We start from the raw sequence: 112,324 nt of genomic DNA, 5'->3' as shown, positions 1-112,324 counted from the left end.
GTCCGCCAGCTGGTCCTCGGCCAGCAGGGCGGCGAAGGTGGGCATGCCGCCCCGCCCCTGCAGCACGGTACGCACCACCGGCTCCGGATCGCCGCGGACGAAGGGATCGCCCGCCAGCGCGGGGAAGGCGCCCTTCACGCCCAGCCCCGTCTTCTGATGACAGGCGGCGCACTTGTGATTGAACAGGTCCTGGCCCTTGGCCACGTCCTGGGCCGCCGCCATGGGGGCCAGGGCCGGCACGCCCACGGTCAGGCTGGTGAGGAGGATGGTGAAAAGAAGGGTCTGGCGCATCATCCCCCTCCTCACGCCGCCACACGCTGGTGGATCTGGGCGATCTGGTGCCAGGCGGACTCGATGGCCCCCGCCTGCCAACCGCCGATGTAGCTGATGTGCTCCCCCGCCAGGTAGATGCGGCGGTCGGGCTTGTTCAGCACCGGATAGGCGGTCTTTCGCGCCTCGGCACTCCAGTTGCCCCAGCCGCCCAGGTTGTACTGGATGAGATGCCAGGAGGCGGAGAAGGCGGACTCGAAGTTTTCCTTGTACTGCGGGAAGATGCGCTGGCCCGCGTCCAGGGCGATGGCCGCCCGCTCGGCCGGCGTGTTGCCGCTCATGTCGGTGGCGTCGGCGCCGAACATGTAATAGCCCAGCAGCACCCCCTTGGCCGACTGCCAGCCCGACGACGGCAGGCTGATCAGGTTGATGCCGGGCGCGTCGGTGTAGACATGGCCGCCATAGATGGCGTCGTCCTCCTCCCAGAAGCGCCGCTTCATCTGCAGGCCTATCTTGCACACCGGGTCATAGGCCAGCAGGGCCATGGCCTGCTTGTAGGTGTCGGAGAAGTCGGCGTCGATGGTGCGCAGGACGCTGACGGGAATGGTGCACAGGCAGTAGTCGGCGCTGATGGTGCTGCGCTTGCCCGTCTTGGTGTCCAGATAATCGACCGTGACGCCGCTGTCGGACTGGCGGATGCGTTCCACCTCCGCATGGTATTTGATCAGATGGCCGACGTGCTTCTCAAAGCCTTTGGCGATGCGGTCCATGCCGCCAACGGGCTGGAACATGGTGTGCTGCTGGTCGAAGGTCCCGACCGACTGCACCATGCGCCACAACCGGGATTGCACCAGGTCGGGAAAGGCGTAGGGCGTGCTGGGCTCCCCCGGGCCGGGGTCGTCGATGCCGGCGCCGGGACGGACCTTGTAGCCGCGGCCTTCCGTGCCCCGGTAGCTGAGGTCCTTTTCCAGATAGCCTTCGCCGCGCAGGTACTCGACGAACAGCTCGACATCGTCCTTGGCCAGGCCGGTGTCCAGCTTGCCCGAGGTGGCGGCCTTCGCCACCAGTTCGCTGGTGTAGCCGCGCATGTCGGCCCGCACCTCAAACTGGCGCACGCGCTTGCCGGCCAGGGGGCCCTTCACCGTGTCGAACCGGGCGTAGCTGGCGTCGTTCTCATTCACCATCACCTCCAGCGGAATGCCGAAGGTCTTGGTGTAGTGCAGGGTGGAGCGGTGGCAGAACGGGATGCGCCAGGGGCCGTGGTTGATATACAGGCCCGGATCGAACCTGCACTCCTGCTCCTCGCCGCCCAATTCCGTTAGCTTGAAGCCCTTGCGCGCCGTTTGGCAGCGGCCGCCGGCGAAGGCGCGGGCCTCCAGGATGGTGACCTGGTAGCCCAGCTTGGACATCTCATAGGCGGCCGTCATGCCGGCGACACCGGCGCCCAGGATCAGCAGCTTGTGGCCGGCCCCGCTGCCGCGCAGCGCCGGGGGTTTGTCGGTGACCGAGGCGATGCCCGCCCCCCAGGCGTTCAGCGCGGTCATCACCATGGCGCTGCCGCCCAGCAGCGCCGCCTTTTCCAGGAAATGGCGCCGGGTCACCCCGGCGCCGGGCAGGTCCGTCATGGCAGGCATATGCAACCTTCCTCGTCAGCGTCGGCCGATCATCACTGGGGATCGCCCGCCGGCAGATACCGGCAGGCGCCGCGGGAGTGCCGGGAAGCGGCTCAGGGCACGCGGGCGGCGATCACCTCGATCTCGACCAACAGGCCGGGGGCGGCCAGGCCCGCCACCTGCACCGTTGACCGGGCGGGCTTGTTGGGCTGGTCCGCGGTACCGAAGAACTGGGTGTAGCCGGACATCATGCCGGCGAAATCCATCTTGCCATCGTGGGCCGGGTCGCCGACCAGATAGACGTGCATCATGACCACGTCGCCCATCGTCAGCTTCTGCGCGGCCAGGGCATCCTTGATCTTGTTCAGCACGCTGACGGTCTGCGTGGCGGTGTCGCCAAAGGCCTGGGTGCTGCCCTTGGGCGCGTTGGGGTCGGCCACGGCGGGCGTCATGCCGCTAAGGTAGACGACATCCGCCCCCGCCGGCACGGCAACGGCGGAGGAGATGGGGAAGCTACCCGCGTCGGTGCGGGTGATGGCCTGCTTGGCCTTGGCCGGCCCGCTGGAGGAGACGACGCCGGCGCCAGTGATGATGGCGGCCAGGACGGCGGTCAGGGCCAGGGCGCCCAGGAAGCGCGCCATGCGGCGTTCGGCGCTGGGTTTGGGCTGCGAGGACGTTGTCATAAGGCAAGGCTCTCCTGTTCCGTTATTTTTGTGGTCCTGTACCCCCGCGCGTTGGCGGCGGAATGCGGCCGTTTCGATCCACCCGGCCCCGGTCGGATGTGGGGTTGGGTATGGAGCGGCGGCTGGTCGTCTCCGGCCCGCCGGGTCTCGCCCGGCGGGCGGAGTGGGGTAGTCAGCGGCGGTCTATCTCATCCTGCGAAGGTGTGCGTCGCACAAATCCCCAGGTCCGCCTGATTGGTTGTGCGCTGCCGGGTCAGCGCGCGCTTCGGTTCCCGGGGCAGGCCCTCATGCTGGATGTGGGGTGGGGTTAATGGAATATGGGATCTGAAAATGGCAATGGCCGGCCAGATGAACAGCCATACTGAAAATATAATGGCCGGGTTCGGCAATATAATGAGTGGGAATCATCCCATTGTGCCGGATGGACGACGGTTTCAGAGTCCACAGCGGTCGGCATATATTTTTGACAATGAAGGTGACGGCCCGTTTCGTCATTCGTCTCTGTCAATGTGAAGGATTGGGATGGAGCTGTCGTACGTCTCTTTTTCGAACCCAACTGCCAAAACTGCGATGCCCACCCCCCGAATTCAGGAAAGTGAGACCGTTTTCACACAGTGAGAGTTATCAGCAATAACCGGGCCAGTTCGTTCGCGGCTGCGATATAAGCATTTTGGCCGGGGTGCCGCGGCGATCATCGCACAGCGTTTGGGCAATCATGGATTGTTACAGGCATGTTGCCGCAAAGCTGTGCAGCGAGTGCCCGCCCGCAGCGGGTGTCAATTGTGGGAATGGGCACTGGACAGGCGGGCGGCTTGCTGTAAGCAGGAACGTCCGTTCCATTCCCGCCGCTGTTCCCATGCGCCTGCTGAAACCTTTGACCCATGGCCCCATCGCCCGTCTATGGGGCGCTTTGTCGCTGTCGGCGGTGGGCGACCAGCTACACCAGATGGCCCTGGTCTGGCTGGCCGTGGGGCTGGTGGGCGCCGACACCGGTTATGTCGCGGCGGCGGACACGGTGGCGCTGATGACCGTGGCCCTGCTGGCGGGCGCCTGGGTGGAGCGTTGGGACCATGGCAGCGTCATGATGGCGGCCGACCTGGCGCGGGCCGGCCTGGCGGTGGTGCCGGTGATCGCGGCGCTGAGCGGCCACCTGACGCTTTGGACCCTGGTGGTGCCGTCGGTCGCCCTGTCGGCCCTGTCCGGCCTGTTCGATCCCGCCCTGCAGGCCTCGCTGCCCCGGCTGGCGGCGGATCGCAGCCTGCTGGCCGCCACCAATGCCCTGTTCGACAGCACCCTGCGCCTGGCCCGGCTGGTGGGCCCCACCCTGGCGGGCGCGCTGGCCACGCTGATGCCGCCCGTGGCCCTGATGGGGGTGAACGGTCTCAGCTTCCTGGCCTCGGCCTGCGCGGTTTTCAGTGTGCGGCCCCGCCTGGCGGATCCGTCGCCGGCGGCCGCGCGGGCGGCGCCCCTGGAAACCATTCCGGCGCGTCTGCTGGCCGGGTGGCGCCTGGTGCGGCGGGAACCGCCCTTCTCCTACTTGCTGTGGCGCGCCGGCCTGACTGGCGGGCTGTGGACCCTGACCATCTGGCTGTCCCTGCCGCTGCTGGTGCGCCAGCAGGGTGTGACGGGCTTCGGCCTCAGCGGCCTGTCTGCCCTGGCCCTGCTGTTTTCCGCCTACGGGGCGGGTAACCTGGTCAGCAACCTGGTGGTGGGCAGCCTGCCGCCGGACGGCGTCCTCGCCCGGCGCCCCCTGGCGCTGGTGGTGGCGGGCGACGTGCTGGTGGGCGGCGGCTTCGTCCTGCTGGCGCTGGCCACGCGGGTGCCCGCCCCCTGGACCCTGGGCGCGATGGCGATGGCGTCGGCCATCACGGCCACGGGTGGACCCCTGGCGCAGATCCCCGTGACCACCCTGCGCCAGATCCGGTTCAGCGGTGGTGAGATCGCGGCCGTGTTCCGCCTGTTCATGGTGCTGGACTGCGTCGGCACCCTGGCGGCCATGACGGCGGCTCCCACCTTGCTGTCCCTGGTGCCCACCGCCCTGGTCATGGGCCTGACGGGCGCCATCCTGCTGGCCATGGCGCTGGGGATCGGGCGCCGGCATGCCCACGCCACTTGACCGGAGAGTTTCCCCGTGCGGCGGGACCGGCGCTGAATTATCCTCTGTTTCCAAGCAATAACACTTCGCGGCAACGGCGCCCGCGCCTGGGGACGGATGGCATTATGGCGGATGAGGACATGCTGCGCCGCTGGATGGCGGTTCTGGTCGACTACGCGGTCGATTGGGACCGCACCTTCGAAAGCCGGCCGGACTATTTCACCCAGGAATACTGGTACCTGTTCGCCGGCTGCCTGACCCAGCACTGGAACGGCACGCCCCTGACGGTCAGCGCCGCCTGCCAGGTGATGAAGTCCGGCTCCAACCGCACGCGGGAGGACAGGATCAAGCGCGCCGTGATGGACGGCTATCTGGAAAAGCGCAGGGGCGGCGACGATGGCCGCACCCTCTATGTCGTCCCCACCCCGCGGCTGGAGGCCCTGATGCGCGGCCACCTGTCGCGCACGCTGGACAACGCCCGCAAGGCCCTGGCCTAAGAACGGCCCTCCCCAAAATAGCGGCAAGGTTTGCGGGGATTTTTACCGGCAGGTCTTCTCTAGTATCGCCGGGCCGGCTTTGGTTGGCTGGGACGTGCCAAGGGGGCGCCGCTTCAGAAGCGCCCCCGGGAAAACGCCCAGGGAGACATCATGCGCACCACCCCATTCGCCCGCCGGCGGTCCCGCCGGGCCGCCCTTCGCTTGCCCCTGGCCTCCGCCATCCTGCTGGCGCTGACGGCGCCCGCCCTGGCCCAGGAGGGGCAGACCCAGGCGGAAGACAGGCTGGATGAGGTGGTGGTGACCGCCCGCCGGGTCAGCGAGAAGCTGTCCCAGACCCCGGTGGCCGTCTCGGCCTTCAGCGCCGACGCCTTGCAGGCCCTGGACGCCCGCACCATCGGCGACCTGCAGAGCGCGGTGCCCAACCTGACCCTGCATGAGGGCGATGCCGCCAATGCCGTCGTTTACATCCGCGGCGTCGGGCAGGTGGACAGCCTGGCCTTCGCCGACCCGGGCGTCGGCATCTATCTGGATGACGTCTATCTGGGCCGGGCCCAGGGCGCCTTCCTGGACGTGGTGGACGTGGACCGGATCGAGGTGTTGCGCGGGCCGCAGGGCACGCTGTACGGCCGCAACACCATCGGCGGCGCCGTGAAGTACGTCTCCAAGCTGCCGGCCTTCACGCCGGAGGCCAGCCTGTCGCTTGGCGCCGGCAACTACAGCGCGCTGGACGCCACCGCGTCGCTGAACCTGCCCCTGGTGGCCGACCGCCTGGCGGCGCGGGCCAGCCTCGCCTATCTCTCCCGCGACGGCTTCTCCACCAACACGGTCAATGGCCGCGATGACGGCGACAAGAAGACGGTGGCGGGTCGCCTGGCCCTGCTGGCCACCCCGACCGAGCGCTTCTCCCTGCTGTTGACCGCCGACAGCAGCAACGACCGGCCCCGCACCTCACGCACGCCGGCCCGCGCCGATGCCGTCTTCGGCACGCCGGCCAACGCCGACCCCTTCGCCATCCAGGCCGATTTTAACGACCTGTCCAAGCTGACCGTGCGCGGCCTGGCCGCCACGGCCACCTGGCAGGCGACGGATGCCGTGACGCTGAAGTCCATCACCGCCTACCGCCGCATGGGCTACGACGCCCACCTGGACCTGGACGCCACGCGGTACGCCTACTTCGGTGTCTATGACGCGGAGGAGCAGAACCAGTTCAGCCAGGAACTGCAGGCCAGTTACGCCGGCGACCGCCTCTCCGGCACCGCCGGCGTCTATTTCTTCCGCGAGCATGACGACACCATCAGCGGCCTGTACGGACCGGCCATCGGCCTGGTCACCGGTTCGGACAACGACCAGTACAACCGCAGTTTCGCCGGCTATGGCCAGGGCAGTTACCGCGTCACCGACGCGCTCAGCCTCACGGCCGGCCTGCGCTACACCTATGAGACCAAGCACTTCGCCCGCACCCAGGAGTATTTCGGCGCGGGCCAGACCCTGCCGGTGCCCCTGGGCCAGGGCCTGCTGGCCACCGACATCGACACGCGCGGCGACTGGGCCTCCCTCTCGCCCAAGGCCGGCATCGATTACCGCCTCAGCGACACGATGTTCGCGTATGCCAGCGCCAGCCGGGGGTTCAAGAGCGGCGGCTTCGACGGCCGCTCCAGCGATGCCGCCGGCGCCCGGCCTTACGCGCCGGAAACGCTGTGGGCGTATGAGGTGGGGCTGAAGACCACGCTGGACGATGGCCGGGTGAACCTGAACCTGGCCGCCTTCTGGAACGACTACACCAATCTTCAGCTGTCCAGTTTCGTGGCCGACGCCAAGGGCAATTTCTCCGCCCTGTTCACCAACGCCGGCGCGGCCACCATCCGGGGGCTGGAGATGGAAGTGCGGGCCCTGTTGGCGCGCGGCCTGACGGTCAGCGCCACCCTGGGCTACCTGGACGCCGGCTACGACCGCTACATCGGTCCCGGTGGCGTGGACATCAGCCAACAGCGGCACCTGGTCAACGCGCCCAAGTGGGACGGCCGGCTGGGCGCCGACTACACGGTACCCTTGGGCGGTTTCGGCACCTTGCGGCTGGACGGCGGCGCCTCCTTCCGGTCCAAGACCTACCCCACCGTCAGCAGCAGTGAGCTGCTGGCCCAGCCCTTCTACGTGACGGCGGACGCCCAGGCGACCCTGACCACGGCGGATGAGCACTGGTCGCTGGCCGCCAGCGTCAAGAACCTGACGGACCGCCGCTACATCGACCACGGCTTCGACCTCAGCGACAGCCTGGGCTATCAGCTGGCCTATTACGGCGACCCGCGCACCTGGCGCCTCACCCTGCGATACAGCTACTGAGGGGGGCGGGAGCGATGAGCGATCCTTTGGACACGCCGGATGCGGACACGGCCGCCCTGTTGGCCGGGTTCGCCGCAGCGGCGGCCGACCAACCCACCATCGCCCAGGTCACGGTGGACGACACCCGGCGCGGCATCCATGAGCTGTTCCTGGCCCTGGGCGGGCTGCCGCCGGCGGTGGGGCCGATGCAGGACCTGGCGGTGCCCGGCGGCGACCCGGGTGGCGACGGCGGCGCACGGCCGGCCCGGCTGTACCGGCCGGCGGACGGCGCGCCGCCCTGGCCCGCCGTCCTGTTCCTGCACGGTGGCGGGTGGAGCCTGGGCGACGTCGATTGCTATGACAGCGTCTGCCGCTGGCTGTGCCGCGACGGCGGTTTGGCGGTGCTGTCGCTGGACTACCGCCTGGCGCCGGAACACCCCTATCCCGCCGGCCTGGACGATGCCGCCGCCGCCTACGCCTGGATGGTGGCGCGGGCTGACGCCCTGGGCCTGGATCCCCGGCGCATCGCCGTCGCGGGGGACAGCGCCGGCGGCACCCTGGCGGCGGCCCTGTGCCTGCGCCGGCGGCGCCTGGGCCTTTCCCTGCCCGCCGCCCAGGCCCTGCTCTATCCCGTGCTGGCCCTGGACCGGGAGGGGGAGCTGCCGTCCCGCCGCGCCTATGGCGGCGGCGCCTATTTCCTGACGGAGGAGGCCATCGCCTGGGCCAAGGCCAACTACCTGGGCGGCCGCGACCAGCTGGCGGCGGAACCCGAGGTCTCGCCCCTGTGGGCGCCCGATCTGTCGGGCCTGCCACCGGCCCTGGTGGTTACGGCGGGGCTGGACCCTTTGCGGGATGAGGGCGCGCTGTACGCCCGGCGGCTGGCGGGAGCCGGGGGTGTCGCCCGGCATCACCATGTGCCGGGCACCATCCACGCCTTCCTGTCCTTCCCCACCGCCCTGGAGGCGGGGCGGAAGGGACTGACCGACGTGGCCCAGGCCCTGCGCGCGTTGCTGGCTTGAGTCCCCCTTGGCGAAGGACGGGATGTCGGTTACGATTTTCCCGTCCGCGTGACTGGCGAAGGGTCCCACCCGCCTGGGTGGGACGAGATGGGGCACCATCGGGAAGCGCGGGCGCACCTTCCGTGCCGCGCGCCTGGGCCATCCACCCGTATTAACGGAAGGGACTGCCCATGCTTGTCAGCCTGATTCCCATCCTTGCCGCTTTGCTGCTGGGGGCCATGAGCCCTGGGCCAAGCTTCGTCCTGGTCACCCGCACCGCCGTCACCCAATCCCGCCGCAACGGCCTGGCCGCCGCCGTGGGCATGGGGGTGGGCGGCACCTTCTTCGGCACCTTGGCCCTGCTGGGCCTGACCGCGCTGCTGACCCAGGTGGCGTGGCTGAACATGGCGCTGCGCCTGGCGGGTGGCGTCTATCTCCTCTATCTGGCGGTGCGCATGTGGCAGGGGGCGCGCACGCCCCTCACCATGACCAACGGCGTCCCTGACGGTGGCCGGGCGCCATCACTGGGCCGCGCCTTCGCGGTGGCGCTGGCGACGCAGCTCAGCAATCCCAAGACCGCCATCGCCTACGCCAGCATTTTCGCCGCCCTGTTACCGAAAGAACCGCCGCCCCACCTGCTGCTGTTCCTGCCGCCGGTAATCTTTGTGATCGAGGCCGGCTGGTACACGGTGGTGGCGTTGGCCTTCTCGCTGGAGACGCCGCGCCGGGCCTACCTGGGGGCCAAGGCCGGCATCGACCGGGTCACCGGTGCCGTCATGGGCGCCCTGGGCCTGCGGCTGATGGCCGACGCCGTCCGTGACGCGGCCTTGGTGCGCTGAAGCCCAAGCGGCCGGATGCCGCGCCCGGGGTCTAAGGGGAAAGGAAAAATATGCCAGATATCAACATGCTGCTGGCGTTCGGCGTCGTGGCCTTGGGCATGGTGCTGACGCCGGGGCCCAACATGGTCTACCTGCTGTCCCGCACCATCTGCCAGGGCCGGGTCGCCGGCTTCGTTTCCCTGGGCGGGGTGGCGCTGGGATTTGTCGTCTACATGCTGTGCGCCGCCTTCGGCATCACGGCGCTGATCTTCGCGGTGCCTTATGCCTACGACGCGCTGCGCTTCGGCGGGGCGGCCTATCTGCTGTACCTGGCCTGGCAGGCGCTGAAGCCCGGGGGGCGGTCGCCCTTCCAGGTGCGGGCGCTGCCGGCCGACAGTCCGCGCCGGCTGTTCGGCATGGGCTTTCTGACCAACCTGCTGAACCCGAAGATCGCCATGCTGTACCTGTCGCTGCTGCCGCAGTTCATCGTGCCGGGCCGGGGCAGCGTGCTGACCCAAAGCCTGGCGCTGGGCGGCGCCCAGATCGCCATCAGCCTGACGGTCAACGCCCTGGTGGTGCTGATGGCGGGCACGCTGGCCACCTTCCTGGGCACGCGGCCCAGCTGGCTTAAGGTGCAGCGCTGGGTCATGGGCACGGTGCTGGCCGGCCTGGCGCTGCGCATGGCGACCGAGGCGCGGCGGTAACGGTATGACCGGCCGCCCGTGGCCCCGGGATTCCAATCCCGAGGCCAAGGGCGCCGGCGACCGCACAAGATCACGCCAGGTAGTCGTGCAGCACCCGGCCGAAGGGCAGGGTGAAATCCACCACCTGATGGCGGCCACCGACGATGCGGCGCACGGGCAGGTCGGCCACGCGGCAGTTGACGTGCGGCGTCAGGTGCAGGCGCGCCGGGCCATCCCAGGCGCCGTGCACGTGGACATCGGCGAGGTTGTACCCCACCAGCTGCGCCACCTTCGGGCCACCGTCCACGTCCGGGATGAATTTCAGGTTGACGTTCAGCTTCGCGATGCCCTTGGCCACCTCATCCAGCCGGTCGGCCAGGCTGAAGTGCTTGTAGGTCATGGTGCCCATGGCCACCCGCTCCTCCCCATAATGCAGGGTGCCGGTCAGGGTGTCCTTCTGCACCTTCAGGCGGGGGATGCCGTATTTCTTGGGGAAGCCCCAGATCTCACGGCCGGCGGTGATGGGCGGCTCGTCATCCAGGTACATCTGGACCGAGAAGTTGCAGGGCTCGCCGTTCAGCTGGGCGACGATGCCGGTGCCGCTTTCCTCGTAATCGCCGAAGCCGGAGCTGTCCGGCATCTTCATCCATTCATAGAAGCACAGGTTGCCTGGCGCCGGCTCCAGCGGTTCCGGCAGGGCCTGCCGGATGGCGTCCGGGTCGCTCTCATAGGTGATGATCAGGTATTCGCGGCGGGTGAAGCGGTACGGCCCGCGCGGATAGCTGGGGCTGAACAGCGGCATGGAGGCGGCGGAAAGGATCTCGTCACGATTCATGTCGGCACTACTCCCAGGGGGATGGAGTGGCGCCGGGGCCGGTCAGCGCACCGGCACCCGGACGACGGGAACGCCAGGATGGCGGATGCATCCCGGGGAAATCATTCCCTGTCCGAGTAAACTTTGTTGCGCCGCACCCAAACCAAGCGGGGCTGGGGGCGGCGGATGGCCGCACCCGGCGCCCTTGGGAACTTAATACCCCACGGTGAAGCGGCGATTGGCGTGGACGGGGCTTTCCACCTCATCCACCAGCGCCACCGCGAAGTCCTCATAGCTGATATGGCTCTTGCCGGCGGCGTCGACCAGCAACTGGTCGTCCGCCAGTCGGAAGGTGCCGGTGCGCTCCCCCGCGTAAAAGAAGGCTGATGGCGACAGGAAGGTCCATTCCACGCCCGGCCCCTGGCGCAGGGCGTTCAGCACCTGGCGCCCGGCCTCTGCCTCGGCCTTGTAGGCGGCGGGGAAGTCCGGCGTGTCGATCAGGGCCACACCCGGCGCCACCTCCAGCGATCCGGCGCCGCCCACCACCAGCAGGCGTTTCGCCCCGGCGACCTTGATGGCGGACAGCAGGGAGGCCAGATCCAGGCCCTGGAAGCGCGTGCTGCTGATGACGGCGTCATGGCCGGCCAGCAGGGGGGCCAGCGTGCCCGCGTCGCCGGTGTCGCCGGCCTTGGCGGTCACGCCGTCCTGCGGGGGCAACTTGCGGACGTCGCGGGCGATGGCGGTGACGGCATGGCCACGGCGGCGCAACTCAGCCAGGATGCGGCTGCCAACATTGCCGGTGGCGCCGATAAGGGCGATGTTCATGGGGGATCTCCGGTCAGGGCGCTGGCGCATCGCGACGCAGCGGACTAGGTTACGGTCAGTAACCAGATGCCATTTTGGCCGCCGTCTTTGAAGAAGGCATGTTTCCGTGCCCTGGTTATCGCGGCATTACCGCCCGCCATCCCTGTGAAATGAGGGCGGGTCTGACGCTTGAGGAGACCAGCATGGATGGACGGACCCCGGCGGCATCCACCCTGGCGGAGCCCGCCGTGGCGGAACCCATCGTGGCGGAAGAGGTGGTGGCGGCCGGCTATCGCCCGGATGCGGAGGACGGCGTCTGCCCGGTGCGGGACGTGCTGGACCGGTTGGGCGACGCGTGGAGTGTCCTGGTCATTCGCCACCTGGACCGGGGGCCCGCCCGCTTCAACGCCCTGCGCCGGGCCATAGACGGCATCTCCCAGCGCATGCTGGCCCAGACCCTACGCAAGCTGGAGCGGGACGGCCTGGCCCGCCGCACGGTCTTCCCCACCACGCCGCCGCAGGTGGAATACGCCCTGACCGACCTGGGGCACAGCTTCTCCGCCCACTTGGCGCAACTGGCCCAATGGGCGGCCCTGCACCAGCCCGCCATCCGCGCCAGCCGGCGCCGGTATGACGCGGCGCAAGATGGGAACGGGGCGCTATGACGCTGCGACGTTCTGCCGCATGGTTGGGTGGCCATTAACCACATTCATGCAATGATTAACACTTTCGCCATCAATATGCTGCCGCCACGGCTTATCTCATAAGTGGTGACACACTATGCATATTCGGTTAACGCTTGCGGCGGGTCTTGCGCTCGTCGGCCTGTCCGCCTGCTCCTCGATTGTCGAGGGTACGTCCCAGGAAATCACGGTCAACACCAATCCCGCCGGCGCCAACTGCGCGTTGGAGCGTGAGGGCACGGTCATCGCCCGCATCGCCCAGACCCCGGCGGCCACGACGGTGAAGAAGACGAAGCACGACATTACCGTCCGCTGCGTCAAGGATGGCTATCAGGAAGCGACCTTCCTGGACCATTCCGGTGCCGCCGGCGCCACCGTCGGCAATATTCTGCTGGGCGGTGGCATCGGCTGGGCCATCGATAGCGCCAGCGGCGCCGACAACAAGTACGACAGTCCGGTAAACGTCACCCTGGTGCCCGTGGGCGCTCCCGCGGCGGCTCCGGCCCCTGCGGCTGCAATGCCCAAGTAAGCGGCCTATATTCAGGAAAAAGGGCGACAACCGGTGGTCGGCTGTCGCCCTTTCCTTTTCCAAACCGGCGGGATCAGCCGCCGGTCGCGGCGCGCAGTTGGTCGGCGATGGCGGCCAGGCGGTCGCCCAGTTCCTTCGTGGCGGCGCTGCTGGCCTGTTCGGTGGCACGGCTGGTTTCGACCAGGGCCTTCAGGTGGTCGGTCAGATCCAGCAGGCCGCGGATGGTGCGGTCGGCCGCCTCCATGCGGATGCGCAGGCCATCGGCCAGGGATTCCACCGTGGCCAGGTTGGGGTCGATGCGGGGTGTCAGCGCCTCGCTCAGGCTGCCGGTCAGGGCGCGCAAGGACTCGGTCGCCTCGTCCTGGCGGGCCAGCGCCCGGTTAAGGGCGTTGGTGGCGCCGCTGGCGTCGGTCGCCAGGGTGGCGGCCTCGCGCTGCAGGTCGCGCACCGCCTCCTCCACCCGAGTGCCGGCGTCGCCCAGGCCGGCGGCCAGCATGTCGGACAGGCGGCTGGCGGTGTCACCGATGCTGCCGGCGCGGTCACCCAGGGCGTGGGCGGTGGCCTCCAGCCGGGCGATGGCCTCGTCGGCCGCCGCCTTCTGGTCGGGGTCGGCGCTGCGGCGCTCCAACTCGGCCCGCATGGCCTCCGATATCTTGCCCAGGCTGTCCAGGGTGCGGGTCATCTCACCCGCGCGGAGGGCCACGCCGGCGGCGGCGCCGGCCAGGTCGCGCTGCACGTTGGCCAGGCTTTCGGCCACCGGCTCCAGGCGGGTGCTGTTGGCTTCCGCCGCCGTTTCGATCAGGCGGTTGGCCCGGTTCAGTCCATCCAGCGCGCCCGACAGGTCGCGCGTCATCCCCTCCGCCGTGCCGCGCAGCAGGTCGGCGGAGTTCTCCACCCGGCCGGTCACCCGCTCCAGCCGGTCGCCGGCGTGGGCCAGGGCGGCCTGCAGGTTGCGGTCGCTGTTGCCCACGGCCTCCGTCGCCTGGGCCAGGCTGGCCGTCGCCTCTGTGGAACTGGTGGCCAGCATCTCGCCCGAGGCCCGCAACAGCTTGACCGAGGCCAGCAGCTTGGCCTGCAGGTCGCCCATGGCGGCGTTCATGCGTTCGTTGGCCGTTTGGGCCTCGCCCGTGGCGCGGCGCAGATCGCCCTCCGTCTCCGACAGGCCGCGCACGACGCGACCCACGTCCTCGCCGGCGGTCAGCACGGTGCTGGCCACCATCTCGGCGTTGCGGCGCAAGGCCTCCACCAGGTTGTCCAGGCCACCGCCGCCGCCCCGGTCGTCGAAGGCGTGCACCTGCAGGGCCGCGCGGCCCAGCAGCTCCGTCGCCTCCTTGATCTCGCGGTTGCTGTCGCCGGCGGCCTTGGCGACGATGCCGCACAGTTCGCCCACCCGCTGCACGCTCTCGGTCAGTTCCCGCTGCGTGCCGCTCAGCAGGTCGGTCAGGTCGCGCTGCGTTTCGGACAGCAGTCCGGTCAGCTCGCGCCGGGTGTCGCTGACCAGGACCGACACCGCGCCGCCGTTGCCGGCCAGGGTGTCGCCGGCGCTGCGCAGGCGGGTGGTCAGCTGCTCGAACAGGTCGCCGGCGTTGCCGTCGAACTTCAGGCGCACGCGCCCCTCTTCAGTGACGACGGAGACGTCGGGCAGGTCGGCCACCTGGCGGCGGAAGGCCTCGATGGCGCGGGCCATGTCGCCCAGCTCATCCGGTCGGTCGGTGCCGGCGATGGGGGCACGCCAGTCGCCGCGGCCCACGCCGGCCACGCTGTCGCGCAACTGGGCCAGGGGTAGCAGCAGGCGCAGGCGGATCAGCCATAGGCAGGCGCCGACGACGGCCAGCATGGCGCCCACGGCGGCGATGCCCAGCCAGAAGCCCTGGCGGGCCGGGCCGGCCAGGACGTCGGAGGTGGTCTGCACCTCCTGCCGGCGCAATTGCGCGATGCGGTCGGCCACGGCGGCGTGCAGTGTCATCAGGGACAGGCCGGCGGCGCCGGACAGGGCCTGCGGCCTGTCGCCGGCGGCATTCACCGTCGCGCGGTAACGGTCGATCAGGCGGTGCAGGTCGCGGGCCAGGTCCGATTCGGCGGTGGTCAGACGGTTGCCTTCGAAGGCGCGGACGTTGCGGTCCGCCGTTTCCAGCGCCTGGGCGATGTCGGCCCTGGCCTGGGCGCTGCCGGTCTCCGCATAGACCGCCAGGGCGTTGAGCAGGCCGCCGTTGCCCAGCGCGCCCCGGGCCTCGTCCAGGGCGCGGGACTTGGCGGCGGCCACGGCCGGCGTCTCGTCCAGCGAGCGGTCGACGCGGCTGAACAGGGCCAGGTTATAGGTGGCGGCTGCCACCAGGGCCACGGCGGCGGCCACGGCCAGGGCGGCGATCCAGCCGCTGGCGCGGCGCAGGCTGCCGGCACCGCTCCCCCCAAGGGGGGTTCCCCGGCTGGCGCCCTGCATTGAACTGACCCCTGACTTCATACCCCCACCCACCTGTCGGCCATACGCGCCAACCCCCGACCGGGGCCTATGCCCAATGGCGCCCATGGTGTGGGAAGGCGCGGGGGCTTCGTCAATTACTTTCGGCTCGCCATTTCGCGACCATGTGCGGTGTGCATGAACGGGTTCGGGGGCCCCGGGGCGTATCAGAGCCGGGGGGGGCGCATCAGGTGGGCGTACCAGGCACGTATCACCTGCTTCAAATCGCTGTGACCGGCGTGGGGCTTGCCGCCATGACGGCCGGGGCGTAGGAAGGTTGGATCGGGCGAGAGTGGTGCGCCTGGATCCTGGGTGTGGGGGCCCGGTTGTCTCTGCGTCCTCATTGGACGCGCGGGTTTCGTATCGAGGGCCTGTATGCGTATCGTCCAGATTATCTTGTCCAAGGGATTCCGGGGGGCTGAGCGCCATGTGGCGGAACTGGCCACGGCTCAGGCGCGCCATCACGAGGTGCTGCTGATCGTTCGCGCCGATTGCGCCGACGCCAGCGGCAGCTCCATCCGCGATCAGCTGCCCCCATCGGGCGAACTGCCGGGGCTGCGGGTGGTGACGGTGGGGCCGGGGCTGATGGCGCCCGGCATCTGGGGCCATGTCCGCCGCTTCCGTCCCGACGTCATCCATGGCCACGGCAGCCGGGCCGGGCGGACGGTGGGACGGTTGCGCCCCCTGCTGCCTGGGCGCCCGGCGGTGCTGGCCACCATGCATCTGGATTACCGTCGGCGCTGGTACCAGAACCACGATGCCGTGGTCGCCACGACCGATTGGCAGGCGCAAGAGGCCAAGCTGGGCGGTTTCGAAGGGCGCATCGTCCGGGTGAACCCTTGGCTGCAGCCCCACCCGGCGCCCGATGCCGGCCGCGTCAAGGCCTTGCGCGGGGAAATGGGGGCGGAGGCGCCGGATGACGTGCTGCTGCTGGGCGTGGGGCCGCTGGTCCGGGAAAAGGGCTTCGATCTGCTGGTCAGCGCCGTGCGCGGGCTGGACCGTCCGAACCTGAAGCTTGCCATCGTCGGCGACGGGGCGGAGATGTCGGCGCTGAAGGCGCAGGCGGCGGACTGCGCCGCCATCCGCTTCCTGGGGTTCCGCGGCGACGTGAAGGATTTCTACCACGCCGCCGACCTGTTCTGTTCGCCCTCGCGCTTCGAGCCGTTCGGCCTGGTGTTCCTGGAGGCGCTGGACGCCGGCGTGCCGGTGGTGGCCTCGGCCTCCGAAGGGGCCCGCACGATTCTGCGGCCGGATGAGGTGGGGCGCCACGGCCAAGGGCTGGCCCTGGCGCCGTTGGCGGCGGCGGGCGACGCGGATGCCCTGGCGGAATCGCTGGTCGTGGCGCTGGACGCCTTGGCGCAGGCGCCCGCCGCCGGTGATCGGTTGCGCCATCGCCCGGCCCTGTCCGCCTACAGCCAGACCGCCGGGTTGGACGCGCTGGAACGGTTGTATGCCGAATTGCTGGCCGTCGCGGACACGGCCGCCGCGGTGGTGGCGCCTAAGGCTGGGGCGCCGGCGCCAGGCCACTGACCGTCAACGGCACGCCGCCGCTGCTGAGGTCCACGTCCGGCTTCTCCACATCCTCGACGCGCAGGATGGCCAGGCCCTGTGCGCCGGCGGCGCTGCGCATCTCCCCCACCTCGCGCTCACCCCAGACAACGGGGGTGCCGGGCGGGGGCAGGGCGGCGCCATCGGCGGCCACCACCCGCATCAGGCGCTTGCGGATCAGCGCGCGGTAATGGGTGCGGGCCGTCAGTTCCTGGCCCATGTAACAGCCCTTGTCGAAGGCCACGGCGGATAGGGTGTCCATGCCGTTTTCCAGGGGGATGGATTTTTCCGGCACCAGGTCGCGGCTGCCGTCCGGCACGCCCAGGGTCAGGCGGCGGCGGGCGTAGGCCTCGGTGCCATCGGCCAGCCCCACCGCGGCCGCGGCCGGCACCAGCATGCGCAGGCCCAGGCCGGCGTGGCGGGGGTCGGCGTATGCCAGGGCAGGGCCTTCGGGCGTCGGCACGGTCCAGGCGGTGCCGGGGGCGGCATGGATGTCCGCGTCCAGGACCACGGCGACGGCCCATTGGCTGCTGACGTCGGCCAGGGCCACATTGGACCGCAGCTTGTACAGGGACAGGCGCCGCAGCAGGTCGGCGGCGCGGGCGGCTTCCGTCTCGATCAGCAGGGTCTCGCCGCCGTCCTCCGCCACCCGCGCCGCCACGAACAGCTCGTGCAGGAATTTGCCCTGGGGCGTCAGGAACAGGGCGTAGATCGCCTGGGTGGGGCTGACGCGGCGGACGTCGTTGGTGATCAGGCCCTGCAGGAAGGTGCGGGCATCGGGTCCGGTCAATGCCAGGACGCCCCGGTCGATCAGCCGGCCGGCTCTGGAGGCGGGGGTGGGGGGCCAGGGGAAAGCGGCACCGGTGGTCATGGCACTGAACCTGAATAGTTTGCCCATGGAACAATTGCCCCTGGGTCCATGTGCTTTCAACAGGTAAGGGCTCGTGGGCCCCGCCGCAAGGGTCCGCCGTCACACGCGCATTGGCAAGCGTCTGATGGCGCTTGTATAAGGGGCCGTCGCCAGGATTTCGCCATGGGTCGGGGGCCGGTCTTTTGCGGGTATTGTTCATCACCTCCACCCGTCTGGGCGACGCGGTGTTGACGACCGGCCTGCTGGGCCACCTGGTGGACCAGTTTCCAGACGCGCGCTTCACCATCGCCTGCGGTCCGATCGCCGCCCCTCTGTTCCAGGCCGTTCCCCGGCTGGACCGCACCATCGCCATGCCCAAGCGGCGCCTGGCCGGCCACTGGGTGGACCTGTGGCGGCAGGTGGTGGGCCACCATTGGGACCTGGTGGTGGACCTGCGCGACAGCGCCGTGTCCTGGCTGGTGCTGGCCCGCCGCCGCGCCACCTTTCGCGGCGGTGACGACCGCCAGCCCAAGGTCGTGTCCCTCGGCCGGGTCCTGGGGCTGGATCCACCCCCCGCCCCCCGCCTGTTTCTGAACCACGCCCTGCGGGCCCAGGCGCGCGCCATGGTCGGGGCGGATGACCAGGCGCCCATCCTGGCGCTGGGGCCGGCGGCTAACTGGACGGGCAAGGAATGGCCGGCCGACCGCTTCGCCGCCCTGGCACGCCACCTGGTGGTGGGGCCCCTGGCCGGCGGGCTCGCGCCCGCCCGGGTCATGGTCCTGGCGTCGGAGGCGGAGCGGCCGCGCTGCGCCCCGGTGCTGGAGGCGCTTGCGGCTGACCTGGGCGCACACCGGCTGATCGACCTGGTTGGCCGCACCGACCCCCTGCTGGCGGGGGCCTGCCTGGAACATGCTCGGCTGTTCGTCGGCAACGACAGCGGCCTCATGCATGTGGCGGCAGCAGCCGGGACGCCCACCCTGGGGCTGTTCGGCCCCACGCCGGTCCATCTCTACGCCCCTTGGGGGCCCAGGGCCCTGGCGGTGATGGCACCGGAGGAGCCGCAGGCGGCGCTGTCGCCGGAAGCCCGCATGGCCGCCCTGACACTGGACCGGGTGGAGCGGGCGGCGGCCGACCTGCTGGCCCGGGTGGGACCTTGCCAAATGGGCGGGGGCCAGATGGGCGGGGGCCAGGTGGAAGGGCGCCAGAGGGGCGGGCAGCTGTGACCGTTTGTCGTGCCACCCCGCCAGGCCATTAAAAAGCGCTAGGATGGGCACTGTTCGCGGGTAAAAGGAAAAGCCGGGGTGGACGTCGCTCCGGAACGCGGCCGGTTGGGGCAACCAGGGCCGTCGGCAGAAACGCTGGAGTGAGATGTCGTCGACTGAGACCAAGCGTGGACCACGGACCCGTACCCCGGTCCCGCCACCGCCTCCCGTTCCAGGGGCCGCCGGTCGTGTCCGGATGCCCAAGGTTCCGTCACCGTTCAGCCTGTCCTGGATGGCGCTGTCGCTGCTGATGGTGTCGCTGCTGGGCTTCGTCTGCGCGTTGCTGCCGCTGGGAACGGCGCCGACGCTGATCATCCTGTCGGTCGTGGGCGGTATCCTCTACGGGGTGCGGGCGCGGCGGTTGCCTGTCCTGCTGACGTCCAGGGAGACGTTGCGCGGCCCCCTGTTGCCACTGGTGCTGTGTCTGCTGCTTGGCGCGGTCTCCGTGCTGTGGACGCCCGTGCGCAAGGAGGGGGCGGCTCAGCTGTTGACCTTCCTCTACACCGTCGTGCCCTTCCTGTTCTGGATCGGCACGGTACGCGAGGTGGACGAGCGCCGGCGCTGGTTGCTGATCCGCTGGACCGCCCTGGGCATGGTGGTGGGGCTTGCCATCTTCGCCATCGAGATTCTGGGCCACCAGCCCATCTACCGCCTGGAAAAGGCGCTGGAGGGCACGAAGCTGGACAACGACCGGGCCATGAATCGCCCCGCCGTGCTGTTCGCCACCCTGGCCTGGCCGGTGGGCCTGGCTCTGGCTCGCCTGGCCTGGGTGACGGGCAGGGGGGCCTTCGCCCGCCTGCCGCTGCCATCGGCCATGCCGGTCTTCCCGGCGGGCAAGTCCATGCCCTGGGCCTGGGTCCTGCCGCTGGCCTTTTTCCTGATCTCGTTGGGGGGCAGCAGCGCGTCGGCCCGGGTGGGCTTGGCCGCGGGGCTGGTGTTCTATGGCCTGGCGCGGCTGTCGGCGCCGCTGGCGCGGACGGTGCTGATCGTCGCATTGGTGGCCGGCCCGACGCTGTGCGTGCCCATTTCGCTGGGACTGCACCGGGCGGGCCTGACGGAAGAAACCCGCATGCCGTGGAGCTTCCGGCATCGGGTCGAGATCTGGGACGTGGCCGCCCGCCGCATCCTGGAAAAACCCCTGTTCGGCTGGGGGTTGGACAGCTCCCGCAACATCCCCGATGAGGGACAGGTATCGAAGTTCCACCCCGAATCCCCCATCATCCCCCTGCACCCGCACAACATCTTCCTGCAGGTTTTGCTTGAGTTGGGCGTGGTGGGCGGCGTGCTGTACACCTGGATGGCGGTCAGCCTGGCCTGGATGACGCGCCGCCTGCCGGCCTACGCCCAGGCGTCGGCCCTGGCGGCCATGGCCGCCACCATCGCGGTGGGCTGCTTCTCCTACGGCGCGTGGCAGACCTGGTGGCTGTGCGGCCTGATGCTGGCCATCGGCCTGCTGGAGCTGAACCTTCCGGCGGGCTGGTGGGCGCGGCCGGTCGCCACGGTCCAGCCGGCGCCCGTTCGTCCGATGTCTGGCCGCGCGCCGTCGACGGGGCGCCGTCCGGCCGCGCGGCGGCGGTGACGGCTTGCCCCCGCCCGCCCGGCGGGGGTAAATGGCAGCCCGATATCCGTTCCCTGAGGACACGCCCATGCCGCCCGTGAAGAAGAACCCGCTGAAGCTGAACCCGTTGCAGTTGAAGACCCTGACCCTGTTGCAGGTCCTGGCGGGGATCGAGGGTGTGGGCCAGCCGGTGGTGGAAGGCGGCGTCCTGATTGATCGCTTCCCCCATCCGCACGGCAACCATTTCCATCTGGGGCCCTACACCGTGATGTCGGCCGACGCCACCGGCCTGTCCAACCAAGCCGCCTGGGTGGCGTTGGAACGCAAGGGCCTGATCAAGTCGCAGTTTCCCAACGCTGCCATCGTGACCGAGGACGGCCTGGCCTACGATACCGGTATCCGTGGTGAGATCCTCCACGGCTCCGATCACTGAAAGCCGCCCTTTTAAAGAAAAGGGGCAGGACGGTCCGGCCGTCACGCCCCTTTTTCGTCTCACAATCGGAAACGCTCAACTGATCGCGAATAGACGGTTCCTGGCCGCGGCATATTCGGCCTTGAGCTGGGCGATCAGTTCGGCGGTGGGCAGCACCTCGCCGATGGCGCCCACACCCTGACCGGCGCCCCAGATATCCTTCCAGGCCTTCGCGCCGGAGGCGGCCGCGCCGAAGTTCATCTTGCTGCGGTCCACCTGGGGCAGGTTGTCCGGATCCATGCCGGCGGCCACGATGCTGGATTTCAGGTAGTTGCCCGCCACGCCCGTGAAGAAGGGGGTGTAGACGATGTCGGACGCGCTGGCGTCCACGATGGCCTGCTTGTAGCCGGCGGCGGCGTTGGCCTCTGTCGTGGCGATGAAGCGGGTGCCCATGTATGCCAGGTCGGCGCCCATGGCCTGGGCCGCCAGGATGGCGTCGCCGGTGGCGATGGCGCCCGACAGGATGATGGGGCCGTCATAGAAGCGGCGGACCTCCCCCACCAGGGCGAAGGGGCTGAGCGCTCCGGCATGCCCGCCCGCTCCAGACGCCACCAGGATCAGCCCGTCCACCCCGGCCTCCAGCGCCTTTTCGGCATGGCGCAGGCTGATGACGTCGTGGAACACCAGACCGCCATAGCTGTGGACATGGGGGACGATGTCGCCAGGCGCCCGCAGCGAAGTGATGATGATGGGCACCTTGTGCCGCACACACACTTCCATGTCATGTTCCAGCCGGTCATTGGACTGGTGGATGATCTGGTTCACGGCATAGGGCGCGATCTTGGCGTCCGGGCTGGTGGCGCGGGCGTCGGCCAGCGTCGTCTCGATCCGTGTCAGCCATTCCTCCAGCGCTTCCTTCGGCCGGGCGTTCAAGGCGGGGAAGGAGCCGACGATGCCGCCCAGGCACTGGGCGATGACCAGATCGGGGTTGGACACGATGAACATGGGCGAGGCGATGACCGGCAGCGCCAGGTTCTGGGCAAGGACGGGCGGCAAGCTCATGGAACGGCGTCTCCCCTGTATTTTTTCGGACGGCCGTTGGCGGCCGATACCGCCTCAATGCCATGGGGTCCGAGGGCCGTCAATGCGGGGGAGAAGGGCTGTTTCCGGCGCGGAACCGACGGCGGTGGCGAAAGTCCAGGCGCAGTCCACTGCCGGTCGTCCGGCCGGCGCGCCAAAAATTTTCCACCAAAATTTCCGACAAGAAAACGGCGGGGACCGGGATCAGCCGGTCCCCGCCAGTAGCCTCAGGCGGGAGGGGAAACATTGGGGGAAGAGGCTTGAGGGAGAAGTAACGGATCAGGGGTAGTTGCGCGGCACCGGCGCCGGGGGTGGCGCCATGGTGCTGGAACCGGGCGGGGCGACGCTGCCGATCAGGTTGTTGTCCGCATCGTAAACGGCGCCGCCGCCGGTGGGATAGAACACCACCTGGCCGGCGGTACGGCCGCGGTCGTCGATCATGCGATAGCTATGGCTCAGGTCCACCCGCTCGGACCGGGGGGAGCCGCAGGCGGCTAGGGTGGTCAGGGCGGCAAGGGCCAGCAGGCCGCGGGCCAGGAAACGGTGGCGATTACTTTCCATGATTTTCTCCGGTCGGCATGGGTCTGGCGAGTGTGCCCAAGTCTTATTCTCGGATCAGGAAATGGGATGGCAAATGTCCAATCACAGGTGGAACGCTAGCATGGACCATAACACCTGTCATGAAGCAGTCCGACGTAGGCGGAAAGGCGGGTGAATTCTGCCGCTCTGCTTTGGTCAGGCGGAATGGGGTGTCTGAGTATTCTGGCACCACCGTCCGATCTACGCGGTTCGGTTTAGGGAAATCTTCTCCATAAGGGCTAGAAAAGGCGGGGGGACAACAGGTCCTCCAGCCCGATGCGGCGCAGCAGTTCCGCCCGCACGCGATCGGCCACGCCGTTCACCACTTCCGCCCCGTCCTGCGACGGGTCGACGTGGGTGCGGAAGGGTCGCTTGCCATGGGGCAGGGCCACCACCCGCACGATGGCCTCCGCCACGCTGGCGGCGTCGGCGTCCGGTGGTTCCAATGCCGCCAAGCCCTCCAGCGCCCGGGTGGGCACACCGGCGTAAGGCCCCTCGTCGTACTCCGCAGCACGGGCCGTGTCGGCCGGTGATCCCGAATGGGCGAAGTGGTTGGTGCCCTTGGTGAACGCACCCGGGACGATGATGGTGGTCTCGATGCCCCACCGGGTCAGTTCGCTGGCGTAGCTGACGGCCAGGCTGTCCATGGCGGCCTTGGCGGCGAAATAGGGCGCCAGATACGGTGGCGTGCCACCCCGGGTGCTGCTGCTGGACACCCACACCAGCAGGCCTTTGCCCTGGCGGCGCAGGTGGGGCAGGGCCGCCCGGTTCACCCGCTGGGTGCTCAGCACGTTGATGTCGAACAGTTGGGCGTACTGTTCCGGCGTGAAGGCTTCCGCCGGGCCGAAAGACATGTGGCCGGCGTTGTGGACGATGGCATCCAGGCGCCCTTGCTCTTCCACCACACGGGCTATGGCGGTCGCCACCGAGGCGTCCGACTGCACGTCCATGTCGGCCGTGCGCAAATCGACACCGTGTTCCGCTGCGTAGACTACGGCCTGCTCCACCTGGGGGGCGTTGCGGCCCTGGGTGTCGCGCATGGTGGCGTAGACGGTGTGGCCGGCCTGGGCCAGGGCGCGGGCGGTTAGGGCGCCGAAACCGCTGGAGGCGCCGGTGATGACGATGACCTGTTTCATGATCATTCCCCTTCCATCCGCCGTGCTCAGAGGATGCCGCCGTTGGCGCGCAGCACCTGGCCGTTGATCCAGGCACCGTCCGGCCCCGCCAGGAAGGCGACGGCGGCGGCGATGTCCTCGGGCTGGCCCAGCCGCTCCAGGGGCGCCTGCTTGGCCAGGCGGTCCACCACGTCCTGCGGTTTGCCGTTCAGGAACAGCTCCGTGGCGGTGGGTCCGGGGGCAATGGCGTTGACGGTGATGGAGCGGCCGCGCATCTCCCGCGCCATGATCACGGTCAGAGCCTCCACCGCCGCCTTGGTGGCGGCGTACACGCCGTACGTGGGCGGGTACAGCCCCACCACGCTGGAGGAGAAGTTGATGACCCGGCCGCCGTCACGCAAGCGCCGGGCCGCCTCGCGAAGCGTGTTGAAGGTGCCCTTCAGGTTCACGTCCATCAGCTTGCCGAAGGCGTCGTCGCCCATGTCGGCGATGGCGCCCAAGGTCATGATGCCGGCGTTGTTGACCAGGATGTCGACGCCGCCGAACGCGGCCTCCACCCGGTCGAACATGGTCTTCACCGCCTGCGGGTCGGCCACGTCGGCCTGCGCGGTCAGGGCGCGGCCGCCAGCGGCCTCGATCCTGGCGGCCACGGCCTCCGCGGCGGCGGCGCTGCCGGCGTAGTTGACGATGACGGTGTGGCCGTCGCGGCCCAGCCGCTGGGCGACGGCCGCGCCAATGCCGCGGGCGGCACCGGTGACCAGGGCGATCTTCTTGGTGTTCGTGTTCATGGCTTGATCCTTTCCATCGGGCCTACCCTCCCGTGTCGTGGAGGCCGCCGCATTCGATAAAGGAAAGGTGCGCCCTGGTTGTTCCTGGATAAATCGTCTAGATTTGCCAGCATTATACAAAATATATCAACAATGGCTGTGCCTCATGGACCGCTTCGACGCCATGCGCGTCTTCACCCGTATCGTGGAACGGCGCAGTTTCACCGCGGCGGCGGAGGATCTGGGCATGCCACGCGCCACCGTGACCCACACGCTGCAGCAGTTGGAGGGGCGGCTGGGGACGCGGCTGCTGAACCGCACCACCCGGCACGTCAGTCCGACCCTGGATGGCGAGGCCTATTACCAGCGCTGCCTGCGCCTGCTGGCGGATGTGGAGGAGGCGGAGGGCGCCTTCCGCGCCACGGATCCCAAGGGCCTGCTGCGGGTGGACGTCCATGGCAAGCTGGCGCGGCATTTCCTGTTCCCGGCGCTGCCCGCTTTCCTTGCCCGGCACCCCGGCTTGGAGTTGCACATCAGCGAAGGCGACCGCCTGGTCGACCTGGTTCGTGAGGGGGTGGATTGTGTGCTGCGGGCAGGGGAACCGCGCGACAGCAGCCTGATCGCCCGCCGGGTGGCGCTGCTGCCCCAGGTGACGGTGGCCAGCCCCGCCTATTTGGACCGGCATGGCGTGCCGGCCACCCCGGACGACCTTGACGGGCATCAGGCGGTGAACTTCATCTCATCCACCACCGGCCGGCCCTTCCCCTTCGAATTCACGGTGGGGGAGGAGGTGCAGCGCCATACCTTGCCGGGGACGGTCAGCGTGACCGGCGCCGACAGCTTCGCCGAGGCGGCCCGCCTGGGCCTGGGCCTCATCCAGACCCCGCGGTACCACCTGGCTTCCGATTTGGCGACGGGCGCCTTGGTGGAGGTGCTGCCCCAATATGCGCCGCCCCCCATGCCCGTGTCCGTCCTCTACCCCCATAACCGCCAGCTATCGCCCCGCGTGCGGGTATTCGTGGATTGGGTCGCCGGCCTCTTTCGTTAACGCCTTGGCGTTAGTGCCTCAGGCCTCGCTGCCCCCGCCCGAGTGTGGGCGGGTTTGGCGCAGATAGGCCTGCACGGTGCGGGTCAGCGCCTCGTTTTGGTCCAGGGGCGGGTGCCAGTCGAAGGCCGCGCGGAAGGCGGCGTCATCCACCTCCAGCGACCCGGTCAGGCGATCGACGATGCCGGCCAGGCGGGGCAGGGCGGCGGCGGCGCGCCACAGGGCGGGGGGCAGGGATGGCAGCCAGGGGTGCCGGCCGGCGGCGGCGGCCAGGGTCGCCACCAAGGCGCTGGTGGACAGGGCCGGCTGGTCGGCCACCAGGAAGGTGCCGGTGACTTCCCAGCGCTCCACCGCCCGCGTGATGGCGTCGGCCAGGGTTTCCACGCTGATCAGGCTGCGCCGGTTGGGAATGCCGCCCAGGGGCAGGACGGGCCAGCGGGTGGCCAGGCGCAGCAGGGCCGCCATGTTGGCCTTCACGCCGGGGCCGTGCACCAGCGGTGGCCGCAGGATGGCCAGCGACAAAGGGCCGTCCGGCGGGCACAGGGTGGCCAGCGCCTCCTCCGCCGCGCGTTTGGACTGGCCGTACGCATCCTCCGGCAGCGCCGGATCCTGTTCCGTCAGGGGGCGGCCCGGACTGTGGTCGCCCATGGCCTTGACGCTGCTGACATAGACCAGGCGGCGCAGGCCGGCTGCCTGTGCCGCCTGGGCCAGGCGCACGGTGGCGGTGACGTTCAGGGCTTCCAGCGCGGTGGGGCTGACGTTGCGCTGGTGGGCCAGGCCGGCCAGGTGGACCAGGGCGTGGGCCCCTTGCAGCACGGGGGCCCAGTTCACGGGGCCGGTCAGATCGCCCACCGGGGCGGCGTCCACGCCGGCCGGCAGGCCGGCGCCGGCCGATCGCACCACCGCGACGACCTCATTCCCGCCCACCAGCAGCCGGGGCAGCAGCGCCCGGCCGACGAACCCGGTGGCCCCGGTCACCACGATCCTGGCCATGTGCGCTTCCCTTGGTCACCTCTGAACATCGCCTCAATGACATGGGCCAATCGACAGGGCAACGGGGGAAGCCGCCAGGCTTCACTGATAGTCCCGGATGATGCGCTCCAGCGTGCCATCAGCCCGCAACCCCTCCAGCGCGGCGCGCAGACGGGTGACCAGCGCGGGGTTGGTGCCCAGGTTGCAGGCGATACCGACGGGCGCCACGGCGAAGGTCAGCACGGGTTCCACCGTCACGCCCGCCTGACGGGCCAGCCAGCGGCCGCTGATGGCGCCAGCGGCGGCCAGATCGGCGCGGCCGGCGGCCAGCATGGGCATCTGGTTGGCCGGCGCCACCTCCGTCACCTCCAGCCCCTGGTCGCGCAGCGTGGTGGCCAGCATGGTGCCGGCCGGCACCAGGACCGAGAAGGGGGCACCCCGGGCCTGGGCCTGGGCAGCCAGGGTCTTGACGTCCTCCAGGCTGCCCAGGGTGTGGGTGCCCTCGGGGTGGGCGTGGTCGTAGTGCAGCCAGTCGGGCCGGGCGAACAGGGCGGCCCCGCCTTGGGCGATGGGGGCCACCCATTGGAACAGGGCCTGGCGCTCCATCGTCTGGTTCACGGCGGCCAGGCAGGTGCCTGGTATCTCCTGCACCGTGTGGTATGCCCGCCGGAAGGGCAGCACCTGCACCTGATAGGCTATGCCCGCCGCGGCCATCAACGGGGGCAGCAGGTCGCCGACGATGCCTGTCAGGCGGCCGGTGACCGGATCGGTGAAGTTCAGCGGCGGGTTCTCCTCGGTGATCACGGTCAGGGCCACCGTCGCCTCGCCCGCCTGGGCGGGCACCGGACAGTCGAAGGCCCAGGCCCAAGCCACCAGCGCCATGGCGATCAGGCGCTGCAATGGGACGGCGGATTTTGCGAAGGGACCGGACATCGGCTTCCTGGCGGCGAAAGAAGGCGCGCGCCGGGAGGTGAGCCGCTTCTCGGGCGGGTTGGCAGGGCATCCGGCGGGAAGGGTCAGTCTCCGCCTGGACTGCCTACCAAGTTCTTAACGGCCGCCGATTGCTGGTAAACGGCCTGGTCAATGCAGGTTGGCCGGAGTGGCGATCTTGTGCTGCACGTTGCCGCAGGCGTTGGCCAGCGCCGCCGCGCGCCGCAACAGTAATCCGCGCCTCTCCGGCGGGTGGCGACCCAGGATGCACTCCACCGCCAGGGCGTCATCGGCGGACAGGTCGGTGGTGGCGTTCAGCAGCAGGCCGGCCAGGACACGACAGTCGGCGTCGTGGCCCGCGGTCCCGCTGCGGAACAAATGGCGCAGGCGGGCGGCCGCGCCATCCGGATCCTGGCTTAACAGGGGTATTGGCTCCCGGCCGGTGGGTAGTTCGCCATCGACGGGAACACCGTTGGGTCCCACCTCGACGGGGGGGAAGGGGGTATCCGGTGGCGTCATCGGGCCGTTCCTTGGAGGCAGGGCGGTCAGGGACTTGGCGGCGGATGGTCCATCGCGCGGCCCATGGCCCCACCGTCTCCAGGGGCCCGCATCGCGCGACCCGTCAACCCTAGCACCTGCCCCCGGCACCGGGGATTCGTCCAAACGGAGAGGGTCGTTCGGGATAGGCTGACGGCCCCTCCCGCTACGCCCCCTCCCGCCTGGTTCTAGACCGCCGACGGGTTCTCCACCGGTGTTTCCGCCGGCACGGCCGCCGGCGCGGTGCGCGTTGGCATGGCGATGGCGCGCAGCGACGTCGATGTCAGGCCCACGGCGACGATGCCCCACAGCGCCAGCCCGCTGCCCAGGAACATCACCTGCGGCGGTAGGTAGCGCATCAGCCAACCGCACAGCGCGGAGGACAGGGGCGCCAGGCTCATGACGATGAACATGAACAGGCTCATGCCCCGGCCCAGCATGGCCGGCGGGATGCGCCGCTGAATCCAGGTGAAGACGCCGATCTGGATGAAACCCGCCAGGCAGCCGGCCATGGCCATCAGCAGGGCCGCCTGCCAGGTGTGGGTGGCCAGGCCCATGGGCATGAACACCAGCGCCAGCAGGCTGTCGATCAGCAGGATGGTGGCGCCCAGGGTGCGCAGGCGCAGCTTGGGGCGGGCGCCCGACACCACCATGCCCACCATGGTGCCGACGCCATGCAGGCCCATCAGTATGCCGAAGCCGTCGGCGCCGTCGGCCAGGCGGTCGCGGGCGAAGACAGGCAGCACCGCCTGCAGGGGCCCGCCGATGAAGAAGGTGGTGGCGGAGAAGTAGAGGCACAGCGCCCGTAGCTCCGGGTCATGCCAGAAGTGGCGGATGCCATCGCCGATGGACCGGAAGACGGCGCCCAGGCTTTCCTCCCGCTTGCCCGCGCCGGTGGCGGCCGGCACGCTCAGCATCCTCACCTGGTACAGGGTCAGGGCGGAGATGACGAAGCTGAGGCAGTCCACGAGGAAGGCGGCGCCCAGGCCCGTAAGGTCGCTGGGAACGGCCACACCGTCGGCGGTCACCGCCTTGCCGCTGCCGCCGACCAGGGCGATCAGGCCGCCGGCCATCAGTGGCCCCAGCAGCAGCGTGGCCTGACGCATGCCCATCATCATGCCGTTGGCGGCCTGCAGCTGGTCGCCCGGCACCACGCGGGGCAGGATGGTGGTGCCGGCCGGGATGCTGAAGGCGCTGGCCAGGCCGATGCCGAAGGCCACGACGCACAGCACCGGCACGGTCAGGGTGCCGGTCAGCACGCCGGCCGCCAGCCCACCCAGCAGCACGGCGTTCACGTATTTTGTCAGCAACAGCACGCTGCGGGCCGGGTACCGGTCCACCAGCGCGCCGCCCACCAGCAGGAACACGGCGCGGGGCAGGCTGATCAGGCCCAGCACCAGGCCCATGGCCAGCGTGTCGTTGGTGACGGCCAGCACCAGCCAGGGCATGGCCAGCATGCTGAACTGGTCACCCAGCATGGAGATGACGCCGCCGCTGATCAGCCACAGGAAGTTGCGGTTGCGCATCAGGGGATTGGGCGGGCGCTTGGCGCGCGGGGCCTTGGTCGACATGCGGGTGCCTCAGGACAGCGGGTGTTTGGCGTCGGGTTTCGGTTTCTTGGCCAGTCGCGGCTTGGACCGGGGGGCTTTCGCTGGCGGCGGTAGTTGCTGATATTCCGGGGGCAGCGTGCCGCCGGGGAACAGGCCCATCAGGCGCGCCCGTTCGTAATCGGGCGGGCGGATGTCCCCGGCCTCGATGGTTTCCACCAGTCGGGCCAGCCAGGCGTTCTCCGTCTCCATGTGCGCCAGGCCATTTTCCAGGATGGCGCGCATGCCGGTGGAATGGATGGGCGCCAGATGGTCGGCCAGGGCCTTCAGGGGGGCGTGATAGGCCAACTGCTCCGCCAAGCGGTGGCGCAGGGCATCGGCCACCACCGCCGGATCGGCGTGGTGCAGGAACATGAGCGCGGGATAGAGCGGGTGATAGCGGGGGGAGAGGTCCGCCAGCCGTTCCGCCATCAGGGCGTGGAAGCGGGCCTTGCCGGCGGGCGTCAGGCCATAGGTGGTGCGCTCACCGCCCCTGGCCACCGTCTCCACCCCCTTGGCCTCGATCAGCCCGTCCCGTGCCAGGCTGCGCACGGCGTAATAGAGTGTGCCCACGTCCACGTCGATGTAGTGGTCGACATGGGCCGCCGTCAGCCGCCGCTTGATTTCATAGGGGTGCAGGTCGCCGCCGTGCAGCACGCCCAGGATGAGGAGTTCCGCTTTCATGGTTTAATTAAACTAATATAGTTGAATTAAACTATCAATCAACTTTTGCGATGCCCCTTGCGGGCGGCGGCCGGTCGCGATTCAATGCGGTCCATGAACCGTCTCACCCTCCGCCTCGATTTCGGTGACCAGGGCGCCGTTGGGCCCGGCAAGATCCGGCTGTTGGAAGCCATCGCCGAACACCGCTCCATTTCCGCCGCCGGCCGGGCGATGGGCATGTCGTACCGTCGCGCCTGGCAATTGGTGGACGCGCTGAACCAGACCTTCGCCCTGCCTTCGGTCACCACCCAGGTGGGCGGCGGCGGCGGCGGCGGGGCGGCGCTGACGGAATTCGGCCAGGAACTGGTTTCGGCCTACCGGGAGATGGAGAGGGCGGCGGCCGACGCCACGGCCGAAACACGGGCCAGCCTGGCGCGCCGTCTGCGGACGCCGGGTTAGCCGCCCTGGTCCAGGGCAACCGCCTTGACGATGGCCCACAGCGGCTGGCCGGGGGCGATGGCCAGGGTGGCGGCGCTGGTGCGGGTGACCCGGGCCAGCACGGGGGCGCCCACGCAGTCCAGCCGCACCACGCTGCTGCCGTCCGCATCCTCCCGCACGTCGGTCACCACGCCGGGCAGCACGTTCAGGGCCGACAGCCCTTGCGGCGGCCGGTCGGACAGCAGGACGTCACGGGCGGGGATGCGCAGGCGGGTGCGCGCCCCGGCCGTCAGGTGGGCGGGCAGGTGCGGCACCAGGATGGGGCCGGCCGGCGTGTCCAGCCGGATCAGCCCGTCGCCGGTCCGTCCCCCCACCACCGCGTCCAGCAGCGACCCGGCTTCCGTCCCGCCCGTCAGGTCCATCAGGTCGGGGCGGGACCAGAGGGTGGAAGGGGCGCCCACGGCGCGCACGCGGCCCTGGTCCATCATCACCACCGTGGTGGCCAGGCGCGCCACCTCCGCCACCGCGTGGGTGACGTATAGGATGGGCAGGCCGACCGTGTCGCGCAGCCGTTCCAGATAGGGCAGGATCTCGGCCTTGCGCCCTTCGTCCAGGGCCGCCAGCGGCTCATCCATCAGCAGGATGCGCGGGGCGGCCAGCAGGGCACGGCCCAGTGCGACGCGCGCCTTCTCGCCCCCGGACAGTCCCGCCGGCCGTCGGGCCAGCAAGGGGGCGATGCCCAGAAGATCCGCCACCGATTCCAGGGTGGGCGCGTCATCCGTCAGATGGCGGCGGGCGAACCAGCGGCCATACAGCAGGTTCTGGCGCACCGTCAGGTGGGGCAGCAGCCGCGCCTCCTGGAACACATAGCCGACGCGGCGGCGGTGGGGCGGCAGCCACAGGCCGGCATCCGTATCCACCAGGAGCACGCCGCCCACGGCGATGCGTCCCCGGCTGGGCCGCTTCAGCCCCGCCACCAGATCGATCAGGGTGCTCTTGCCCGATCCCGATTGGCCGAACAGGACGGTCAAGCCGGCGCCGGCCGTGACCTGGGCCTCCAGCGTGAAGGCGCCCTGGCGCAGGGCGACGTCCAGGTCCAGTGACGCGGCGGCGGTCATCACGGCAGCCCGCTGATGCGCCGGCTGACGCCCCGGGCCAAGGCCTCGGACAACAGCAGGGCCGCCAGCGACAGGGCCACCGACACCGCCACCAGGCGCAAGGCGCCGGCATCGCCGCCGGGCGACTGGGTATAGGCGTAGATGGCGCCCGACAGGGTCTGGGTGCGGCCCGGGATGTTGGAGACGAAGGTGATGGTGGCGCCGAACTCCCCCAGGGCCTTGGCGAAGGCCAGGACCGAGCCCGCCAGCACCCCGGGCAGCATCAGGGGCAGGGTCACGGTGGCGAACACCCACAGCGGCGGGGCGCCCAGGGTGCCGGCCGCCTGCTCCAGCCGGCGGTCCACCGCCTCGATCGACAGGCGGATGGCCCGCACCATCAGGGGGAAGCCCATGACGCCCGCGGCCAGCGCCGCCCCGGTCCAGTTGAAGGCGAAGACAATGCCCAGGCTGGACAGCGGCTTGCCCACCCAGCCCTGCCGGCCCATCAGCAGCAGCAGGCCGTATCCTGTCACCACCGGCGGCAGGATCAGGGGCAGGTGGACGATGCCGTTCAGCAAGTCCCGCCCCCAGAACCGGCCCCGGGCCAGCGCCAGGGCCACGGCGATGCCGGGGGGCAGGGCCGCCAGGGTGGCGCAGATGGCCACCTTCAGGCTGAGATGGATGGCCGCCACCTCATCCGGGCCGAAACCAAGGTCGATCATGGGGCCTGTGTGTCAGGGAATCACTTCGCCGACAGTACGGTGAAACCCTGGGCCTCGAACAGGGGGCGCGCCTTGGGGCCGGCCAGGAAATCCAGAAAGGCCTGGGCCTGGGCGCTGGTGCTCTCCTTCGTCAGCGCGATGGGGTACAGGATGGGGGCGTGGCTGTCGGCGGGGAAGGTGGCGACGATGCGCACGCCCGGTTCCGCCACCGCGTCGGTCTTGTAGACGATGCCCAGCGGCGCCTCGCCCAGCGCCACCAGGGCCAGGGCGGCGCGCACATTCTCCGCCGGGGCCAGGCGGTCCTGCACCTTGTCCCAGGCGCCCAGCTTGGTCAGGGCGGCCTTGGCGTACTTGCCGGCGGGCACCGCGGCCGGATCGCCCACAGCCAGGCGGCCGCCCTTCTGCGCCACGTCCAGCGCCTGGTCCAGGGCGAAGCCTTGCTTGATCTCGATGGTGGTTTTGCTGTCGGCGGCGGCCACCAGCACCAGGTCATTGCCCAGCAGGTCGCGCCGGGTGGCGGGCTGGATCAGGCCCTTGCCGGCCAGATAATCCATCCAGTCCTCATCCGCCGAGATGAAGATGTCGGCCGGCGCGCCCGCCTCGATCTGTTTGGCGAGGGCGGAGCTGGCGGCATAGGTGGCGGTCGCCTTGGTGCCGCCGCCGGTGGCATAGGCGGTGTTGGCGGCGTCCAGCGCGTTCTTCAGGCTGGCCGCGGCGAAGACCAGAGACCCTTCCTGGGCCCCTCCCTGCGCCCGGGCGGGCGGCGCGCCCAGGCCCGCCGCCATCACCATGGCGGTCGCCACGGCCAGTCGTCCCACAGCCCGGGCCATCGCCCGGCGGTTTCCCATCTTCAGCATGCCCGTCGTCCCCCTCGGCCTTCGGCTTAACGCTATATCTCGGTAAATATAGCGCGTGCCGGCGACGGCCGCCACGCGTATCCGTCGCCATCGATCACGCTTTCCTGGCAAAGGTGCGAATTGCCGCGTTACGCAACGGCGGACGGGGCAAAGGCTGTCACGCCATTTGCGGTCGGAGGCCCTGTCCTCTTGCCGCTGGTGGCCCTGGCCGGCGCCGCCCCACCCTGGGGCCTGTCTTCAGGCGGGGGATGGTCCCTGCCTGCCATCCGCACACCTGGGGGATGTCGCCATGACCAGCGTTTCGTCGACCACCGGCACCAACATGACCGTGTCGCTCACCTCTTTGCTCCAGTCCGGTGGCACCACATCCAGCAGCGCGTCCTCCTCCTCGGCGGCCTCCACCTCCTCCACCGACAGCAGCGGGTCGGCCAGTGGCACCAGCGGCAGTTCCTCCACCAAGACGGTGACCAGCACCGTCACCGTCAGCGCGCCCGATGGGTCGACGACCACCACCGTCACCTATTCCGACGGGTCCACCACCGTGACCACCACACCGGCAACCCAGTCGGCCAGCGGCAGCGGTTCGGGCCAGGGCTCCGCCGGCACCGACAGCGATGCCAGCAACGGCAGCAGCCAGGCGTCGCAGATCAGTTCCGTCAACATGCTGGTGTAATCAAATTATCTTGTGCACAAGATAATCCGTCCTGTAGCTTCGGGGAACGTCGGGAACCCCGGGGCGCAGGGCCGCCGGGCCGTCCCGCCATGAGGGGGACGGCCATGGCCACGGTTTACGACTACACGGTGCGCGACGCGGCGGGATCGCCGGTGGACATGGCCAGCTATCGCGGCAAGGTCGTCCTGGTGGTCAACGTGGCCAGCAAATGCGGCTTCACCCCGCAGTACACGGGGCTGGAGGCGCTGTACCGCAAGTACAAGGACAAGGGCCTGGTCATCCTGGGCTTCCCCTGCAACCAGTTCGGTCAGCAGGAACCGGGCGACGCCCAGGAAATCCAGAATTTCTGCTCCCTCACCTATGACGTGACCTTCCCCGTGCTTGCCAAGGTGGAGGTCAACGGCGCCAAGGCCGAACCGCTCTATGAGCACCTGAAGGGCCGGGCGCGCGGCTTCCTGGGCAGCAAGTCCATCAAGTGGAACTTCACCAAGTTCCTGGTGGGCAAGGATGGCTCGGTGAAGCGTTATCCGCCGGTGGCCAAGCCGGAGAAGCTGGAACAGGCCATCCAGGCAGCGCTGGCGGCTTAGACGGCAGTGGAATTATAGTTCCGGAATCCATGCTAGTCTATGAGAGAGAGGCTTCTTCTAATTAATCAGCTAGATGGTAAATACGCTATTAACCAAAGAAAAGACCCTTGGGGGTGCCCAAGGGTCTTTCTTGGCGGGGTTAAAATACTGAGCCCCCGTCATGGCGAATACGCATTATCAATGCCTCCTTGGGCTTTGGGTGATTGGAGCCTACCTCTTTGGTCTCCCTTTCGCAACTAAGCTAAGAGATAAACCCATTTGGCGGTGTCGGCTCAGCTATGAGCTGCAAGCTCGGGGAACGTCGCTTCCACCAAAAAATTATCCCCTGCCATGGCAGGGTGTAGGCCATAGTTTCCCACCTATATACCGTATGGTTGTATTGGGGCTGAACTGACAGATTTTCCGGTCTAATAGCTTCAGCATGAAGTTCTAAGCCACCAGAAGTTCTATCAAAGGCCTGAATGGTTATTTTTTCTGTCGCAAGGGCGGTTCTAAAAACTTCGGTATCTTCCGCCTCTTTTGCCATCGCATATACAAGGCGAATTGTTGTTTTTTGGGCGGGGAGAAGCTGGTAGCTCCCAAAGTCAATCCGCACCAATTGTTTATTTGTTGCGAGATTATATTTTAAATCAGCATGATGCTTAGTGTCAATTCTGCTGTCTCCATCTACTATAACGTCTAGTATTCGTACATGTCTTTTCATTTCCTCCACATATGGATTGGGGAGGGCAAGAAATATGGGGATTTCGACGCTTTCGCTGCTTATATTTCGTACGCAGAATGTGGCGTCTGCCTCCACGGAAACAAAACTTAATATTGAGCCATCGGGTAGATTCTCGCTTTGGTCACTGAGGGTGTAGGTAATATTGATATGATCGCGTATTATTTTAACCCGCAATATATCGTCGACAACGCGCTTAACATAATCGGTTGGTAGGTGAGTGCCAAAAACACCACGGAAGACGTTTTCACTAATTGCTTCTACTTTCTCTTGGATGCTGTCATCCAAATGCTGACGGTGAGCATTTTCTATGGATACAATAAGAAGAATCGCAACAACCAAAGATATTGCCAGATCTCTTGCGCTATGAGAAATAAACTCCAGCATAAGATGCGCAATAGAGTGGGATTGTTCCTGGCCTCCTGCCGATATGACTATATCTAACAGGAAGTATATTAGAAAAAATGTTACAGACGCCAAAAGAAGAAGCCATTTCCGACTTGCTACCTTCTTAATGTATCGCTTTCCCCAGGTTGCGACGCTGTTTGCCATCGTCCTAAATCCCGTAAGTTGTATTATTGATTTGTTATGAAGATACATGCATATTTGATATCTTGCAATGATGCGTTAAGTTCAATTCCTGGGATGTAATTTTTTATCCTAGTGGCTGTAATTTTATTTCAAGGCTGAAGTGACCACATAATTTACTAGTAACTGACTGCCAAAATATCGGCTGAGATTAAGTATGAGGGCGCACTCGCCGACCCTCTATCAGTTGAAGTGTCTATCAGGGCTGATACTCCTCCGCCAACAGCCCCATGACTAGGCTGTCGTGCCATTGGCCGGTCAGGAAATAGGCCTGGCGTTCCCGTCCCTCGATGCGGAAGCCCAGCTTTTCATAGCAATGGATGGCGCGGGTGTTGAAGGCCAGCACCCGCAGGCCGACGCGGTGCAGGCCCATGGCGCCGAAGGCGTGGGGCAGCAGCAGGCGCATCACCCGCATGCCCAGCCCCCGATCCAGCACGGCGGGGTCCAGAAGGCCGATGCCCAGGCTGGCGACCCGCCGGCCCAGGGGCAGCGCCCCGTTGATGCCGCCCAGGCGTACGGTGCCCAGCAGGCGGTCGGGCGGTGGACCATCCGCGCCGGGCGCTCCCGGTTCCGGCAGGGCGATGGCCCAGGTGGAAGGGAACTTCATCTGGTCCGCCAGCCAGGTGTCGGCGTCGGCTTGGGTGAAGGGCGGGGTGTCGCCACCGCCATCCCAGCCCATCAGGCGGTAAATTTCCGGATCGCGGCCCAGTGCCAGCCGGCCGACGGCGTCATCCGGGCGCAGGGGCCGCAGGATGACGGTCCCGTCTTCCAGGCGGGGCACGATGGCTCCCGTTTCGTGATCCGCCATGACACACCCTTTCCCTGGCCCTTGCGGGGCCACCATCCCCGAAAGGATGAGGGCCTGGCAAGCCGACAGGGGAAGACTTAGGACTCGACGCCGATCTGTTCCGGCGCTGAGACGACGATATGGGTCTGGTAGTAGGTGGTGTCGGTTTCCGACCGCCAGACGGTGACACGCTTTCGCTTCACCCAGCACGGTGATGCGGCGGCCCTTGAGGTAGGTATCCGCATCCTCGCCGTAGACCTGTTGAAGGCGGGGCAGGGCGGCGGGCAGGATCTCAATAGACAGATTATGCGGGTCGCGATAGTCCGCCTGTGAATTCAGGAAGATGCGGCCGTTGTCCCGGCCCGTCGCCTGCACCGTCATGACGTAGGTGTCGGAATAGACGTCCGGTGCCACGGCGGCGGCGTACCGGATGGCGTCTTCGGTGGTGAGGGGCTGGGTGGCGCAGCCGGCCAGCAGGGTGGATCCGATCAGCAGCAGGACGGCGGTTTTCATTGGGCTCTCCAGCGATGCAAGGCTCCGCATCAAAGTAACGCGCGGGGGCGTCCCTTCAATCCGACGCGGTGGCCGGGCCGACGTGGCGCCCTGGCCGACGCGGCGCTTGGGCTGGGATCAGGAACCCACCTGGATCTGGCTGGGGTCCGCCACCACGATATGGGTCTGGTAGTAATATTTCTCGGTCTGCTTGCCGTTGGCGAAGAACCAGACGGTCACCCGCTTGGCCTCGCCGCTGACCAGGATGCGCCGGCCTTGCAGATAGGTGTCGGCATCCTGGCCATACGCCTGGCGGAAGGCGGGCACGGCGGCCGGCAGGATCTCGACCGTCACGTTACGCTGGTCGCGGTAGTCCTTTTCCGAATTCAGGTAGATGCGCCCATGCTCCCGCCCCGTGGCCTGCACGTCCAGGGCGTAGGTGTTCGACACGCCGTCCGGTGCCGCCGCCGCGGCCCGTTGGACGGCGTCAAGGGGGGTGGCCGGCGGCGTGGCGCAGCCGGCCAGTAGCAGGGACAGGACGGTCAGGACGACGATGGTTTTCATCAGGTGTACACCTCCGGCGGGGGAATGTCGCGGCGCCGAGGGTACCGCCACCGCCGCCCTTCAATCCATGGGCGGTGGGTGCGGCATTTTTTCAACCCGTGCTATCGACGCCCGAATTCATGGGGCCGGCGCCAGCAGCCATAGCAGGAACAGGACCAGGGGCAGGTGGAACAGCAGTTGGGTGAAGCTGAAGCCCACGATGTCCTTGGCCTTCAGGCCCAGCACGCCCAGCAGCGGCAGCATCCAGAAGGGGTTGATCAGGTTGGGCAGGGCCTCGGCGGCGTTATAGACCTGCACCGCCCAGCCCTTGTGCGCGTTCACGTCGATGGCGGCCTGCATGACGTAGGGCGCCTCGATGATCCATTTGCCGCCGCCGGACGGCACCAGGAAGCCCAGGATGGCGGAATAGACGCCGATGACGACAGGGAAGGTGCCGCCATTGGCCAGGCTGACGAACAGATGCGCCAAGTGGTGGGAGATGGATTGGCCATCCGCCCCCGGCACCTGGGTCAGCAACTGGGCGATGGCGCCGTAGAAGGGAAACTGGATCAGCACGCCGGCGGTGCTGGGTACCGCCTTGGACACGGCGGTCAGGAAGCTGCGCAGGCGGCCGTGCAGCAGCAGGCCCAGCATGATGAAGAAGAAGTTGTAGGTGTTGAGGTTGGAGATGACGCTCAAGGCCGGCTTGTTCTGGAACTCGTGCACCAGGAAGCCGGCGCCCAGCGCCACGATGATCAGCGGCAGGATGGGTGTCAGCTCCAGCCAGTCGCCCGGCCGGGTGGGGCCGTCGGCCTTCCCGCTGGCCGCCTCCGTCACGTCCACGCCCAGGTCGGCGGCCGTGCGGGCCTGCGCGTCGCCGGGGGCGGAGTAGTACGCGATGGCGACGGAGGCCAGCAGGATCACCAGGCCCATCACCATGGACTGCCAGAGGAAGATGGTCTGGCTCAGCGGGATGACGCCGGTGATGTCGGCCACGGCCTTGGGCAGGCTGGCGGGGTTGGCCTGCAGCATGGCGGCGGACGAGCTGAGGCCCAGGGCCCAGGTGGCGCCCAGGCCCAGGTAGGCGGCGGCGCCCGCCGCGCGGTAATCGACGCGGATGTCCCGGCGCCGGGCCAGCGCCCGCACCAGCAGGGCGCCCAGCACCAGGCTGAGGGCGTAGTTCAGGTATGAGGCCGCCATGCTGACGAAGGCGACGAAGGCCACCGCCCCCCGGCCGGTGGCCGGCACCCGGGCCAGCCATTCGATCAGCCGCAGCACCGGCGGCGAGCTGGCGACGACATAGCCGGTGATCACCACCATGGACATCTGGATGGTGAAGGGGATCAGCGACCAGAACCCATCGCCGACCCCGGTGGCGACGGCGCCCACCGGCGCGCCGGTGGCCAGGTTGCCGGCCGCCACGATGATGACGCCCAGCACCACGAACACGAAGGCGTCGGGGAACCATGTCTCCGCCCAGCGGGTGAAGGCGATGGCGCCACGCGCCAGCATTCCCTCCTCACCCGTACCGCCCGCCATCTTATTGATCGCCATTCCGGTTTCCTCCCACGCGGGATTTCTCGGCCCGCCCGTGTTAACCATACTGGCTTGGGTGCCGAAAAACACGGGGGAAGGTCAAAGGCGCCTTGGGAAAACGCCGGGCACCGGCGGTGTCAACTTGAACACCCGAGAGCCGCATGACAGATCGTGGCCGCCCGTCCGCTCAAGAGTGAAGGCCGCCGGCAGATAGTTGAGCAGCATCAAGGCGAGGCCGACCAGTTTGATCGGCAGAATCTCCGGCGCATGGGCGTCCAATTGCCCGGCGATGTCGACTGGCAGGGAAATCACGCTTTTCATCGTCGCCCGGCCTAGCGCTCGAGGCCAGCTCAACCGCCTGCCATCGACATGGCCAACAACCAGCTTCAGGATACGCTTCCCGGGTGTCGCCTGGTGGGCTGAGGCGACGAACGCGGTGTCGTAGAGAATGAAGACCATCTGAAAGAGCGCTCCGAACCCCCATTCGGCTTCCGGGGTTTCCACCTGGTCCAAACCGCCGGTGGCCCACGACACGATGAAGGCGACGAGGGCCATAAGGAGGGTGGCTGCCAGACAAATGAATTTATCGATCCACAGCGCCGCCCATCGGCGGCCGAAGCTGGCATAGTCCCAACCGGCGGCCAGGATGGGGGCGACGGCCGGCGGCGGGATTGGGGTGGTGTCGACAATCAAAAGTGAGGACTTTCAGCCAGATGGGAGGGATTTCCAGCGCCCCTCAGATATCACATCACACGTCGCTATCCGGCGTCTTGAACACGCGTGTGCCGCAGATGCGGTCGTGGCCGGCGGTCTTTTCCGGGGCGAAGGCCACCATCAGGTAGTTGACCAGCAGGGCGACGCACAGGACCAGGGCCAGGCCGCCGTAGAGCAACGGTGCCGATTTGGCCAGGGGTTGCAGGACGACCAGGGGCGTGGAGATCAGTTCCTGCACGCCGATGCGGGCGAAGGCGATGCCCGCGCTGACCCGGCCGCCATCGGGCAGGGCCACCACCAGGGTCATGAACCGCTTGCCGGGCGTGGCCCGCATGCCGCTGGCCACGAAGGCTGTGTGATAGCCGAGGTACAGGGCGATGTTGACTACCGCCGCCGTGGGCAGGCCAGTCACCGCCGCCGGTTGCGCGCCGTCACCGACGCCAGGCGCCAGCGGATAGCCGAAGATCACGGCCAGGGCCAGTGAGGCCACGAACAGGATCAATCCGTCGATGACGGCCGCCAGGACCCGGCGCCAGAAACCGCCATAGGTCCATCCAGGGGGAAGAGCATCGGCAAGGGGGTGGGCGGGTACGGCTGCGTCGGTGCTCAAAGGACCCCTCCAGGCGGCAATCCCATGGGATAGACCCTTGCAGGATAAAGGCCCTGTGGCAGGAAGGACAGTGCCGTCACACGGATAAAGTGTCACCGCCTGGAATGAGGCGGGGCCCAAGGGCAACGGCATCGCCCACAATATAATCCGCATTAAAACGCCGTTTACATTTGGATAGGGGGAACTGCCGAATTAATGGCCCGTTCATCCCCAAATAAACGGCGCTGTAATTATTGTGTGACGACTCCTATCATTGCATCCTTGCGATGGCAAGTGACTCTCAATGATAGTTTCTTGACTATCGTCAACATGTGATGAGTTCTGACAATCGGCGTCGCCGATTTGATGTGCCGTCGGCTTCCAATCAACTTATGATCGGCGGCTGGCGCCGTGCCAAAGGAACGCGCGGCCGTCCGCCGCGCTTGGACGGTCCACCCATCGACGAACCGGGACAGGAGGTTTTCGCCCAGGGACGTGCCCACCCGCGGCCTGATTCCCGCTCGGGACGCGCCGTGACGTCATGCCCTTGATGGTCCGTCCTGGCGCGGCCTGTCGCCGTGCCCCTGGTTCACGCCTGTTCCCATGGGCTGGCCCCGCTCAGGGGGGGCTGCCGTCCATCGGGCCGTCCGTGGGGGCCTGGGCTTGTTCAGTGGGCGGGTCGCATGCGCCCGCCGACCAGCGCACAGGCCTTCCAGCGCGTCGCCTTGTGGGGGACGCCCATCGTTGGCGGTCAGCCGTGGGGGCGGGCCTCGGGGCCGACGGGGGTGCCATCGGCGGGATTGGTCGCCGAGCCTTCCGCGCCTTCCGCCGCTCCCTCGGACAGGGGCTCCGCCCGACGCAGGCGCGGTCCCATCACCTGGAACACCGGGCCACCCAGATAGGTGAAGTAGATTTTTCGCTGGCTGTGGGAAACGAACAGGCGATGGGCGCGCAGGAAGTCGAGGCCCAGCAGCATCTCCGGCACGTCACGTCCACCCCGGCTGAACAGGTCGCCGAAACGCAGGCGCACATGCTTGATCTCCTCATCCCCCAGCCGGAAACTGTCGAAGACGCCGACATAGTCTTCCACTTGATCGTCGCCGATGCCTGCCGCTTTGCCGCTGCGTTTCACGCCCGGACTTTCCGGCGTCAGCCCCGCCCGCGCCGCCGCGCGCTCTGTCAACACCGACGTGGACGCGCCTGTATCCAGGATTGCGCGGATTTCCTCGCCGTTGAGCAGGACTTTCAACCAGATCTTCGGGCTGTCCTTGGAGAAGCGGTTCATCTCCGCCTCGCTGTAAGTATCGCCCCAATAGGCCAAGGCGATGTCATCGCAATTCTTGGGCTCGAACAGGCTGACCTTGTTATGGGCGATATCGATGTCCAGATCGAACCTGGACAGGAAATTCTCCCCCATGACGCCGAAGATGTCCGGGTTGTCGGACAGGTCATGGTTGGTGAAGACGGGATAGTCGATGTGATGGGCGGTCCAATCACCCAGCCGCAGATCGTCGATCCTGCTCTCTTGGACGCTGACCCTGCCGCCGACGCCCTCCATATAAATGCCGGGAACCCAATGGTAGCGGAGTTGAAGCCGCTCCGCCGCCGGCTTGGTGACCATGCCATAGGCGGCGCCGGTATCCATCATCAGATAACCGTTATGGCCGTTCACACCGACATCCAGCAGGGGCATGTTGGCGTCCATGGTCAGCTTCAGCGTACCCACGCGCAGCAGTTGACACTTTTCCTTCTCTCCTGCTTGGGCGCCGCCAGGCCGACCGGGCGCGACGCAGGCCAGGGTCAGACATAACGCGGCCGCCGCGACGCGGCGCGCGGGGCTATGGCGAAGCAAGCTCATGCCTTTGCGTATCTCTCGTTTGAAAGGGGCGAACCAGCCGCTTGCGCGGCCAGGGCTCCAAGGGAGCCGAAGTGGATCGCGCGTTGGCGCTTCCCCGGTCACAATAGGGAAGGGGTGGGGATCCAAGCGCGGTGGCCGGTATGGCTGCAGCGGAGAGAGGGAGACGTCCAAGGATGGGTCGCCCGGCAGGGCGCAGCAGGACACAATCATGGTCTTGGCCGGTCCCGCCGCCGGGCAGACCCATGCCAGGGCCACTGTCAGGCAGGCGGTTTGGCATCCCCCGACACCACAGCCGCGCCGGCCCCCCAAACGGGACCCGGTTCCCCATCGCCACAATCTGACTTCCCCCAAGGCCGCCGCACCGTGCGCCGCCATGCGCAATATTGCCATGTCGCGTCTGGGTCGCGGAAGGTGAAACATGCGGCACTGCAACTATCTGCCGCATGCCTTCCCGCGTGGCCGCTCCCGATGTGCGGCAGGGAGATTGGCCCCGGTACCGTTCCAGCCGGCCCCGGCGCCCAAATGCCCCAATCCACGTATTCCAACGCCGGGCACAGCAAGAAGGGGTGTCAGTCCTGCTTGGGGAACATCTCGGCCGTTACCTGGGCCATCTCCTCCGCCGACGGCTTGCGGCCGGGGCTGGACAGGGACCAGTCCTGGCCGAAGGGGTCTGTCAGCTTGCCATAGCGGTCGCCCCAGAACTGGTCGGCCAAGGGCATGGCGATGGTGGCGCCGGCGGCGACGGCCTTTTCCCAGGCGGCGTCCACGTCCGGCACGGTCATGTGCAGGGTGATGGAGCAGATGCCCACGGCCTTGGGCGCGCGGCTGCGGCCGCCGGCGTATTCGGGAAAGTCGTCGTTCAGCATCAGCACGCCACCATCGGGGAAGACCAGGCTGGCGTGCAGGACGCGGCCGTCCGGGGTCAGGTGGCGCGCGGCCTCGGTGGCGCCGAAGGCCCGGACGTAGAAGTCGATGGCGGCGGCGGCGTTGTCCACGGTCAGGTGGGGCAGGGGATGGCGGGGGTCGGCGGCGGTCATGGGCGGGCTCTCCTTGTTCGTTATGGCGGCCGTTCCTGGGGAAGGCGGCGGCCATTCTACACCCTTGGGGGCCCACCCACCGCCTATCCATTCATTACCCTTTCGCGACGCCGTGGGTTCAGGAGACGCCGCCCAGGGCCCTGAGCAGCACGGTGGCGATGACCACCATGGCCGCCCCGCCGATGCGGGTGGAAATCTGGGCGAAGGGCATCAGGCCCATGCGGTCGGACGCCGATAGGATGGCCACATCGCCGGTGCCGCCCAGGCCGCTGTGGCAGGCGGTGACAATGGCGGCCTCAACCGCGTACATGCGCATCTTGTGGCCGATGACGAAGCCGGCGGCGATCATGGCGGCCACGGTGGCGGTGCAGATGGTAACATAGCCGATGGTGAAGGACCCCACCAGCTGCGGCCACGACACCAGCAGGGCGCCCATGGCCACCAGGATGGCGAAGGTCAGGTTGGTCGACATGAAGCGGTTGATCTGATAGGCGCCCAGCTCCATCTCCGCCGGTAGGATGCGGGTCAGCTTCAGCAGGGCGGAACCGACGATCATCAGGATGGGGGCGGGAATGCCGGTCACGGGTGCCAGCTGTGTGCCCAGGATGAACAGGCCGCAGGCCAGCAGCAGGCCGGCGCCCATCAGGCGCAGCTCGATGGGACGGTCGGGTCCCCGGGCCGCCAGCAGCTCCCGGTCGGCGCCGGAGCGCACCAGCATGCCGTTGCCGTTGTAGCGTGGGTTGCGCTGGCCGAAGCGGTTCAGCAGGCCGCAGCCGATGATGGCCGCCACGTTGCCCAGCAGGGCGGCAGGCACCATCATGCCCATCAGGTCCGCCTGTGGGCGGCCCAGGATCTCGGCATAGCCCGCCGACAGGGGCAGCACCCCTTCGCCCAGGCCGCCGCCCAGGATGGGCACCAGGATGAAGAAGAAGGTGTGGGCGGGGGTGTAGCCGAACACCAGGCCGACGCAGATGCCCACGGCCAGGGCCGCCAGGGTGCCGCCCAGCAGGGGTACGAACATGCGCAGGAAGCCCTGGACCAGCACCCGGTGCGGCATGCCCAGGATGCTGCCCGCCACCAGGCAGGCAATATAGAAATACTGGAAATTGGCAGTCTTGAAGGTGGTGGTCACCGCCTTGACCATGGCGGCGTTGGCGATGCCGTTGCCCACCAGGGCCGCCGGCACGAACAGACACAGGATGGCCGGGCCGCCGATGGTGCGCAGCACGGGCAGCCGCGCGCCCAGCTCACCCAGCAGGAAGCCGGTCAGCATCAGCACGGACAGGCCGCCGATGACGTCGTTGGGCAGGCGTCCGGAAGCGGCGGCCAGGATGGTGACGGCGCACAGCGCCCCATAAACGGGCAGGGGCAGCGGCCCGATGCGGACGGCGGCGATGCGGCCCAGCGCGGATGGCGCCTCGGGAATGGCGGCGGGGATCTCGGTCACGGGGCGTATCCTCCCATTATTGTTTTGGCAAAGGGGTGCCGGTGCCGTGCCCCAGGGCGGGGCGCGGGGTGGCAGGACAGGCGGTGGGGGGCAGAGGGTCAGAAGAACCAGGGATTGGCCTGGCGGTGGCCCCCCTCGAACGCCCGGATTGCGGCGGCGTGGCGGGCCAGCGTGGCGCTGACGCCGTCCAGCCCCTGGACCAGGGCATCCTTGCGCACGGCGTCGATGGCGAAGGGGATGGTCAGGCCGTCGGTGTCGACCGTGATGGCCTGTTCAGGCAGGTCGATGGTCAGGCCGTTGGCGTCCGGCCGCCTGACCCGCGCCATCAGGTCCTCCACCAACGTTGCCGGCAGCGTCACCGTCAGGATGCCGTTGCGGTGGCAGTTGTCGTTGAAGATGCCGGCGAAGCTGGTGCCGATCAGGGCGCGGATGCCCAGCTGCGCCAGGCCCCACACGGCGTGTTCGCGGGATGAGCCGCAGCCGAAGTTGGGGCCCACCACCAGGAAGCGCGCACCCTCCCAGCCGGGGCGGTTCAGGATGAAGTCGGGGCGGGTCTGGCCGTCGGCGCCGAACCGCAGGTCGAAGAACACCCCCCGGTCCAGCCCCTTGCGGTCCACGCCCTTCAGGAACTGCTTGGGCATGATGACGTCGGTGTCGACGTTGGGCTGGGGGAAGGGGGCGGCCGGGCCGGTGACGCGGATGAAGGGCTGCATCAGACGACCTCCTCAAACGGGGTGAATTCGCGGACGTCGGCCAGACGGCCGGCGACGGCGGCGGCGGCCACCATGGCCGGGCTCATAAGGTGGGAGCGGGCCCCCTTGCCCTGCCGCCCCTCGAAATTGCGGTTGGTGCTGGAGGCGCAGCGGTCGCCGGGTTTCAGCACGTCGTCGTTCATGGCCAGGCACATGGAACAGCCGGACTGCCGCCACTCGAAACCGGCGGCGGTGAACACCCGGTCCAGGCCTTCGCGCTCGGCCTGCGCCCGCACCTGGGTCGACCCCGGCACGATGATGGCCCGCACGCCGGCCGCCACCCGCCGGCCGCGCAGGACGCGGGCGGCATCGCGCAGATCCTCGATGCGGGCGTTGGTGCAGGACCCGATGAAGGCGTGGTCGATGGCGATGCCATCCAAGGGGGCGCCTGGCGCCAGGCCCATGTAATCCAGGGCGCGGCTCAGCGCCGCCCGGCGGCTGGGATCGGCCTCGCTGTCGGGGGCGGGCACGTGCGCGGTGATGACGGCCGCCTGGTCGGGACTGGTGCCCCAGGTCACCATGGGGGCGACGTCCTGCGCCGCCAGGTGCACCTCGCGGTCGAAGACGGCGTCATCATCGGTCTTCAGGGCCAGCCAGGCCTGCGCCGCCTGGTCCCACAGGAGCCCCTTGGGCGCGCGCGGCCGGCCCTGGATATAGGCCAGCACCTTTTCATCCGCCGCGATGACGGCGCCGCGGGCCCCGGCTTCCACGATCATGGTGCAGACGGTCATGCGGCCCTCCACGCTCATGGCGGCGATGGCCGGCCCGGCGAATTCCACGGCGTAGCCGGTGGCGCCGTCGGCGCCGATACGGCGGATGATCTCCATCACCAGGTCCTTGGGCGTCACGCCGGGGGCGAGATCGCCGTCCACCACCACGCGCAAGGTCTTCAGCCGGCGGTACACCAGGGTCTGGGTCGCCAGGTAATGCTCGATGTCCGAGGTGCCGATGCCGAAACCCAGCGCGCCCAGCGCGCCATAGGCTGTGGTGTGGCTGTCGCCGGCGGCCACCACCATGCCCGGCATGACCAGGCCCTGTTCCGGCGCCACCACATGCTCGATGCCCTGGCGCGGGTCCAGGATGTCGAACAGCTCGATGCCGAAGTCATGGGCGTTCTCGCGGAAATAGGCGATCTGGCCCGCCGCCTCCCTGTCCGCCACCTCCGCCGTGCGGTGGCTGGCCGTGGGGTTCACATGGTCCACCACCATCAGGGCGGCGGAGGGGTTCCATACCGTGCGCCCCGCCTCACGCAGGCCGCTGAAGGCCTGGGGGCTGGTGTACTCGTTCAGGATGGTGCGGTCGACATACAGCAACAGTTGTCCGCTGTCATCCAGCGGGCAGACGGTATGGGCGTCGATGATCTTGTCGTACAGCGTTCGCGGCATGGGCTTCTCCCTATGGAGTCGACTATGGAAGCCAGGCCGCTATCCGCCCAATGCCGTCTGGTTATAAACTTATGCGGCGATCCCACTCGCCACGTGTGCCCAGAACTTCTCCGCCACGGCGGACTGACGCGCGCGGGAGCGGTAGAGATGGATTTCCATGGGGATGTCCCAGCTTTCGTCGCCGGCGCGTACCAGCTCCCCCCGCTCCAGATGTTCCGCCACCAGGCTCAGGGGCGACCAGCCCAGGCCGCGCCCGTCAAGCGCCATGGTGACCAGCAGCTTGGCCAGGTGCGAGGTGAAGGTGGGTTTCAGGCTGGTGGCGGGCAGGGCCGTCTCCAGCGCCGCCGCCACGATGCGCCCCATGCCGGATTCCGGGCGATAGGCGACATAGGGCACGGGCGCGTCCGGGCGGCCCGGCAAGGCGTGCAGTGGCGCGCCCGTCTCATCCGGCACGCTGATCGGCACCAGCAGGTCATCGCCGATGTGGACGGAGCGGAACTGCCCGGGCGCCAGGAGGGTGCTGGCCGCCGGGTAGTGATGGCACAGCAGGAACTGCGACTGTCCCTGGATCATCATCCGCTCGCAGATCTCCATATGGTTGGCCACCATCTGGACGTTGATGGTGAAGGGCAGCGTCGCCTCCACCCGGCGCAGCCAGGCGGGGAAGAAGGTCAGCGACAGGGCGTTGGTGGCGGCGAAGCGCAGCAGCTCGGCATGGCCCTGCGCCACTTCCCGCGCCTCATCCCGGCCACTTGCCAGGCGGCGCAGCGTCTCCTCCGCCGTCACCTGGAAGGAGTCGCCGGCGGCGGTCAGTTCCACGCTGTGGGTGGTGCGGTGGAACAGGGGGGTGCCCACCCAGTCCTCCAGCGCGCGGATGCGGCGGCTCAGCGCCGGCTGGGTGATGTTGCGGTTCTCCGCCGCGCGGGAGAAGCCGCCGTGCGCCACCACCGCCAGGAAATCCTCCAGCCACGCGATTTCCATACCCCGCCCCTAATCCGTATAGCGTTCCAGCCGGCCCGGATCCGGCACCTCGATGCCGCCGTAGCCCCGCCGCACCAGGCCCGCCCGCTCCAGCCGGCCCAGCGCCCGGTTGGCCGTCTGCCGGCTGAGGCCCAGCATGCCGGCCAGATCCTCCTGCGACAACGGCAGATGGACGGGGCCGGCCGTGTCCGCCTCCTCCAGCCGGCACAGCAGGGCCAGCAGGCGGGCGGTGCGCTGCGGTGTGGGCAGGGCCAGCACCTCGCCCAGATAATGGGTGGCCTGGCGCAGATGGCGGCTGAGGATGCCGGCGAAGTTGGCCCAGCGGCTTGGGTCGGCCGCGACGATGGCGGCGAAGGCCTGGGCCGGGAGGTGCAGTACCACGCTGTCGCCCCTGGCCACCGCCGTCTGGCCCCGAGGCAGGCCATCGACCATGGATACCTCGCCGAACCAATGCCCCGGTCCGGCATGCAGGATCACCACTTCCCGCCCGTCCTCCTGCACCGTGGCCAGGCGCATGCGGCCTATCACCAGCGCGTACAGCCCATCCGGCGCGTCACCGCCACGATAGACCGCCTGGCCGTCGGGGTAGGCGCGCAGCCGCCCCCGCGCCAGGATCTCCGCACGCAGGTCCGCCGGCTGCTCCGCCAGCCATCCCCGCCCCTCCAGCACTTGGGCCGCCGCCCGCTTGTCCATGGGCTAATGCGCCGGTGGGGCCAGCAGGCGGCGGGCCGTTTCCCGCTCGTCCCCAGTCAGCAGCGGGTTGGCGGGCACGGGTCCGCGCCCCTCCAGGTAATCCAGCGCCGTGGCGCCCTGGCTGTCGCGCGGCGTAGTGTCGGCACCAGCCGCCAGCAAGGCCTGGATGACGGGCAGCCCGGCATTGGCCGCTGCGTACATCAGGGCGGTGCGCTGGCCGTGGGTGATGTGATAGGGCGCGCAGCCTTGGAGGGCGCCGCTGTCCGGGACGGCGCTGTTATCCTCGATCGCCTCGGGCGCCAGGCTTTGCAGGTTCACGGCGGCGCCAGCTTTCAACAGCAGTTGGGCTGCATCCAAGCTGTTGAACTGGGCCGCCGTCATCAGGGGCGTCTTGCCCATGGGGTTCACCGCATCCACTGGCGCGTGTGCGGCCAGCAGGGGCGTAATGGCCTCCGGCCGCACCACCGCCAGTGACAGCAATGGCTCGCCCTTCACCTCCACCGGTTCGCCTGCCGCCAGCAGATCCGCCAGCGACGGTTTGGCGTCGGCATCCATGATGGCCACGTTGATGGGAGGGCCGCCAGCAATGGCCCACCAGAAATTCGATATCAGATTGGAATGGGCGGCTTCGAGGGCGTCCCCTTCCGGCAGCGCGAAGGCGTGCTGATAATAGCGGGCCAGATCCTGGCGCGTGGCAAGGAACTGCTCACGAACCTGCTGGTACTGCGCATGGTTCCAGGTCCCCAGGGTGGACCATCCCTGCAACGGCACGTCCGCCAGGTTCAAGAGCCATGGGCGTTGGTGGTTTTTGGAAACCGCCCGTTCCTTTTGTATCCAATACCGGGGGGCAACCTGTGAGATCAGGATAAGCTTGCTGGTCATCCAGGATCGGATGGTATTCAGCGGGTTTGACATGCCGCAGCCCGCGAAATAGCCGCCGTCATACCCCAGGACCATGTCATTCAATTTCTGAAAGCTGGCCGGAAATTCGGGGTCAGGGCAACTCGCAGATGGCGTGAACCGATCTATCCCGCTGTATATTTCCTTTTCCAAACCGTCCAAAAGCTCGGGGTTCCGTTTCAGCCACGCGCACGGAAGCTCGACGTCGTGGCCAGCCAGCTGGATGAACGGGATCAGGCTGTGAATGTCGCCCCTATAGCCGGCCGCAGTATCCGCCAGGTGCGTGAGGAATTCCCATGGGATCGCGTCCGGGCCCTCCGCGTCGTCCCGGGCATCCTGAGGCTTCGTGCTGGCCTGGATCAGCAGAGCGCGTATCTCCGTCTCATGCGCCGCTGGCCTGGGCGTCGCCAGCCGCAGGATCATGGCCAGGCCGATCTTGGCCCGGGGCGTGTCGTACGCCCGCAGGATCTTCTCGGCCATGGCCGGATTATCGGCCATGACGGCGAATGCTTGTGAAATGATGTCCATGTCGCTTGGATCCGGATGGCGGCGCTCGCGTATGCCCGTCGTCCAGTAATTAAGTGTCGATTCTCGGCTTTCGTAACTCTCGGCCAAGCAGGTGGTCAGGACGTGGCCCGCTGCCGGCGGGCATTCACGGGTCCGTTGCCGCAGCCAGAGCCACTGGCTGAGAGTGACGCGTCTATGCCGGGGACCGCTGACGTCCAGCAAATGCTGATAGGCGGCCGCTAGGCTCCGGTCCCGCGCCGCCAGGTCCGGATCGGCGCAGATGCGCTTTTCGATTGGGCTCGCTGCCTTGGCGCAGTCGAAGCTGGGGCCGTCCGCCGCGCGTCCCTGGCCGGTGATCGACTGGGACAGCAGAAAGGCGGCGGTGAGGACCCACAGACGGCGCATGGCTTCAAACCCTGGTTGCGGCCCCCATGGCTAGCGCAAGTGTCCTCGGGGGACAACGGGGGTAATTGTCAAATCCGCGACATTCTTGGGCGCGCGGCGGGCGTAGGGTGCCCGTATCACAAAAATCCAGGGAGGACCCGCATGCCCGACATCGCCCCCACCACCGCCCCGCCCGCCGCCGCACTCGGCAGCTTGCGTGACCGCGTCTCGGCCGAGGAATGGCGCTTGCGCGTCGACCTGGCGGCCGCCTATCGCCTGGTGGCCCTGTTCGGCTGGGACGATTTGGTGTTCACCCACATCTCCGCCCGCGTGCCGGGGCCGGAGCACCACTTCCTGATCAACCCCTACGGCATGCTGTTCGAGGAGATCACGGCCAGCAGCCTGGTGAAGATCGACCTGGACGGCAAGGTGGTGCTGGATACCGGCTTCCCGGTGAACCCGGCGGGTTTCACCATCCATTCCGCCGTGCACCAGGTGCGTGAGGACGCGGGCTGCGTCCTGCATCTGCACACCGCTGACGGCACGGCGGTGTCGACGCTGGAGGAAGGGCTGCTGCCCCTGAACCAGACGGCGCAACTGGTGATCGACGACCTGGCCTATCACGACTACGAAGGCGTGGCCTTCAACCACGATGAACGCCCCCGCCTGCAGCACGACCTGGGCACCCGCAACACCATGCTGTTGCGCAACCATGGCACCCTGACCGTGGGCCGCACGGTGGCGGAGGCCTTCACCCGCATGTACTTCCTGGAACGGGCCTGCACCATGCAGGTGCGCACCCTGACCATGGGCCGGGCGCTTTACCCGTCCGCGCAAGAAGCCATCGACCGCAACATCGAGATCAGCCGCATGGGCGTGTCACAGGCGGCCAACCTGCTGGTCTGGCCGGCCCTGCTGCGCCGGCTGGCGCGGCAGCTGCCGGGATATCAGGACTGAACCCGAGGAGGTTTGAGTAGGATCGCCTGGTGGTGCGTCTGTCAAATGGCAGACGCACCGCTCAGGAAAGAAGATCCACACCACTGGCACGGGCGGCATTGGCGAGATCGGTATCGAGTGTCGCCAACGCGAAACCCTCGCGGTGCGCCAGTTCAAGATAGGCCGCGTCATAGACGGTGAGACGGTGCCGGCGCGCCAGGGCCAGCACCGTGCCCTCATCCGGTGTGCGATCCACAATCACGCCAAGCCGTGTGAGCCGAAGCAGAAAGCCTGTCGTATCTTCCTGTGTCAGCCGCTGCCGGCGCTCGCTGACAATCAGCGTGTTGCGCACCTCAAACCACCAGAGGCTGGGGGCGTGGGCGCGGTCCGTGCGGATTCGCTCCAGGGCCCGGGAGGCGACAGGGTGATCTTCATCCGGGAAGGCCCAGCAGACGGCGACGGACGCGTCAATCACGAAGGGCATTAATATTTATGCCCTTCGTGACGGGCTGCCAGCAACTCGTCCAAGGAAACGGGGCTGGTCCTCTTCTGAATGCCACGGATGCCTTCGATGGCGCGGTCGATCTCTTCCCGCCGGCTCTCCGCCTCAGGAATGAGGCGGGCGATGGGCCGGCCATGTCGGGTGATGACAATGGTTTCGCCCCGCTCCACCTCATCCAAAATCTGGGGAAGATGGGCCTTGGCTTCGGATGATTGAACTTCGCGCATGGTCTTTCACTTTCTGACCAGTCAAATTGACCAATCTGATTTTATACGAAAGAAGCCAAACATCAATCCGCGCAGGCCCGTCAGTGTCAACGGCGAGGCTGGGCAGTCCCCTTCAATACCCTTCATCCACCCAATGTTGGCTGGACTTCTTGGGGCGGGTGTAGCCGTTGTCCGGCTGGCGCGGCGGCAGGGGCAGTTCCACCGGGCTCAGATCCTTGTAGGGAATCTGGTGCAGCAGGTGGGCGATGCAGTTCAGGCGCGCCTTCTTCTTGTTGTCGGCGTCGACGATGTACCAGGGCGCCAGCTTGTGGTCGGTGTGGGCCAGCATCACGTCCTTGGCCTTGGAATACTCCACCCAGCGGCCGCGCGACTCCAGATCCATGGGCGACAGCTTCCAGCGCTTCATGGGGTTATGCATGCGCTCCGTGAAGCGCTTCTCCTGCTCCTCATCACTGACGGAGAACCAGTACTTGATCAGGATGATACCGGACTTCACCAGCATCTCCTCGAACAGCGGGCAGGCGCGCAGGAACTCCTGGTACTCATCCTCCCTGCAGAAGCCCATGACCTTCTCCACGCCGGCCCGGTTGTACCAGCTGCGGTCGAACAGGATCATCTCGCCGGGGCCTGGCAGGTGCTGGACATAGCGCTGGAAGTACCACTGGCCCTTCTCCCGCTCCGTCGGCGTGCCCAGGGCCACCACCCGGCAGATGCGGGGGTTCAGGCTTTCGGTGATGCGCTTGATGACCCCGCCCTTGCCGGCGGCGTCGCGCCCCTCGAACAGCACCACCACCCTCAGGCCTTCGATCCGCACCCATTCCTGCAGCTTCAGCAGCTCGAACTGCAGGCGGGCCATCTCATCGATGTACTTGTAATGCTTGGGTGGCCGGCCGGGCTTGCCGGGGCCCAGGATGTTCCAGCGGTCCTCGATGCGCTTATGCTCCTTGGCGTTGCGCAGGATCTCGCCGTTCAGCGGCGGCGCCGGGCTGATGTCGGCCATCTCCTCCGGGGCGGGCTCGCCCGCCTCGCCGCCGTTGGTGACGGCCTGCTTGTTCTGGTTCGCGTATTTCTTGGACTTGCCGGCCATGGCATCAGGCCTCCCAGTGGTGTGCGCGGGGAATGTGCGCGGGTGAACCGTTGCGGCTCCTGCCCATGACATTCCCCCCGAATGGGGCGCCCCATCCTTGCGCCATGTCAATGTGCGTGTCTCTTATGAGGCTTGCATTATGATAGTGACGGCGGCAAGATCGTCGGTGCACGAATGTAGCGAACGAGGACGTGAGAATGACCGCCCCCGGAACCGAAGCCGCCTCACCGCCCGGCCCCTTGACGGGTGAGGCGGAGCGGATGGCGGCGCTGGCCCGCATGGACGGGCTGGACTTCCTGCGCGCGATGATGGCGGGCGACCTGCCGCCGCCGCCCATCAGCCAGACCCTGGGCTTCACCCTCAGCCATGCCGAACCGGGCTACGCCGTCTTCACCGGCACGCCGGCGCATGCCTATTACAACCCCATCGGATCCGTGCACGGCGGCTGGATCGCCACCCTGCTGGATAGCTGCATGGCCTGCGCCGTGCAGACCACGCTGACCGGCGGGCGCGCCTACACCACGCTGGAACTGAAGATCAACTACATCCGCGCGGTGTCGGCGGCGACGGGGCCGGTGCGGGCCGAGGGCCGGGTCATCCACACCGGCGGCCGCACGGCCACCTCCGAAGGCCGCCTGATCGACGCCGAGGGCCGGCTGCTAGCCCATGGCACCACCACGTGCCTGGTGTTCGACCCCCGGCCGGCCAAGGGCTGAGGCGGCACTGGAGCCCTGGCCGGGGGCACTGGCGGGCGCCGTTGCCAGCGTGCCCGCCGCCCGGCTGGCCAGCTCCTCCACGATGTGGCGGTGCAGGGAGCCGTCCAACCTGTACCCGGCCATGAGTACCAGAGTGGCGACGAACAGGCCGCAGGGCAGCAGCGACATCAGCAGGCGCAAGCCGCCCAGCGTCTCCGCCGACTGGGTGGCGTTGGGCACGAAGCCGATGGCGGAGAGCAGCCAGCCCAGCAAGGCGCCGGCCAGGCCCAGCGCCACCTTCTGCGCCAGTGAGGCCACACCGAAGATCTTGGCCTCGTCCCGGCGGCCGAAGCGCCATTCGTTGTAGTCGACCAGATCGGGCAGCATGGCCCAGAAGCCCACCGCGTGGACGGTGCAGCCGATGAACAGGGCGGCTATGGCCGCCACCGCCAGGGTGGTCTGTCCGCTGGGCACCGCCAGGAAGGCCAGGGAAGAGGCGGCAGCCAGAGCCGTGCCCAACTGCCACGCCGTCTTCTTGCTGGTCCGCCGCGCCAGCCACACCCAGAAGGGCACGCTGATGGCGCTGGCGGCGGAAAAGGCCGGCATGGCATAGGCGGCCAGGTCCATGTCGCCCACGTCGTACTTGAAGAAATAGACCAGGTTGCGGAACTGCAGCGCGCCGGCGATCTGGATCAGGCCGATGGACAGCAGCAGGCGCATCAGCGGGCCGGACCGGCCCAGGGTGCGCAGAAAGCCGCCGACATCGCTGTCAAGCCTGGCGCTGGACGCCGGCGTCAGGGCGGGCCACGGCTCCTCCTTCACCACGGCGGCGCACAGCCAGAACAGGGCGACGGACAGGCCGCCCACCACCAGGCCGCTGATGGTGTAACCCAGGCCGCCCCCATAGGCGCCGCCATGTCCGCCGGTCGCCAAGTGGTCGATGCGGGCGGCCAGCGCCGGCAGCAGGAAGGACACGGTGATGCCGCCGATGAAGGCGCAGGTCATGCGGTATCCCGTCAGGCTGGACCGCTCCTCCGCGTCCTGGGTGATGCGCGCCGACAAGGAGGCGTAGGGGATGGAAACGATGGTGTAGACGCCGCGCCAGGCCGTGTGGCTCAGGATGGCGTAGGCGATCAGGCCACCCTGGCCCAGGCCGGGGGCGGTGAAGCAGGCCGCCATGACCAGGCCCAGCGGCACCCCGCCCCACAGGATGAAGGGGCGGTAGCGGCCCAGGCGGGTGCTGGTGCGGTCGGCCCAGACCCCCATCAGGGGATTGGCCAGGCCATCGGCGATGGCCGCCACCAGGAAACCCACGCCCACCCACACCGGCGGCACACCCTGCACATCGGTCTGAAAATAAGCCAGGAACAGGGTCATGGCCTGCCAATGCAAATTCAGGCCCAGGTCGCCAACCGCGTAGCCCAGCTTGGTCTTCAAGGGCACCGGCGCCTGTCCGTAAGCCATCTTCCCCCCGAGGATTCTTGTCGTGGGCCCGGACGACGGCGGCGGCGATGACAACGGTGCCATCCTCCTCCGGGCCATGCCCAGAAAACAACATCCTGTGGCGGTCGCGCCAGCGTGCCTTTCGGGCAGGTGGTTTCTAACGATGGACGGGCGCGCTTTTTTGCGCCATCGATGCAGGATTGCCGCAGCCGGGCACCTTGGGCAATTGTAGCCCATGCCGCCATCGGACGCTGCGGCGGCCACCAGGGATGGGGAGTGAGGATATATGGCGGGGCCTGACCGCAAGCCGACAATCATCGACGTGGCGCGCCTGGCGGGGGCGTCCATCAAGACGGTGTCGCGGGTCATCAACAAGGAACGCTATGTCAGCCCCGACATGCAGGAGCGTATCGAGAAGGCGGTGGCGGAACTGGGTTACCAGCCCAACATGATGGCCCGCAGCCTGGCCAGCGAACGCTCCAACCTCATCGGCCATCTCTATGGCGACGCTGGCGGCCCCTATACCCTGGAAATCCAGGTGGGCCTGCTGAACCGATGCCGCGCCCACGGCTACCATCTGATGATCGAGGAAATCGATTATCGCAGCGACCAAGTGGAAAAACGCGCCAGCGCCATCGTCAACCAGATGCGCCTGGATGGCGTGGTGCTGACGGCGCCGGTCACCGACAACCCCATCGTACTGCGCATCCTGGAGGACGCGGGCGTGCCCTATGTCCGCGTCACGCCGCAGCAGGAATCGGAAACCTCCCCCTCCGTCCGTATCGACGAACGCCAGGCGGCCTACACCTTGACCCAGCATCTGCTGGCCCTGGGGCACCGGCGCATCGGCTTCATCAAGGGCAAGGCCAACCACACCGCCACCATCCTGCGCTACACGGGATATTGCGACGCCCTGGTCGACGCCGGCGTGGCGGTGGATCCGGTGCTGGTGGAACAGGGCGAATTCACCTACGCCTCGGCGGTGGCCTGCGCCCGCCGCCTGCTGGACCAGCCCCACCGCCCCACCGCCATCTTCGCCAGCAACGATGAAATGGCCGCCGCCGTGGTGGCGGAGGCGCACAACCGTGGCTTCAGCCTGCCGGCCAACCTATCGGTGGTTGGCTTCGACGACACGCCGCTGGCGGAGATGATGTGGCCACCCCTGACCACCGTGCGTCAGCCGGTGCGGGAAATGGCGGAAACGGCGGCCGACATCCTGATCGGCCTGCTGTCACAGCGGGGCAAGGTCGATTGGCCCAAGCCCGTACCGCACCAGGTGCTGGCCCACACCGTCCTGCTGCGCCAGTCCACCGCCCGCCCGCCGGGCAAGGGCTGACAACCATCGACGAAAACGCCGCCGGTCCCGTTCGGGTTGAGGCCGGCGGCGTTTCCTGTCTAATCGGTGCAGCCTATCGCCGTCCGCCCGCGACCTGGGCCGGCTGGGGCGGACGGAAGCCGTTGCGGTAGACCTCATCCACCAGGGCGCGGTGGGTGGGCAGGCTGGCCACCGCTTGGGGACCCACGGTGCGCAGGCCGCGGAACTCGTGCCGCGCCTCATCCATGCGGCGGTAGAGCGCGCGCGATGGCTCCAGGTCGGTTTTGAAGCCCATGCCGTACAGGACATACTGGTAGCTGGCCGGCAGGAAGGTTTCATGGTCAGCCACGAAGTCGAAGCGGCAGGGCGGGCGCTTGGCCCACTGCGCCAGACGGTCGCGCAAGGATTCCGGGATGGTGGCGGGGTCGGCGTTGTCCCGCCAATAGGCGCTGTCGGTGCGGCGGGTCACGCAGTAGTGCAGCTTGAGGAAATCGACGATGCGCTCATACCGCTTACCCATCAGGGCGTTGTAGGTGCGGGCGGTGGCGGCCATGGCCGCCGCTGTCCGCGCGCTGTCCTCACCCGCCGCCCCGCCGCCGATACCCCCCCAGGGAAAGAACTGGGCGATCATGTGGGCCGCCACCTCGATCAGCATGATGCCGGTCGATTCCAGCGGCTCGAAGAAGCCGCCGGCCAGGCCCACCGCCACACAGTTGCCCACCCACTGGGCGGCGCGGCAGCCAGAGTCGAACTTCAGCAGGCGGGGCTCCCGCCCGCCATCCCGCCCGCCATCCCGCCCCTGGGCCGCCGCCGGGCCCAGGTAGCGGCGCAACACCTCCTCCGCCCGCGCGTCGTCGGTGTGGCGGCTGGAATAGACGTAGCCGGTGCCCCGCCGGTCATTCAGGCCGATGTCCCAGGTCCAGCCGGCCTCGTGCGCCGTGGCCACGGTGTAGGAAGGGATGGGCGCGTCCGGCCGGTCATAAGGCACCTGCAGGGCCAGCGCCCGGTCGTTGAACAGCACGTCCTGGTAGGACTTGAAGGGCACGTTCAGCGCCCGGCCGATGATTTCCGCCCGGAAGCCGCTGCAGTCGACGTACAGGTCGGCGGTCAGGCCGCCGTGCTCCAGCGTGTCCACCTGCGCCACGCTGCCGGCGGCGTCCAGCACGACCCGGTTCACCGTGCCCACCAGGTGGCGCACCCCCAGCTCCATCCCCACCGTGCGCAGCAGCGCGGCGAAGCGGTTGGCGTCGAAATGGTAAGCGTAGTTCAGCGGCGCGTGATAGGGCGGATCCACCGGGCGCTTGGGCGCCCGGCAGGCGTCGGCCACCGCCTTTTGCAGGGTGACGGCCTCGGCGAAGGGCACGTCGCCAGCGCCACCCAGCAGCCAATAGGGCAGCAGCTCAGGCCCGTTGCCCTGATGGGGGAAGTTGAAGGGGTGGAAGTAGTGGCTGTGGCCGGCCACCGCGCCCAGGGCCTGCGTCGGCATGGCGTCCGGCGCCGGCGTCTCCGCCCAATCCACGAAATGGACACCCTGCTTGAAGGTGGCGGTGCTCTCCCGCAGGAAGCGCGCCTCGTCGATGCCGATGGCGGCCAGCGTGGACCGGATGGTGGGGAAGGTGCCTTCGCCGACCCCGATGATGCCGATGTCCTTTGATTCGATCAGGGTGATGTCCACCCCGCCCGGTTCCTTCGCGCCCAGGGTTCGGGCCAGATAGGCGGCGGTCAGCCAACCGGCGGTTCCCCCGCCCACGATCAAGATACGGCGCCGGGCGCCTTCCGCTGCGGTCATCGCTTCCTCCCAAACCGGTGCCTCAACCCCTGGTCGGGCGGGCGGCCGTTCTTATGTTTCTCAAGGCATTAGGCCAGACTGTTGAAGCCGATGACCTGTTTCAGCCTGTGGTTGCCGCCTGTTGTTTGCGTTGCGGCAAGCGCTGTCCTGCGCATGAGGCCAGAATACCACGGTTTCCGCCACATGACAGCGCTGTGCGACAACGTTGTCATAATTTTGTTGACAGCATACGGGCCGGCGCTAAACATGCGGCCACGACGGCACCGGTCCTTGTTCAGAAGGGATGGCCGTCGAAATCCGCCTGACCAGGCAAGAATAAATGGGAGGAAGCGAGATGAAGGCGAGACTCGGACTCTATCTGCAAGCGGCGGCTGTCATCGCCCTATCCGGCGGCGCTTACGCGCAGACCGCGGCCCCGGCCAGTTCCGACGTCATCGGTGAAATCGTCGTTACCGCGACCAAGCGCGAGACCAAGCTGCAGGAAACCCCGATCGCCGTGTCGGCGTTCAGCCAGGAAAGCCTGAACAAGCAGCAGGTCAAGGACATCACCGATCTGGCCAAGTTCGTGCCCAGCCTGGCGTTCGGCCAGCAGGGCGATCAGAATGCCATCACCCTGACCCTGCGCGGCATCGGCAACGACAGCGCCTACACCGAAGTGGCCGACCCCGAGGTCGCCATGTACGTGGACGGCATCTATTCGCCGCGCGCCCAGGGCGCGTCGGTCCTGATGTACGACATGGAGCGCGTGGAAGTGCTGCGCGGTCCGCAGGGCACCCTGTTCGGCCGCAACGCCACCGTCGGCGCCGTCAACCTGATCTCCGCCAAGCCGACCTTCGACAAGGAATACGGCAATGCCGAGGTCGTGGCCGGTTCCTACGGCCGCTTCGGCACCCGTGGCATGTTCAACCTGCCCGTTTCCGACAAGCTGGCCTTCCGTGTCGCCTTCGTGACCGAAAAGCACGACGGCTATGTCGATTACCAGCCGGCCCCGAACGTGGCGGGCGTGAACCCGGCCGCCTACGTGACCAGCGGTCCCAAGTACTATGCTGGCGACCAGAAGTCGTTCCGCGTCAGCGGCGCCTGGCGCCCGACGGACAGCTTCAGCTGGGATCTGAATTTCGAGTGGTACGAGGACACCGGCACCCCGGTCGAGCCGCTGATGCAGAACCCGCGTCCGGGCACGACCCTGTGGTCGGTGCAGGCCGACACGGCGCCCTTCCAGGATCGCACCGCCAAGTCCGTCCACAGCAAGATGGACTATGACATCAACGATTACCTGCAGCTCAGCTACATCGCCGGCGCCTCGTGGCTGGGCGGCGGCAACCAGGTGGACGCCGACAGCGGCACCCTGCCGCCCACCAGCGCCAGCACGCCCTCGGGCGCGTTCGAGCAGAACAGCACCGTCTGGTCCGCCTACGATTTCTTCAGCCATGAGCTGCAACTGAAGTCGTCCGGCACGCACACCATCGACTGGATCGTGGGTGCCTACTACTCGCACGAAACCAACAGATCCGCTTCGACATCGATCAGGGCAACGGCTACCGCCTGGGCACGTTCAGTTGGGCCGGCAGCTTCATCCAGTCCGACCGCGAGATCGAATCGGCCGCCGGCTTCGGCCAGGCAACCTGGCATGTCAACGACGACATCCGCCTGACCGGCGGCCTGCGCTACACCCGCGACGACAAATCGGACGTTGGCGGTCGCAACGTCACCTGCAACGGCTGCACCGAAGGCATCTTCGGTCGCGACCCGTACTCCATCCCCGGCTACACGGCGTCCCCCAACGACGTCTACGGCCAGTGGAGCAAGGCCACCTGGCTGGTTCGCGCCGACGCCGACATCATCAAGGACGTGCTGATGACGTATGCCAGCGTCGGCACGGGCTTCAAGTCGGGCAACATCGAGGACGGCGGCAAGCTGGCCGGCCCCGAGACGCTGACCAACTACGAAATCGGCGCCAAGACCACCTTGTTCGGCGGCAAGGCCACTTTCAACGTGGCGGCCTACTACGAAGATTTCACGGGCTATCAGGTGAACCAGGCGGTCACCACCCGCGACGCCGCCGGCCATGTCATCGGCTCGCAGATCGTCACGCAGAACGCCCAGGGCGCCAAGGCCTACGGCATCGAGGCGGAATTGGCCGCCCGCATCACCCCGCGGGACACGGTCAACCTGTCGCTGTCCGCTCAGCACACCGAGTTGGAGGAACTGCAGAGCATCGACGCCCGCCTGTACAGCGGCGGCGACGTTTCCCACCTGGTGGAGCTGAAGGGCAACGAACTGCCCCACGCCCCGGCCCTGTCGGGCACCATCGGGTACGAGCACGTGTTCGACCTGGGCAATGGCGCCACCCTCACGCCGCGCGTCTCCACCCACTTCGAGACCCGCAGCTACCTGTCCTTCTTCAACGTCGCCAACTATGACGAGCAGAAGGCCTATACCCGGACCGACCTGGCCGTCCGCTATGACGCGCCCAGCGGCAACTGGTCCCTGGAAGGCTTCGTCCAGAACCTGGAGAACGCCAACATCAAGACCAACGCCGGTGCCTTCGGCGGTCCGGCGACCCCGGTTTGGACGGCCGTGTACCAGCCGCCCCAGACCTGGGGTGTGCGGGCCCGGGCCAGCTTCTGATCCGGTTCGTTCCGTTCGTTCGACTCCCCGGGGCGCGGGGGGGCTTCCCCTCCCTCCCGCGCCCTGGTTTGCCCTTCTAGCAGGATACATTCTCCCCGAATCCTGCACCTTGATGGGCGGTGCCCCCGCACCGCCCATCCCTTTATCCCCGCCCGGCGCCTCGACGGCAGGCGCGTCACATCCCCTGACATGGAAGACCCCATGGCCCTGCCAGAGAAGCGGTCGATCACCATTCGGGAGGTCGCGGGACTGGCCAAGGTGTCCATCAAGACCGTGTCGCGGGTCATCAACCGCGAGGCCGGCGTTTCCAATGAGACGCAGACCCGGGTTCTGGACGCCATCGCCCGCCTGGATTATCGCCCCAACCTGAACGCCCGGGGCCTGGCCGGCGACCGCTCCTTCCTTATCGGCCTATTTTACGACAACCCCAGCGCCCATTATATGAGCGATGTGCAGGCCGGCGCCGTTGCGCGCTGCCGCGAGGGCGGCTTCCACCTGCTGGTGGAACCGTGGGACAGCACCGACCCACGGGTGGGCGACCAGGTCTTGACCCTCATCTCCCAGCTTCGTCTGGAAGGCGTCATCCTGACCCCGCCGCTGGTCGATCATGCCGGCGTGCTGGAGGCTTTGCGCGTCTCACGCATCCCGCTGGTGCGCATCGCGCCCGACACGGACCGCGAGACGGCACCCTTCGTCTACATGGACGACTACGCGGCCTCCCGGCAGATGACGGCCTACCTGATCAGCCTGGGTCATCGCCGCATCGGCTTCCTGCTGGGTCATCCCGACCACGGCGCCACCGAGCAGCGCTATCGCGGCTTCAGGGACGAGTTGTCGGACCATCGCATCCCCTTGGACCCCGACCTGGTGCGCCCCGGCCACTTCTCCTACCGCGCCGGCATGGCCTGTGCCGAACAGTTGCTGACCTTGCCCGACCGGCCTACCGCCATCTTCGCCAGCAATGACGACATGGCCGCGGCCTCCGTCGCCGTCGCGCAGCGCCTGGGCCTTTCCGTTCCGGCCGACCTGTCGGTGGCGGGCTTCGACGACACGCCGGTGGCGCGCATCATCTGGCCGCAGCTGACCACCATCCGCCAGCCTATCAGCCGCATGGCGGCGGCGGCGGCCGACCTGCTGATCGACCGGGCGGTGCGGCGCCAGCCCTGGTCCCATCCCATGCCCCGCCGGCTGCTGGAGTTCGAGGTGGTGGTGCGGGAATCGACCGCGCCGCCGCCGGGAGTCGTCGCTGTGGGAAGGATCCGGCGCTGATCGCCCCTGTGGCGCCGGAGCTGGATATCGGCCTCCATTCCAGGGTCTGCTCGCCATCCACCACCATGACCTACCACCGACCAAAGGCTTTTTGCCCGTAGTGCGTCAAATCACCGACGATCGGGGCTCCGCCTTACCGGCGCGGCGCCTTGGCGCGGCGGGGGGACGGGGGGCGCTTGGGCACGGTGACCGGAGCGGTGGCCGCGGGGCCGGGCTTGGGCTCGGCCGCCACCTCCACTGGGGGCGGGGTCGGTTCACCCGTCACGATCGAGGTTTCGGCCGCCGGCAGGGGGGCGGCCTTGGTGCGACGGACCTTGGCGGCGGCTGGCTTGGGCGCGGGCTTGGGTGCAGCGGGGGCCGTCACGGCCGGCGGCTCGTCCAGTACCGGGTTGGACAGTCCCGTGTCGGGCGCCGGCGCCGTTGCGGCGGGTGAGCCCTGGCCCCGGCTCTTGGGCGCTTTGGCCGCCAGGTCCCGGAACAAGGACAGCAAGCTGTCCAGCCGTTCCTGGCCCCGGGTGTCCAGCGGTCCGGCGGCGCCCGCCACCGTCGCCAGGTCGTCCGATATGCGGCTGATCTCCTCGGCCGTGGCGTCGGCCAGCAGTTCGGGCAGGGTTTCCAATGCCGCCGCCGGGTCCAGCAACAGCATCAGGAACTGGTCGCGCACCAGTTGCTTGAATTCCGCCAGTTCCAGGCCACGGCCATGGGTGTCGCGCAGGCCCCGCAGGGCGTTGAAGCCGCGGGCGTCGGCCATGCGCTCCGCCAGTGCCACATGCAGCAGGGCGCGCATCCCGGCCTCGCGCAGGCCACCCTCGTGCAGGCGCCGGCGCAGTTCCGCACCCTGTTCCGCCAGGAAGCGGCGGTGTTCGGGGGTTTCGCCCGGATGGCTGCGGGGCGGGGCGTCGTCGGCCTTGAGGCCGAACAGCGCCTGGGTCAGGGGGTGGCCATAGATGCCCATGAACAGCGCCTCGCCAGCGGCGTCGCGGCGGTCGCGGTAGACGTCCAGCGCCGTTTCCATATGGTGGGCCAGCCGTTGTTCCAGATGGCGCCAGATGTTTTCCGACCCGACCGGGCGACGGTCGCGCCGGGCGGCGGCGGCCAGCTCCGGCACACCATTCAGCCAGGGATTGGTGTCGGAAAACAGCTCGTAGCTGAGGCGCAGGGGATGCAGGTTGCGCAAGGCTTCCGCCGCCGTCTCGCCCACCAGCTGGCGCACCCATGGCTGGACGAAGTCACGGTAGAGGCCCAGCGTCACCCGCGACAGGCGTGACACGGTAGCGAAGCGCCGCTCGTCCTCCGGCAGGGGTTGCACGTGGGCCGCCACGTCACCGATGCTGCGGGCGGCGAATCGCAGGACGTTGGGGTCCCCCTCCTGCCCCGACTTGCCGGAGGGGGCGGCCTCGGCCGGCAGGATCTGCGCCTCATAAAGGCCGGGGGGCAGCACGTCGATGAAGTCGATGTTGGACGCGAACTCGCGGTGTTCCTTCCGCGCCACGGCGGCCGACACGAAAATGCCCAGGTGGCCGATGCTTTCATGCACGGCATAGACGATGGTCTGGCCGTGGCAACGGATGTCATCCACGCTTTCATACAGATCGCAGATCCAGCCCAGGGCCTGGGGTGGGGGCGAGATGTTGTCGCCCTTGGAACAGAACACGATGATGGGCGAGCGGATGGCCCGCAGATCCACGCGCACACCGTCCTTGGTGACGATGTCGGCGGTGGCCAGGCGGTTGCCCACGAACAGCTTGTCGACGATGTACTGGATTTCCTCGCCGTTCAGCAGGACGTGGCCGTTCCACCACTTCTCGAACCCCAGGTAGCGGGGCGCCTCGGTATCGACCTTGTCCCACAGGGCGTATTGCTTGCCCACCAGGGTGTTGGCGGGGTTCAGGCCTTCGAAATTCTGCACCAGCCAGGCGCCGTCGAACAGCCCGGCGCCCATGTCGCTGGCGAACGCCGTCAGCCAGCTGCCGCCCAAGAGGCCGCCGCTGTAGCGCATGGGATCCTGGCCCCGCACGCCCGCCCAGAAGGACAGCGGCGTGCCAGCGATGATGATGGGGCCGAACAGATCCGGCCGTATGGCCGCCGTCATCATCAGCTGCCAGCCCGCCTGACAGTTGCCGATGACCACCGGCTTGCCCTCCGCCTCCGGATGCAGCTCGATGACCTTTTCCAGGCAGGCGGCCTCGGCCGCGATCACGTCCTCCACCGTCTGGCCCGGGATGGGGCGCGGCAGGAAGCCGATGAAATAGCAGGGATGGCCGGCGCCCAAGGCCACGCCGATCTCGCTGTCCGACTTGAAGCCGCCGATGCCTGGGCCGTGGCCCGCACGGGGGTCGACGATGACGAAGGGACGCTTCTTCAAGTCCAGTTCCACGCCTGCCGGCGGGATGATGCGTTGCAGGGAGTAGTTGACGGGCCGGGGCAAGGTGGCGCCGTCCAGCACCGTCTCGCTCTCGAAGCTCAGCACCGTCGGCGCCGTCTGGGCCATGTGCTCATGATACTGCGCGCCGCGCTGGCGCAGCACGTCCATCACCAGGGCCGTGCGCTGCCAGGCGTCCACCGTATAGGCCAGGCCATCCTGCCACAGGCGGAAGGGCCAATGGTTGCTCGGGTCCAGGAAACCCGAGGGCAGCGCAAACGGTGCACCCGGGCCGGTCGCTTCGGTAAAGGCCATGAGCTTTCCCTTTTCAGTCGCCATCCGACAACCCCGCGGACCGCAGTATAGCCAACCGATCTCGCATGCGCGAAGAAGGTTTTGCGTCGCACAAAAGGACTAGGCCGCCGAGGGAGCCGGCGGCCCGTCCAAAGCGGTAGGGTTGATCAGAAGCTGAGGCAGCGGCTGGCGCCGTTGGACGCGGCGCGGTCCAGCGCCAGGGCCAACTCCGCCGCCACCGTGCGCGCCTGGCGCCAGGATGCGCAGGGGATGCGGTACCGCCACGGCACGGGCGCGCCGGCCCACACCACCAGTTGCGCCAGCGCCTCCGGCCGGGCCAGGTCGGCGGGGCGGATGGGCTGCACCGCCACTTCCGCCACGGGGAAGTCGCCCGCGCGGCGGGGGTCCCTGACCCATACCCGGCCGGCGCCCAGATCGACGGAAACGGAGCCGCCTGCCGGCAAATGGGCGGGGGTGGCGAAGGACCAGTCGGCGGCGCCGGGCGCGGGCGGCGGCGGTTCGGCGTGATGGGTGAAAAGATCGATCAGGGTGGTGAAGCCCAGCATGGCGGCGGTTCCGGCATGGTCATCCAAGGACGCCATTGAGCCGCCGGCCGGGCATTAAAAATCCATATCAGACAGGCGGGCCATTCATTAAAGCCGGCATACGGCGACGGCCCGGACTACAGGGATATCCGGGCCGTCGCTTGAAAATGAGATCGCCCGGATCAGGCGGCCTTCACGCCGGCGATGAAGCGCGACACCTCGCCGTTCAAATCCTCCGCCTGGTGCGACAGCTCGCGCGCCGCCCCCTGGATCTGTTCGGCGGCCGAGCCGGTGGCCACGGCCGCCTCATGCACGCCAGTGATGTTGCGCGACACATCCTCGGTGCCCTTGGCCGCCTCGTTCACGCTGCGGGCGATTTCCGAGGTGGTGGCCGACTGTTCCTCGATGGCGGACGCGATGGCCATGGCGATGTCCGACATCTCATTGATGGTGCGGCTGACGCTTTCGATGGCGGCCACGGCCTGGTTGGTCAGGCCCTGGATCTCGCCGATCTGGCTTTCGATGTCACCCGTGGCCTTGGACGTTTGGTTGGCCAGGCTCTTCACCTCACTCGCCACCACGGCGAAGCCCTTGCCGGCCTCGCCCGCGCGGGCGGCCTCGATGGTGGCGTTCAGGGCCAGCAGGTTGGTCTGGCCGGCGATGTCGCTGATCAGCTGCACAATCTCGCCGATGCGCTGGGCGCTGTTGGCCAGCTGGCGGGCGGTGGCGCTGGTCTCCGACGCCTCCTGGATGGCCTTGGTGGCGATGGTGCGCGACTTTTCCACCTGGCTGCCGATCTCCTGCACGGTCGCCACCATCTCATCCGTGGCGGAGGCCACGGTCTGGACGTTGGCTGACGCTTGCTGGGCGGCGGCGGCCACGGCACTGGATTGCTGATTGGTCTGGTCCGCCGTGCCGGCCATGCTTTCCGCCGTGGCCTGCATTTCCGTGGCGGCGCCGGCCAGGGCCTCCACCAGCTGGGCCACCTTCGCCTCGAAGCCCTGGACCAGGGTTTCCAGGGCCCGGGCCCGGCTCTCCTTGGCCTGGCGTTCCAGTTCCTGGGCCTGGGCCAGGTCACGCGCCTTCACCATGCCGTCGCGGAAGACCTCCAGCGCCCGGGCCAGCGTGCCCACCTCGTCCCCCCGGTCGGTGTCGGCGACAGTGACGGCCAGGTTGCCGCCCGCCATGGTCTCCACCACCCCAGTGGTGCGGACGATGGGACGGACGACGCCAGTGACAATCACCGCGGTGGCGCCAGCGCACAACAGGGCGGTGGCGACGATGGCGGCCCAGGTCATCCACACGGCGCTGTCGTACAACGCGGCGCCCTGGTTGGCGGCCTTGCGGCCCTCCACCCCGTTGAAATCGGAATCCGCCATGACAGTCTTCTGCGCGGCCTCAAAATCCTTGAAGTCATCGCCCAGGTAGAGGGCCAGCGCCTTGGTCACCTCCCCCCTGTGCGCCATGTCATTCACTTGGGCGGCCGTCGCCTTGTACCGCATCCAGCCGGCGTCGAATTCCTTCATCAGCCGCTCGTCATCGGTGCCCTTGGTGAGCAAGGTCTGATAGTCGGCGCGGGCCTTTTCCGCGCCGGCCACGGCTTCGGCGAACCCGGCCTCCGCCTGCTTCAGCAGGGCGGGATCGTTGGCGGTGGCCGCGATGACCACCCGCGCCTCGATCACCCGGGCATTGGTCACCGCCACGCCCAGCCGCCCCAGCGCCACGGTGGAGGGCAGCCAGTTGTCGCGCATGTCGGCGGCCGTGCCGTTCACAGCCGCCGTCCGGCTCAGCCCGAACAGGCCTAAGCCCAGGGTCGCCAGGAAGACAACCAGGAAGGTGATCAGGACCTTGAGGCGGATGGAAAGATTGCGCCAAGTGGCCATGGCTTTTCCTTTCTGGAGGTGGCGTTGTTGTGAATGACGATGCCGTTAGCAGGCGACGCCCCTTAATCTTCCCTCCCGGTTAAATATGAATTAATATTCGCCCGACCATCCCGACTGAGAAACGGTCATCAATTCATTGAATTGAAAAACGAATTTTTGCGATGTCGGGGTTATGCTATACTCATGGGACGCCGAAGCGTGCGCAATTGTCGCACCATCCAATAGTATAGGGCGGCGGCTCCGCACCATGTCGGCCGGGTGGCCTAGCGCGCAAGCGTTAACGACTGCCTAATCCTGTAGGCGTACCTTTACTCGCCATGGGCAACCCTGATCCCTGGGATTGGGCGTGGCCCTGGAGAAAGGCCGCCGATAACGTCGGCCACAACAAGGTTCCCGGCGGATCCGTCCGACCACGGGGCCAGCCACCACCAAGCGACAACGGCCCCCTTTATGAGGGGGGTCGCAGGATGTGTTTGCGCCATGTTCAGAGTCACCCTACGGCGCGGCGCGCCGGGGGCCGGTCCGCGCTGCGGCTGGCCTTGAGCCTGATGGTCACCCTGATGCTGAACCCGGCGCTGGCCGGTACCGGCGACGATCCCATTGATCTGGGTGGCATGGCCCTGCCGGGCGGCGGCGGCCCGCCGGCCCCCGCCCCCCTGGTGGTGCACGCCCTGAACCAGGGGACGGCGTCCGCTTACGTGCTGGAGGTGCTGAAGCTGGCCTTGGCCAAGAGTGGCCAGCCCTACGTGCTGAAGGTCGACGATCACACCCTGCCCACAGCCCAGGTGCTTCGCCTGCTCCAGCAGCCGGACAACGGCACGGTGGACGTCTACTGGCTGGCCACCACCCCGGCGTTGGAGGCGCATTTCCAACCCGTGCGCGTGCCGCTGGACCGGGGGTTGATGGGCTATCGCCTGCTGGCGGTTGATGAGGCGGCGCAAGCCAAGTTGGCGGAGGATGGCGCGTCGCCTGCCCTGGCGGGGGTGGCCTTCGCCCAGGGCGAGGGCTGGCCCGAGGCCCATCTGCTGCGGGCCGCTGGTCTGACGGTGCGCGAGACCGGCGCCAACCTCTACGCGGCGGTGGCGACCGGTGCCGCCGACGCCGTGCCCCGCAGCAGCCTGGACATCGATCAGGAGGTGGCGCGGGCGCAGGAGGCGGGCGTGCCGGTGACGGTGGCTCGCGACGTCGCCTTGTTCTACCGCGACTTCTACCTTTATTTCTTTGTGGCCAAGCATAATGACAGGCTGGCCGACATGCTGCTGGATGGCCTGTACCGCGCCTATGCCGACGGGTCATTCATGGCGCTGTTCCGCAACGATCCGCAAATCCGCGCGGCGATGGCCTACACCAAGCAGGGCCGGCGGGTGCTGACCCTGGCCAACCCGGACGCCACCACCCCCACCCGCGCCATTGCCGCCAGCCTGACGGAAAGCCTGGAGTAGCGCTTATGCCAGCGGCACGAGATGCAGACTCATGCCGTTGGTGTCATTCCACCAGGCCGACCGAAATAATGAAGACCAGGTAGAGCGTCAGCGCCAGCGTGGCCACCCACAGCAGCACGGCGGTGCGCCACAGCGTGCCGAACGTTCCCAGGCGATAAGCGCCCTTGAGGTGCGCGTACATATGGACGGGCGGCACCAGGAACAGCAGCCCCAGGATGTCCGCGCCCAGACCGGCGCGGGAGCCCAGGGCCGCCACCGCCGTCAGCACGGCCATGAAGGATAGGGAGTGCAGGGCGAAGACCACGTGGTCGTAGAGGTAGACGCCCCGCTTGAACATGAACATCAGCCAGATGAAGGGCACCGACAGCGGCACCAGCAGGAAGGACAGCTTGGAGGCCGACGCCTTCATCTTGTAGAGCGTCAGCTCCGGATTGCGCAGCGCGTGGCGGATATGCTCCTCCAGTTTCGCGTTGCCGATGTTGATGGAATTCTCCGACCCCGCCAGGCGCTTGGCCGCCCGTGCCCACTCCGGCTCGTCCCCTTCGGATCCGTCGCCGGCCAGCAGGGTCAGCGTCTCCGTTTTCTTCCCGTCCTTCGGGGCGGCGGCCTCCGCCGCCGGCGCGCCACCATCCGGCTTGGCCGTCTCTGGCGTGGGGCCGGGATGCACGGCGTCGTGGGAGGCCTTCTCCGTCGCCTTCAGCGCGGCGGTGGCCGCCGTGTCGAAGGCCTGCAGGACGGACTCCGCCACCTTCAGCTGCTGGACGCGCTTATCGCGGCGGGCGGTCGCCTTGGCCACGTCGCCGCCCTCCTGCTGCGCCTCCGACAAGTCTCGTTCCGCGTCCGCCAGTTCCGCCTTGGCGTCGTTGACGGCGGACTCCAGTTCCACCCGGCCCTCGGATACCGAGGCCTGGTTCAGGTTCTTCAACGGATCGCCGGTGAGCGACTTGCTCGGGTTGTCGATGAAGGACAAGGCGAAGAACATGAGGAAGACGCAAAACAGGAACAGCGCCAGCGGCGACACGTAACGCACCCGGTGCCCGTGGACATAGCGGCGCGTCAGGCTGCCCGGCCGGAAGGCCAGCATGGGGAAGGTCCGCCACACCTTGCTGTCGAAATGCAGGATGCCGTGGAAGAACTCCTCCACGATGTGCAGCATGGAACGATGGACGTGGCCCGCCTGGCCGCAGGCATGGCAGTAGGCGCCCGTCAGGTGCGCGCCGCAATTGGCGCAGCGATGGTGCCCATCCTCATGGCTGACGGCCGTGTGGTGCCGTTCGGTTTCTATGGCCCTGGCGACCAGGCCGGCTTCCGCCAAGCCACCGGCCGCGTCGATTTCCCCACTCATCCCCGCCCCCCAAAAGGCTATCCCCGCCCGGCCCCGCCTGGCCCCGCTTGGGCGCGGGGCTGGGCAGAGGATGCGGGCAGGCCACGGCATTTGCAAGATTGCCGCTGGACCACGCACGATCAAGGGGCGCGATTAGGGAATGAAATAGAAGGGGTTGGCCAGTTTGAAGGTGCGCTCCGCATGGCCGCCGGCCAGGTCGCTGTCCTGGTCGCCCATATTGGCGATGATGGTGTAGCCCTGGGCCTCGATTTTCGCCCGCTCCGCCGTCTTGTATGTCGCGGCCGATTGGCCGTGGGCGGCCGTCCCCTTCAGCACCAGCCCGGCCCAGCCCTCATACCCCACCGCCGCCAGGTTGCGGGCGGTGGCCTCGCGCTCCCCCTCCGGCCGGCCGGTGATGAAGAAGACGGCCACACCGGCGGCGCGCGCCTGGCGGAAAAGCGCCAAGGTCGGGACGATGGCGGCCGCCTGGCCCATCATCTCCCAGGCGGGTGAACTGCACGGTCCCGCCTGGATGTCGCAGCCGCCGGCCTTGATATAGCCGAAGTCGTTGACCTTCAGCTGCGGCCAGTTGGTCAGTGAGGTCTCGTCGATGTCCAGCACCAGGGCCGGGCGGGCCCCGGCCGGCAGGGTGGTGACACGCGCCTTGAGCCAGGCCGCCGCCTCCCCGGCCACGCGGGCGAGATCGCGGTCATAGGCGCCGCCATCGTGGTAGGCCACCAGCTGGCCCTTCACCACGCCCAGGTTGGGCAGGTCCACAGGGGCGGCGGGTGCCATCGCCTGGTGGGCACAGCCGGCCAGCAACGACAGGGCCAGAAGGGCGGCGGGCAGGGTGCGGCGGATCATGGCGCTGGGGTTCCTTTACGGGCCGGGGCAGGCGCAGCGGGTGTAGGCGTCGACCAGGCCGTTATCCAGGGCGCAGAGATACAGCGGCTGGTTGTCCGGCGTCATGGCGGAGGCCTGGGGCCGGGCCACGCTGTAGATGCGGCGGTACTGGGCCCGGGCCGGCGCGCTGTCGCGGATGCGGGCGATGATGCCCCTCAGCGTATCGGGAGTCAGCCGGTTGGCGCCCCAGGCCTGGGCGGTGTCGTATTCCGGCGCCCAGCGCGCGGTCTCCACGCTGGGCTCGTCGCTGAGGTTGGTCATGTAATAGGTCGTCAGGCTGGCCACCGACCCATCGGGCGCGGCCCGGCCCAGCTTGAACGATGGGCTTTGCTGGTAGACCGGACTGACGGCTGGCGTCACCAGCACTGGCACGCCGGCGCCGGGGGCCCCGATCAGCCGCAGGTCGTCCATATGGATGTGGCCGGCGAACATGACCTTGATGATGTCGTGGAACTCCGCCAACTCCCGTTCCAGCCGCGGCTCCATGCCGGGGGCCATCAGTTCGACGGGCGCGGTGCAGGCGGGCGCCGCCTGACCGGCGGCCGAGGCGTCCCTGGCCGCCTTGGCCCAGGCGTTGGCGGTGGCGAAGCCGTCGATGCCGGGCACCACGTGGGTGATCAGCCAGACGCTGGCGCCGTCGGCCCGGGCCCGGGCCAGCGCCTGGTGCAGCCAGGACAGCGTGGTGTCCTGCGGCGTGTCGCCCGGCTGGCCGCAGCTGTTCTTGTACTTGCGGGTCAGCATCACCGTGTCGAAGGACAGGATGCGCACGCCCTTCAGCGTCGGGTGCGGGATGACGTAGTTGCCGGCCTGGCGCCAGTCCCGGCCCACACCCGCCCGGTCGGCCCGGGCCCGGCCGAAGCTGGCGGTGACCAGGGGCAGGGTGTCGTCCAGGAACAGGCCGTTCGGCTCCACGGCATAGTCGCCGCAATAGCTGTCGTTGTTGCCCAGCGCCGTCAGCACCGGCACGCCGGGGAAGGTGTGGCGCAGGGTTTCCATCAGCGTGGTGACGGTCTTCAGGGCGAAGGCGCGGTAGGCGGCCTCATCCCCCTTGCGCGCCGGCAGCGCCGCCTCATACGTCTCGCGGAAGTCGTGGGCCAGCATGTCGCCAGTGTGCAGCACATAGGCCGGATGCGGCTGGGCCTGGCGCATGCCGGCGAAGGCGGCGTGCAGCACGAACCAGTTGCTGTCCCGGCCGAAGGATGACAGGCGGTGGCCGGCGGTGCCGTCCAGGATGGCCGGCCAGTCCTTGGCCGGCGCCGCATCCAGCCGGGCCGCCAGGCTGGCGTCGTCCAGCGGGTTGAAGTGCAGGTCGCTGATGACCAGGAAGGGCGCCTCGGCCGACGGGGCGGTCGTACTGGGCTGGGCCGCTTGGGCGCCGGCACCCGGCAGCGACAAACCCACCAGCGCCGCCAAGGCCATGATCAGCCAGGTCCTAACCTTCACCACCAGCCGCCCCCGGATCCGTCCTCACAGTGCCGCGTCCCGTTGATGGCGGCCCGCCCCGCCCCTGTCAATGGCCGCCAGCCACACCAACGAAAAACATGACCAAATGGACAGGATTTTGCTCACATGCCGAATGATTATGACCGGAAAATCCATGGCATTACCGCATTGTAAACGGCAGCTGGGCTGATTACCCTCAAACTAATCGAGAGAGTAACGGGGGCTTGGGGGGCGATGCGGCTTATTGGATGGACCCCGGTATTATTGGCCATGGCGCTGATGTCGTTGGTCGGGTGCAAAGAGAGCAATAAAGTCGTGGAGGGTGAGCCTCGCGGGGCGATTGAAACCAAGATAATCGAAGACGACACGCCTTCCGGCGGAAAGGCGGAGGCGGAATCGGCGCAGTCGCGATACCTGGCAGTCACGCATTCCTACACCCTGCGCGTACCGTCAGACGCGGTCGAAAGCCTGCAAAGCCGCCACCTCAAAATCTGTGCCGAGCTGCACTGCACGGTGATGGAAAGCGCTGTGGACCATGAGTACAGCGGCTGGATGGAGGCCCATACCAAGCTGCGCATCCAACCGCAGGGCTTGGCGAAGTTGGTGGCCGAGTTGGCGTCGCCGCCTGCCGTCATCACCGCCCATTCAACCACGACGGAGGACAAGACCGTCGCGGTGCTCGACGTGGACAAACGCCTGGAAAGCAAAGTCGCACTGCGTGACCGCCTGTTGGCCCTGCTGCATAACGCGGGCACGGTCAAGGTTACGGACTTGGTCACGGCCGAACGGGAATTGTCCGATGTGCAGGGGGAAATCGAGAGCCTGACCGCGGTCCGCGATTATCTGCGCACCCAAACAGACACGATACTGGTCAACATCCGCTATGATGGCCGCGCCGCAGAGACCGACCTGGACCTGAAAATGCTGTGGCAGGCTTTCCATGGCTTCGGCCGCAGCATGGTGGACGGCGCCGCCTCCCTGGTCTCAGTGATCGCGTTCCTCCTGCCCTGGGCACCTGTGATGACCCTGCTGATCTGGGCCGCTCGAAAAATTTGGCGCCGCAGGCGAACCCGATGATAGGAGGGTCGCGGTGAAGAAAATGGGATACTGGCGGTGGAACGTCGACGTAGCCGTCCTGGTGGATCTCGCCGCGATCGCCCTGCCCTGGCTGCCCCTGGTCCTTCTCGCCGCCTGATCGCCTGCCTCTTCTAGACCCCGGCCACCCTCTGGTTGCGGCGCAAGCCCGCTTAAGCCAGTTTGGCCACCAGCGACAGGGGCAGCAGCTTCATCACCGGCGCCAGGAAGGCCCAGGGCCAGGCGGGGACATAGGCGGTGGCCGGTTCGCGCTCGATGGCCTGGACCAGCAGGCGGCTGCCCACGTCGCCGGGGATGGCGAAGGGCAGGCGTTTGGCGCCCGCGTTCAGTTCAGTGCGGATGTAGCCGGGGAACAGGGTGCTGACCCGGATGGGGGTGCGCAGCAGCTCCGCCCGGATGCCCTCCGCCAGGGCGGCCAGCCCGGCCTTGGTGGCGGCGTAGGCGGTCAGGTGCTTGGGCAGGCCGCGCAGCGCGCTCATGGAGGAGATGACCACCAGGTGGCCCTTGTTCCGGGACCGGAATAATTCCACCGCCGCCTCGCACTGCGCCAGGGCCGCCACGAAGTTGGTCTGGGCGGTGGCCAGGTTGTCGGCGAAATGGCCCGTGCCGATGCGCCGGCCGGAGCCGATGCCGGCGTTAACGATGATACGGTCCAGACCACCCATTTCGGTATCGAAAGCACGGAAGGTTTCGAACACTGCGGCATGGTCGGTGACGTCCAGCGGCCGGATGGCGACCCGGATGCCGGGGTTGGCCCGCAGCAACTCGTCCCGCAGGGCCTCCAGCCGGTCGGTGCGGCGGGCGCACAGCGCCAGGTCGCGGCCGCGCGCCGCGAATTCCCGGGCCATGCCCAGGCCCAGGCCGGAGCTGGCGCCGGTGATGAGGATGGTTTTGGCCGGCATCTTGATCCCCTAGCGATAGGTCAGCAGGCCGTCCGGCCCGTCCAGGCCCGCCTGTTCGTTCAGGCTGGACAGCGACCACCCCGGCCCCACCTGGCCCACGGCCCGGGACGGGACCAGCAGCTTGGTCACGCCGCCGTTCACCAAACCCCAGTGCAGTTGGCGGGCGGCGGCGTCATCCAGGCTCAGCACCGCCTGCACCGCCACCATGATGGGCCCGCCGGAGGTGAAGATCAGGACAGTGCCGCTTCCGCCGCTCGCCCGCTGGGCCGCCCGGGCCAGGCCGGCCAGCACCCGGTTGCGGAACACCGGCCAGCATTCGGCATAGTCGGCGTCATGGTCGCCGCCCATCCACCGGGCCACGGCCTCCGCGAACAGGATCTGATAGGTACGGCGGGGATCGGGCGTGGCCGCCAGTTCGGCCCGCAGCGCGGCGGCATCCGCCAGGTCGGGGCGATAACAGGCGATGACGTCGGTGGGATCATATTCGTTGAGGTCGGGGTCCACGCCCAAGGCCACGCTGTCCCGGCCCATGGCCCCAAGGCAGGCGCCGGCGGTGTCGCGGTGGCGGTTCAGACTGCCGCTGACGGCGGTAAGGTCGCCGCCGCCCAGGCGGGCCCCCAGCTGACGGCCGACCACCCGCGCCTGGTCGATGCCGGTAGCCGACAGCCGGTCATAGTCGTCCGCCCCGAAGGAGGCCTGGCCGTGGCGGATAAGGTACAGCGCCACCATGGGATCAGCGCCCGGCCCGGCGCAGGACGCGGCGGCAGCGCCATTCCAGATAGGTGACCAACAGCCAGAAGCGCTTGAACGCCGGGTTGCGTGTCTGCCGGTGGTGGTAGCGGTAATAGATCTGCTGGGCGATGACGGCCAGGCGGAACAGGCCGAACACCTCGTAAAAGGTCCAGTCCACCGCCTTCGCGTCCAGCCGGTCCCCCATGGCCGCCAGATAGCGCGCCACCACCTCATCCCGGGTCAGCATGCCCGGCAGATGGGTGGGCTGGCGGCGGATGGAGCGCATGACGAAGTCGTCATCCGCCTGCACCCAATAGGCCAGGGCCCCACCCAGATCCATCAGCGGGTCGCCGATGGTGGCCATCTCCCAGTCCAGCACGCCGATGACGTGGGTGGGGTCGGCCGCGTCCAGCACCAGGTTGTCGAAGCGCCAGTCGTTGTGGATGACGCAGGCCGCCGCGTCGGCCGGGGTGTTGGCGGCCAGCCAGGTCCGCACCTTGTTGAAGGACGGTACGTTCCACGTGCGCGCCTTCTGGTAGCGGCCGGACCAGCCCTCCACCTGGCGGCGGCAATAGCCGTCGCCCTTGCCCAGGGCCGACAGGCCGGCGGCCTCCGGATCCACCCGGTGCAGGGCCACCAGCTTGTCCACCATGGCCAGGCACAGGCGGCGCACGGCGTCCGGCCCCAAATCCAGCCCGCGAGGCAGGTTGGCCCGGGGAATGATCCCGGCGACGCGTTCCATGACATAGAAGTCGGCGCCGATGACCCGTTCGTCCTGGCACAGCCCCACCATGGTGGGGACCCAGGGGAAGACGGGCTTCAGCGCCTGTTGGACACGGAACTCGCGCGCCATGTCATGGGCGGATTTGGCTTTGGTGCCAGCCGGCGGGCGACGCAGGATGAAGTCGCCCCCCGCCCCGTCCTGGCCATAGGCCAGCCGGTAGGTCCAGTTGGATGCGCCACCGGAATACTGTGTCACCACCGGCAGGCCCTGCAGTCCCGGCCGGAGCTCCTTAAGCCAGCGGTCGACCACCGCCACGTCCAGATCCTCCCCCGGCCGCACCGGGCCCGCCCGGTCGGTCAGGGGACGAGGGGTATCCGCCGCCGCCACGGCAGGCGCCGTCATGGCTTCCCCGTCGTGGGCGCCCCCGCACCGGCCTGGGTCCTGGCCGCCGCCGACCGTGAGGGGGTGGCCATGCTGCGCGCCCGCCGGTCGATCATGGCCACGTACCAGCGGCGCGGCAGCAGGCGCTTCAGCAGCCAGAAGCGACGGCCTTCCTTGTGCGGCAGCAGGTGCATGCGGCCCGCCGCCACGCCCTGGTAGACGTATTCGGCCACGTCCTCGGCGGTGATGCCGGGGCGGTTCAGCAGCTTGTCCACCCGGGCGCGCAGGCGCGGGTCGGTGGTGCGCAGGCTGCTGGCCAGGTTGGTCTTGAAGAAGGACGGGCAGATGACGCTGACGCCGATGCCGCTGGGCGCCAGCTCATGCTGCAGGGTTTCCGACAGCGAGACGACGGCCGCCTTGGTGGCGTTGTAAGCGCTCATGGTCGGCATGTCGAGCAAGCCGGCCATGGAGGCGGTGTTGATGAAATAGCCGTGGCCCTGCGCCTTGAACATCGGTGTGAAGGCGCGGCAGCCGCGCACCACGCCCATCAGGTTGATGTCGATGATCCAGCGCCAGTCGTCCAGCGGGGTGTCGTCGATGTTGCCGGCCTGGGCCACGCCGGCGTTGTTGACGACGATGTCAACCCCGCCCCAGCGCTGGGTCAGGGCCTGGGCCGCGGCGTCCAGCGCGGCATCGTCGCGCACGTCACAAGGAATGGCGAACGCGTCGGGCGCGAGGGCCGACAGTTCCGCCACCGCCGACGCCATCGCCTCGGCGTTCACGTCGCCAACGGCCACGCGCCAGCCGGCCCGGGCGTAGCGCCTGCCCAGCGCCAGGCCCAGGCCGCTGGCCCCGCCGGTGATGAAGACGCGGCCGCCCTGGGGACCCGTCTTTGGTGTGATCGCCACCATGCCTCAACCCTCCCCTTTTGACTTTTTATAGCCGCGCTTGCCCAGTTCCAGGCGCGCGATCATGGCCTTGTGCACCTCATCCGGCCCATCGGCCAGGCGTAGCGACCGCGCCTGGGCGTAGAAGCCGGCCAGGGGCGTGTCGCCCGACACGCCGGCGCCGCCGTGCATCTGGATGGCGTCGTCCACCACGCGCTCCAGCACGCTGGGCGCAACCACCTTGATGGCGGAAATCTCGGTCAGGGCCGCCTGCGTCCCCACCTTGTCCATCTTCCAGGCGGCATAGAGGGTCAACAGGCGGGCCTGGTCGATGGCCACGCGCGCCTCCGCCACCCGCTCGCGATTGCCGCCCAGGTCGATCAGCGGCCGGCCGAAGGCGGTGCGGGCCATGCCGCGCCTGATCATCAGGTCCAGCGACGCCTCGGCCGCCCCCAGGCAGCGCATGCAATGGTGGATGCGCCCGGGCCCCAGGCGGCCCTGGGCGATTTCAAACCCCATGCCGGGGCCGGCGATGAAACTGGACACCGGCACCCGCACCCGGTCGAACGTCACCTCGCCATGGCCGTGGGGAGCATCCCAGGCGCCGAACACGGGCAGCATGCGCTCGATGCGCACACCGGGCGCGTCCAGCGGCACCAGCACCATCGAGTGCTGGTGGTGACGATCACGATCGGCATCAGGCGTCCGGGCCATGACGATGGCGATGCGGGCGCGGGGGTCGCCGATACCGCTGGACCACCATTTGCGGCCCGTCACCACGATCTCATCCCCCTCCACCACCGCGGTGGCCGCCATGTTGGTGGCGTCGGACGAGGCGACCTCGGGCTCCGTCATGCAGAAGACGCTGCGGATATCGCCGGCCAGAAGGGGCTTCAGCCACTGTTCCCGCTGCGCGGGACTGCCATAACGCCACAGCACCTCCATATTGCCGGTGTCGGGGGCGTTGCAATTGAACACTTCCGGCGCCATCAGGCTGTGGCCCGTGGCCTCGGCGATGGGGGCGTATTCCAGGACGCTGAGGCCGGCGCCCAATTCGGCGTCCGGAAGGAACAGGTTCCACAGGCCTTCCGCCTTCGCGCGGGCCTTCAGCTCCTCCATCTTGGGTGGAACCTTCCAGGCGCGCCAGTCGGGGCCGTCATGAACGGCGACGTCACGCCAATACTGCGCCTCCACCGGCACGATATGGTCGGCGATGAAGCGGCGGACACGATCCAGGTAATCCTGTCCCCGGGGGCTGGGTTGGAAATCCATCGGCGTTCTCCCGTACGTCCCCCGCATCGGGGACCGGCCATCGGCGTGGCGTTCTTGAGGGGAAGTGTAGCGTCGGATTGACATGAACAGTCGCGAAGATTATGCGCAATGAACCATGAATGATGTTCATGATATGCGCCTGCTGGCCAGGCTGGACCTGAACCTGCTGCGGGTGTTTGATGCCGTCTACCGGGCACGCAGCCTGACCCGCGCGGCGGATGAACTGGCGCTGTCGCAGTCCGCCGTCAGCCACGCGCTGGCCCGCCTGCGCGAGCAGTTGGGCCCCCATCCCGGGACGGGCCCCCTGGGTATCGGGACCGAACCTTTGTTTCCCCGCGATGGGCGTGGCGTGGCGCCGTCCGCCCTGGCGCGCCGCCTGGCCCCCCGGGTGCGGGAGGCCCTGGCGGCCCTGGGCCGCGCGCTGGCCGACACCCAGGATTTCCAGCCCGACCGCGACCTGCGCCAGGCCATCGTCGCCATGCCGGAGGCGGTGGAACCCACGCTGCTGCCCGACATGATGGCCCGGTTGCGCCGGCACCTGTCCACTGGACCGGTCCCCCGGCTGGACAGCGTGCGCCTGGACCGGGCGACCATGAAGGCCGACCTGGCGCGGGGGCGCCTGGACCTGGCGGTGGACGTGACCCTGCCGCCCGACCCGGACCTGCGCCACCTGCCGCTGCTGAGCGACGACTATTGCCTGGTGGCGGCGGCTGGGCACCCGCCGGTGGACCTGGATGGATATCTGGCGGCGGCGCACATCGCCGTCTCCTCCCGCCGCAGCGGGCCGGCGGTTGAGGACTACGCCTTGCTGCGCCTGGGCATCCAGCGCAGAATCGCGTTGCGCTGCCAACGGTATGAGACCGCCTGCCGCGTGATAGCGGAGGCGGGCCTGAACGGCGGCGGATGGCTGCTGACCATGGGCCGCCGCCATAGCCAGCCGCTGGTGGACGGCGGCCGGGGCGCCCTGGTCACCCTGCCCCTGCCACTGGACATGCCGCCGCTGGCGTTTAATCTCTATTGGCATCGCGCCAGTGAGGATGACCCGGCCAACCGCTGGCTGCGTGACGTTTTTCGCCCCTGAGGGTTTCGCCCCTGAGGGACCCCGTCAGGGACCCCAAGGGTTCCTGGAAGTCTCGTGTTCCGGCCAAGGACCATTGCCCATGCCGCGTCCTTCCCCCCACCCCGCCCGCCGCCCGGCCTGGCATCGGCTGGTCCTGCCCGTCGCCGTGGCGGGACTGCTGGCCCTAGGCGCCTTTCCGGCCCGCGCCGACAACGCCGCCGATCTGGCGGTGGCCCGCCTGGCCATGGTCAGGCACGACTATGACGCGGCCCTGCCCAAGCTGACCGCGTTGGCCGGCCAGGGTGATGCCGGCGCCATGGTTGAACTGGCCCGCGCCTACGGCCAGGGCCTGGGCGTGCCGGTGGACAAGGACAAGGCGCTGGCCTACCTGCGCCAGGCGTCGGACAAGGGCAACGCCCAGGCCCAGGTGGGCCTGGCGGTTCTGTACGACCAGGGCAGCAATGGCCTGCCCAGGGATCCGGCGGAAGCGGCGCGCCTGTACAAGCTGGCCGCCGACCAGGGCAACGCCCGGGCCCAGGTCAGCCTGGCCTGGCATTACGAGCACGCCAGCGGCGTGCCCCTGAATGTGGAAGAGGCCGTGCGGCTCTACACCCTGGGCGCCCGCCAGGGCGACGCCGCCGGCCAAACCAATCTGGGCTGGCTGTACCAGAACGGCACCGGCGTGCCCCGCAACCCGACGGAAGCCGCGCGCCTGTACAAGCAGGCGGCCAGCCAGGGGTTCGTCCGCGCCCAGGGCCAGATGGGGGCCTTGTACCTGGCGGGGCTGGGGGTGACCAAGGACCCGGTGGAAGCCGCGCGCTGGAACCGGATGGCGGCGGAAAGCAACTGGGCGCCGGCCCAGTTCGCCCTGGGCTTCCAGTACCGCAAGGGTGAAGGCGTGCCCCGTGACGACGCCCAGGCCCTGCACTGGCTGCGCAAGGCCGCGGACGGCGGCGAGCAGGGCGCCATCGCCCTCCTGGCACAGATGTATGAAAGCGGTGACGGGGCGCCCAAAGACCTGGCGGAGGCCGGGCGCTTACGCGCCAGGCTGGCGCCCCGGTGATACCGGCGGCACCTATTCCGGCGACCGCCGGGTATTCGATAGCAAATCCACGCGCGACAAGCGCACCGTGTCCCTTGGCCTTTCCGTCCAGCCTCCGATCAGGTCGCCGGCCATGAAATCGGCACCGACGCGATCCACCATTCCCTCGGTTTCAACGCTGTCCACGCCCTCGACATACAGCTTGAGCTGATGACGCCGCGCCTCCGTGGCCACAAGTCCAAGATCGGTGACCAGCCGGTCCGACCGGCCACGGCCGGAAGGCATCTGCCCGTGCGCCTTGGGCAGGACAACCCCGACGCCCTTGACCCCCGCTGCCGCCAGCGTGGTCATGTCGCATCGGCGCAAACCAAGCTCCACCATCAGGTTCCGACCATAGGGCCGGAGCGCCATGACGAAGTCGGCCAGGCGGCCGGTGGGCGTGCCCTCCGGCAACCCCACCAGATGATAGGTCAGGAAGGGGATGAGATGGGCCGGAATGCGGCTGGCCAGCGCCACGTAGGATCGACGCCGCTGAAGGCCGGCCAGCGTTTCATAGTGAACCGGCAAGGACAGGAAAAATCGGGCCTTGCTGTCATAAAGCTCCAGAAAGACACCGATGGCCTGGCGCATCGCCTCTTCATCCATTTCCTGGATGGCTTGCAAGGTCTCCGGCGATGGCACCCCTGGCTTGGACAATTGCGGAATGGTGTCGCAGCCGTACACCCGTTCCCCGCCCCGGCGCATGCGGCAACCCCGGGCAACATAAAGACCCACGGACTGATGGATGGCGTCCCATACCGGCCGATAGACGATGCTCAATGGCCCCAGGCGGGTGTGGGCGGACCAGGCGGCCGCGACCTCCTCCGGCTGGAACGCAGGCAGGGCGGATTCCGCCGGCACCGGCACGGGCATCGTGGAAACCTCGGGGCGAGGGCGGCCCTGGCTGGGCAGCGGCACCCATTGCGGATCATCGGACACGCTGGGGGAAACGACGACCGGGGCGGTGCCGACAGCCGCCCCGCCGGCGGGCATGTCAAACCACCGTGGCGGGGACGAGCCCTCTTCGCTGGCCGGGGCCGCCGTGGCGGCACTCAGCAAGTCGGCCAGGCGCTGAGGTTTCATCACCAGGTCGCCTGTCACCTGTCGCACCGCCGTGCGCACAACGATGGACGATGTGTCGGCATCACCCAGCAGCATAAGCTGAAGGTCCTGCAGGATGCGGGCACAGACCAAGCCCGCTTCCCGCTCGTCCAGGCGCGCGAACACCACCAGATAGGTGTCCGGACCATACGGGAAAGCGGCATCGTGGGCGCCGAGAACCTGGCTTAGAAGGCGCTCAACCAGCTGACGCACCCGGTCACGCACCGCCGGCCACCGCGCGCCCAGCCGTTCCTTCAGGCTTTCCAGACCCAGCAGATGGACGCTGCCAGCGCTGACGCGGGCTTGGCGGGCCAGGATGGCATGCAGCCGGTCCGCGTCCGACCCCGATTCCTGTGGCAACGGCGGGCTGACGCGGGCGGAATAGCGGGGGGCATCCGGCGTGTCGCCGTCACCAAACCACCAGGATGTCAGTCTGTCGATGAGATTGGCCATGCCGTCGCCTAATATCCCCCTATTACATTTGGCTATGGTGACGCTACGAAGGGCGGTGGAAAACTCTAGCGGTCGAGGTAGCCCGGAGGAGCGCCCACGAACCTAGGGCTGTACCCCGCCTTGGCTGCCTGTGACAGCGCGCTGAATACGCGGCCGAAAGCTCATCCAACCGTTGGCCCATCCCTTTATGGCCGTGGTTTGGCCAAGCTGGCCAAGGGTCTGACACAGCAGGGCCAGGCGGATCCGCAGGTGGCGCAGGTGATGTCCCCCACCGTGGAGGAAAAGTTCGAGGGCTATAGCCTGAAACCCTGATGCACGGAGTTACCGTCCCGCCGTTCGGATCACCTCCGCCAGCGCGTCCAGCGCCGGCGGGCGACTGAAGGTGGGGCGGCTGACCAGGCGAACCAGACGGCCGGCGCCCGCCGGTCCCGCCAGGGGGCGGAACACCACGTCCTGGCGGCCGGCATGGATCGTCGCCGCCAGGGCCGGCACCAGGGTGGTGCCATAGCCAGCGGCCACCATGTTCAACAGCGTTTCCAGGCTGGTGGCGCGCAGGGACCAGCCGGCAGGGTCGGGCCGGGCGCAGGCGGCCAGGGCCTGGTCGCGCAGGCAATGGCCGTCGGCCAGGACCAGCAGGTCCGAGGCCAGCGCGGCCTCATCCACCACCGACTGGCTGGCCAGCGCATGGTCCGGCGGCAGGGCGGCCAGGAATGCCTCCTGGAACAGGGGACGCTCCACCAAGTCCTCGCCCGCCAGGGGCGTGGCGATCAGGGCGGCGTCCAACTGGCGGCGGCGCAACCGTTCCACCACCGCGTCGGTGGTGTCCTCCCACAATTCCAGGGTCAGCGCCGGGCAGCGCCGGCGCAGGGGGCCGAACACCCGGGGCATGAGATAGGGCCCCAAGGTGGGAATGACGCCCAGGGTCAAAGGCCCGGCCAGCGGGTCGCGGGCACCGGCCAGGGCCACGATGGCGTCGGCCTCCGCCACCGCGCGGGCGGCGTGCGCCAGTACGTCCTCGCCCAAGGGCGTGGGTGCCACCCATTTGTTGGTCCGCTCGAACAAGGGGGCGCCCAGCCGCGCCTCCAGCTTGGCCACCTGACTGCTGAGGGTGGGCTGGCTGACATTGCAGGCGGCGGCGGCCCGGCCGAAATGGCGGTGCTGCGCCACGGCCAGCAGGTATCGCAGATCACGCAGGTTCATGGGGACAGGTTAAGGGGGACGGGGGCTCATCGAACGTGACGATCATATATATCGTCTATCGTCATGATATGAACAATCGATTTTACGCATGATGCTGCGGCGCATTAGTTTTCCCTTGCCAGCCGGCGCGACCGACCGCGACGGCCCCGAATAGAGCCAGGGAAACGAGACCGATGACCACGACGCCCCCGCGCATGACCACCACCGCCGGCGCCCCCATCGCCGACAACCAGAACAGCCTGACCGCCGGGCCGCGTGGTCCCGTGCTGATGCAGGACTATCAATTGATGGAGAAGCTGGCCCACCAGAACCGGGAGCGCATCCCCGAACGGGTGGTGCATGCCAAGGGCTGGGGCGCCTTCGGCACGCTGACCGTGACCCATGACATCACCCGCTACACCCGGGCCAAGCTGTTTGGCGCCGTGGGCAGGAAGACCGACCTGCTGATCCGCTTCTCCACCGTCGCCGGCGAGCTGGGTGCGGCGGATGCAGAGCGCGACGTGCGCGGCTTCGCCGTGAAGTTCTATACCGAGGAGGGCAACTGGGACGTGGTGGGCAACAACACGCCGGTCTTCTTCATCCGCGACCCGCTGAAGTTCCCCGACTTCATCCACACGCAGAAGCGCCATCCCCGTACCAACCTGCGCAGCCCCACGGCCATGTGGGACTTCTGGTCCCTGTCGCCGGAAAGCCTGCACCAGGTCACCATCCTGATGTCGGACCGCGGCCTGCCGCCCAGCCCGCGTTTCATGAACGGCTACGGCAGCCACACCTACAGCTTCTGGAACGACCAGGGCGAACGCTTCTGGGTGAAGTTCCACTTCAAGACCCGGCAGGGCCACCGGCACCTGACCAACGACGAGGCGGCGCAGGTGGTGGGCCGCAGCCGGGAAAGCTATCAGGAGGACCTGTACGGCAGCATCGAAGCCGGCGATTTCCCTCGCTGGACCTTGCAGATCCAGGTGATGCCAGAGGCCGACGCCGACAAGACGACCTACAACCCCTTCGACCTGACCAAGGTGTGGCCGCATGGCGACTACCCGCTGATCGACGTGGGGGTGGTGGAGTTGAACCGCAACCCGGACAACTACTTCGCGGAGATCGAGCAGGCGGCCTTCAGCCCGTCCAACGTGGTGCCCGGCATCGGCCACAGCCCGGACAAGATGTTGCAGGCCCGCATCTTCAGCTACGCCGACGCCCATCGCTACCGCCTCGGCACGCATTACGAGGCGCTGCCGGTGAACCAGCCCAAGTGCCCGGTGCACCACTATCACAAGGATGGGGCCATGCGCTTCTTCCGCAATGATACCGGCAATCCCGATGCCTATTACGAGCCCAACAGCATGGGCGGCCCGGCCCAGGATCCGGGCGTGGCGGAGCCGCCGCTGCGCCTGTCCGGCGATGCCGCCCGGCATGACCACCGCGCTGGCAACGACGACTACAGCCAGCCCCGCGCCCTGTTCAATCTGATGGACGCGGGCCAGAAGCAGCGCCTGTTCGCCAACATCGCCGCCGCCATGCAGGGCGTGCCGGTCGAGATCGTGGAGCGTCAGCTGGGCCACTTCGCCCTGGTCCACGCGGACTATGCCGCTGGCGTGCGCCGGGCGCTGGCCAGCGGCGCGGGTGTCGGCCGGCCGGAGACCGCCTTCCCGTAAAGCGTGTTCCTTCTTTCCGCCGAGTCCCCCATCCCACCCTGGCGCCCGTCCCCCAAACCGGCCCTTCCCCGTGATCCCCACACCGGGAACCGGCCATTGGCCCCAGGGAACCTGGTGGCCGGGTGTGCCTAAAAAGCCACCCGGCCACATCTTTCTTTAACGATCGCTCACTTTCAGGTTGTGACCGTGCCCCCGGGCGTCATAGCCTCTGGCCCATGACAACAAAGGGTCATATTCCGATGCGCCTCGTCACCCAAACCAGCCAGCAAACCGCTGTGCCGCTTGGGGCGGGGCTTTGTCTGTTTATGGCAGGGGTATCGGGGGGTAACGGCTAAGCGCCACTCTTCCCGACGCACCCGATAACAGGCCCCGCGAGCATCAGCCCGCGGGGCTTTTTGTTTTTTCTTCCCACCATACCTGCGACCCGCGTTCCCGGCATTTCCGGGCGGCCTTTGGCCGGCAGGGTCCTGTCACATCCGGGACGGTCTTCCATGGATCTGGATACGTTGATCACCATCGCCCCCAACCTGTTCCTGCCGGCGGCCTTTGCCGGCGTGTTCCTGAAGGCCATGCTTTTGGGTCTGGGCGTGGCGGCCCCGGTGGGGCCCATGGCCTTCCTGTGCATGCGGCGCACCTTGGCCGGGGGATGGCGCCTGGGGCTGGCCACCGGGGCCGGCATCGCCACGGGTGACGGCGTCTATGCCGGCGTCGCCGCCCTGGGCCTGACGGAGGTGTCGGCCTTCGTCACCGACCATGGCCGGCCCTTGCACTTGCTGGCCGGCCTGTTCCTGGCATGGCTGGGCTACGCCGCCCTGCGCCCCAAGCCGGCCGCGCCGATGGGCGATGTCGTCATCGGTCCCGCGCTGAGCCTTCCCCGGGCCTGGGCGTCCTCCTTTCTGCTGACCCTGACCAATCCACCGACCATCATCGTCTTCGCCGCCATGCTGACAGCCTTCGTGCCCATCTCTGCACTTTCCAGTGCGGGGATGGCGCGCCTGCGTATCGTCACCACTGTGGCCGGCGTCACGGCCGGCTCGCTGCTATGGTGGGTGGCGCTGGTGGTGGGCGTGGGCGCGCTGCGCGGGGTGATGGCGCCGCGCGTCGCCCGGGCGCTGGACATCGCCGCCGGCGTCGCCTTCCTGGCCTTTGCCGGTTCGGAGCTGCATCGGGCCGTCGTCTGAGCCTTTCGGCCGATCCCGTGGCCCCCGCATGCGCCTTTTACCCCGGTAGGCGGCGGAGGCTAAGATCGGTGGCGCGATGGATGCGGAGGGTGTGATGGCGTTGCGCCTGGCGGCGAAGGATGCGGTCGACCTGACCGTGGTGTCGGGCCTGGTGCAGGATGCCATCCTGCCCCTGTCCGACATCACCTGGCACCCGCGCGACGGCGTTTTCCTGATGGTGCTGAACCGCTTCTGTTGGGAACGGTCGGCCCGTTTGTCAGGCGCCTTGGCGGCGGGCGAGGGCACGGCCGAAGACGGCCTGCAGCGGGTGCACAGCGCCCTGGGCGTCAGCGGCGTGCGGCGGGTGCGATACCGCGGGCTGGACCCGAGCGACCGGGCCAGCCCTTTGAGCTTGCTGGCGCTGGAGGCGGTGCCGGGTGGCATCGTCCTGCATTTCGCCGCGGGCGGCGCCATCCGGCTGGAGGGGCGGGACATGTGCCTGAAGCTGGAGGACGTGTCGGAACCCTGGCCCGCCGTGATCCGGCCGACGCACCATTAGGGTCGCCGAACTTTTCAACCCTCAGCGTCCGCCGCGATAGTGGCTGAGGACGTGGCGGCCTTCCGGCGACATCTTCGGCAGGACGTCCATCATGATGTCTTCCAGTACCGGGCCCATGGGTTGGCGCTGCTCCCGGGCGTTGGCGATGGCGGCGCGCAGGGCGTCGATGTCCAGGGGCGTGCGGTCCACCTCCGTCCGCACCTGGTCCATGGCGGCGGCGAAGCGGGCCTGCGCCTCCTGGAACTGGGCCGCGTGGCTGACGAAGGCGGTGCGCAGCAGGCGGCGGTCCTCCGTCGGCAACTGCTCCGCCAACTGGCTGAGCAGGTTGGCCAGGGCACTGCCGGCGGGTGTGCCGGCGATGGCGGGAGGCAGGGCATGCAAGGCCACCTGCTGCCGCCATTGCTGAGCGCCGAGGAAAGCCAGCAGGAACAGGTTCAGGGCCAGGGACAGGATCAGCGCCAGGCGCGGGGTCGGCAGGAGACGCATGGGGGCAAGCCTTCTTAGGCGACGGTGGGAACGGGGCGGGCGCTACTGCACCAGCCAGTCGCCCCCCACGCCGGTCAGGGTGAACAGGGTGGCCAGCGAGACGGGGGCGGTGCTGTCGGGGGGCGGCGACAGCCAAGTGCCGGCCAGCCAGCCGGCCACCGCCATGGTGGCGAAGACGGCGCCGGCCGGGCGCCAGACCAACCAGCCCCAGCCCGGACGGGTGGACGCGCGCTGCTGATGGCGGATGCGGCGCAGGCTGGCGTCGATGCCGGCCTGCACGCGCAGGGCGCCAGGGTGGCCGGCCGCCAAGCCGTCGCCGGCCAGTGGCGCCCAGCGGCGCAAGGCGTTCTCCCACGCCGCCAGCGCTTCCGGATCCCCGTCGCGCAGGCGGGTGGCGGGCCGGCGGGCTGGCGCCGGCCAGGTCGCGATGTCCGGCCCGTGGGTCGCCAGCAGGCGGATGAACTCCTCAACGGTCATGGCTTCCTCCCCAAAAGACCCGTGGTGGTACCCTTGGTCAAGGCCCGCTCCAGCGCGCCGCGGGCGCGGTACAGCAGCGACCAGTAGGCGCGCAAATTCATGCCCAGGATGGCGGACGCCTCGGGCCCTGGCATCTCCTCGTAGTAGAACAGCACCAGGGCGGCCCGCTGCTTTTCCGGCAGGCTGGCCAGCGCGGCGCGCACCCTCTGTTGCTCCGATCGGCGCTCCATGCGGTCCGCCGCCCCTTCCGCCGGGTCGGCGACGTCCATCGCCGCCTCCAAGGGGGCATGCCGACGGCCACGCAGCCGGTCCACACACAGCCGGTACGTCACGGTGTACAGCCAGGTGGACAGCCGCGCGCGGCCGGATGTCCAGCGCCCGGCGTGGTTCCACACCCGCACCAGCACCTCCTGCGCCACGTCGTCGGCCTCCGCCTCAGATCCGAGCAGCCGATTGGCCAGCCGCCAAGTGGTGGCATAGTGACGTTGCCCGATCAGGCGCAGCGCGCCTTCGTCACCGCCGGCGACGCGCGCCATCAGGGCGTCATCCGCCTCCCGATCGGTGCTGGGGGGCGGGGACCAGGGCTGATGATCGGTCACGGGCGGGCCTGCCCCGCGGTGGCGCTCAGGCTGTCGCCCGGACGGCCGAACAGCTGGCGCAGACGGGCGCGCATGCCCCGCGCCCGTGCCGCGTCGCGACCCATGGCGATCCATTCCCGAAAGGCCACGGTCAGCGGATTGCGGCTGGGCGCGCCGTGGGCCAGGCCGTAGGTCAGGGGCGCGTCGGGCCGGATGCCGGCGAAGGTGCCGAACAGCCGGTCCCAGACGATGACCATCCCGCCATAGTTGCGGTCCAGATATTCGGGGTTGCTGGCATGGTGCACGCGATGGTGGGCGGGCGTGTTCAGCACCCATTCCAGGGGACCCAAGGTGCCCACCGCCTCGGTATGCAGCCAGAACTGGTAGAACAGGTTCAGCGCCAGCATGCCCGTCACCGCCACCGGATGGAAGCCCAGGACATACAGCGGCACGTAAACCAGCCAGGCGCCGGACAACACCTCGGTCACGCCCAGGCGAAAGGCGCTGGCCAGGTGCAGCGTGGCGGGGGAGTGGTGGACGCTGTGCGACGCCCAAACCCAGCGCACCTCATGCCCCAGGCGATGGGCCCAGTAATAGCAGAACTCCTCCCCCGCGAACAGCAGGGCCAGCCCCCACCAGCGGTCCAGCGGCACCGTAGCCACGCGGTGGGTCCAGGCGAACCAGGCGACGGGCGCCACGATGCCGGCCAAGGCAAGCTTCATGGGGATGCGCATCAGGAAGATGGCGATGGATGTGGTCGTTTCCCCCCAGGGATAGCGCCGTCCGCGGGCGGCGTACCAGGCCACCTCCGCCACGATGGCGGCCACGATGACGGGGTAGAACTTCAGGGGGATGACGCTGGCGCCACCGATGGCCATGGCCGGAACCTCAGGGAAGAAGCGGGATGTGGCGCTGATACGGCGGCCACGGCCCGGGGTGTTCGGCTGGGCCGCGTAATTTTTTGCCGCGTAATTTTTTCAGGAACCGATGCCGAATAGTCCGGCGGGGCCGGGGCGTACCAAACCCGGGCGGCGGGTCAGCCGCGTCCCATAAAAATCCCCTCCCATGAAACAGGATACGCCCTCATGATGTCCAAGTCCCTCATCGGCGCCGCGCTCTCCCTCTCGCTGGCCGTGGCGCCCGGCCTGGCCTTCGCCCAGGATGGCCAGCATCCGGCGGCCCGCGCCGCCATGAAGGCCTGCCAGCCCGACCGCCAAGCCTTGTGCAAGGACGTTCAGCCGGGCGGCGGCCGCATCCTGGCCTGCCTGAAGCAGAATGAGGACAAGCTGTCGGCCGACTGCAAGGCGGCGCTGGCCACCATGCCGGCCCAGCCGAAGTAACGAACGGTCCCGGCACCGGCGGCGGGGGCGGGCGCCCCTGTTCAAACGAACAGGTCTGCCCTCCAACCCAAGGCGTTGGCGGGGACGGACGATCTGCTATTCTGCGGCCCTTCGGACCCGGAATGGGGTTCGTCCTTCGGAGCCCGCGTTTAATGCCTGCCGCCGTGCCGCCCCCGCCCCCCCTTGCGCCGCCCTTGCCCGACGCATCGCCGGCGCATACCGCCGCCGCGGTTGGGGAGCGGCTCACCCTGGCCCTGCCCAAGGGCCGCATCCTGGACGAGGTGCGGCCCCTGCTGGAGGCCGTGGGGCTGAAGCCCGAGGCGGCGTTCGACGACCCGAAGAGCCGGGCGCTGCGCTTTGCCACCAACCTGCCGCATGTGGAGATCATCCGCGTGCGCAGCTTCGACGTCGCCACCTTCGTGGCCTTTGGCGCCGCCCAGCTGGGCGTGTGCGGCAACGACGTGCTGATGGAATTCGACTACCCCGAAATCTACGCGCCCCTGGATCTGGGCATCGGCCATTGCCGCCTGGCCGTGGCCGAGCCGGTGGCCGAGGCGCAGGGCGACGACCCCTCGCGCTGGAGCCACGTGCGCGTGGCCACCAAGTATCCGGAGGTCACCCGCCGCCACTTCGCCCGGCGCGGCGTGCAGGCGGAATGCATCAAGCTGAACGGCGCCATGGAGCTGGCCCCCAGCCTGGGCCTGTGCCAGCGCATCGTCGACCTGGTGTCCAGTGGCGCCACCCTGAAGGCCAACGGCCTGGTGGAGATCGAGCATGTCGCCGACGTGACCTCCCGCCTTATCGTCAATCGCGCCGCGTTCAAGACGCGCCATCCGGAGATCCAGGACTGGATCAACCGCTTCACGGAGGTTGTCAGCCATGCCGCGTGACCTGCGCACCACCGATGCCGGCTTCGAGGCGGACTTCGACCGGCTGCTGCATGCCAAGCGCGAATCCCAGAGCGACGTGGCCGACGCCGTGGCCGAGGTGCTGCGCGACGTGCGCCTGCATGGCGACGAGGCGCTGATCAAATACACCGGCCGCTGGGACCAGCTGGACCTGACGCCCGACCGGCTGCGCATCGCCGAGTGCGAGATCGAGGCCGCCGTGGCCGCCTGCGACCCCGAGGTGATCGAGGCGCTGAAGGTGGCGGCCGCCCGTATCGAGGCCTTCCACCGCCGCCAGACGCCGGACACCTACGACTATGTCGACGACGCCGGCGTGCGCCTGGGCGCCCGCTGGACGCCGCTGTCGGCCGTGGGCCTGTACGTGCCCGGCGGCCTGGCGTCATATCCCAGCTCCGTCCTGATGAACGCCATCCCGGCCAAGGTGGCGGGGGTGAAGCGCCTGGCCATGGTGGTGCCGACGCCGGAAGGTGCCCTGTCCCCCCTGGTGCTGGCCGCCGCCCGCATCGCCGGGGTGGATGAGATCTACCGCGTGGGTGGCGCCCAGGCGGTGGCGGCCCTGGCCTATGGCACGGCCACCATCCGGCCGGTGGACAAGATCGTGGGGCCCGGCAACGCCTATGTCGCCGCCGCCAAGCGCCAGGTGTTCGGCACCGTGGGCATCGACATGATCGCCGGCCCCTCGGAAATCCTCGTGGTGGCCGATGGCGCCAACGACCCCAGCTGGATCGCCGCCGACCTGCTGTCGCAGGCGGAGCACGACAGCAGCGCCCAGTCCATCCTGATCAGCGATGACGCCGCCTTCATCCAGGCGGTGCGCGCGGCGGTGGACAGCCACCTGAAGACCCTGCCGCGCGCCGTCATCGCCGGCGCCAGCTGGCGCAACAACGGCGCCACCATCCTGGTGCGCGACCTGGATGAGGCGGTGGCCCTGGTGGACCGCCTGGCGCCGGAGCACCTGGAGCTGGCCGTGGCCGACCCGGACGCCCTTGCCGCCAAGGTGGCCCACGCCGGCGCCATCTTCCTGGGCCGCTATACGCCGGAAGCCATCGGCGACTACATCGCCGGGCCCAACCACGTGCTGCCCACGGCGCGCAGCGCCCGCTTCTCCTCCGGCCTCAACGTCCTGGACTTCATGAAGCGCACCACCCTGGTGGGCTGCGACGCCGACAGCCTTGGCCGGCTGGGACCCCAGGCGGCCATCCTGGCCGATGCCGAGGGGTTGGGCGCGCACGCCCTGTCGGTCCGCGTCCGGCTGGGGGACTGAGGGGCGCCGCCATGACGGACACCGGCCGCCAACGCATCATCCATGTCCAGCTGGTGGAGCAGACGGCCATCCGCCGCCGGCCGGAGGTGGAGCATGAGCGGGCGGTGGCGCTGTTCGACCTGGTGGAGGAAAACCAGCAGTTCCAGCTGGTGGACCATCCCAATTCCGGGCCCTATCGCCTCTACCTGTCCATCGAGGACAACCGCATGGTCTTCGACCTGCGGGACGAAGGGGATGCGGAGGTTGACCGCATCACCCTGCCGCTGACGCCGCTGCGCACCGTCATCCGCGACTATTTCCTGATCTGCGAGGGCTATTACAAGGCCATCAAGACCGCCAGCCCCTCGCAGATCGAGGCCATCGACATGGGGCGGCGGGGCCTGCACAACGAAGGCTCCGACCTGCTGCGCGAGCGGCTGGCCGCCAAGGTGACCATGGACCATGGCACCGCCCGCCGCCTGTTCACCCTCATCTGCGTCCTGCATATCCGGGGCTGACGGCGGCGATGGCGGAGATACCGGATCCTTTCGCCGTCTTCGCCCCTGCCGTGCATCCGGCCCAGATCACCAGCGTGCTGTTCGCCTGCACGCACAATTCCATCCGCTCCCCCATGGCCGCCGCCCTGCTGCGCCACCTGCACGGCCACCGCCTGTATGTCGACAGCGCCGGCGTGCGCGAGGGCGACCCCGATCCCTTCGCCGCCGCGGTGATGGAAGAGATGGGCATCGACATCAGCCGCCACCGCGCCAAGACCTTCGACCAGCTGGAGGACACCAGCTTCGACCTGGTGGTGTCGCTGTCGCCAGAGGCGCAGCACCGCGCGGTGGAAATGACCCGCACCACCGCCTGCGACGTGGAATTCTGGCATACCTTCGACCCCAGCTTCATCGAAGGCAACCGCGAGACGCGTCTGGCCGCCTACCGCCAGGTGCGCGACAGCCTGCTGGCCCGTATCAAGCAGAGGTTCCCGCTCGGGCCTGTGCCGGTGTTGTAGGCCGTCTGGCTGCGGTTGAAGGGTGGGCTTCGCATTCTAGTTCATGGTTCCGGGTCGCGCGGGGGAGGGCCTGCCGCGATCCCAACGGCCTGTCCAAGGTTGGGAGGAAACCAGATGAAGCCGAATTTCAATCGCATGTGGGCGGCTTTCCGGATCATGCGACCTATTCCACGCTGAAGGACCTTTACACTTGGCTGGGCGGGACAGCCGCCGCCAATATCAACGAGCCGGGCTTCGGCCCCAACGGCAACACCTGCGCCAGCCGGATGAGTGTGGCGCTCAACCAGAGCGGCGTGCCTATCCTCAGCGCTTCGGCCGCTGCCGCTGGCGCGCGTACCATCGGCGCCGCCGACGGCTCCCGCATCATCTACGCCGTGGCGGACCTGCGGGCCTATCTGCGGCACACCCTGGGCAAACCGTCGTTGGACAAGACCAGCCCGTTCGACGACGCGTTCCTCACCAAGAAGGGCATCATCGCATTCAGCGTGAACTGGCTGATCGCCACCGGGCACATTGCCCTGTGGAACGGATCCAATTACCGAGAACCCAGCCACGACAATTATGCCGCCTACGTTGACCCGGTGAACGTCAAGGTCAAGACGTCCAAGGGCGAATTCTGGGAGCTGCCGTGACATGAAGACCCAGCGATATGGCCTGTTGCTCGTGGCCGGCCTGCTTTCCTCCACGCCCACCGCCCTGGCCGCCGGGCGTAGTTCGGCGCAGCGGGATGTGGAGGGCTACGCCATCGCCACCTGCCTGGTGGCCCAGGACCAACCCTACCTGAAGGACCAGGGCTACGGCTGGGGTGAGGCCATCGTGCAGGGCCGCGGCCGCGATCCGGAGGCGCTTGCGCCGGTGACGGCGGCGGTGACGGCGGCCCTGGCCAAGGGTGACATGCCGGTGGCACGGGATGAGAGCAACCCCCAGCAGGGCAAGGCGCTGCCCGTCCTCTATTGCGGGGAGATCATCGACAAGCCGACGGTGCGCGCCGCCATCACCCAGGTGGTGGCCAATCTGGGCAAGGGACGCTGACCGTCGTCACCGCCCGTACCAGAACTTGTCCGGCAAGGCGGCCGTCTCCGGTGACAGCAGCGGGTTGGGAATGTCGATGCGGCGACGACTGTCCAGGTGGGCGTCGGTCAGCATCTGGCGGATGTAGGGGCTGTCGTTGAAGTACTTGAGGTAGCTGCCATCGTCATAGGCCTTGAGCAGGCCTTGCTCGATGGTGGTGGCCAGGGCCTCGTTGGCCTTGCTGGTATAGAAGAAGCTGTCGAAGGGGTAGACCAGCATCAGGTCGCGTTCCACCGCCAGGTCTGGCGCGTCGGCCTTGCGTTGTTCGATCTCCGCGAAGATCTCGTTGGCCCCCCGGGGGAAGTAGTCGATGCGATTCAGGCCCACCAGGCGGAACAGCAGGTCATAACGGAAGGCCTCCACCGGCAGGCCGGCGGCCTCCAGGATCTCCACGTCGGGCCAGCCCAGCGCCTGGCCCGCCGTCAGCGTCCTCAGGTCGTCCAGGGTGCGCACGGCGGAGAACTTGGCCTGGCTGGCCTTGTTGATGATGAACAGGCGATAGCCCAGGACGCCCCGGTACAGGGGGATGCGGATGGGACGCAAATCCCGCTCCAGCTTGGCGGACATGCCATTCCACAGCAGCGTGACCTCCGTGCCCGTCCGCAGGGCCACGGCGGCGCGGGCCTGTTCCATGACGGTGCCGCTGGGCCGGATGGTGTAGCGGGCGCCCATCTTGTCCAGGGCCAGGCGCAGCAAGCCCAGCGGATATTCGTCGCGGGGGTCGGTGGCGTTCTCCGTGGCGCGGGGATAGATGATGGTGAATCCCTCCTCCGCCGGCGCGCGCGCCGGCACGCCCTGCGGACCGCCCGTGGTCTGGGCGGCGCTGCCGGCGCTTCTTGTCCCCGTCGTCACCAAGGCCGTGCACAGCAGTGCCGTGGCCACCCTTGTCCACCCCATCGGATCGGTCCCCCCGCCGACGGCGTCCACCCCCGGCCGTGGGCGCCATCCCTGATCTTGTCTTAAGGCGGCATCATTTGCGGCGCGTATTTTGACAATTGTAATCGTTTCCAGGGGCCGCCACCAGAAAACGGTACCGGCGGGTTTCGGCGCGATGGCGCGGGTCCGCACGGTATGGAACAATCGATCCTGGTATTTTCACAACCCGGCGGTGTCTGATGCGGTGGCTTGGTGTGGCGCTCGCGTGCCTGTTGGTTTCCGGTTCCCTGGCCCTTTCCCCGGCATTGGCGCAGAGCACGCCCCCCGAACCATCCGCCGCCGGCGCCCCACCGCCCCTGATGCTGCAGCATCCCAGCCTGTCGGCCAGCCTGATCGCCTTCGATCATGGCGGGCAGATCTGGACGGTGCCGCGTGCCGGCGGCCAGGCCCGCCTGCTGGTGGCGGGGCAGGGGCAGAACAGCGGCCCCGTCTTCTCCCCCGACGGTAGCCTGGTCGCCTACACCGGCACCTATGACGGCAATACCGATGTCTATGTCGTTCCGGCGGGCGGCGGCCAGCCGCGGCGCCTGACATGGCACCCCGGCCGTGACGTGGCCGTGGGGTGGACGCCGGACGGCAAGAATGTGCTGTTCCGCACGCCGCGCACCACCCCGCGCGACCTGGAGCAGCTGTACACCATCCCCGTCACCGGTGGTGCCGCCACCGCGCTGCCGTTGCCTTCCGGCTTCCAGGCCAGCTATTCGCCGGACGGCGGCCGTCTGGCCTATGTGCCCTTCTCGCAATGGCAGCCGGCATGGAAACAGTATCGCGGCGGCCAGACGTCGCGGGTGTGGATCGCGGCGCTGAGCGACAGCAGCGTCGTTAAGATCCCGCGCGACAACTCCAACGACCGCAATCCGATGTGGGTGGGCGACACCGTCTATTTCCTGTCGGACCGCGATGGCCCCGTGGCCCTCTACGCCTATGACGTCAAGGCGGCCAAGCTCACCCAGGTGGTGAGGAATGAGAAGGGCTTCGATATCCAGTCCGCCTCCGCCGGCCCCGGCGGCATCGTCTATGACCAGTTCGGGGCCCTGAACCTGTTCGACACCACCACCCGCCAGGTGCGGCGCGTGCCGGTGACGATATCCGGGGAACTGCCACAGACCCGGCCCCACCTGGAAACCCTGGATCCGGGCCAGATTCTGCATGCCGCCCTGTCCCCCACCGGCAAGCGCGTGTTGTTCGAGACGCGGGGCGAGATCCTGTCCGTGCCGGCGGAAAAGGGCGATGTGCGCAACCTGACGCAAAGCCCCGGCGTGGCCGACCGCGATCCCGCCTGGTCGCCAGATGGCAAGACCGTGGCCTGGTTCTCGGACGAGGGTGGGGAATACGCGCTGCACCTGCGGTCGTCGGATGGCACGGGGCCGGTGAAGGTGATCGCCCTGGGCCAGCCGCCCAGCTATTTCTACACCCCCGTCTGGGCGCCGGATTCCAAGAAGATCGCCTATACCGACAAGCGGCTAAACCTGTGGGTGGTGGACTTGGACCGCCCTGGGGACCACCCCACGCCGGTGAAGGTCGACACCGACCGCTACGACAGCCCGGCCAGCCGCCTGGATCCCTCCTGGTCGCCGGACAGCCGGTGGCTGGCCTATTCCAAGCAGCTGCCCAACCACCTGCATGGCGTCTTCATCTACAGCCTGGCCGACAGGAAGGCGCAGATGGTGACGGACGGGCGCAGCAACGCCACCTCCCCCCGCTTCGACCGGGGCGGCAAGTACCTGTACTTCGTCGCCTTCACCAACAACGGCCTGGACCCGGGCTGGCTGGATATGTCCAGCATGGGCCGCGCCACCGATGGCCGGGTCTATGTCATGGTCCTGCGCCGCGACCTGCCCTCGCCCCTGGCGCCGGAAAGCGATGAGGAGCCGGCGGTCGCCGCCAAGGGCGGGAACAAGGCCGGCGATGATGGCGACAAGAAGGACGCCAGCCAGAAGGGGGAGGGCAAGAAGGGGGAGGACAAGAAGGCCAAGGAGGTCCGCATCGACTTCGCCGGCCTGGACCAGCGTACCCTGGCCTTGCCCATCCCCCGCGTTAACCTGGCCGGCATCGAGGTGGGGACGGAGGGCGTGGTCTTCGCCGGCGCCGCCCCCGTCGCCATGACCGACGAGGACTACACGGATGGTGATGAGAGCGGCCCACCGGGGCTGGAGGTCGCGCGCTTCGACCTGAAGAGCCGCAAGACGGACAAGTTCGTGGAGGGCGTGGACGCCGGCAGCTTCGCCGTCTCCGCCGATGGGCAGAAGGTGCTGTACGCCCAGCACGGCCGCTGGTTCGTCGTCGGGGCCGACAAGGCGCCGGAGGGCGGGGCCGGGGCGCTGAAGCTGGACGAGATGCAGGTGTGGGTCGATCCGCGCGCCGAATGGCGGCAGATGTACCACGAGGCCTGGCGCATAGAACGCGACTTCCTTTACGACCCCAAGGCCCAGGGGCTGGATCTGGCGAAGGCGGAGCGCGTGTACGCCCCCTTCCTGGAGGCCATGGCCGGCCGCGTGGACCTGAACGCCTTGTTCGCGGAAATGACGGGGCACATCGGCGTCGGCCACACCTTCGTGGGCGGTGGCGCCCTGCCCAAGCAGGACAAGGTCGGCGTCGGCCTGCTGGGCGCCGACTATCGCGTGGTGGCCGGTCGCTACCAGTTCGCCCGCATCCTGGAAGGGGAAAGCTGGACCCCCGGTGCCCGGGCGCCCCTGACCCAGCCGGGCGTGAACGTCGCCGTGGGCGACCTGCTGCTGGCGGTCAACGGCAACGAGGTCAAGACCGATGAGGAGGTCTATCGCTACTTCCTGGGCACGGCCGGCAAGCAGACGGTGCTGACCGTCGGGCCCAAGGCCGATGGCAGCGGGTCGCGCCAGGTGACGGTGGTGCCACTGCCGTCGGAAGCCAAGCTGCGCCTGCACACCTGGATGGAGGAGAACCGCCGCCGGGTGGACCAGCTGTCGGGTGGGCGCCTGGCCTATGTCTACCTGCCGGACACGGCCTCGGGCGGCTTCTCCAACTTCAACCGCTATTACTATTCCCAGGTGGGCAAGCAGGGGGCCGTGATCGATGAGCGCTTCAACCATGGCGGGGAGATCGCGGACTTCATCATCGACCAGATGAAGAAGACGCCGCAGATGATCAACGCCACCCGCGAGGGGGAGGAGATGGTGGAGCCGGCGCAGGCCATCTATGGCCCGAAGGTCATGATCATCAACCAGATGTCCGGCTCCGGCGGCGACGCCCTGCCTTGGCTGTTCCGCAAGGCCAACCTGGGCACCCTGGTGGGGGTGCGCACCTGGGGCGGCCTGGTCGGGATCGGCGGATACCCCTCGCTGATCGATGGCGGCTCCATCACCGCGCCCCGCTGGGCGCTGTACGGCACCCATGGCGAATGGGAGGTGGAGAACATCGGCATCCCGCCGGATGTGGAGGTGGAGCAGGACCCGGCCCTGGTACGCCAGGGCCACGACCCACAGCTGGAAAAGGCGGTGGCCGTGGCGCTGGACCAACTGGCCAAGAACCCGCCCCCGACCTTCAAGCGCCCGGCCTATCCGGACCGCAAGCCCGTACTGCCGGACCCGATGCGATGAGGGGGCTGATCAGAAACCCTAAATATGGTGGCCGTTTCAGGTCCCATATTTAGGGTTTCGCTTAAAACCCTAAATATGGGATAGAGTCCAAGCTCCATATTCAGGGTTTGGGGCTGTCCCATGAAACGCGGTGACCTGTGTCCGGAGCTTCGGAATACGGCCAGGAAGCTGCCGGATCCCTATGCCAACCACTATGGCGTGATCCCGCCACCGCCGCCCGAAACAGGGATCCGCCTGGGAGCCTTGCTGCCGCGCGTTCAGGCCGGGCGTCAGGCCCTGGCGCGGGTGAACGCCATCGCCGAGGAGCTTAAGGACCCCTACCTGATCAGCCGGACGCTGACCCGGCGCGAAGCCGTCAGTTCCTCCACCATCGAAGGAACGCGGTCCACCCTGGATGAGCTGTTGCTGGTGGAGGAGCAGGGGGACGATGCGGCCCGGGTGGAAGCCAGACAGGTGCGGGACTATGCCCAGGTCTTGGAGACCTTGCTGCCCCAGGCACGACGGCAAGGGAACGCGATCTTCACCCAGGCGCTGATCCAGGACTTGCACCGGGCGGTCATGCGGGATGTCCCGGACTATGCCGATCCCCCGGGCGCCTTGCGGCAAAGGGTGGTCTGGATTGGCGGTGTGAACATCAACCACTCCACCTACAATCCGCCGCCGCCCGATGCCGTGGCGGATTGTCTGACGGAAACCATCGACTATCTGGGCAACACCGGCCTTCAGGCGACGCATCAGGACGTGCTCATCCGGATGGCTGTGGCCCATAGCCATTTTGAGGCCGTGCATCCTTTCCGGGATGGCAACGGCCGTGTGGGACGTCTGCTGTTGCCGCTGATGATGGCGGCGGACGGCCAGGTGCCCCTATACCTGTCGCCTGGTATCGAGGCGCACAAGGACCGCTATTTCGCCAGCCTCAAGGCGGCGCAGCAGCAGTTGCACTGGGCGGAGATGGTGGCGTTCCTGGCAGACATCGTGGTCGAAACGGTGGACGAGTTGATGGCCACCCGGGCGGCCTTGGCGGCCTTGAGGGAGTCATGGGTTGGGCGCCGCCGGTTCCGCAAAGGCTCCGCCGCGCTGACGGCGTTGGACGTGCTGCCGCACTATCCGATCGTGACCGTCAGGCGCCTGGGCGACCTTCTGGATATCAGCGGTCCCCAGGCGGCCATGGCGCTCAAGCAGCTTCAGGACGCGGGTATCGTGGCCGAGAAGACTGGATATGTTCGCAACCGCATATTCGTGGCGACCGAAGCGCTGGCCATCATCAACCGGCCCTTCGGCGCCGACGTTCCGGGCTGAGCTTCACACCGCCTCTGCTACCGCGCCGTCCGGCGGCGTGTTGGTGGCCGGGGCGGGGTCCGGGATGCGCAGGCCGTGGGCGTGGTCCAGCATGCCCTGGGCGATCTCGCGTTCGCCCATGATGACCAGGCTGGCGCCGTGCTGGCGCAGATGATCCACGGCGGCGTCGGTGTGGGCGCGGGCGATGATGTCCAGCTGGGGGTTCCGCTTGCGTGCCTGGGCCACCACCTGGCCGGCCTCGAAGCTGTTGGGCACGGCCACGAACAGCCAGCGGGCGCCCTCGACGTTGGCGGCGGACAAGACCTCGGGCTGGGCGGCGTTGCCGGCGATGACCTCCTGGCCCAGGGCGCGCAGCTGTTCCAGCACGCCCGTATCCTCCTCCACCACCAGCACCGGCGTGCCGCCGTCCGCGCGCAGGGCTTCGCCGACCAGGCGGCCCACGCGGCCATAGCCGATGATGATGGCATGGTCGGTCAGGGCGGTGGGGACGGGGGCGATGGTCGCCTTGGCCGGCGCCTCGGCCTCCTCCGTCACGCCGGTGGTGGTGGCCATCTTCTTCTGCCGCCGGGTCGCCATGCGCTGCAGGCCGATGAAGACCAGTGGGTTCAGCAGGATGGACAGGATTGCGCCCGCCAGGATCAGGCTCTGGCCCGTGGGTGGCAGCAACCCCAGGTCCACGCCGAAGGCCGCCAGGATGAAGGAGAATTCACCGATCTGCGCCAGGCCGCCGGCGATGGTCAGCGCTGTGCCCTCGCTATGACGGAAGGCCCGCACCAGGGCGTAGGCCACCACCACCTTGCCCACCAGGATGATGAGCAGCGTGCCCAGCAGCGGCAGGGGATGGTCGATGATGATGCGCCAGTCGAACAGCATGCCGACGGAGACGAAGAACAGCACGGCGAAGGCGTCGCGCAGCGGCAGGGACTCCTCGGCCGCCTCATGCGCCAGGGGCGATTCGGCCAGCGTCATGCCGGCAAAGAAGGCGCCCAGCGCGAAGGAGACGCCAAACAGTTCGGCGGCGCCGAAGGCCACGCCTAACGCAACGGCCAGCACCGCCAGGCGGAACAGCTCCCGCGAGCCGGTCTGGGCGATGAGGTGCAGGATCCAGGGGATCAGCCGGCGGCCGCCCACCAGCATCAGGGCGACGAACAGCGCCACCTTGCCCAGGGTCATGGCCAGGGTCAGCCCCAGCTTGGACAGGGACGGCGTACCCATGCCGCCCATCAGGTCGCCCAGCGCCGGCAGCAGGACCAGGGCCAGCACCATGGCCATGTCCTCCACCACCAGCCAGCCGATGGCGATCTTGCCACCCTTGGTTTCCATTAGCCGGCGCTCCTGCAGGGTGCGCAGCAGCACCACCGTGCTGGCGACCGACAGGGCCAGGCCGAAGACCAGGCCCGCGCCCAGGCCCCAGCCCATGGCCATGGCCAGGCCCATGCCCATCAGCGTGGCGACGCCGATCTGCGCCAGCGCGCCCGGAATGGCGATCAGCTTCACCGACATGAGGTCGGTAAGGGAGAAATGCAGACCCACCCCGAACATCAGCAGAATGACGCCGATCTCCGCCAGCTGCGACGCCAGATGCTGGTCGGCGACGAAGCCTGGAGTGAACGGGCCCAGCAGGACCCCCGCTAACAGATAGCCCACCAGGGGAGAGATGCGCAGGCGGGTGGCGATGGCGCCCAGGACAAAGGCGCAGCCAAGGCCGCCGACAAGGATGGCGATCAGGGGGGTCTCATGCACCATGGGTGGGGGGTGGCCTCCGGATATGGTTTTGGGGGCGACAATTCGTCCCGGTTTTCGCACCCTAGCAGGCCGGGCCGTCCCGTCCCACCCTGCAAGGGCGTGAATTTTTGTTTCTCTTAAGGATTTTATCCGGGTGGCGGCAAGCGGCAGTGACGGGGGGCACGAGGCCGCCCGCACCGCCGTTTTTCCCGCCTCTCTTACGGCCCCAGCTGCACCACGTTGTCATCGGAGTTGCGGTCGATCAGCTTGTTATAAGGATCGACGCCGACGAAGGCGGGCTTCCTGTCCACCACCAGTTCGATGGTCTGGTCGCCATCGTGGATGGGCTGTTTGGCCAGATGGATGACGTCGGCGTCGGCGAAGTCGCCCTTGCCGGGTTCCTTCAGGAACAGGCCGACGTCGATGGGTTGGCTGAAGGGTTCGGGCGTCTCCTTGCCCTGGCCGTCCGCCTGCATCTTGGCGGTGTGCACCGTCAGGCTGACCTTGTAGCGTCCATCGGCCAGGGGCTCGGCGCTGGAGCCGGTGACCTTCAGGTCGTACAGGACAATCCTCTCCAGCATGTCGCCGATCAGGCCGGCCTGGTCCGGCGCCTCCGCCTTGAGCGCGTCCACCAGGTCGGTGGACAGGGCATAGCGGTCGGTGCGGGCCTTGCTTTCCTTCAACAGGTGGGCCAGCGCCCGGTTGACCACATCCTCACCCAGATAGTCCTTCAGGGCGTACAGGGCCAGCGACCCCTTCTGATAGTGGATGTAGGTCTGGTTCTCCACCCGCACCAGCGGCAGCTCCTCCAGTTCCTCCCGCCCGCGGGCCCCCAGATAGCGGTCCAGCTCATACTTCAGGAACTTGCGCAGCTGGTTGGGGCCGTACTCATGCTCCATGACCATCAGGGCGGTGTACTGCGCCAGGCTTTCCACCAGCAGGGTGTTACCCTGGACGTTGGCGGCCACCAGCTGGTGGCCCCACCACTGATGCGCCACCTCATGGGCCGTCACGTAGAACACGGCGTCGATCTTGGTCTTGTCGCGCAGGTCGGAGATGAAGCCGATCCCCTCGGAATAGGGCACGGTGTTGGGAAAGCTCTGGGCGAAGCGGCTATAGTCGGGGAATTCCAGCACCCGCAACTGCCGGTGCTGATAGGGCCCGAAATTGTCGCTGGCGTAGCTCAACGCCCGCTTCATCCCCTCCAGCATGCGCGGCACGTTCCAGGCATGGGGCTGGTGGTAATAGACCGCCAGGTCCACGGCATGGTCGCCTTCACCCCAATGATCGCGGGCCACGGTGTAGCGCGCGGACAGCCAGGATTCGAAATGGGCGATGGGGCTGTCGGTGCGGTAATGGAAATAGCGGCGGTCGCGGCCGGCGGCGTCCTTGGCGGTCCATTCCTTTTCCAGATAGCCCGGCGCCACGGCCGTCTGGTCCGGCACGGTGGAGATGGTGGTCTCGAAATCCACCAGGTCGGCGTCGCGGCCCAGGTCCGACACCGTCCACTGGCTCTGGTCCTCCAGCTTGGGCAGGCGGTCGATGGGGTCCAGGCCATGCTTGCGGCGGCGGAACTTGTCCTGCAGCAGCAGGCGGTGGTCGAAACCGATGATGGGCAGGGCCCGGCCATAACCGATGAAGCTGCCGTTCGCCACCACCATGGGGGGGCGGGCATGGTTGGTGAAACCGGGGTGCCGCTGGCTGAGGGCGAAATCCAGTCGCCGGCTTTCCCCCGGGGCCAGAGGCTGGTCCAGGGTGAAGATGTAATAGTTCAGGGCGTGGTCTTCGGTGGTGAGCCTGGCGCCCTCCAGCGCCGCCTTCTTCACCACGATGTCGGCCGGCACCACCATGTGCACCTGGGACAGCGGGCCGCCGGTGCGGTTCTCCAGGGTGTAGCGGCCGCGCGCGTCGAAACCCTGGACATCGGGGTAGAGATCCACGTCCACCGCCACCTTGGTGATGCGCGGCTGCGGCAGGGTCTCATACTGGCGATAAGCCCGCTCCAGCGCCACGTCCCGCGCCTCATCGCCCTCCCGGGTGTGGAAGGTGTTCAGGACGTGGGTGTTGTGATGGATCCAGATGCCGCTGCCCACGAAGGCCGCCAGCAGCAGGCCGGCCAGCGCGGCGGTGGGCCGGCTCCAGCCCGTCGCCAGCGCTTGGCCCCGGTCCCGCCAGGTGAGGGCGCGGCTGCGCGGCCATACGATGTGGGTCAGCACCAGCAGCAGCAGGGCCGCCGCCCCCCAGTAGACATCGAACCAGGTGTGGCCCATCAGGAAGGGGCCGTAGCCGTTCATGTCGGACAGACGCAGGTCGGGCGCGCCGCCATAGAGCAGCAGGTTGTCCTCCAGGCCCAGGCGCTGCGCCACCATCAGGAAGACGGTGTACACGACCATGATGGCGTAGCCGACGAACTTGTTGGGCGACAGCACCTGCACGAACAGGGTCAGCGCCGCCACGATCAGCATATCGGGAAAGGCCATGCCCATCAGGGGCGTCAGGTACAGGCCGGGCTCGATCGCCACGGGGCCGCGCAGGATCTGCACGGCCACCGCCGGCAGGATGGCCACCAGCCACAGGCCGGCCAGGACCATGGCCACCGTCAGGAACTTCGACACGGTGAAAACCCAGCCGGGGGCCGGCGTGGCGCCCAGGATATCGGCCATGCCGGCCTGGCGTTCCCGCCACACCAGCTCACCCGTGTAGTAGCTGGCGATGGCCAGGGGGGCGATGGTGAAGGTGCCCAGGATCAGCTCCACCATCAGCCGCGTCACCGGATAGGCCGGGATGCCGTACCATTTGTTCTGGGTCAGCAGCGACGCCACCATGTTGATGACGCTGAGCGTCAGCAGGATCCAGAAGCTGGGGCTGCGCAGGGTGGCACCCACCTCGAACCGCAGACGCCGGCCGGTCATGGACCAGAGGGCGCCGGCGCCCAGGCTGGAGGGGACCGGCCGCAGCGGCGCGGGCGCGGGCCCCTTGTCTTCGGCGGGTTTCGCCGCGGCGGGGCGGGGGCCGCGGCGCACCGCCCAGGCGTCACCCGCCAGGCCGACGCCGAACAGGGCGAAGCCCACGCCGATCCACAAGAGCCGGTTGGCCAAGAGGGCGCCGGCCAGGGCCGGCAGCTGGCTGTTGCGCTCCATCACCGTCCAATAACGGGTGACGTTGGCGTAGGGCGACAGGCCGAACGGGTCGATGTATCCGGCCAGGGTGCGGTACGCGGGCTCCCCCAGGGCGCTGCTGGTGGCGGCATAGACGGCGATCAGGGCGATCATGACGATGTACGTCGCCATCTGTCGCCTGGTGAAGGCGGCCACGGCGAAGAACAGGGCGCCCGTCACCAGCAGGTTGGGCAGGCTGAACACGCCTAGGGCATACACATAATCCAGCGGGCGGAAGGCGCCGAAATGTTCCGGATCCACCCACCAGGCCAGGCGCCCGGCGACGATGCCCCATTGGCAGGAGGAGACGGCGATGGCGCAGGCGACGAAGGCGCCCAGCAGCCGTCCGGACAACAGCAGGGGCCGGGGCACCGGCGTCGCCCCCACCATGCCGGCCATGCCGGTGTCGGCGTCACGCAGCACCGGGTCGGTCAGGCCGCGCAGGCCCACCGTCATGGCGAACAGGCTGAGGATGGCGGCGATCTGCAGCACGACGAAGGGGCTGTCCATGTGGACGCCGTTGCTGCGGCCGCCCACCTGTATCTGCTCCACCGTCGTGGCCAGGAAGGTGATCAGGAAGAAGATGATGAAGTTGATGATCAACGCCGGCTGGCGCAGCTGATAGCGCAGCTCGAACCAGGCGATGCGGGCGATGAGACACAGCGCGGCCATGGGGTGACCTGTCCGTTGCGAAAAAGGGAAGGGCGAAAAGGGGAGGGGCTGGGGCGGGCTGCTCAGGCGGCCAGCACGGCGGGATGCCGCCGCTGGTACAGGGCCGCGAAGTAGACGTCCTCCAGGTCGCCCGGCACCGCGTCGAAGCCCTCGCCCGGATGGGCCTCGGCCAGGACATGCAGCACGCTGCGCCCGCCCACCAGGCGGGTGGCGATGACCTGGTGGGCCTGCCGGTGGGCCTCCACCTCCGCCTTGGCCACCACCTTGCGCCAGATGCGGCCGCGCATGGCCTCGATCAGGGCGGCTGGTTCCCCCTGGGCCACGATCTGCCCGCCCTCGATGATGGCCATGCGGGGGCACAGGTCGGCCACGTCGTCCACGATGTGGGTGGACAGGATGACCACCACGTTCTCGCCGATCTCCGACAGCAGGCCGTGGAAGCGGTTGCGCTCCTCCGGGTCCAGGCCGGCGGTGGGCTCGTCCACGATGATCAGGCGCGGGTCGCCCAGCAGGGCCTGGGCGATGCCGAAGCGCTGGCGCATGCCGCCAGAAAAGCCGGCCAGCGCCTTCTTGCGCACGTCATACAGGTTGGTCTGCTGCAACAGCGCCGCCACCTGCTCTCGCCGCGCGGCCGTGTCGGACAGGCCCTTCAGGACGGCCAGGTGGTCCAGCATCTCCTCCGCCGAGACGCGGGGGTAGACGCCGAATTCCTGCGGCAGATAGCCCAGCGCCTGGCGCAGGCGCTGGGGTTCCGCCAGCACGTCGATGCCGTCGAAGGTGATGCGGCCGCTGGTGGGCTGCTGCAGCGTGGCGATGGTGCGCATCAGGGTGGATTTGCCGGCACCGTTCGGCCCCAGCAGGCCGAACATGCCCCGGGGAATGTCCAGGCTCAGGCCACGCAGCGCCTGCACGCCGTTAGGGTAGGTGTGGGCCAGCCCATCAATCTGCAGCATCGTCTGAAAGTCCCCCGCGTCCGTTTATGCCCGTTTCTCAGGGCATTAGCGTGCATGGTAGGCTATGCCGGGGGTAAATCAACGCCATTATGGGCTGATGGCGTGGGGCCAATTACGCCCACAGCTTGTGGCCGGTCACGTGCCCGTCAGCACGCTGGCGGCCGCGACCGGGACGGGGCTCTGGCCGCTTTTGCGCCGCGGCCGTTTGCGCCGGGGCTTGGCTGGTTCGGAAGCGTCACCAGGCGCGCCAGCGACCGGCGCCACGGGCCCCTCACAGGCCGGGACGTTCCCTTCCGGTGGGTTGTCGGCCGGTGGGTTGTCGGCCGGTGCGCTGTCGGCCCGGGCGCTGTCGGTAGGCGCGATGGCCTCCGTCGCGGGAACCGCCAGGCCATCGACCGCCAGTTGGGCCGCCAGTTCGGCGGCAGGTTCAGCGGCGGTCACGGCCTGGGGCGGGTGCAGCTGCATCCAGGTGTAGACGATGGCCATCAGCACGAAGGCCGTGACCAGCAGTCCGCCGGCCAGCAGGTGCACCATGTCGCCCCGCCGGATGAGGCTGAGGCCGAACAGGATGCAGGCGGCGCACTGTGCCGGCACCAGCAACCGGCCGCCGAGCCGCCGCCAAGGGATGCGCCGCAGATCGCTCCCCGTCAGACTGGTCCACGCCGCCCGCCCTGTCGCGCGCAGGGTGATCAGGCCCTGCCAGATGCCGCCCCGCACCCGCCGCCCCGCTTGGGCGGTGCGGTTCGCCAGGATGGGCATGATCACCCCCAGGCGTGGCCAGCGTGCCAGCCACGGCCGGGCAGGACGGGGCTGGGCGGAATGGGGCTGGGCGGGATGGAGCAGAGGCTGAAGCGCCCGTGCCCGTCCCGCCGCCTGTGCCGCCAATCGGTGCGCCAGCGCCTCTACCCGTCGGCCCGTCTCGGCGCCCTGTGTGCCGGCCCGGCGCAGGACGGTGACCCACTGGCTCTTCAACGCGCCGCTGGACGCGAGCATGCGGCCGGCGATGGCGCTACTGGCCCAGTGAAGCGCGGTCGTGGCCCGGCCCGCCAGGGTGACGGCCCGATCCGCCCCGCGCGCGATGCGCTCTAGCCCTTGCCATATGGCCTCGCCGAGGCGCGGTAGCCAGCCGCCCACCCTCGCCGGACGCCGGGGCAGGGGCGCGGGAGGGCTGAATGGGACGGTCGCTTCCCGCTCCAGCGCGCGCAGGGTGCGGGCCAGGCGCCAGGTCAGGCGGCTGGCCTGGTGGTCCAGGGCGTAGGCCACCCGCACCGCCGTGGCGATCCGGAGGCGGTGCAGGCGTCGGCGCATGCCCGGCGGCGGCATGGTCCGCATCCACCGCGCGGCATGGTCCAGCAATCGGTCACGCCCGTGGCGCAACGTGCCGGCCATGGACTGCGGCATGGTCAGTGTCAGGAACAGGGTGGCGCGATGCGACCTCCCGCGGACGTGGCCAGCCAGGGCGACGGCGACCCGCGCCCAGGCGGCGGCAAGCCACAGGACGGCCAGGGTCCAGGTGATGACGGCCCGCCGGCCCAGGGCGGCGCGGATACGATAGAGGACGCGGGCCGTGGGCCCAGCCGGAATTGGGGTGACCGGAATCGGAAAGGCTTCCGGTTCCATGACCGGAACGAACGGCGGATCGACCCGGTCCCCGGTCGCCGCGTGGCTGATGCCGTCCCCCGACATGATGCCCCTGCGCAGAAGTCCTTCGCGCGGATGGAGCGTGGTCGCCCCCGACCCTCCATCCACCAGACAGTCTGGCAGGTTCATGGCGGCCCGCAAGGCGCCACCCCTATCCCCTTCGGACGGGGCCGGCTACCAGGGCAGGCGGGAGGTGAGTCCTAAGGACAGGGGCCGGTCGCCGCCCGCCTCACAGCGCCAAGCCGAAGGCCAGGCGCAGGCCCTCATGCAGCTGCGTGCCGTAGCCGCCCAGCACGGCCAGGCGCTCGATCACCACCAGGACCAGGGCCGAGAACAGCACCAGGCGCAGGGTGGCGCGCAGACGCCGCTCCGGCTTCACCTTGGTCCACACCCGCAGCAGGGCGGCCAGGAAGCCCAGGCCCAGCAGGACCGCCGCCACCCGCAGGCCCACCACGACGCCCATGGTGCCGAACAGGGCGACCAGCGCCGCCATGCCCAGCAGTACCAGGCGCAGGGTCATGCCCAGGCCCCCGTTCATTTAAAGCCCCCGTTGACTTGAAAAGGCATCAGCGGACGACCTTGACCAGGGCGTGGTTCTTCTTGCCGGACGACAGCTTGATGATGTCGCCGTCGGTGATGTCGGCGGCGGTGATCTTGGCCTGTTCGTCGGCGATGCGGATGTCGTTGGCCTTGGCGCCGCCGCCCTTGATCAGGCGCCGGGCCTCACCGTTGCTGCCCGCCAGGCCGGCGCGCAGCAGCAGGGCGTAGGCGGGAATGCCCTCCTCCAGCTCCGCCAGGCCCACGGCGATGCTGGGCAGGCCCTCGGCGGTCGCCCCCTGCTCGAAGGTCTGGCGGGCGGTTTCGGCGGCGGCGGCACCGGCCTCCTCACCCCGCATCAGGGCGGTGACCGCATTGGCCAGGATCTTCTTGGCCTCGTTGATCTCCGCCCCCTCCAGGGCCTCCAGCCGGGCGATCTCATCCAGCGGCAGCTCGGTGAACAAGCGCAGGAAGCGGCCCACATCCGCGTCCTCGGTGTTGCGCCAGTACTGCCAGAAGTCCCAGTCCGACAGACGTTCCGGGTTCAGCCAGACGGCGCCGTTGGCGGTCTTGCCCATCTTGGCGCCCGAGGCGGTGGTCAGCAGCGGTGCCGTCAGGCCGAACAGCGCCGCTTGCGACACGCGACGGCCCAGCTCCACGCCGTTGACGATGTTGCCCCACTGGTCCGACCCGCCGCACTGCAGCTGGCAGCCATAGCGGCGGTTCAGCTCCACGAAGTCGTAGGCCTGCAGGATCATGTAGTTGAATTCCAGGAAGGTCAGCGGCTGTTCCCGGTCCAGCCGCGTCTTCACGGAATCAAAGGTCAGCATGCGATTGATGGTGAAATGGCGGCCCACGTCGCGCAGGAAGGGGATGTAGGCCAGCTCATCCAGCCAGTCGGCGTTGTTGGCCAGGATGGCGCCGTTGGGACCGGCGTTGAAATCCAGCAGACGGTCCATGGGCTTGCGGATGCCCAGGATGTTCTGGGCGATGGCGTCGTTTGTCAGCAGCTGGCGGGATTCGTCCTTGCCCGACGGGTCGCCAATCTTGGTGGTGCCGCCGCCCATCAGGGCGATGGGGCGGTTCCCCGTCTTCTGCAACCAGCGCAGGATCATGATTTGCACCAGGCTGCCCACGTGCAGGCTGTCCGCCGTGGCGTCGAAGCCGATGTAGCCCGTCACCGGCCCGGCCAGGAAGGCGGCGTCCAGCGCCTCGATGTCCGTGCACTGGTGGAAGAACCCGCGCTCCGTCATGACGCGCAGGAATTCGGACTTGGGGGTGTAGACGGGCGCGCTGCTCATGGATCTGCTTTCGGGCTGTCGGGTTCAGGCCATGGGGACGGAAAGGAAGACGTCTGTTATCATAAACGTCGATGGCGTAAAACGGCGGTATCCCTTTGGCGGTGGAGGTTGGCCATGACGGAAATGGTGTACGCCCTGGGCCTGATGAGTGGCACGTCGCTGGATGGCATCGATGCCGCCCTGATCCGCACCGATGGCCGTGACCGGGTGGAAGCCGGCGCGCACCTGACCGCGCCCTATCCCGAGGCCTTCCGCGACCGCCTGCGCGCGGTGCTGGGCACGGTGGGCGGGCCCGAGGTCACGGCGGTGGAGGGGGAGTTGACCCGCCTGCATGCCGACGCCGTGGCCGCCCTGCTGGACCAGGCCGGGCTGGCGCCGGACGGGGTGGACCTCATCGGCTTCCACGGCCACACTATCCACCACGCGCCTGACCGGCGCGTGACGCGGCAGATTGGCGACGGCGCCTTGCTGGCGGCCCTGACCGGTATCCCGGTGGTGAACGATTTCCGCAGCGCCGACGTGGCTGCCGGCGGCCAGGGCGCCCCCCTGGTGCCGTTGTACCATCGCGCGCTGGCGGCGGGCCTCCCGCGGCCGGTGGCCCTGCTGAACATTGGTGGCGTCGCCAACGTCACCTGGCTGGGGGCGGACGATGACGCTGTGCTGGGCTTTGACACCGGGCCCGGTAACGCCCTGATCGACGACTGGGTAAGGGCCAAGGCCGGGCTGCCCTATGACGCCGACGGCGCTGTCGCCGCCAGCGGCACCGTGGACCAGACCGTCCTGGACGGCCTAATGGCCCACGCCTATTTCACGGCGCCGGCGCCCAAATCGCTGGACCGCGACGCCTTCGATCCATCGCCGGTGGCGCATCTGTCGCCGGCCGACGGCGCCGCCACGCTGACGCACTTCACCGCCGCCGCCGTGGCGGCTTGCGTCGCGCACTTGCCGGAGGCGCCGCGCACCTGGTTGGCCTGCGGCGGTGGGCGGCATAACCGTGCGCTGATGCGGGCCCTGTCCGACCGCCTGGGTGTGACGGTGGGCAATGTGGATGACCTGGGCTGGTCGGGCGACGCGTTGGAGGCCCAGGCCTTCGCCTACCTGGCGGTCCGTTCCCGCCATGGCTTGCCGCTGTCGCTGCCCGGCACCACCGGCGTGCCGGCGCCGCAGACCGGCGGCCGCTACCACCCCGGCCCCATGCGCACGGCGGCCTGATACCATCGGGTGGTCCAGGGCCGCCGGGGTGGGGCCGCCGGGCCTTCAGGCCGCCGTCGGCTGAGCCGCCCGGCGCAGCGATTCCACATCCCGCCGGGGCGGAATCCCGAACATGCGCGCATATTCGCGGCTGAACTGCGATGCGCTTTCATAGCCCACCTGGAAGGCGGCCGTTTCGGCATTGGCCAGGCCTGAAACCATCAGGCGCCGCGCTTCCAGCAGACGCAGCTGCTTCTGGTACTGCAGGGGCGTCATCGCGGTCAGCGCCTTGAACTGGCGATGAAAGGCCGAAGGGCTGAGTCGGGCTTCGGCGGCCAGCTCGTCAACCCTCACGGCTTGCCTGAACCGCTCCCTCAGCAGCCGGATGGCGTCGATGACGCGTTGCGCGTGGCTGCTGGTGAAGGTCATGCGGGCGATGGCGGCCCCCTGGGGACCGGTCAGAAGCCAATAGCAAATCTCCCGCATCAGGGCCGGGTACAGCACGGGGATCGCCTTGGGTGTGTCCAGCAGGCGCATGGCGCGCAGCGCGCAGTCGGCCAGGGGACCCTCGGTGTCGATGACGAACACGCCCGGCCCCGCGCCAACGCCGCCGGGCGGCGGGCCCGGCGGGGCGTCCAGCCCCTCCCACACCTCGCGCATGATGCCGTGGTCCAGGGACAGGACGATGCCCAGGAAGGGCTTGTCGGCGCTGGCCTCGAACACGCTGCCGGAAGCCGGCATCTCCACGCTGACCACCAGCGCCTGGCCCGCCCGGTAGTGAAAGCGCTTGGTTCCGAACGCGGTCCATTTGCCACCCTGGACCACCAGGCACAAGGCCGGCTTGTGCAGGAAGTGGGAGGGCGGCTTCTGATAATCGGTCCGCAGGATGGCGAGGCCGTCGATGGCCGTCATGAACGGGCTGCTTCCCGTCTGACGGTCCGCATACCGGGTCACCGCTTGCACCAGCTCGTCCCGCATACCCAATACTCCTTCTCAACCCCACCCCGTGCGGAGATGGGGGGCGCGGCAGGATCAGGCAAGAAGCAGCGGGGGTCCGGCATTCAGCCATCCGCCCTGGGCACCTATCCTCAGGCCCTGTTCCAGTCCGAGGAGAGCAAGGATGACATCGGAAAATTCAGTGATGACAGGTGGTGACGTGGCGATCGTCACGGGCGGCAGCCGTGGCCTGGGCCGTAGCACCGTGCTGGCGCTGGCCCGGCGCGGCGTGCATTCCATCTTCACCTATCACAGCAACCGGGCCGAGGCCGACGCCGTGGTCGCTGCGGCGGCGGCCCTGGGCGCGAAGGCGGCGGCGGTGCAACTGGATACGGGGGTGACCGCGTCGTTCGCCGCCTTCGTGGACCAGGTTCGCGCCGCGCTGGCCGGTTGGGGCGTGGAGCGCTTCGATTT

Annotated in this window: 103 protein-coding genes and 1 riboswitch (1 of these 104 cut by a window edge); of the genes, 40 read left to right on the top strand and 63 right to left on the bottom strand. The window is 68.4% G+C overall.

What is annotated here, in order from left to right:
• The 3 genes from I55_RS13195 to I55_RS13185 all read right to left on the bottom strand — a co-directional run.
• Positions 1–294, bottom strand: partial view of a cytochrome c gene (locus tag I55_RS13195; protein WP_049974081.1) — the 5' portion only. The gene continues 120 nt to the left of window position 1, outside the view; only the first 294 of its 414 coding nucleotides appear in the window; it begins with the start codon at positions 292–294; its stop codon lies beyond the left edge, outside the window.
• An 8-nt stretch (positions 295–302) separates the two neighbouring features.
• Positions 303–1,904 (bottom strand): NAD(P)/FAD-dependent oxidoreductase, encoded by a 1,602-nt coding sequence (locus I55_RS13190; protein WP_044561018.1) that lies wholly within the window; start codon positions 1,902–1,904, stop codon positions 303–305.
• A gap of 92 nt (positions 1,905–1,996) precedes the next feature.
• A complete protein-coding gene (locus I55_RS13185; RefSeq protein ID WP_252181127.1) occupies positions 1,997–2,566 on the bottom strand; it encodes a RidA family protein in 570 nt (189 codons plus the stop codon).
• Between the two features lie 856 nt (positions 2,567–3,422).
• On the opposite strand from I55_RS13185, the gene I55_RS33050 reads away from it, so the two are divergent.
• From I55_RS33050 to I55_RS13155, 6 genes are all read left to right on the top strand, one after another.
• The gene (locus I55_RS33050; protein ID WP_049974080.1) at positions 3,423–4,682 is read left to right on the top strand and encodes an MFS transporter; all 1,260 of its coding nucleotides are present in this window, start codon (positions 3,423–3,425) and stop codon (positions 4,680–4,682) included.
• 104 nt (positions 4,683–4,786) lie between these two features.
• Positions 4,787–5,158: a hypothetical protein gene (locus I55_RS13175; RefSeq protein WP_044561017.1), complete on the top strand. Its 372-nt coding sequence runs from the start codon at positions 4,787–4,789 to the stop codon at positions 5,156–5,158.
• Positions 5,159–5,308: 150 nt separating this feature from the next.
• Positions 5,309–7,498: a TonB-dependent receptor gene (locus I55_RS13170; protein ID WP_044561016.1), complete on the top strand. Its 2,190-nt coding sequence runs from the start codon at positions 5,309–5,311 to the stop codon at positions 7,496–7,498.
• Positions 7,499–7,512: 14 nt separating this feature from the next.
• Positions 7,513–8,496, top strand: coding sequence for an alpha/beta hydrolase (locus I55_RS13165; RefSeq protein ID WP_049974079.1), 984 nt, complete (start codon positions 7,513–7,515; stop codon positions 8,494–8,496).
• A gap of 38 nt (positions 8,497–8,534) precedes the next feature.
• Positions 8,535–8,642, top strand: a riboswitch (ZMP/ZTP riboswitch).
• A 24-nt stretch (positions 8,643–8,666) separates the two neighbouring features.
• On the top strand, positions 8,667–9,314 hold the full coding sequence (locus I55_RS13160) for a LysE family translocator (protein WP_044561015.1): 648 nt from the start codon (positions 8,667–8,669) through the stop codon (positions 9,312–9,314).
• Between the two features lie 50 nt (positions 9,315–9,364).
• Positions 9,365–9,997 carry a LysE family translocator gene (locus I55_RS13155; RefSeq protein ID WP_044561014.1) on the top strand — a complete coding sequence of 211 codons (633 nt, stop codon included), beginning with the start codon at positions 9,365–9,367 and terminating at the stop codon, positions 9,995–9,997.
• A 70-nt stretch (positions 9,998–10,067) separates the two neighbouring features.
• Here I55_RS13155 and I55_RS13150 read toward each other — a convergent pair whose 3' ends face one another.
• Together I55_RS13150 and I55_RS13145 are read right to left on the bottom strand one after the other, a co-directional pair.
• Positions 10,068–10,811, bottom strand: coding sequence for an acetoacetate decarboxylase (locus tag I55_RS13150; protein ID WP_044561013.1), 744 nt, complete (start codon positions 10,809–10,811; stop codon positions 10,068–10,070).
• 192 nt (positions 10,812–11,003) lie between these two features.
• The gene (locus I55_RS13145) at positions 11,004–11,615 is read right to left on the bottom strand and encodes an NAD(P)-dependent oxidoreductase (RefSeq protein ID WP_044561012.1); all 612 of its coding nucleotides are present in this window, start codon (positions 11,613–11,615) and stop codon (positions 11,004–11,006) included.
• A gap of 182 nt (positions 11,616–11,797) precedes the next feature.
• Between I55_RS13145 and I55_RS13140 the strand changes: the two genes are divergently transcribed.
• Together I55_RS13140 and I55_RS13135 are read left to right on the top strand one after the other, a co-directional pair.
• Complete coding sequence (locus tag I55_RS13140) at positions 11,798–12,259, top strand: helix-turn-helix domain-containing protein (protein ID WP_083901076.1); 462 nt, start codon at positions 11,798–11,800, stop codon at positions 12,257–12,259.
• 115 nt (positions 12,260–12,374) lie between these two features.
• Positions 12,375–12,806 (top strand): hypothetical protein, encoded by a 432-nt coding sequence (locus tag I55_RS13135; RefSeq protein WP_148293700.1) that lies wholly within the window; start codon positions 12,375–12,377, stop codon positions 12,804–12,806.
• 73 nt (positions 12,807–12,879) lie between these two features.
• Here I55_RS13135 and I55_RS35390 read toward each other — a convergent pair whose 3' ends face one another.
• Positions 12,880–15,246 (bottom strand): HAMP domain-containing protein, encoded by a 2,367-nt coding sequence (locus I55_RS35390; protein ID WP_044561010.1) that lies wholly within the window; start codon positions 15,244–15,246, stop codon positions 12,880–12,882.
• Positions 15,247–15,660: 414 nt separating this feature from the next.
• Between I55_RS35390 and I55_RS35880 the strand changes: the two genes are divergently transcribed.
• The gene (locus I55_RS35880) at positions 15,661–16,794 is read left to right on the top strand and encodes a glycosyltransferase family 4 protein (protein WP_159107187.1); all 1,134 of its coding nucleotides are present in this window, start codon (positions 15,661–15,663) and stop codon (positions 16,792–16,794) included.
• Here I55_RS35880 and I55_RS13120 read toward each other — a convergent pair.
• Positions 16,763–17,683, bottom strand: coding sequence for a folate-binding protein YgfZ (locus tag I55_RS13120; RefSeq protein ID WP_044561050.1), 921 nt, complete (start codon positions 17,681–17,683; stop codon positions 16,763–16,765). The genes I55_RS35880 and I55_RS13120 overlap by 32 nt on opposite strands.
• A 182-nt stretch (positions 17,684–17,865) precedes the next feature.
• Between I55_RS13120 and I55_RS13115 the strand changes: the two genes are divergently transcribed.
• The 3 genes from I55_RS13115 to I55_RS13105 all read left to right on the top strand — a co-directional run bounded on the left by I55_RS13115 (position 17,866) and on the right by I55_RS13105 (position 20,915).
• A complete protein-coding gene (locus tag I55_RS13115; RefSeq protein WP_044561009.1) occupies positions 17,866–18,885 on the top strand; it encodes a glycosyltransferase family 9 protein in 1,020 nt (339 codons plus the stop codon).
• Positions 18,886–19,120: 235 nt separating this feature from the next.
• Complete coding sequence (locus tag I55_RS13110; RefSeq protein WP_044561008.1) at positions 19,121–20,503, top strand: O-antigen ligase; 1,383 nt, start codon at positions 19,121–19,123, stop codon at positions 20,501–20,503.
• Positions 20,504–20,570: 67 nt separating this feature from the next.
• Positions 20,571–20,915, top strand: coding sequence for a hypothetical protein (locus tag I55_RS13105; RefSeq protein ID WP_044561007.1), 345 nt, complete (start codon positions 20,571–20,573; stop codon positions 20,913–20,915).
• Between the two features lie 75 nt (positions 20,916–20,990).
• On the opposite strand, the gene I55_RS13100 is transcribed toward I55_RS13105, so the two are convergent.
• From I55_RS13100 to I55_RS13085, 4 genes are all read right to left on the bottom strand, one after another.
• Positions 20,991–21,956 (bottom strand): nitronate monooxygenase family protein, encoded by a 966-nt coding sequence (locus I55_RS13100; RefSeq protein ID WP_044561006.1) that lies wholly within the window; start codon positions 21,954–21,956, stop codon positions 20,991–20,993.
• Between the two features lie 297 nt (positions 21,957–22,253).
• Positions 22,254–22,535, bottom strand: a complete 282-nt coding sequence (locus I55_RS13095; RefSeq protein ID WP_044561005.1) for a hypothetical protein — start codon at positions 22,533–22,535, stop codon at positions 22,254–22,256.
• A gap of 257 nt (positions 22,536–22,792) precedes the next feature.
• On the bottom strand, positions 22,793–23,695 hold the full coding sequence (locus I55_RS13090; RefSeq protein WP_252181126.1) for an SDR family oxidoreductase: 903 nt from the start codon (positions 23,693–23,695) through the stop codon (positions 22,793–22,795).
• 20 nt (positions 23,696–23,715) lie between these two features.
• On the bottom strand, positions 23,716–24,456 hold the full coding sequence (locus I55_RS13085) for an SDR family oxidoreductase (protein ID WP_044561004.1): 741 nt from the start codon (positions 24,454–24,456) through the stop codon (positions 23,716–23,718).
• 145 nt (positions 24,457–24,601) lie between these two features.
• Between I55_RS13085 and I55_RS13080 the strand changes: the two genes are divergently transcribed.
• Positions 24,602–25,483, top strand: a complete 882-nt coding sequence (locus tag I55_RS13080) for a LysR family transcriptional regulator (protein WP_044561003.1) — start codon at positions 24,602–24,604, stop codon at positions 25,481–25,483.
• Between the two features lie 18 nt (positions 25,484–25,501).
• Here the strand turns inward: I55_RS13080 and I55_RS13075 are convergent, their stop codons facing one another.
• The 5 genes from I55_RS13075 to I55_RS33040 all read right to left on the bottom strand — a co-directional run bounded on the left by I55_RS13075 (position 25,502) and on the right by I55_RS33040 (position 30,189).
• Positions 25,502–26,473, bottom strand: a complete 972-nt coding sequence (locus tag I55_RS13075) for an NAD-dependent epimerase/dehydratase family protein (protein WP_044561002.1) — start codon at positions 26,471–26,473, stop codon at positions 25,502–25,504.
• Positions 26,474–26,554: 81 nt separating this feature from the next.
• A complete protein-coding gene (locus tag I55_RS33045; RefSeq protein ID WP_049974077.1) occupies positions 26,555–27,385 on the bottom strand; it encodes an ABC transporter substrate-binding protein in 831 nt (276 codons plus the stop codon).
• Between the two features lie 147 nt (positions 27,386–27,532).
• On the bottom strand, positions 27,533–27,901 hold the full coding sequence (locus tag I55_RS13065) for a hypothetical protein (protein WP_044561001.1): 369 nt from the start codon (positions 27,899–27,901) through the stop codon (positions 27,533–27,535).
• 206 nt (positions 27,902–28,107) lie between these two features.
• A complete protein-coding gene (locus I55_RS13060) occupies positions 28,108–29,490 on the bottom strand; it encodes an MFS transporter (RefSeq protein ID WP_044561000.1) in 1,383 nt (460 codons plus the stop codon).
• 9 nt (positions 29,491–29,499) lie between these two features.
• Positions 29,500–30,189, bottom strand: a complete 690-nt coding sequence (locus tag I55_RS33040; protein WP_049974076.1) for a PadR family transcriptional regulator — start codon at positions 30,187–30,189, stop codon at positions 29,500–29,502.
• A gap of 93 nt (positions 30,190–30,282) precedes the next feature.
• Between I55_RS33040 and I55_RS13050 the strand changes: the two genes are divergently transcribed.
• Positions 30,283–30,627, top strand: coding sequence for a winged helix-turn-helix domain-containing protein (locus tag I55_RS13050; protein WP_044560999.1), 345 nt, complete (start codon positions 30,283–30,285; stop codon positions 30,625–30,627).
• Here I55_RS13050 and modC read toward each other — a convergent pair.
• Genes modC through modA form a run of 3 tightly spaced genes read right to left on the bottom strand, consistent with a single transcriptional unit; the run spans position 30,624 to position 33,282 of the window.
• Positions 30,624–31,724, bottom strand: a complete 1,101-nt coding sequence (modC, locus tag I55_RS13045) for a molybdenum ABC transporter ATP-binding protein (RefSeq protein ID WP_044560998.1) — start codon at positions 31,722–31,724, stop codon at positions 30,624–30,626. The genes I55_RS13050 and modC overlap by 4 nt on opposite strands.
• Positions 31,724–32,425, bottom strand: a complete 702-nt coding sequence (gene modB, locus I55_RS13040; protein WP_044560997.1) for a molybdate ABC transporter permease subunit — start codon at positions 32,423–32,425, stop codon at positions 31,724–31,726. Before modB ends, modC begins: the two co-directional genes overlap by 1 nt.
• A 20-nt stretch (positions 32,426–32,445) precedes the next feature.
• A complete protein-coding gene (gene modA, locus I55_RS13035) occupies positions 32,446–33,282 on the bottom strand; it encodes a molybdate ABC transporter substrate-binding protein (RefSeq protein ID WP_252181125.1) in 837 nt (278 codons plus the stop codon).
• Positions 33,283–33,571: 289 nt separating this feature from the next.
• Here modA and I55_RS35875 point away from each other — a divergent pair, with 289 nt between their 5' ends.
• Complete coding sequence (locus I55_RS35875) at positions 33,572–33,955, top strand: hypothetical protein (RefSeq protein ID WP_148293698.1); 384 nt, start codon at positions 33,572–33,574, stop codon at positions 33,953–33,955.
• A gap of 104 nt (positions 33,956–34,059) precedes the next feature.
• Complete coding sequence (locus tag I55_RS13025; RefSeq protein ID WP_085940001.1) at positions 34,060–34,542, top strand: glutathione peroxidase; 483 nt, start codon at positions 34,060–34,062, stop codon at positions 34,540–34,542.
• 241 nt (positions 34,543–34,783) lie between these two features.
• Here the strand turns inward: I55_RS13025 and I55_RS35870 are convergent, their stop codons facing one another.
• From I55_RS35870 to I55_RS12960, 14 genes are all read right to left on the bottom strand, one after another.
• Positions 34,784–35,815: a hypothetical protein gene (locus I55_RS35870; protein ID WP_148293697.1), complete on the bottom strand. Its 1,032-nt coding sequence runs from the start codon at positions 35,813–35,815 to the stop codon at positions 34,784–34,786.
• Between the two features lie 235 nt (positions 35,816–36,050).
• Complete coding sequence (locus tag I55_RS34435) at positions 36,051–37,151, bottom strand: GNAT family N-acetyltransferase (protein ID WP_049974075.1); 1,101 nt, start codon at positions 37,149–37,151, stop codon at positions 36,051–36,053.
• Between the two features lie 117 nt (positions 37,152–37,268).
• The gene (locus tag I55_RS13015; protein WP_044560994.1) at positions 37,269–37,694 is read right to left on the bottom strand and encodes a hypothetical protein; all 426 of its coding nucleotides are present in this window, start codon (positions 37,692–37,694) and stop codon (positions 37,269–37,271) included.
• A 117-nt stretch (positions 37,695–37,811) separates the two neighbouring features.
• The gene (locus tag I55_RS13010) at positions 37,812–39,227 is read right to left on the bottom strand and encodes a short-chain fatty acid transporter (RefSeq protein WP_085940000.1); all 1,416 of its coding nucleotides are present in this window, start codon (positions 39,225–39,227) and stop codon (positions 37,812–37,814) included.
• Between the two features lie 81 nt (positions 39,228–39,308).
• The gene (locus I55_RS13005) at positions 39,309–39,902 is read right to left on the bottom strand and encodes an RDD family protein (RefSeq protein WP_044560993.1); all 594 of its coding nucleotides are present in this window, start codon (positions 39,900–39,902) and stop codon (positions 39,309–39,311) included.
• Positions 39,903–39,957: 55 nt separating this feature from the next.
• Positions 39,958–40,533, bottom strand: a complete 576-nt coding sequence (locus I55_RS13000; protein ID WP_044560992.1) for an RDD family protein — start codon at positions 40,531–40,533, stop codon at positions 39,958–39,960.
• Positions 40,534–41,263: 730 nt separating this feature from the next.
• A complete protein-coding gene (locus I55_RS34430) occupies positions 41,264–42,370 on the bottom strand; it encodes a retroviral-like aspartic protease family protein (RefSeq protein WP_159107186.1) in 1,107 nt (368 codons plus the stop codon).
• 569 nt (positions 42,371–42,939) lie between these two features.
• Positions 42,940–43,407 carry a VOC family protein gene (locus tag I55_RS12990; protein ID WP_044560990.1) on the bottom strand — a complete coding sequence of 156 codons (468 nt, stop codon included), beginning with the start codon at positions 43,405–43,407 and terminating at the stop codon, positions 42,940–42,942.
• 118 nt (positions 43,408–43,525) lie between these two features.
• Positions 43,526–44,854 (bottom strand): 2-hydroxycarboxylate transporter family protein, encoded by a 1,329-nt coding sequence (locus I55_RS12985; protein ID WP_199902576.1) that lies wholly within the window; start codon positions 44,852–44,854, stop codon positions 43,526–43,528.
• A 98-nt stretch (positions 44,855–44,952) separates the two neighbouring features.
• The gene (gene leuD, locus I55_RS12980; protein WP_044560989.1) at positions 44,953–45,567 is read right to left on the bottom strand and encodes a 3-isopropylmalate dehydratase small subunit; all 615 of its coding nucleotides are present in this window, start codon (positions 45,565–45,567) and stop codon (positions 44,953–44,955) included.
• Entirely contained in the window at positions 45,567–46,991 is a 1,425-nt protein-coding gene (gene leuC, locus I55_RS12975; RefSeq protein WP_044560988.1) for a 3-isopropylmalate dehydratase large subunit, read from the bottom strand. Before leuC ends, leuD begins: the two co-directional genes overlap by 1 nt.
• A gap of 69 nt (positions 46,992–47,060) precedes the next feature.
• Entirely contained in the window at positions 47,061–47,972 is a 912-nt protein-coding gene (locus I55_RS12970) for a LysR family transcriptional regulator (RefSeq protein ID WP_044560987.1), read from the bottom strand.
• A 9-nt stretch (positions 47,973–47,981) separates the two neighbouring features.
• The gene (locus I55_RS12965) at positions 47,982–48,665 is read right to left on the bottom strand and encodes a Crp/Fnr family transcriptional regulator (protein ID WP_044560986.1); all 684 of its coding nucleotides are present in this window, start codon (positions 48,663–48,665) and stop codon (positions 47,982–47,984) included.
• A 3-nt stretch (positions 48,666–48,668) separates the two neighbouring features.
• A complete protein-coding gene (locus I55_RS12960; protein WP_044560985.1) occupies positions 48,669–50,477 on the bottom strand; it encodes an ankyrin repeat domain-containing protein in 1,809 nt (602 codons plus the stop codon).
• A 141-nt stretch (positions 50,478–50,618) separates the two neighbouring features.
• On the opposite strand from I55_RS12960, the gene I55_RS12955 reads away from it, so the two are divergent.
• Positions 50,619–51,413 (top strand): class II aldolase/adducin family protein, encoded by a 795-nt coding sequence (locus I55_RS12955; protein WP_252181124.1) that lies wholly within the window; start codon positions 50,619–50,621, stop codon positions 51,411–51,413.
• A gap of 61 nt (positions 51,414–51,474) precedes the next feature.
• On the opposite strand, the gene I55_RS12950 is transcribed toward I55_RS12955, so the two are convergent.
• The 3 genes from I55_RS12950 to ppk2 form a co-directional block, all read right to left on the bottom strand.
• Positions 51,475–51,876: a type II toxin-antitoxin system VapC family toxin gene (locus I55_RS12950; protein ID WP_044560984.1), complete on the bottom strand. Its 402-nt coding sequence runs from the start codon at positions 51,874–51,876 to the stop codon at positions 51,475–51,477.
• Positions 51,876–52,121 (bottom strand): type II toxin-antitoxin system Phd/YefM family antitoxin, encoded by a 246-nt coding sequence (locus I55_RS12945; RefSeq protein WP_044560983.1) that lies wholly within the window; start codon positions 52,119–52,121, stop codon positions 51,876–51,878. The genes I55_RS12950 and I55_RS12945 overlap by 1 nt, the downstream gene beginning before the upstream one ends.
• Before the next feature lie 112 nt (positions 52,122–52,233).
• Positions 52,234–53,121: a polyphosphate kinase 2 gene (gene ppk2 / locus I55_RS12940; RefSeq protein WP_044561041.1), complete on the bottom strand. Its 888-nt coding sequence runs from the start codon at positions 53,119–53,121 to the stop codon at positions 52,234–52,236.
• A 284-nt stretch (positions 53,122–53,405) separates the two neighbouring features.
• Between ppk2 and I55_RS12935 the strand changes: the two genes are divergently transcribed.
• On the top strand, positions 53,406–53,924 hold the full coding sequence (locus I55_RS12935) for a PaaI family thioesterase (RefSeq protein ID WP_044560982.1): 519 nt from the start codon (positions 53,406–53,408) through the stop codon (positions 53,922–53,924).
• Here the strand turns inward: I55_RS12935 and I55_RS12930 are convergent.
• The gene (locus tag I55_RS12930; RefSeq protein ID WP_044560981.1) at positions 53,868–55,367 is read right to left on the bottom strand and encodes an MFS transporter; all 1,500 of its coding nucleotides are present in this window, start codon (positions 55,365–55,367) and stop codon (positions 53,868–53,870) included. The two genes, I55_RS12935 and I55_RS12930, sit on opposite strands and share 57 nt — an antisense overlap.
• 265 nt (positions 55,368–55,632) lie before the next feature.
• Between I55_RS12930 and I55_RS12925 the strand changes: the two genes are divergently transcribed.
• Positions 55,633–56,682, top strand: coding sequence for a LacI family DNA-binding transcriptional regulator (locus I55_RS12925; protein WP_044560980.1), 1,050 nt, complete (start codon positions 55,633–55,635; stop codon positions 56,680–56,682).
• A 73-nt stretch (positions 56,683–56,755) separates the two neighbouring features.
• Here the strand turns inward: I55_RS12925 and I55_RS12920 are convergent, their stop codons facing one another.
• Positions 56,756–58,450, bottom strand: coding sequence for a tryptophan halogenase family protein (locus tag I55_RS12920; protein ID WP_044560979.1), 1,695 nt, complete (start codon positions 58,448–58,450; stop codon positions 56,756–56,758).
• Positions 58,451–58,784: 334 nt separating this feature from the next.
• Between I55_RS12920 and I55_RS37755 the strand changes: the two genes are divergently transcribed.
• The 3 genes from I55_RS37755 to I55_RS12910 all read left to right on the top strand — a co-directional run bounded on the left by I55_RS37755 (position 58,785) and on the right by I55_RS12910 (position 62,350).
• Entirely contained in the window at positions 58,785–60,104 is a 1,320-nt protein-coding gene (locus I55_RS37755; protein WP_199902575.1) for a TonB-dependent receptor, read from the top strand.
• Positions 59,996–61,081, top strand: a complete 1,086-nt coding sequence (locus I55_RS37750; protein WP_307718706.1) for a TonB-dependent receptor domain-containing protein — start codon at positions 59,996–59,998, stop codon at positions 61,079–61,081. The genes I55_RS37755 and I55_RS37750 overlap by 109 nt, the downstream gene beginning before the upstream one ends.
• A gap of 201 nt (positions 61,082–61,282) precedes the next feature.
• Positions 61,283–62,350: a LacI family DNA-binding transcriptional regulator gene (locus I55_RS12910; protein ID WP_044560978.1), complete on the top strand. Its 1,068-nt coding sequence runs from the start codon at positions 61,283–61,285 to the stop codon at positions 62,348–62,350.
• Between the two features lie 133 nt (positions 62,351–62,483).
• Here the strand turns inward: I55_RS12910 and I55_RS12905 are convergent, their stop codons facing one another.
• From I55_RS12905 to I55_RS39025, 3 genes are all read right to left on the bottom strand, one after another.
• Positions 62,484–65,027 (bottom strand): DUF3141 domain-containing protein, encoded by a 2,544-nt coding sequence (locus tag I55_RS12905; RefSeq protein ID WP_049974074.1) that lies wholly within the window; start codon positions 65,025–65,027, stop codon positions 62,484–62,486.
• Between the two features lie 146 nt (positions 65,028–65,173).
• Entirely contained in the window at positions 65,174–65,608 is a 435-nt protein-coding gene (locus I55_RS12900; RefSeq protein ID WP_044560977.1) for a hypothetical protein, read from the bottom strand.
• 125 nt (positions 65,609–65,733) lie between these two features.
• Positions 65,734–67,434 (bottom strand): methyl-accepting chemotaxis protein, encoded by a 1,701-nt coding sequence (locus I55_RS39025; protein WP_044560976.1) that lies wholly within the window; start codon positions 67,432–67,434, stop codon positions 65,734–65,736.
• A 539-nt stretch (positions 67,435–67,973) separates the two neighbouring features.
• Between I55_RS39025 and I55_RS12890 the strand changes: the two genes are divergently transcribed.
• On the top strand, positions 67,974–68,876 hold the full coding sequence (locus I55_RS12890) for a hypothetical protein (protein ID WP_148293696.1): 903 nt from the start codon (positions 67,974–67,976) through the stop codon (positions 68,874–68,876).
• 43 nt (positions 68,877–68,919) lie between these two features.
• On the opposite strand, the gene I55_RS12885 is transcribed toward I55_RS12890, so the two are convergent.
• The 3 genes from I55_RS12885 to I55_RS12875 all read right to left on the bottom strand — a co-directional run bounded on the left by I55_RS12885 (position 68,920) and on the right by I55_RS12875 (position 72,549).
• Entirely contained in the window at positions 68,920–70,221 is a 1,302-nt protein-coding gene (locus I55_RS12885) for a DUF3667 domain-containing protein (RefSeq protein ID WP_044560974.1), read from the bottom strand.
• A 132-nt stretch (positions 70,222–70,353) separates the two neighbouring features.
• Positions 70,354–71,064, bottom strand: a complete 711-nt coding sequence (locus I55_RS12880; protein WP_044560973.1) for an HAD family acid phosphatase — start codon at positions 71,062–71,064, stop codon at positions 70,354–70,356.
• Positions 71,065–71,079: 15 nt separating this feature from the next.
• Positions 71,080–72,549, bottom strand: coding sequence for a metallophosphoesterase (locus tag I55_RS12875; protein ID WP_044560972.1), 1,470 nt, complete (start codon positions 72,547–72,549; stop codon positions 71,080–71,082).
• A 267-nt stretch (positions 72,550–72,816) separates the two neighbouring features.
• Here I55_RS12875 and I55_RS12870 point away from each other — a divergent pair, with 267 nt between their 5' ends.
• Positions 72,817–73,623 (top strand): DUF4349 domain-containing protein, encoded by an 807-nt coding sequence (locus tag I55_RS12870; RefSeq protein WP_159107185.1) that lies wholly within the window; start codon positions 72,817–72,819, stop codon positions 73,621–73,623.
• 170 nt (positions 73,624–73,793) lie between these two features.
• On the opposite strand, the gene I55_RS12865 is transcribed toward I55_RS12870, so the two are convergent.
• The 5 genes from I55_RS12865 to I55_RS12845 are packed head-to-tail and all read right to left on the bottom strand — an operon-like array spanning position 73,794 to position 78,539.
• Positions 73,794–74,543 carry an SDR family oxidoreductase gene (locus I55_RS12865; RefSeq protein WP_044560970.1) on the bottom strand — a complete coding sequence of 250 codons (750 nt, stop codon included), beginning with the start codon at positions 74,541–74,543 and terminating at the stop codon, positions 73,794–73,796.
• A 9-nt stretch (positions 74,544–74,552) separates the two neighbouring features.
• The gene (locus I55_RS12860) at positions 74,553–75,272 is read right to left on the bottom strand and encodes a histidine phosphatase family protein (RefSeq protein WP_044560969.1); all 720 of its coding nucleotides are present in this window, start codon (positions 75,270–75,272) and stop codon (positions 74,553–74,555) included.
• A gap of 4 nt (positions 75,273–75,276) precedes the next feature.
• The gene (locus I55_RS12855; protein WP_044560968.1) at positions 75,277–76,401 is read right to left on the bottom strand and encodes a phosphotransferase family protein; all 1,125 of its coding nucleotides are present in this window, start codon (positions 76,399–76,401) and stop codon (positions 75,277–75,279) included.
• Positions 76,398–77,291, bottom strand: coding sequence for an SDR family oxidoreductase (locus I55_RS12850; protein WP_044560967.1), 894 nt, complete (start codon positions 77,289–77,291; stop codon positions 76,398–76,400). The genes I55_RS12855 and I55_RS12850 overlap by 4 nt, the downstream gene beginning before the upstream one ends.
• 3 nt (positions 77,292–77,294) lie before the next feature.
• Positions 77,295–78,539, bottom strand: coding sequence for an acyl-CoA dehydrogenase family protein (locus I55_RS12845; protein ID WP_044560966.1), 1,245 nt, complete (start codon positions 78,537–78,539; stop codon positions 77,295–77,297).
• Positions 78,540–78,654: 115 nt separating this feature from the next.
• Between I55_RS12845 and I55_RS12840 the strand changes: the two genes are divergently transcribed.
• Entirely contained in the window at positions 78,655–79,620 is a 966-nt protein-coding gene (locus tag I55_RS12840) for a LysR family transcriptional regulator (protein ID WP_044560965.1), read from the top strand.
• Between the two features lie 79 nt (positions 79,621–79,699).
• Complete coding sequence (locus tag I55_RS12835) at positions 79,700–80,662, top strand: tetratricopeptide repeat protein (RefSeq protein WP_049974073.1); 963 nt, start codon at positions 79,700–79,702, stop codon at positions 80,660–80,662.
• A gap of 12 nt (positions 80,663–80,674) precedes the next feature.
• On the opposite strand, the gene I55_RS12830 is transcribed toward I55_RS12835, so the two are convergent.
• Positions 80,675–82,234 carry a GGDEF domain-containing protein gene (locus tag I55_RS12830; protein WP_044560964.1) on the bottom strand — a complete coding sequence of 520 codons (1,560 nt, stop codon included), beginning with the start codon at positions 82,232–82,234 and terminating at the stop codon, positions 80,675–80,677.
• A 321-nt stretch (positions 82,235–82,555) separates the two neighbouring features.
• Positions 82,556–83,434, bottom strand: a complete 879-nt coding sequence (locus tag I55_RS12825; protein ID WP_044560963.1) for a hydrogen peroxide-inducible genes activator — start codon at positions 83,432–83,434, stop codon at positions 82,556–82,558.
• A gap of 173 nt (positions 83,435–83,607) precedes the next feature.
• Here I55_RS12825 and I55_RS12820 point away from each other — a divergent pair, with 173 nt between their 5' ends.
• From I55_RS12820 to I55_RS12810, 3 genes are all read left to right on the top strand, one after another.
• Complete coding sequence (locus I55_RS12820) at positions 83,608–85,089, top strand: catalase (protein ID WP_044560962.1); 1,482 nt, start codon at positions 83,608–83,610, stop codon at positions 85,087–85,089.
• 491 nt (positions 85,090–85,580) lie between these two features.
• Entirely contained in the window at positions 85,581–86,270 is a 690-nt protein-coding gene (locus I55_RS12815; protein ID WP_083901068.1) for a LysE family translocator, read from the top strand.
• Between the two features lie 94 nt (positions 86,271–86,364).
• Complete coding sequence (locus I55_RS12810) at positions 86,365–86,808, top strand: DUF2948 family protein (RefSeq protein ID WP_159107184.1); 444 nt, start codon at positions 86,365–86,367, stop codon at positions 86,806–86,808.
• A gap of 21 nt (positions 86,809–86,829) precedes the next feature.
• On the opposite strand, the gene I55_RS12805 is transcribed toward I55_RS12810, so the two are convergent.
• The 4 genes from I55_RS12805 to I55_RS12790 are packed head-to-tail and all read right to left on the bottom strand — an operon-like array spanning position 86,830 to position 89,227.
• Positions 86,830–87,294 (bottom strand): periplasmic heavy metal sensor, encoded by a 465-nt coding sequence (locus I55_RS12805; RefSeq protein ID WP_044560960.1) that lies wholly within the window; start codon positions 87,292–87,294, stop codon positions 86,830–86,832.
• 42 nt (positions 87,295–87,336) lie between these two features.
• On the bottom strand, positions 87,337–87,771 hold the full coding sequence (locus tag I55_RS12800; protein ID WP_044560959.1) for a hypothetical protein: 435 nt from the start codon (positions 87,769–87,771) through the stop codon (positions 87,337–87,339).
• Positions 87,768–88,370, bottom strand: coding sequence for a sigma-70 family RNA polymerase sigma factor (locus I55_RS12795; protein ID WP_049974072.1), 603 nt, complete (start codon positions 88,368–88,370; stop codon positions 87,768–87,770). The genes I55_RS12800 and I55_RS12795 overlap by 4 nt, the downstream gene beginning before the upstream one ends.
• The gene (locus tag I55_RS12790) at positions 88,367–89,227 is read right to left on the bottom strand and encodes a sterol desaturase family protein (RefSeq protein ID WP_049974071.1); all 861 of its coding nucleotides are present in this window, start codon (positions 89,225–89,227) and stop codon (positions 88,367–88,369) included. The genes I55_RS12795 and I55_RS12790 overlap by 4 nt, the downstream gene beginning before the upstream one ends.
• Positions 89,228–89,434: 207 nt before the next feature.
• On the opposite strand from I55_RS12790, the gene I55_RS12785 reads away from it, so the two are divergent.
• From I55_RS12785 to I55_RS12755, 7 genes are all read left to right on the top strand, one after another.
• Positions 89,435–89,689 (top strand): cysteine rich repeat-containing protein, encoded by a 255-nt coding sequence (locus I55_RS12785; RefSeq protein WP_044560958.1) that lies wholly within the window; start codon positions 89,435–89,437, stop codon positions 89,687–89,689.
• A 152-nt stretch (positions 89,690–89,841) separates the two neighbouring features.
• On the top strand, positions 89,842–90,579 hold the full coding sequence (gene hisG / locus I55_RS12780) for an ATP phosphoribosyltransferase (RefSeq protein WP_083901066.1): 738 nt from the start codon (positions 89,842–89,844) through the stop codon (positions 90,577–90,579).
• Entirely contained in the window at positions 90,569–91,861 is a 1,293-nt protein-coding gene (gene hisD, locus I55_RS12775) for a histidinol dehydrogenase (RefSeq protein WP_044560957.1), read from the top strand. Before hisG ends, hisD begins: the two co-directional genes overlap by 11 nt.
• Positions 91,862–91,872: 11 nt before the next feature.
• Entirely contained in the window at positions 91,873–92,358 is a 486-nt protein-coding gene (locus I55_RS12770; protein ID WP_044560956.1) for a UPF0262 family protein, read from the top strand.
• An 8-nt stretch (positions 92,359–92,366) separates the two neighbouring features.
• Positions 92,367–92,855 (top strand): low molecular weight phosphatase family protein, encoded by a 489-nt coding sequence (locus tag I55_RS12765; RefSeq protein WP_044560955.1) that lies wholly within the window; start codon positions 92,367–92,369, stop codon positions 92,853–92,855.
• Between the two features lie 137 nt (positions 92,856–92,992).
• Positions 92,993–93,487, top strand: coding sequence for a T6SS effector amidase Tae4 family protein (locus I55_RS33030; RefSeq protein ID WP_049974070.1), 495 nt, complete (start codon positions 92,993–92,995; stop codon positions 93,485–93,487).
• Position 93,488: 1 nt separating this feature from the next.
• On the top strand, positions 93,489–93,887 hold the full coding sequence (locus I55_RS12755; protein WP_044560954.1) for a hypothetical protein: 399 nt from the start codon (positions 93,489–93,491) through the stop codon (positions 93,885–93,887).
• A 6-nt stretch (positions 93,888–93,893) separates the two neighbouring features.
• Here I55_RS12755 and I55_RS12750 read toward each other — a convergent pair whose 3' ends face one another.
• Positions 93,894–94,808, bottom strand: a complete 915-nt coding sequence (locus tag I55_RS12750; RefSeq protein WP_049974069.1) for a hypothetical protein — start codon at positions 94,806–94,808, stop codon at positions 93,894–93,896.
• Between the two features lie 233 nt (positions 94,809–95,041).
• Here I55_RS12750 and I55_RS39020 point away from each other — a divergent pair, with 233 nt between their 5' ends.
• Both I55_RS39020 and I55_RS12740 read left to right on the top strand, forming a co-directional pair.
• Positions 95,042–98,437: a S41 family peptidase gene (locus I55_RS39020; RefSeq protein ID WP_049974068.1), complete on the top strand. Its 3,396-nt coding sequence runs from the start codon at positions 95,042–95,044 to the stop codon at positions 98,435–98,437.
• Positions 98,438–98,557: 120 nt separating this feature from the next.
• Complete coding sequence (locus tag I55_RS12740; RefSeq protein ID WP_044560953.1) at positions 98,558–99,736, top strand: Fic family protein; 1,179 nt, start codon at positions 98,558–98,560, stop codon at positions 99,734–99,736.
• Positions 99,737–99,739: 3 nt separating this feature from the next.
• Here I55_RS12740 and ybaL read toward each other — a convergent pair whose 3' ends face one another.
• From ybaL to tyrS, 6 genes are all read right to left on the bottom strand, one after another.
• Positions 99,740–101,482, bottom strand: coding sequence for a YbaL family putative K(+) efflux transporter (gene ybaL, locus I55_RS12735; protein ID WP_049974067.1), 1,743 nt, complete (start codon positions 101,480–101,482; stop codon positions 99,740–99,742).
• A gap of 197 nt (positions 101,483–101,679) precedes the next feature.
• Positions 101,680–105,291 carry a M1 family aminopeptidase gene (locus I55_RS12730; protein WP_044560952.1) on the bottom strand — a complete coding sequence of 1,204 codons (3,612 nt, stop codon included), beginning with the start codon at positions 105,289–105,291 and terminating at the stop codon, positions 101,680–101,682.
• 62 nt (positions 105,292–105,353) lie between these two features.
• Positions 105,354–106,244 carry an ABC transporter ATP-binding protein gene (locus tag I55_RS12725; RefSeq protein ID WP_044560951.1) on the bottom strand — a complete coding sequence of 297 codons (891 nt, stop codon included), beginning with the start codon at positions 106,242–106,244 and terminating at the stop codon, positions 105,354–105,356.
• 135 nt (positions 106,245–106,379) lie between these two features.
• Positions 106,380–107,930, bottom strand: a complete 1,551-nt coding sequence (locus I55_RS12720) for a hypothetical protein (protein WP_044560950.1) — start codon at positions 107,928–107,930, stop codon at positions 106,380–106,382.
• Between the two features lie 184 nt (positions 107,931–108,114).
• Positions 108,115–108,423: a hypothetical protein gene (locus I55_RS12715; protein WP_044560949.1), complete on the bottom strand. Its 309-nt coding sequence runs from the start codon at positions 108,421–108,423 to the stop codon at positions 108,115–108,117.
• Positions 108,424–108,451: 28 nt separating this feature from the next.
• Positions 108,452–109,723, bottom strand: coding sequence for a tyrosine--tRNA ligase (gene tyrS, locus I55_RS12710; protein ID WP_044560948.1), 1,272 nt, complete (start codon positions 109,721–109,723; stop codon positions 108,452–108,454).
• Positions 109,724–109,837: 114 nt separating this feature from the next.
• On the opposite strand from tyrS, the gene I55_RS12705 reads away from it, so the two are divergent.
• Complete coding sequence (locus I55_RS12705; protein ID WP_044561030.1) at positions 109,838–110,935, top strand: anhydro-N-acetylmuramic acid kinase; 1,098 nt, start codon at positions 109,838–109,840, stop codon at positions 110,933–110,935.
• A gap of 45 nt (positions 110,936–110,980) precedes the next feature.
• On the opposite strand, the gene I55_RS12700 is transcribed toward I55_RS12705, so the two are convergent.
• A complete protein-coding gene (locus I55_RS12700) occupies positions 110,981–111,892 on the bottom strand; it encodes an AraC family transcriptional regulator (RefSeq protein WP_044560947.1) in 912 nt (303 codons plus the stop codon).
• A 163-nt stretch (positions 111,893–112,055) separates the two neighbouring features.
• On the opposite strand from I55_RS12700, the gene I55_RS12695 reads away from it, so the two are divergent.
• Positions 112,056–112,324 (top strand): SDR family NAD(P)-dependent oxidoreductase (locus I55_RS12695; protein WP_252181122.1); only part of this gene is annotated, 269 nt, incomplete at its 3' end.

It is taken from the genome of Azospirillum sp. B4 (assembly GCF_000333275.1).
Lineage (GTDB): Bacteria > Pseudomonadota > Alphaproteobacteria > Azospirillales > Azospirillaceae > Nitrospirillum.
The sequence above is the reverse complement of the archived record's forward strand: the minus strand, read 5'-3'. Positions and strand labels throughout refer to the sequence as shown.

What these genes read in the sequence shown, in the direction of transcription:
- I55_RS13190 (WP_044561018.1), bottom strand. Translation starts at nt 1,904, where the DNA reads ATGCCTGCCATGACGGACCTGCCCGGCGCCGGGGTGACCCGGCGCCAT.
- I55_RS13185 (WP_252181127.1), bottom strand. Translation starts at nt 2,566, where the DNA reads ATGACAACGTCCTCGCAGCCCAAACCCAGCGCCGAACGCCGCATGGCG.
- I55_RS33050 (WP_049974080.1), top strand. Translation starts at nt 3,423, where the DNA reads ATGCGCCTGCTGAAACCTTTGACCCATGGCCCCATCGCCCGTCTATGG.
- I55_RS13175 (WP_044561017.1), top strand. Translation starts at nt 4,787, where the DNA reads ATGGCGGATGAGGACATGCTGCGCCGCTGGATGGCGGTTCTGGTCGAC.
- I55_RS13170 (WP_044561016.1), top strand. Translation starts at nt 5,309, where the DNA reads ATGCGCACCACCCCATTCGCCCGCCGGCGGTCCCGCCGGGCCGCCCTT.
- I55_RS13165 (WP_049974079.1), top strand. Translation starts at nt 7,513, where the DNA reads ATGAGCGATCCTTTGGACACGCCGGATGCGGACACGGCCGCCCTGTTG.
- I55_RS13160 (WP_044561015.1), top strand. Translation starts at nt 8,667, where the DNA reads ATGCTTGTCAGCCTGATTCCCATCCTTGCCGCTTTGCTGCTGGGGGCC.
- I55_RS13155 (WP_044561014.1), top strand. Translation starts at nt 9,365, where the DNA reads ATGCCAGATATCAACATGCTGCTGGCGTTCGGCGTCGTGGCCTTGGGC.
- I55_RS13150 (WP_044561013.1), bottom strand. Translation starts at nt 10,811, where the DNA reads ATGAATCGTGACGAGATCCTTTCCGCCGCCTCCATGCCGCTGTTCAGC.
- I55_RS13145 (WP_044561012.1), bottom strand. Translation starts at nt 11,615, where the DNA reads ATGAACATCGCCCTTATCGGCGCCACCGGCAATGTTGGCAGCCGCATC.
- I55_RS13140 (WP_083901076.1), top strand. Translation starts at nt 11,798, where the DNA reads ATGGATGGACGGACCCCGGCGGCATCCACCCTGGCGGAGCCCGCCGTG.
- I55_RS13135 (WP_148293700.1), top strand. Translation starts at nt 12,375, where the DNA reads ATGCATATTCGGTTAACGCTTGCGGCGGGTCTTGCGCTCGTCGGCCTG.
- I55_RS35390 (WP_044561010.1), bottom strand. Translation starts at nt 15,246, where the DNA reads ATGCAGGGCGCCAGCCGGGGAACCCCCCTTGGGGGGAGCGGTGCCGGC.
- I55_RS13120 (WP_044561050.1), bottom strand. Translation starts at nt 17,683, where the DNA reads ATGACCACCGGTGCCGCTTTCCCCTGGCCCCCCACCCCCGCCTCCAGA.
- I55_RS13110 (WP_044561008.1), top strand. Translation starts at nt 19,121, where the DNA reads ATGCCCAAGGTTCCGTCACCGTTCAGCCTGTCCTGGATGGCGCTGTCG.
- I55_RS13105 (WP_044561007.1), top strand. Translation starts at nt 20,571, where the DNA reads ATGCCGCCCGTGAAGAAGAACCCGCTGAAGCTGAACCCGTTGCAGTTG.
- I55_RS13100 (WP_044561006.1), bottom strand. Translation starts at nt 21,956, where the DNA reads ATGAGCTTGCCGCCCGTCCTTGCCCAGAACCTGGCGCTGCCGGTCATC.
- I55_RS13095 (WP_044561005.1), bottom strand. Translation starts at nt 22,535, where the DNA reads ATGGAAAGTAATCGCCACCGTTTCCTGGCCCGCGGCCTGCTGGCCCTT.
- I55_RS13090 (WP_252181126.1), bottom strand. Translation starts at nt 23,695, where the DNA reads ATGATCATGAAACAGGTCATCGTCATCACCGGCGCCTCCAGCGGTTTC.
- I55_RS13085 (WP_044561004.1), bottom strand. Translation starts at nt 24,456, where the DNA reads ATGAACACGAACACCAAGAAGATCGCCCTGGTCACCGGTGCCGCCCGC.
- I55_RS13080 (WP_044561003.1), top strand. Translation starts at nt 24,602, where the DNA reads ATGGACCGCTTCGACGCCATGCGCGTCTTCACCCGTATCGTGGAACGG.
- I55_RS13075 (WP_044561002.1), bottom strand. Translation starts at nt 26,473, where the DNA reads ATGGCCAGGATCGTGGTGACCGGGGCCACCGGGTTCGTCGGCCGGGCG.
- I55_RS33045 (WP_049974077.1), bottom strand. Translation starts at nt 27,385, where the DNA reads ATGTCCGGTCCCTTCGCAAAATCCGCCGTCCCATTGCAGCGCCTGATC.
- I55_RS13065 (WP_044561001.1), bottom strand. Translation starts at nt 27,901, where the DNA reads ATGACGCCACCGGATACCCCCTTCCCCCCCGTCGAGGTGGGACCCAAC.
- I55_RS13060 (WP_044561000.1), bottom strand. Translation starts at nt 29,490, where the DNA reads ATGTCGACCAAGGCCCCGCGCGCCAAGCGCCCGCCCAATCCCCTGATG.
- I55_RS33040 (WP_049974076.1), bottom strand. Translation starts at nt 30,189, where the DNA reads ATGAAAGCGGAACTCCTCATCCTGGGCGTGCTGCACGGCGGCGACCTG.
- I55_RS13050 (WP_044560999.1), top strand. Translation starts at nt 30,283, where the DNA reads ATGAACCGTCTCACCCTCCGCCTCGATTTCGGTGACCAGGGCGCCGTT.
- modC (WP_044560998.1), bottom strand. Translation starts at nt 31,724, where the DNA reads ATGACCGCCGCCGCGTCACTGGACCTGGACGTCGCCCTGCGCCAGGGC.
- modB (WP_044560997.1), bottom strand. Translation starts at nt 32,425, where the DNA reads ATGATCGACCTTGGTTTCGGCCCGGATGAGGTGGCGGCCATCCATCTC.
- modA (WP_252181125.1), bottom strand. Translation starts at nt 33,282, where the DNA reads ATGCTGAAGATGGGAAACCGCCGGGCGATGGCCCGGGCTGTGGGACGA.
- I55_RS35875 (WP_148293698.1), top strand. Translation starts at nt 33,572, where the DNA reads ATGACCAGCGTTTCGTCGACCACCGGCACCAACATGACCGTGTCGCTC.
- I55_RS13025 (WP_085940001.1), top strand. Translation starts at nt 34,060, where the DNA reads ATGGCCACGGTTTACGACTACACGGTGCGCGACGCGGCGGGATCGCCG.
- I55_RS35870 (WP_148293697.1), bottom strand. Translation starts at nt 35,815, where the DNA reads ATGGCAAACAGCGTCGCAACCTGGGGAAAGCGATACATTAAGAAGGTA.
- I55_RS34435 (WP_049974075.1), bottom strand. Translation starts at nt 37,151, where the DNA reads ATGAAAACCGCCGTCCTGCTGCTGATCGGATCCACCCTGCTGGCCGGC.
- I55_RS13015 (WP_044560994.1), bottom strand. Translation starts at nt 37,694, where the DNA reads ATGAAAACCATCGTCGTCCTGACCGTCCTGTCCCTGCTACTGGCCGGC.
- I55_RS13010 (WP_085940000.1), bottom strand. Translation starts at nt 39,227, where the DNA reads ATGGCGATCAATAAGATGGCGGGCGGTACGGGTGAGGAGGGAATGCTG.
- I55_RS34430 (WP_159107186.1), bottom strand. Translation starts at nt 42,370, where the DNA reads ATGAGCTTGCTTCGCCATAGCCCCGCGCGCCGCGTCGCGGCGGCCGCG.
- I55_RS12990 (WP_044560990.1), bottom strand. Translation starts at nt 43,407, where the DNA reads ATGACCGCCGCCGACCCCCGCCATCCCCTGCCCCACCTGACCGTGGAC.
- leuD (WP_044560989.1), bottom strand. Translation starts at nt 45,567, where the DNA reads ATGCAGCCCTTCATCCGCGTCACCGGCCCGGCCGCCCCCTTCCCCCAG.
- leuC (WP_044560988.1), bottom strand. Translation starts at nt 46,991, where the DNA reads ATGCCGCGAACGCTGTACGACAAGATCATCGACGCCCATACCGTCTGC.
- I55_RS12970 (WP_044560987.1), bottom strand. Translation starts at nt 47,972, where the DNA reads ATGGAAATCGCGTGGCTGGAGGATTTCCTGGCGGTGGTGGCGCACGGC.
- I55_RS12965 (WP_044560986.1), bottom strand. Translation starts at nt 48,665, where the DNA reads ATGGACAAGCGGGCGGCGGCCCAAGTGCTGGAGGGGCGGGGATGGCTG.
- I55_RS12960 (WP_044560985.1), bottom strand. Translation starts at nt 50,477, where the DNA reads ATGCGCCGTCTGTGGGTCCTCACCGCCGCCTTTCTGCTGTCCCAGTCG.
- I55_RS12955 (WP_252181124.1), top strand. Translation starts at nt 50,619, where the DNA reads ATGCCCGACATCGCCCCCACCACCGCCCCGCCCGCCGCCGCACTCGGC.
- I55_RS12950 (WP_044560984.1), bottom strand. Translation starts at nt 51,876, where the DNA reads ATGCCCTTCGTGATTGACGCGTCCGTCGCCGTCTGCTGGGCCTTCCCG.
- I55_RS12945 (WP_044560983.1), bottom strand. Translation starts at nt 52,121, where the DNA reads ATGCGCGAAGTTCAATCATCCGAAGCCAAGGCCCATCTTCCCCAGATT.
- ppk2 (WP_044561041.1), bottom strand. Translation starts at nt 53,121, where the DNA reads ATGGCCGACATCAGCCCGGCGCCGCCGCTGAACGGCGAGATCCTGCGC.
- I55_RS12935 (WP_044560982.1), top strand. Translation starts at nt 53,406, where the DNA reads ATGACCGCCCCCGGAACCGAAGCCGCCTCACCGCCCGGCCCCTTGACG.
- I55_RS12930 (WP_044560981.1), bottom strand. Translation starts at nt 55,367, where the DNA reads ATGGCTTACGGACAGGCGCCGGTGCCCTTGAAGACCAAGCTGGGCTAC.
- I55_RS12925 (WP_044560980.1), top strand. Translation starts at nt 55,633, where the DNA reads ATGGCGGGGCCTGACCGCAAGCCGACAATCATCGACGTGGCGCGCCTG.
- I55_RS12920 (WP_044560979.1), bottom strand. Translation starts at nt 58,450, where the DNA reads ATGACCGCAGCGGAAGGCGCCCGGCGCCGTATCTTGATCGTGGGCGGG.
- I55_RS37755 (WP_199902575.1), top strand. Translation starts at nt 58,785, where the DNA reads ATGAAGGCGAGACTCGGACTCTATCTGCAAGCGGCGGCTGTCATCGCC.
- I55_RS12910 (WP_044560978.1), top strand. Translation starts at nt 61,283, where the DNA reads ATGGCCCTGCCAGAGAAGCGGTCGATCACCATTCGGGAGGTCGCGGGA.
- I55_RS12905 (WP_049974074.1), bottom strand. Translation starts at nt 65,027, where the DNA reads ATGGCCTTTACCGAAGCGACCGGCCCGGGTGCACCGTTTGCGCTGCCC.
- I55_RS12900 (WP_044560977.1), bottom strand. Translation starts at nt 65,608, where the DNA reads ATGGCGTCCTTGGATGACCATGCCGGAACCGCCGCCATGCTGGGCTTC.
- I55_RS39025 (WP_044560976.1), bottom strand. Translation starts at nt 67,434, where the DNA reads ATGGCCACTTGGCGCAATCTTTCCATCCGCCTCAAGGTCCTGATCACC.
- I55_RS12885 (WP_044560974.1), bottom strand. Translation starts at nt 70,221, where the DNA reads ATGAGTGGGGAAATCGACGCGGCCGGTGGCTTGGCGGAAGCCGGCCTG.
- I55_RS12880 (WP_044560973.1), bottom strand. Translation starts at nt 71,064, where the DNA reads ATGATCCGCCGCACCCTGCCCGCCGCCCTTCTGGCCCTGTCGTTGCTG.
- I55_RS12870 (WP_159107185.1), top strand. Translation starts at nt 72,817, where the DNA reads ATGGCGCTGATGTCGTTGGTCGGGTGCAAAGAGAGCAATAAAGTCGTG.
- I55_RS12865 (WP_044560970.1), bottom strand. Translation starts at nt 74,543, where the DNA reads ATGCCGGCCAAAACCATCCTCATCACCGGCGCCAGCTCCGGCCTGGGC.
- I55_RS12860 (WP_044560969.1), bottom strand. Translation starts at nt 75,272, where the DNA reads ATGGTGGCGCTGTACCTTATCCGCCACGGCCAGGCCTCCTTCGGGGCG.
- I55_RS12855 (WP_044560968.1), bottom strand. Translation starts at nt 76,401, where the DNA reads ATGACGGCGCCTGCCGTGGCGGCGGCGGATACCCCTCGTCCCCTGACC.
- I55_RS12850 (WP_044560967.1), bottom strand. Translation starts at nt 77,291, where the DNA reads ATGGTGGCGATCACACCAAAGACGGGTCCCCAGGGCGGCCGCGTCTTC.
- I55_RS12845 (WP_044560966.1), bottom strand. Translation starts at nt 78,539, where the DNA reads ATGGATTTCCAACCCAGCCCCCGGGGACAGGATTACCTGGATCGTGTC.
- I55_RS12840 (WP_044560965.1), top strand. Translation starts at nt 78,655, where the DNA reads ATGAATGATGTTCATGATATGCGCCTGCTGGCCAGGCTGGACCTGAAC.
- I55_RS12835 (WP_049974073.1), top strand. Translation starts at nt 79,700, where the DNA reads ATGCCGCGTCCTTCCCCCCACCCCGCCCGCCGCCCGGCCTGGCATCGG.
- I55_RS12830 (WP_044560964.1), bottom strand. Translation starts at nt 82,234, where the DNA reads ATGGCCAATCTCATCGACAGACTGACATCCTGGTGGTTTGGTGACGGC.
- I55_RS12825 (WP_044560963.1), bottom strand. Translation starts at nt 83,434, where the DNA reads ATGAACCTGCGTGATCTGCGATACCTGCTGGCCGTGGCGCAGCACCGC.
- I55_RS12820 (WP_044560962.1), top strand. Translation starts at nt 83,608, where the DNA reads ATGACCACGACGCCCCCGCGCATGACCACCACCGCCGGCGCCCCCATC.
- I55_RS12815 (WP_083901068.1), top strand. Translation starts at nt 85,581, where the DNA reads ATGGATCTGGATACGTTGATCACCATCGCCCCCAACCTGTTCCTGCCG.
- I55_RS12810 (WP_159107184.1), top strand. Translation starts at nt 86,365, where the DNA reads ATGGCGTTGCGCCTGGCGGCGAAGGATGCGGTCGACCTGACCGTGGTG.
- I55_RS12805 (WP_044560960.1), bottom strand. Translation starts at nt 87,294, where the DNA reads ATGCGTCTCCTGCCGACCCCGCGCCTGGCGCTGATCCTGTCCCTGGCC.
- I55_RS12800 (WP_044560959.1), bottom strand. Translation starts at nt 87,771, where the DNA reads ATGACCGTTGAGGAGTTCATCCGCCTGCTGGCGACCCACGGGCCGGAC.
- I55_RS12790 (WP_049974071.1), bottom strand. Translation starts at nt 89,227, where the DNA reads ATGGCCATCGGTGGCGCCAGCGTCATCCCCCTGAAGTTCTACCCCGTC.
- I55_RS12785 (WP_044560958.1), top strand. Translation starts at nt 89,435, where the DNA reads ATGATGTCCAAGTCCCTCATCGGCGCCGCGCTCTCCCTCTCGCTGGCC.
- hisG (WP_083901066.1), top strand. Translation starts at nt 89,842, where the DNA reads ATGCCTGCCGCCGTGCCGCCCCCGCCCCCCCTTGCGCCGCCCTTGCCC.
- hisD (WP_044560957.1), top strand. Translation starts at nt 90,569, where the DNA reads ATGCCGCGTGACCTGCGCACCACCGATGCCGGCTTCGAGGCGGACTTC.
- I55_RS12770 (WP_044560956.1), top strand. Translation starts at nt 91,873, where the DNA reads ATGACGGACACCGGCCGCCAACGCATCATCCATGTCCAGCTGGTGGAG.
- I55_RS12765 (WP_044560955.1), top strand. Translation starts at nt 92,367, where the DNA reads ATGGCGGAGATACCGGATCCTTTCGCCGTCTTCGCCCCTGCCGTGCAT.
- I55_RS12755 (WP_044560954.1), top strand. Translation starts at nt 93,489, where the DNA reads ATGAAGACCCAGCGATATGGCCTGTTGCTCGTGGCCGGCCTGCTTTCC.
- I55_RS39020 (WP_049974068.1), top strand. Translation starts at nt 95,042, where the DNA reads ATGCGGTGGCTTGGTGTGGCGCTCGCGTGCCTGTTGGTTTCCGGTTCC.
- I55_RS12740 (WP_044560953.1), top strand. Translation starts at nt 98,558, where the DNA reads ATGAAACGCGGTGACCTGTGTCCGGAGCTTCGGAATACGGCCAGGAAG.
- ybaL (WP_049974067.1), bottom strand. Translation starts at nt 101,482, where the DNA reads ATGGTGCATGAGACCCCCCTGATCGCCATCCTTGTCGGCGGCCTTGGC.
- I55_RS12730 (WP_044560952.1), bottom strand. Translation starts at nt 105,291, where the DNA reads ATGGCCGCGCTGTGTCTCATCGCCCGCATCGCCTGGTTCGAGCTGCGC.
- I55_RS12725 (WP_044560951.1), bottom strand. Translation starts at nt 106,244, where the DNA reads ATGCTGCAGATTGATGGGCTGGCCCACACCTACCCTAACGGCGTGCAG.
- I55_RS12720 (WP_044560950.1), bottom strand. Translation starts at nt 107,930, where the DNA reads ATGTCGGGGGACGGCATCAGCCACGCGGCGACCGGGGACCGGGTCGAT.
- I55_RS12715 (WP_044560949.1), bottom strand. Translation starts at nt 108,423, where the DNA reads ATGAACGGGGGCCTGGGCATGACCCTGCGCCTGGTACTGCTGGGCATG.
- tyrS (WP_044560948.1), bottom strand. Translation starts at nt 109,723, where the DNA reads ATGAGCAGCGCGCCCGTCTACACCCCCAAGTCCGAATTCCTGCGCGTC.
- I55_RS12705 (WP_044561030.1), top strand. Translation starts at nt 109,838, where the DNA reads ATGACGGAAATGGTGTACGCCCTGGGCCTGATGAGTGGCACGTCGCTG.
- I55_RS12700 (WP_044560947.1), bottom strand. Translation starts at nt 111,892, where the DNA reads ATGCGGGACGAGCTGGTGCAAGCGGTGACCCGGTATGCGGACCGTCAG.